At 65.9% G+C, this 115,343-nt stretch carries 92 protein-coding genes, 2 pseudogenes and 1 riboswitch (2 of these 95 cut by a window edge); of the genes and pseudogenes, 53 read left to right on the forward strand and 41 right to left on the reverse strand.

Going from position 1 to position 115,343, the window contains the following annotated elements; all coding sequences use genetic code 11:
* The 8 genes from KK131_RS16155 to KK131_RS16190 form a co-directional block, all read right to left on the reverse strand.
* Window positions 1-1,700: the 5' portion of a sensor histidine kinase KdpD gene (locus tag KK131_RS16155; RefSeq protein WP_214557736.1), read on the reverse strand. Its footprint begins 964 nt before the window's first position; the window shows 1,700 of its 2,664 coding nt (coding positions 1-1,700); the start codon lies at window positions 1,698-1,700; its stop codon lies off the left edge, out of view.
* Between the two features lie 39 nt (window positions 1,701-1,739).
* Window positions 1,740-2,324, reverse strand: a complete 585-nt coding sequence (kdpC, locus tag KK131_RS16160) for a potassium-transporting ATPase subunit KdpC (RefSeq protein ID WP_214557737.1) — start codon at window positions 2,322-2,324, stop codon at window positions 1,740-1,742.
* A gap of 9 nt (window positions 2,325-2,333) precedes the next feature.
* Window positions 2,334-3,131, reverse strand: coding sequence for a TorF family putative porin (locus KK131_RS16165; protein ID WP_214557738.1), 798 nt, complete (start codon window positions 3,129-3,131; stop codon window positions 2,334-2,336).
* The gene (gene kdpB, locus KK131_RS16170) at window positions 3,131-5,203 is read right to left on the reverse strand and encodes a potassium-transporting ATPase subunit KdpB (protein ID WP_214557739.1); all 2,073 of its coding nucleotides are present in this window, start codon (window positions 5,201-5,203) and stop codon (window positions 3,131-3,133) included. The genes KK131_RS16165 and kdpB overlap by 1 nt, the downstream gene beginning before the upstream one ends.
* Window positions 5,204-5,206: 3 nt before the next feature.
* Window positions 5,207-6,985 carry a potassium-transporting ATPase subunit KdpA gene (kdpA, locus tag KK131_RS16175; RefSeq protein WP_214557740.1) on the reverse strand — a complete coding sequence of 593 codons (1,779 nt, stop codon included), beginning with the start codon at window positions 6,983-6,985 and terminating at the stop codon, window positions 5,207-5,209.
* Entirely contained in the window at window positions 6,982-7,074 is a 93-nt protein-coding gene (gene kdpF, locus KK131_RS16180; RefSeq protein ID WP_082547600.1) for a K(+)-transporting ATPase subunit F, read from the reverse strand. Before kdpF ends, kdpA begins: the two co-directional genes overlap by 4 nt.
* A 253-nt stretch (window positions 7,075-7,327) precedes the next feature.
* The gene (locus KK131_RS16185; protein ID WP_214557870.1) at window positions 7,328-8,299 is read right to left on the reverse strand and encodes a DedA family protein/thiosulfate sulfurtransferase GlpE; all 972 of its coding nucleotides are present in this window, start codon (window positions 8,297-8,299) and stop codon (window positions 7,328-7,330) included.
* 98 nt (window positions 8,300-8,397) lie between these two features.
* Complete coding sequence (locus tag KK131_RS16190) at window positions 8,398-9,600, reverse strand: MFS transporter (protein WP_214557741.1); 1,203 nt, start codon at window positions 9,598-9,600, stop codon at window positions 8,398-8,400.
* A 132-nt stretch (window positions 9,601-9,732) separates the two neighbouring features.
* Between KK131_RS16190 and KK131_RS16195 the strand changes: the two genes are divergently transcribed.
* The 5 genes from KK131_RS16195 to KK131_RS16215 all read left to right on the forward strand — a co-directional run bounded on the left by KK131_RS16195 (window position 9,733) and on the right by KK131_RS16215 (window position 14,167).
* Window positions 9,733-10,734: a polyprenyl synthetase family protein gene (locus KK131_RS16195; protein WP_214557742.1), complete on the forward strand. Its 1,002-nt coding sequence runs from the start codon at window positions 9,733-9,735 to the stop codon at window positions 10,732-10,734.
* A gap of 302 nt (window positions 10,735-11,036) precedes the next feature.
* A complete protein-coding gene (locus KK131_RS16200; protein WP_214557743.1) occupies window positions 11,037-11,657 on the forward strand; it encodes a YceI family protein in 621 nt (206 codons plus the stop codon).
* Window positions 11,654-12,235, forward strand: coding sequence for a cytochrome b (locus KK131_RS16205; RefSeq protein ID WP_214557744.1), 582 nt, complete (start codon window positions 11,654-11,656; stop codon window positions 12,233-12,235). Before KK131_RS16200 ends, KK131_RS16205 begins: the two co-directional genes overlap by 4 nt.
* A complete protein-coding gene (locus tag KK131_RS16210; protein ID WP_214557745.1) occupies window positions 12,232-12,777 on the forward strand; it encodes a YceI family protein in 546 nt (181 codons plus the stop codon). Before KK131_RS16205 ends, KK131_RS16210 begins: the two co-directional genes overlap by 4 nt.
* Window positions 12,778-12,787: 10 nt before the next feature.
* Window positions 12,788-14,167, forward strand: coding sequence for a GTP-binding protein (locus KK131_RS16215; RefSeq protein WP_214557746.1), 1,380 nt, complete (start codon window positions 12,788-12,790; stop codon window positions 14,165-14,167).
* A 118-nt stretch (window positions 14,168-14,285) separates the two neighbouring features.
* Here KK131_RS16215 and KK131_RS16220 read toward each other — a convergent pair whose 3' ends face one another.
* Window positions 14,286-14,516 carry a glutaredoxin family protein gene (locus KK131_RS16220; RefSeq protein ID WP_214557747.1) on the reverse strand — a complete coding sequence of 77 codons (231 nt, stop codon included), beginning with the start codon at window positions 14,514-14,516 and terminating at the stop codon, window positions 14,286-14,288.
* Window positions 14,517-14,593: 77 nt separating this feature from the next.
* Here KK131_RS16220 and KK131_RS16225 point away from each other — a divergent pair, with 77 nt between their 5' ends.
* Window positions 14,594-15,976: an L-serine ammonia-lyase gene (locus KK131_RS16225; protein WP_214557748.1), complete on the forward strand. Its 1,383-nt coding sequence runs from the start codon at window positions 14,594-14,596 to the stop codon at window positions 15,974-15,976.
* Window positions 15,977-16,059: 83 nt separating this feature from the next.
* Here the strand turns inward: KK131_RS16225 and KK131_RS16230 are convergent, their stop codons facing one another.
* The gene (locus tag KK131_RS16230) at window positions 16,060-16,509 is read right to left on the reverse strand and encodes a hypothetical protein (protein ID WP_214557749.1); all 450 of its coding nucleotides are present in this window, start codon (window positions 16,507-16,509) and stop codon (window positions 16,060-16,062) included.
* 92 nt (window positions 16,510-16,601) lie between these two features.
* On the opposite strand from KK131_RS16230, the gene KK131_RS16235 reads away from it, so the two are divergent.
* The 3 genes from KK131_RS16235 (at window position 16,602) to KK131_RS16245 (ending at window position 23,405) form a co-directional block, all read left to right on the forward strand.
* Window positions 16,602-18,533, forward strand: coding sequence for a DNA methyltransferase (locus tag KK131_RS16235; protein ID WP_345777269.1), 1,932 nt, complete (start codon window positions 16,602-16,604; stop codon window positions 18,531-18,533).
* Window positions 18,530-21,469 (forward strand): DEAD/DEAH box helicase family protein, encoded by a 2,940-nt coding sequence (locus KK131_RS16240; RefSeq protein WP_214557750.1) that lies wholly within the window; start codon window positions 18,530-18,532, stop codon window positions 21,467-21,469. Before KK131_RS16235 ends, KK131_RS16240 begins: the two co-directional genes overlap by 4 nt.
* Before the next feature lie 271 nt (window positions 21,470-21,740).
* Entirely contained in the window at window positions 21,741-23,405 is a 1,665-nt protein-coding gene (locus KK131_RS16245) for an APC family permease (RefSeq protein ID WP_214557751.1), read from the forward strand.
* A gap of 54 nt (window positions 23,406-23,459) precedes the next feature.
* Here KK131_RS16245 and KK131_RS16250 read toward each other — a convergent pair whose 3' ends face one another.
* Entirely contained in the window at window positions 23,460-25,046 is a 1,587-nt protein-coding gene (locus KK131_RS16250; protein WP_214557752.1) for a hypothetical protein, read from the reverse strand.
* 40 nt (window positions 25,047-25,086) lie between these two features.
* On the reverse strand, window positions 25,087-25,524 hold the full coding sequence (locus tag KK131_RS16255) for a DUF3574 domain-containing protein (protein WP_214557753.1): 438 nt from the start codon (window positions 25,522-25,524) through the stop codon (window positions 25,087-25,089).
* Window positions 25,525-25,707: 183 nt separating this feature from the next.
* On the opposite strand from KK131_RS16255, the gene KK131_RS16260 reads away from it, so the two are divergent.
* From KK131_RS16260 to KK131_RS16270, 3 genes are all read left to right on the forward strand, one after another.
* Window positions 25,708-26,316, forward strand: a complete 609-nt coding sequence (locus KK131_RS16260) for a YceI family protein (protein ID WP_214557754.1) — start codon at window positions 25,708-25,710, stop codon at window positions 26,314-26,316.
* 121 nt (window positions 26,317-26,437) lie between these two features.
* The gene (locus KK131_RS16265) at window positions 26,438-27,766 is read left to right on the forward strand and encodes a HipA domain-containing protein (protein WP_214557755.1); all 1,329 of its coding nucleotides are present in this window, start codon (window positions 26,438-26,440) and stop codon (window positions 27,764-27,766) included.
* Entirely contained in the window at window positions 27,763-28,056 is a 294-nt protein-coding gene (locus KK131_RS16270) for a helix-turn-helix transcriptional regulator (protein WP_214557756.1), read from the forward strand. Before KK131_RS16265 ends, KK131_RS16270 begins: the two co-directional genes overlap by 4 nt.
* A 3-nt stretch (window positions 28,057-28,059) precedes the next feature.
* Here KK131_RS16270 and KK131_RS16275 read toward each other — a convergent pair whose 3' ends face one another.
* Genes KK131_RS16275 through KK131_RS16285 form a run of 3 tightly spaced genes read right to left on the reverse strand, consistent with a single transcriptional unit; the run spans window position 28,060 to window position 31,387 of the window.
* Window positions 28,060-29,142, reverse strand: a complete 1,083-nt coding sequence (locus tag KK131_RS16275; protein WP_214557757.1) for a homoserine dehydrogenase — start codon at window positions 29,140-29,142, stop codon at window positions 28,060-28,062.
* On the reverse strand, window positions 29,139-30,326 hold the full coding sequence (metB, locus tag KK131_RS16280; protein WP_214557758.1) for a cystathionine gamma-synthase: 1,188 nt from the start codon (window positions 30,324-30,326) through the stop codon (window positions 29,139-29,141). Before metB ends, KK131_RS16275 begins: the two co-directional genes overlap by 4 nt.
* A 38-nt stretch (window positions 30,327-30,364) precedes the next feature.
* Window positions 30,365-31,387 carry a homoserine O-succinyltransferase gene (locus KK131_RS16285; RefSeq protein WP_214557759.1) on the reverse strand — a complete coding sequence of 341 codons (1,023 nt, stop codon included), beginning with the start codon at window positions 31,385-31,387 and terminating at the stop codon, window positions 30,365-30,367.
* 88 nt (window positions 31,388-31,475) lie between these two features.
* Window positions 31,476-31,591, reverse strand: a riboswitch (SAM riboswitch).
* 142 nt (window positions 31,592-31,733) lie between these two features.
* On the opposite strand from KK131_RS16285, the gene KK131_RS16290 reads away from it, so the two are divergent.
* The 9 genes from KK131_RS16290 to KK131_RS16330 all read left to right on the forward strand — a co-directional run bounded on the left by KK131_RS16290 (window position 31,734) and on the right by KK131_RS16330 (window position 42,497).
* Window positions 31,734-32,369, forward strand: coding sequence for a peroxiredoxin (locus KK131_RS16290; protein WP_214557760.1), 636 nt, complete (start codon window positions 31,734-31,736; stop codon window positions 32,367-32,369).
* A 71-nt stretch (window positions 32,370-32,440) separates the two neighbouring features.
* Window positions 32,441-33,457 carry a cysteine synthase A gene (locus KK131_RS16295; protein WP_214557761.1) on the forward strand — a complete coding sequence of 339 codons (1,017 nt, stop codon included), beginning with the start codon at window positions 32,441-32,443 and terminating at the stop codon, window positions 33,455-33,457.
* A 51-nt stretch (window positions 33,458-33,508) separates the two neighbouring features.
* Complete coding sequence (locus KK131_RS16300) at window positions 33,509-34,234, forward strand: 2OG-Fe dioxygenase family protein (RefSeq protein WP_214557762.1); 726 nt, start codon at window positions 33,509-33,511, stop codon at window positions 34,232-34,234.
* A gap of 212 nt (window positions 34,235-34,446) precedes the next feature.
* On the forward strand, window positions 34,447-34,806 hold the full coding sequence (locus tag KK131_RS16305; protein WP_214557763.1) for a DUF1304 domain-containing protein: 360 nt from the start codon (window positions 34,447-34,449) through the stop codon (window positions 34,804-34,806).
* Window positions 34,807-34,871: 65 nt separating this feature from the next.
* Window positions 34,872-35,483 carry a M24 family metallopeptidase gene (locus KK131_RS16310; protein ID WP_250887337.1) on the forward strand — a complete coding sequence of 204 codons (612 nt, stop codon included), beginning with the start codon at window positions 34,872-34,874 and terminating at the stop codon, window positions 35,481-35,483.
* Window positions 35,480-35,986 (forward strand): shikimate kinase, encoded by a 507-nt coding sequence (locus KK131_RS16315; RefSeq protein ID WP_214557765.1) that lies wholly within the window; start codon window positions 35,480-35,482, stop codon window positions 35,984-35,986. The genes KK131_RS16310 and KK131_RS16315 overlap by 4 nt, the downstream gene beginning before the upstream one ends.
* Before the next feature lie 98 nt (window positions 35,987-36,084).
* Window positions 36,085-38,214: an elongation factor G gene (gene fusA / locus KK131_RS16320; protein ID WP_214557766.1), complete on the forward strand. Its 2,130-nt coding sequence runs from the start codon at window positions 36,085-36,087 to the stop codon at window positions 38,212-38,214.
* A 169-nt stretch (window positions 38,215-38,383) separates the two neighbouring features.
* Window positions 38,384-39,340: an MBL fold metallo-hydrolase gene (locus KK131_RS16325; RefSeq protein ID WP_214557767.1), complete on the forward strand. Its 957-nt coding sequence runs from the start codon at window positions 38,384-38,386 to the stop codon at window positions 39,338-39,340.
* 226 nt (window positions 39,341-39,566) lie between these two features.
* Window positions 39,567-42,497 (forward strand): TonB-dependent receptor, encoded by a 2,931-nt coding sequence (locus KK131_RS16330; protein ID WP_214557768.1) that lies wholly within the window; start codon window positions 39,567-39,569, stop codon window positions 42,495-42,497.
* Window positions 42,498-42,566: 69 nt separating this feature from the next.
* Here KK131_RS16330 and KK131_RS16335 read toward each other — a convergent pair whose 3' ends face one another.
* Complete coding sequence (locus KK131_RS16335) at window positions 42,567-43,133, reverse strand: manganese efflux pump MntP family protein (protein ID WP_214557769.1); 567 nt, start codon at window positions 43,131-43,133, stop codon at window positions 42,567-42,569.
* A 305-nt stretch (window positions 43,134-43,438) separates the two neighbouring features.
* On the opposite strand from KK131_RS16335, the gene KK131_RS16340 reads away from it, so the two are divergent.
* The 6 genes from KK131_RS16340 (at window position 43,439) to KK131_RS16365 (ending at window position 54,125) form a co-directional block, all read left to right on the forward strand.
* On the forward strand, window positions 43,439-44,836 hold the full coding sequence (locus tag KK131_RS16340; RefSeq protein WP_214557770.1) for a M20/M25/M40 family metallo-hydrolase: 1,398 nt from the start codon (window positions 43,439-43,441) through the stop codon (window positions 44,834-44,836).
* 87 nt (window positions 44,837-44,923) lie between these two features.
* The gene (locus KK131_RS16345; protein WP_214557771.1) at window positions 44,924-46,057 is read left to right on the forward strand and encodes a hypothetical protein; all 1,134 of its coding nucleotides are present in this window, start codon (window positions 44,924-44,926) and stop codon (window positions 46,055-46,057) included.
* A 644-nt stretch (window positions 46,058-46,701) separates the two neighbouring features.
* Window positions 46,702-48,303, forward strand: a complete 1,602-nt coding sequence (locus KK131_RS16350) for a peptide chain release factor 3 (protein ID WP_214557772.1) — start codon at window positions 46,702-46,704, stop codon at window positions 48,301-48,303.
* A gap of 52 nt (window positions 48,304-48,355) precedes the next feature.
* Window positions 48,356-49,270 carry a type II CAAX endopeptidase family protein gene (locus tag KK131_RS16355; RefSeq protein WP_214557773.1) on the forward strand — a complete coding sequence of 305 codons (915 nt, stop codon included), beginning with the start codon at window positions 48,356-48,358 and terminating at the stop codon, window positions 49,268-49,270.
* A gap of 112 nt (window positions 49,271-49,382) precedes the next feature.
* Window positions 49,383-53,018 (forward strand): response regulator, encoded by a 3,636-nt coding sequence (locus tag KK131_RS16360; protein ID WP_214557774.1) that lies wholly within the window; start codon window positions 49,383-49,385, stop codon window positions 53,016-53,018.
* A 114-nt stretch (window positions 53,019-53,132) separates the two neighbouring features.
* A complete protein-coding gene (locus KK131_RS16365) occupies window positions 53,133-54,125 on the forward strand; it encodes a diguanylate cyclase (RefSeq protein ID WP_214557775.1) in 993 nt (330 codons plus the stop codon).
* A gap of 19 nt (window positions 54,126-54,144) precedes the next feature.
* Here the strand turns inward: KK131_RS16365 and KK131_RS16370 are convergent, their stop codons facing one another.
* The 3 genes from KK131_RS16370 to KK131_RS16380 are packed head-to-tail and all read right to left on the reverse strand — an operon-like array spanning window position 54,145 to window position 58,041.
* Window positions 54,145-54,618: a hotdog fold domain-containing protein gene (locus KK131_RS16370; RefSeq protein ID WP_214557776.1), complete on the reverse strand. Its 474-nt coding sequence runs from the start codon at window positions 54,616-54,618 to the stop codon at window positions 54,145-54,147.
* Between the two features lie 57 nt (window positions 54,619-54,675).
* Window positions 54,676-57,126, reverse strand: a complete 2,451-nt coding sequence (locus KK131_RS16375; protein ID WP_214557777.1) for an acyl-CoA dehydrogenase — start codon at window positions 57,124-57,126, stop codon at window positions 54,676-54,678.
* Window positions 57,127-57,135: 9 nt separating this feature from the next.
* Window positions 57,136-58,041: an alpha/beta hydrolase gene (locus KK131_RS16380; RefSeq protein ID WP_214557778.1), complete on the reverse strand. Its 906-nt coding sequence runs from the start codon at window positions 58,039-58,041 to the stop codon at window positions 57,136-57,138.
* A 140-nt stretch (window positions 58,042-58,181) separates the two neighbouring features.
* Here KK131_RS16380 and KK131_RS16385 point away from each other — a divergent pair, with 140 nt between their 5' ends.
* The 5 genes from KK131_RS16385 to KK131_RS16405 all read left to right on the forward strand — a co-directional run bounded on the left by KK131_RS16385 (window position 58,182) and on the right by KK131_RS16405 (window position 62,731).
* Window positions 58,182-58,760, forward strand: a complete 579-nt coding sequence (locus tag KK131_RS16385) for a TetR/AcrR family transcriptional regulator (protein WP_214557779.1) — start codon at window positions 58,182-58,184, stop codon at window positions 58,758-58,760.
* A 126-nt stretch (window positions 58,761-58,886) separates the two neighbouring features.
* On the forward strand, window positions 58,887-60,671 hold the full coding sequence (locus tag KK131_RS16390; protein ID WP_214557780.1) for a phosphoenolpyruvate carboxykinase (GTP): 1,785 nt from the start codon (window positions 58,887-58,889) through the stop codon (window positions 60,669-60,671).
* 142 nt (window positions 60,672-60,813) lie between these two features.
* Window positions 60,814-61,359, forward strand: a complete 546-nt coding sequence (locus tag KK131_RS16395; RefSeq protein ID WP_214557781.1) for a sigma-70 family RNA polymerase sigma factor — start codon at window positions 60,814-60,816, stop codon at window positions 61,357-61,359.
* Complete coding sequence (locus tag KK131_RS16400; RefSeq protein ID WP_214557782.1) at window positions 61,356-61,811, forward strand: hypothetical protein; 456 nt, start codon at window positions 61,356-61,358, stop codon at window positions 61,809-61,811. The genes KK131_RS16395 and KK131_RS16400 overlap by 4 nt, the downstream gene beginning before the upstream one ends.
* 17 nt (window positions 61,812-61,828) lie before the next feature.
* On the forward strand, window positions 61,829-62,731 hold the full coding sequence (locus KK131_RS16405) for a DUF4097 family beta strand repeat-containing protein (protein ID WP_214557783.1): 903 nt from the start codon (window positions 61,829-61,831) through the stop codon (window positions 62,729-62,731).
* 84 nt (window positions 62,732-62,815) lie between these two features.
* Here the strand turns inward: KK131_RS16405 and KK131_RS16410 are convergent, their stop codons facing one another.
* Complete coding sequence (locus KK131_RS16410) at window positions 62,816-63,721, reverse strand: hypothetical protein (protein ID WP_214557784.1); 906 nt, start codon at window positions 63,719-63,721, stop codon at window positions 62,816-62,818.
* A gap of 253 nt (window positions 63,722-63,974) precedes the next feature.
* Here KK131_RS16410 and KK131_RS16415 point away from each other — a divergent pair, with 253 nt between their 5' ends.
* Window positions 63,975-66,875: an EAL domain-containing protein gene (locus tag KK131_RS16415; RefSeq protein ID WP_214557785.1), complete on the forward strand. Its 2,901-nt coding sequence runs from the start codon at window positions 63,975-63,977 to the stop codon at window positions 66,873-66,875.
* 16 nt (window positions 66,876-66,891) lie between these two features.
* On the opposite strand, the gene KK131_RS16420 is transcribed toward KK131_RS16415, so the two are convergent.
* Window positions 66,892-67,791 (reverse strand): Hsp33 family molecular chaperone HslO, encoded by a 900-nt coding sequence (locus tag KK131_RS16420; RefSeq protein ID WP_214557786.1) that lies wholly within the window; start codon window positions 67,789-67,791, stop codon window positions 66,892-66,894.
* Window positions 67,792-67,889: 98 nt separating this feature from the next.
* Here KK131_RS16420 and mtgA point away from each other — a divergent pair, with 98 nt between their 5' ends.
* Entirely contained in the window at window positions 67,890-68,630 is a 741-nt protein-coding gene (gene mtgA / locus KK131_RS16425; protein ID WP_214557787.1) for a monofunctional biosynthetic peptidoglycan transglycosylase, read from the forward strand.
* Window positions 68,631-68,728: 98 nt separating this feature from the next.
* Window positions 68,729-69,157, forward strand: coding sequence for a CBS domain-containing protein (locus tag KK131_RS16430; protein ID WP_214557788.1), 429 nt, complete (start codon window positions 68,729-68,731; stop codon window positions 69,155-69,157).
* A gap of 115 nt (window positions 69,158-69,272) precedes the next feature.
* On the opposite strand, the gene KK131_RS16435 is transcribed toward KK131_RS16430, so the two are convergent.
* Entirely contained in the window at window positions 69,273-70,535 is a 1,263-nt protein-coding gene (locus tag KK131_RS16435) for an MFS transporter (protein ID WP_214557872.1), read from the reverse strand.
* Window positions 70,536-70,651: 116 nt separating this feature from the next.
* Between KK131_RS16435 and KK131_RS16440 the strand changes: the two genes are divergently transcribed.
* On the forward strand, window positions 70,652-72,241 hold the full coding sequence (locus KK131_RS16440; protein ID WP_214557789.1) for a choline dehydrogenase: 1,590 nt from the start codon (window positions 70,652-70,654) through the stop codon (window positions 72,239-72,241).
* 8 nt (window positions 72,242-72,249) lie between these two features.
* Here the strand turns inward: KK131_RS16440 and KK131_RS16445 are convergent, their stop codons facing one another.
* Window positions 72,250-74,148 carry a M48 family metallopeptidase gene (locus KK131_RS16445; RefSeq protein WP_214557790.1) on the reverse strand — a complete coding sequence of 633 codons (1,899 nt, stop codon included), beginning with the start codon at window positions 74,146-74,148 and terminating at the stop codon, window positions 72,250-72,252.
* 47 nt (window positions 74,149-74,195) lie between these two features.
* Window positions 74,196-74,783, reverse strand: coding sequence for a LemA family protein (locus KK131_RS16450; RefSeq protein ID WP_214557791.1), 588 nt, complete (start codon window positions 74,781-74,783; stop codon window positions 74,196-74,198).
* Between the two features lie 55 nt (window positions 74,784-74,838).
* Here KK131_RS16450 and KK131_RS16455 point away from each other — a divergent pair, with 55 nt between their 5' ends.
* On the forward strand, window positions 74,839-76,146 hold the full coding sequence (locus KK131_RS16455) for a serine hydrolase domain-containing protein (RefSeq protein WP_214557792.1): 1,308 nt from the start codon (window positions 74,839-74,841) through the stop codon (window positions 76,144-76,146).
* 72 nt (window positions 76,147-76,218) lie between these two features.
* Here KK131_RS16455 and KK131_RS16460 read toward each other — a convergent pair whose 3' ends face one another.
* From KK131_RS16460 to KK131_RS16490, 7 genes are all read right to left on the reverse strand, one after another.
* The gene (locus tag KK131_RS16460; protein ID WP_214557793.1) at window positions 76,219-77,253 is read right to left on the reverse strand and encodes an energy transducer TonB; all 1,035 of its coding nucleotides are present in this window, start codon (window positions 77,251-77,253) and stop codon (window positions 76,219-76,221) included.
* Between the two features lie 384 nt (window positions 77,254-77,637).
* The gene (metJ, locus tag KK131_RS17765; RefSeq protein WP_214557794.1) at window positions 77,638-78,171 is read right to left on the reverse strand and encodes a met regulon transcriptional regulator MetJ; all 534 of its coding nucleotides are present in this window, start codon (window positions 78,169-78,171) and stop codon (window positions 77,638-77,640) included.
* A 701-nt stretch (window positions 78,172-78,872) separates the two neighbouring features.
* On the reverse strand, window positions 78,873-79,268 hold the full coding sequence (gene gcvH / locus KK131_RS16470; protein WP_214557795.1) for a glycine cleavage system protein GcvH: 396 nt from the start codon (window positions 79,266-79,268) through the stop codon (window positions 78,873-78,875).
* A gap of 105 nt (window positions 79,269-79,373) precedes the next feature.
* The gene (gene gcvT, locus KK131_RS16475) at window positions 79,374-80,474 is read right to left on the reverse strand and encodes a glycine cleavage system aminomethyltransferase GcvT (protein WP_214557796.1); all 1,101 of its coding nucleotides are present in this window, start codon (window positions 80,472-80,474) and stop codon (window positions 79,374-79,376) included.
* Window positions 80,475-80,562: 88 nt separating this feature from the next.
* Entirely contained in the window at window positions 80,563-82,440 is a 1,878-nt protein-coding gene (cysC, locus tag KK131_RS16480; protein WP_214557797.1) for an adenylyl-sulfate kinase, read from the reverse strand.
* Complete coding sequence (gene cysD, locus KK131_RS16485) at window positions 82,440-83,357, reverse strand: sulfate adenylyltransferase subunit CysD (protein ID WP_214557798.1); 918 nt, start codon at window positions 83,355-83,357, stop codon at window positions 82,440-82,442. Before cysD ends, cysC begins: the two co-directional genes overlap by 1 nt.
* A gap of 72 nt (window positions 83,358-83,429) precedes the next feature.
* The gene (locus KK131_RS16490) at window positions 83,430-84,827 is read right to left on the reverse strand and encodes an amidase (RefSeq protein ID WP_214557799.1); all 1,398 of its coding nucleotides are present in this window, start codon (window positions 84,825-84,827) and stop codon (window positions 83,430-83,432) included.
* A 169-nt stretch (window positions 84,828-84,996) separates the two neighbouring features.
* Here KK131_RS16490 and KK131_RS16495 point away from each other — a divergent pair, with 169 nt between their 5' ends.
* From KK131_RS16495 to KK131_RS17690, 13 genes and pseudogenes are all read left to right on the forward strand, one after another.
* Window positions 84,997-86,613: an electron transfer flavoprotein-ubiquinone oxidoreductase gene (locus KK131_RS16495; protein ID WP_214557800.1), complete on the forward strand. Its 1,617-nt coding sequence runs from the start codon at window positions 84,997-84,999 to the stop codon at window positions 86,611-86,613.
* Window positions 86,614-86,677: 64 nt separating this feature from the next.
* A complete protein-coding gene (locus tag KK131_RS16500; RefSeq protein ID WP_214557801.1) occupies window positions 86,678-87,547 on the forward strand; it encodes a phytanoyl-CoA dioxygenase family protein in 870 nt (289 codons plus the stop codon).
* Window positions 87,548-87,652: 105 nt separating this feature from the next.
* Complete coding sequence (locus KK131_RS16505; RefSeq protein ID WP_345777270.1) at window positions 87,653-89,692, forward strand: glycosyltransferase; 2,040 nt, start codon at window positions 87,653-87,655, stop codon at window positions 89,690-89,692.
* Between the two features lie 50 nt (window positions 89,693-89,742).
* Window positions 89,743-91,803, forward strand: a complete 2,061-nt coding sequence (locus KK131_RS16510) for a glycoside hydrolase family 99-like domain-containing protein (protein ID WP_214557802.1) — start codon at window positions 89,743-89,745, stop codon at window positions 91,801-91,803.
* Window positions 91,804-91,911: 108 nt separating this feature from the next.
* Entirely contained in the window at window positions 91,912-92,658 is a 747-nt protein-coding gene (locus KK131_RS16515; RefSeq protein WP_214557803.1) for an electron transfer flavoprotein subunit beta/FixA family protein, read from the forward strand.
* Window positions 92,659-92,799: 141 nt separating this feature from the next.
* On the forward strand, window positions 92,800-93,744 hold the full coding sequence (locus KK131_RS16520) for an FAD-binding protein (protein ID WP_214557804.1): 945 nt from the start codon (window positions 92,800-92,802) through the stop codon (window positions 93,742-93,744).
* 279 nt (window positions 93,745-94,023) lie between these two features.
* Window positions 94,024-94,761: a class I SAM-dependent methyltransferase gene (locus KK131_RS16525; RefSeq protein WP_214557805.1), complete on the forward strand. Its 738-nt coding sequence runs from the start codon at window positions 94,024-94,026 to the stop codon at window positions 94,759-94,761.
* Between the two features lie 227 nt (window positions 94,762-94,988).
* Window positions 94,989-96,110, forward strand: a complete 1,122-nt coding sequence (locus KK131_RS16530) for a glycosyltransferase family 4 protein (protein WP_214557806.1) — start codon at window positions 94,989-94,991, stop codon at window positions 96,108-96,110.
* Entirely contained in the window at window positions 96,103-97,029 is a 927-nt protein-coding gene (locus KK131_RS16535) for an NAD-dependent epimerase/dehydratase family protein (RefSeq protein ID WP_214557807.1), read from the forward strand. Before KK131_RS16530 ends, KK131_RS16535 begins: the two co-directional genes overlap by 8 nt.
* Before the next feature lie 198 nt (window positions 97,030-97,227).
* The gene (locus tag KK131_RS16540) at window positions 97,228-98,181 is read left to right on the forward strand and encodes a lysylphosphatidylglycerol synthase domain-containing protein (RefSeq protein WP_214557808.1); all 954 of its coding nucleotides are present in this window, start codon (window positions 97,228-97,230) and stop codon (window positions 98,179-98,181) included.
* Window positions 98,182-98,385: 204 nt separating this feature from the next.
* Complete coding sequence (locus KK131_RS16545) at window positions 98,386-99,360, forward strand: glycosyltransferase family 2 protein (protein WP_214557809.1); 975 nt, start codon at window positions 98,386-98,388, stop codon at window positions 99,358-99,360.
* Window positions 99,361-99,364: 4 nt separating this feature from the next.
* Window positions 99,365-101,362: a hypothetical protein gene (locus KK131_RS16550; protein WP_214557810.1), complete on the forward strand. Its 1,998-nt coding sequence runs from the start codon at window positions 99,365-99,367 to the stop codon at window positions 101,360-101,362.
* Between the two features lie 407 nt (window positions 101,363-101,769).
* A pseudogene (locus tag KK131_RS17690) lies at window positions 101,770-102,003 on the forward strand (integrase core domain-containing protein); the annotation flags it as partial.
* A gap of 14 nt (window positions 102,004-102,017) precedes the next feature.
* On the opposite strand, the pseudogene KK131_RS17695 reads toward KK131_RS17690, so the two are convergent.
* A pseudogene (locus KK131_RS17695) lies at window positions 102,018-102,153 on the reverse strand (integrase core domain-containing protein); the annotation flags it as partial.
* A 155-nt stretch (window positions 102,154-102,308) separates the two neighbouring features.
* On the opposite strand from KK131_RS17695, the gene KK131_RS16555 reads away from it, so the two are divergent.
* Genes KK131_RS16555 through KK131_RS16565 form a run of 3 tightly spaced genes read left to right on the forward strand, consistent with a single transcriptional unit; the run spans window position 102,309 to window position 104,508 of the window.
* Window positions 102,309-103,298, forward strand: a complete 990-nt coding sequence (locus tag KK131_RS16555; RefSeq protein WP_214557811.1) for a glycosyltransferase family 2 protein — start codon at window positions 102,309-102,311, stop codon at window positions 103,296-103,298.
* Window positions 103,295-103,759 (forward strand): GtrA family protein, encoded by a 465-nt coding sequence (locus KK131_RS16560; RefSeq protein ID WP_214557812.1) that lies wholly within the window; start codon window positions 103,295-103,297, stop codon window positions 103,757-103,759. Before KK131_RS16555 ends, KK131_RS16560 begins: the two co-directional genes overlap by 4 nt.
* Before the next feature lie 29 nt (window positions 103,760-103,788).
* Window positions 103,789-104,508, forward strand: a complete 720-nt coding sequence (locus KK131_RS16565) for a class I SAM-dependent methyltransferase (protein ID WP_214557813.1) — start codon at window positions 103,789-103,791, stop codon at window positions 104,506-104,508.
* A gap of 112 nt (window positions 104,509-104,620) precedes the next feature.
* Here the strand turns inward: KK131_RS16565 and KK131_RS16570 are convergent, their stop codons facing one another.
* From KK131_RS16570 to KK131_RS16610, 9 genes are all read right to left on the reverse strand, one after another.
* Window positions 104,621-105,253 (reverse strand): class I SAM-dependent methyltransferase, encoded by a 633-nt coding sequence (locus KK131_RS16570; RefSeq protein ID WP_214557814.1) that lies wholly within the window; start codon window positions 105,251-105,253, stop codon window positions 104,621-104,623.
* 92 nt (window positions 105,254-105,345) lie between these two features.
* Window positions 105,346-106,914, reverse strand: a complete 1,569-nt coding sequence (locus KK131_RS16575) for a hypothetical protein (RefSeq protein WP_214557815.1) — start codon at window positions 106,912-106,914, stop codon at window positions 105,346-105,348.
* 362 nt (window positions 106,915-107,276) lie between these two features.
* Entirely contained in the window at window positions 107,277-108,029 is a 753-nt protein-coding gene (locus tag KK131_RS16580) for a methyltransferase domain-containing protein (RefSeq protein WP_214557816.1), read from the reverse strand.
* Window positions 108,030-108,047: 18 nt separating this feature from the next.
* Window positions 108,048-108,653 carry an HAD family hydrolase gene (locus KK131_RS16585; protein ID WP_214557817.1) on the reverse strand — a complete coding sequence of 202 codons (606 nt, stop codon included), beginning with the start codon at window positions 108,651-108,653 and terminating at the stop codon, window positions 108,048-108,050.
* A 1-nt stretch (window position 108,654) separates the two neighbouring features.
* Window positions 108,655-109,356, reverse strand: coding sequence for a sugar phosphate nucleotidyltransferase (locus KK131_RS16590; RefSeq protein ID WP_214557818.1), 702 nt, complete (start codon window positions 109,354-109,356; stop codon window positions 108,655-108,657).
* Window positions 109,343-109,942: a D-sedoheptulose 7-phosphate isomerase gene (locus KK131_RS16595; protein WP_214557819.1), complete on the reverse strand. Its 600-nt coding sequence runs from the start codon at window positions 109,940-109,942 to the stop codon at window positions 109,343-109,345. Before KK131_RS16595 ends, KK131_RS16590 begins: the two co-directional genes overlap by 14 nt.
* Window positions 109,927-110,955, reverse strand: coding sequence for a dehydrogenase (locus KK131_RS16600; protein ID WP_214557820.1), 1,029 nt, complete (start codon window positions 110,953-110,955; stop codon window positions 109,927-109,929). The genes KK131_RS16595 and KK131_RS16600 overlap by 16 nt, the downstream gene beginning before the upstream one ends.
* On the reverse strand, window positions 110,952-114,290 hold the full coding sequence (locus KK131_RS16605; RefSeq protein ID WP_214557821.1) for a glycosyltransferase: 3,339 nt from the start codon (window positions 114,288-114,290) through the stop codon (window positions 110,952-110,954). Before KK131_RS16605 ends, KK131_RS16600 begins: the two co-directional genes overlap by 4 nt.
* A protein-coding gene (locus KK131_RS16610) for an ABC transporter ATP-binding protein (protein ID WP_214557822.1) crosses the window boundary here: on the reverse strand, window positions 114,290-115,343 show its 3' portion. Its footprint extends 359 nt past the window's final position; only the last 1,054 of its 1,413 coding nucleotides appear in the window; its start codon lies beyond the right edge, outside the window; its stop codon occupies window positions 114,290-114,292. Before KK131_RS16610 ends, KK131_RS16605 begins: the two co-directional genes overlap by 1 nt.

The raw sequence follows: 115,343 nt of genomic DNA on the forward strand, positions 1-115,343 counted from the left end.
AGGTCCTGTGCCGACAGGGCCGCTTCGCGCGGGGCGAAGGCGGCCACCTGCAACTGGCCGCTGGCGTCGCGGGCAAGGATCGTTGCTTCGCCACGCAAGGCCTGCGCCAAGGCTGTAGCGCCCGCCTTGCGGATGCCCTCGGCGTCAGTGCTGGTGGCCAGCCGCTGGCCCAGCGCCAGCAGAGCACGCGACTGCACCTGGGTGGCACGCAACGACTCCACCTGGCTGGCCAGCCGCGTCGCCAGGTGGCTGCATACCAGCGCCACGATCAGGAACAGGCTGACCGCCAGCACATCGTCGAAATTCGCGATCGCCAGCGTGTAGCGCGGCGGCGCGAAGAAAAAGTTGTCGCCGAGGAAACACAGAATGGCGGTATAGACGGCCACCGCCATGCGCGTGCGCACCGCCACCGCCAGCACCGCGGTGAGGAAGATCAGCGACAGATTGGCCACCGACAGGTAGCGATCGGCGACAAACGACAGACCCAACGCGACCAGCGTGGCGAGCGTGGCGTAGGCGTATTCGCCGCGCGAGCCCCGCCCGCCGGCAAAGCGCAGCCGGCGCCGCGACGCCGCCCGCTCGCTCGGCGTGGCGATGATGGTCAGCTCCAGGTGCGCGCCGCGGCGCAGCAGCTGCTGGGTCAGCGAGCGGCCGACCATGCGCGCCAGCGGGCGCTCGCGGGTGCGCGCCAGCAGGATCTGGCCCACGCCCTCGCGGTCGGCATGCGCCAACAGTTCGTCGGCGATGGTCGCGCCGCGCAGCACCACGGTGTCGCCGCCGAGTCGGCGCGCCAGCCGCAGCGCCGCCTCCAGCCGCTCGCGCCGGGCCGGCTCCAGCCGTGCGCCGGTGTCGACGAAGGCTACGCCCCACGGCGCGCCGCGGCGCTCGGCGATGCGCCGCGCCACGCGCACCAGGTATTCGCTCTGTGCATGGCCGTCGATCGCCGCCAGCACGCGGCGGCGCACCGGCATCGTGCCGCCGCGCGCCAGCATCGACTCGCGCAGGTCGCTGTCGACGTGGCCGGCCATGGTGTCCATCGCCAGCTCGCGCAGCGCGCCCAGGTTGGTCGGCGAGAAGAACGCATCCAGCGCCGCCGCCGCGGTCTCCGGCACGTAGACCTTGCCCTGCTTCAGCCGCCCGATCAGCTCGCGCGGCGGCAGGTCGACCAGCACGATGTCGCGGGCGCGGTCGAGGAACGCATCCGGCACCCGCTCGCGCACGTTGACCCCGGTGATCCGGCGCACCTGGTCGTTGAGGCTTTCCAGGTGCTGCACGTTGAGCGCGGTGTAGACCTCGATGCCGGCGTCGAGCAGCTCGGCGATGTCCTGCCAGCGCCGCTCGTGCCGCCCGCCGGGCAGGTTGCTGTGGGCCAGTTCGTCCACCAGCAGCACGGCCGGTCGGCGCTCCAGCGCGGCATCCAGATCGAACTCCGTGAAATCGCGGCCCTGATAGTTCACCTTCCGGCGCGGCAGCACCTCCAGCCCTTCCAGCAGCGCCGCCGTCTCGGCGCGGCCGTGCGTCTCGACCAGGCCGACCACCACGTCCACGCCCTGCCGCTTCAGCTCGCGCGCGGCCGACAGCATGGCGTAGGTCTTGCCGACCCCCGCCGCGGCGCCGAGGAACACCTTCAGCCGCCGGCTGTCGCCGTGCGCCGTGCCGAGCAGGGCATCGGCGCGTGCTTCGCGGGAGGGTTCGCTCATGCCAGGGCCGGTCCGGGGAATGGCGCTACGGTAGCGCGATCAGCTGCCATGCGCCTGCGCCGCATCCAGCGCCAGGTTGAGTTGCAGCACGTTCACCCGCGGCTCGCCGAGCAGGCCGAACTGGCGGCCGCGGGTGCATGCGTTCACCAGCGCCTGCACCCGCGCAGGACTCAGCCCGCGCGCCCTTGCCACCCGCGCCAGCTGGTACTGCGCCGCGGCGGGACTGATCTCCGGGTCGAGCCCGCTGCCCGAGGCGGTGACCAGGTCCACCGGCACCGGTGCGCTGTTGCCCGGATCGGCCGCACGCAGCGCGGCGATGCGCTGCTTCACCGCCTCGGTCAGCGCCGGATTGGTCGGGCCCTGGTTGGAACCCGACGAGGCAATGGCGTTGTACGGGTTCGGCGCAGTGGCCGACGGCCGGCCCCAGAAGTATTTTGGCTCGGTGAACGACTGGCCGATCAGGGTCGAGCCGACCGGCCTGCCGTCCTTCACGATCAGGCTGCCCTTGGCCTGGCCCGGAAAGATCAGCTGGGCCAGCCCGGTGGCGGCGAGCGGATAGAGCACGCCGGTGATCGCGGTCATCAGCAACAACAGGGTGAAGGATTGGCGCAATAGTTTGCTCATGGGATGTCCTCAGAAACTTCCTTGCAGCATCACGAAGCCGCGCGAACCGCCGACATCGCGCGTGTCACTGGCATCGAGGAAGCTGGCAGTGCGGCGGTAGAAGTCCGCGTTGGTGGCGTAGGCAAGGCCCGCGCTCAACGACCAGTGCGCGGCAAGCTGGTACTTCAGCATGGCGCCAAAATCGCTGTAGCTTGGGTTGCGCGCGCCGTTGGCCAGCGGCGTGACCAGGGTGGTGGTGTAGTGCGTGTGGCCGGCATGCAGCGCCAGGCTCCATGCGTCGGTCAACGGGAAGATGGCGTCCAACTGCAGGTAACCGGTGCCTCTGGAATCGCCGCGATAGCCCTGCTCCGTGTCCACCCCGAAATAATCGGTGAGCGCACGGTTGTACTTCAGCGTGAACTGCTTCCAGCTCAGCGCGACGTTGGCCTCGACCGTATTGAGCGAACGCGATGCGAGCCCGGCCCGATCGAGATTGGCGCCGGGATAGACGTAGCCATAGATGCCGGCACGCCACGACCAGTCGTTGCCGATCGCCTGGCCGTAGCTGGCGTACAGATCCAGCTCCATCGCACCGCCCGGATAGCTGCGCTCGCTGATGCTCGAACCCCAGAAGCCGGCCGCGAAGCCATTCGGATTGGCGTAGTCGGCACCGCCCTGGACCGCCGGACGACCCCAGCTCTGGGTGAGGCCGCGGAACAGGTAATCGGAGGTCAGCGCAACATTGCCGGTGATGCTGCTTGCCGGCATGCCGTTGGCGAGGCCGGGGACGAGTGCCGCGGCGAGCGTGGCGATGGCGAGGGTGCGCATCAGGACAGCCCCAGCAGGACCAGCAGCAGGTCGATGAGCTTGATGCCGAGGAACGGCACCGCGATGCCGCCGAGCCCGTAGACCAGCAGGTTGCGGCGCAGCAGCGCAGCGGCGCCGAGCGCGCGGTACTTCACGCCCTTCAGCGCCAGCGGAATCAGGCAGATGATGATCAGCGCGTTGAAGATCACCGCCGACAGGATCGCGCTCTGCGGCGTGGCCAGGTGCATCACGTTGAGCGCATCGAGCGCCGGGTAGGTGGTGGCGAATGCGGCCGGGATGATCGCGAAATACTTGGCGATGTCGTTGGCGATCGAGAACGTGGTCAGCGCGCCGCGGGTGATCAGCATCTGCTTGCCGATCTCGACCACCTCGATCAGCTTGGTCGGGTTGGAGTCGAGGTCGACCATGTTGCCGGCTTCCTTGGCCGCCTGCGTGCCGGTGTTCATCGCCACCGCCACGTCGGCCTGGGCCAGCGCCGGCGCGTCGTTGGTGCCGTCGCCGCACATCGCCACCAGCCGGTTCTCGGCCTGGATGCTGCGGATCAGTCTCAGCTTGGCTTCCGGCGTGGCCTCGGCGAGGAAGTCGTCGACGCCGGCCTCGGCGGCGATGGCCGCGGCGGTAAGCGGGTTGTCGCCGGTGATCATGATGGTCTTGATGCCCATCCGGCGCATCTCGGCGAAGCGCTCCTTGATGCCGCCCTTGACGATGTCCTTCAGCTCGATCACGCCCAACGCGGTCGTGCCCTCGGCGACGATCAGCGGGGTGGCGCCGCGACGCGCGATGTCCTCGGCCATGCGCCTGACCAGCGGCGGCAGGTGATTGCCGGTGGCCTCCAGGTATTTCTCCACGGCATCCAGCGCGCCCTTGCGGATGAGCCGCGTGCCGATGTCCACGCCGCTCATGCGGGTCTGCGCAGTGAACGGCACGAACCGCGCCTGCAGGGTTTCGAGCTGCTGCTCGCGCAGGCCGAACCGGTCCTTCGCCAGCACCACCACGCTGCGCCCTTCCGGCGTCTCGTCGGCCAGCGAGGCGAGCTGCGCGGCTTCGGCCAGGATGCTCTCCCCCACGCCGGGCGCGGGCAGGAACGCCACCGCCTGGCGGTTGCCCAGGGTGATCGTGCCGGTCTTGTCCAGCAGCAGCACGTCGACATCGCCGGCCGCCTCCACCGCGCGGCCGGAGGTGGCGATCACGTTGGCGCGGATCATCCGGTCCATGCCGGCGATGCCGATCGCCGACAGCAGCGCGCCGATGGTGGTGGGGATCAGGCAGACCAGCAGCGCGACCAGCACGGTCAGCGTGATCGGGCTGCCGCTGCCGGCGGCCTGCACGCTGTAGATCGAATACGGCAGCAAGGTGGCGCAGGCCAGCAGGAAGATCAGGGTGAACTTGGCCAGCAGGATGGTCAGCGCGATCTCGTTCGGCGTCCTGCGCCGCCTGGAACCTTCCACCATCGCGATCATGCGGTCGAGGAAGCTCTCGCCCGGGTTGCTGGTGATGCGTACGACCAGCCAGTCCGACAGCACGCGGGTGCCGCCGGTGACCGCATTGCGGTCGCCGCCGGACTCGCGGATCACCGGCGCGGATTCGCCGGTGATCGCGCTCTCGTCCACGCTGGCCGCGCCGATCACCACCTCGCCGTCGCCGGGCATCTGCTCGCCCGCCTCGACCAGCACGTGGTGGCCGCTGCGCAACTCGCTGGACGGCACGAAGGTGATCGCCGCATGGCGGTCGGCCGTAGCCAGCTTCTTCGCGATCACGTCTTTGCGCGAGCCGCGCAAGGCATTGGCCTGCGCCTTGCCGCGGCCTTCCGCCAGCGCCTCGGCGAAGTTCGCGAACAGCAGGGTGAACCACAGCCACAGGCCGACCCAGAAGATGAAACCGGTGGGCGCTTCGCCGTGGCCGGCGAGCGCCTGCACCCACAGCGCCGTGGTCAGCACGCTGCACACGAACACCACGAACATCACCGGATTGCGGAACTGCACCCGCGGCGACAACTTGCGGAACGCATCGGCAACGGCTGCGAGCACCAGCTCGCGATGGAAGCCACTTGCAGCTTGAGTATGTGCGGTCATGGCTCAGTGTCCCGACATCAGGGATTCGGCGATCGGCCCCAGGGCCAGCGCCGGCAGGAAGGTAAGTGCGCCGACCACGATCACCACGCAGGCCAGCAGCGCGACGAACAGCGGCGTGTGCGTGGGCAGCGTGCCGGCGGATTCGGGCACATGCCGTTTGGCGGCGAGCGAACCGGCCATCGCCAGCATCGCGATGGCGAGCGGGAAGCGCGCCAGGAACATGCACGCGCCCAGCAGCACGTTCCAGAACGGCGTGTTGGCGGAGAGGCCGCCGAACGCGCTGCCGTTGTTGTTCGACGCCGAACTGACCGCGTACAGCATCTCGCTGAAACCGTGCGCACCGGGATTGGCCACGCCCGCCGCGCCGGCCGGCAGCGTCACCGCGATCGCCGTGCCGATCACCACCAGCGCGCACGGCAGCAGCACCGCGAGGCTGGCCATCTTCATTTCGTGGGCCTCGATCTTCTTGCCGAGGTATTCCGGCGTGCGGCCCACCATCAGCCCGGCGATGAACACCGCCACCACGGCGAACGCGAGCATGCCGTACAGACCGGAGCCGACGCCGCCGAAAATCACCTCGCCCAGCTGCATCAGCCACATCGGCACCAGGCCGCCGAGCGGGGTCAGCGAATCGTGCATCGCGTTCACCGCACCGCACGAGGCGGCCGTGGTGATCGCCGCGAACAGGCCGGACGAGGCGATGCCGAAGCGCGTCTCCTTGCCCTCCATGTTGCCGCCGGCCTGCAGCGCCGAGGCGTGCGCATCCACCGCCAGCCCGTGCAGCGCCGGGTTGCCGGCCTGCTCCGCCGCGACCAGGCCGATCGCCAGCGGGACGAAGATCAGCAGCATCGTGGCGAGGATCGCCCGGCCCTGCCGCCGGTCGCCGACCATGCGGCCGAACATCACGCACAGGCCGCCGGGGATCAGGAAGATCGCCAGCATCTCGATGAAGTTGGAGAACGGCGTGGGGTTCTCGTACGGATGCGCCGAGTTCGCGTTGAAGAAGCCGCCGCCGTTGGTGCCGAGCAGCTTGATCGCGACCTGCGAGGCGGCCGGGCCCATCGGCAGCGTCTGTGTGGTGACCGCCGCCTGCGTGCCCACGTCGTGGCCGGCGGCGTCCTCCGCGATCGTGGAGTAACTGCCCGCCTGCAGCACCGGCACGTCGACATACGGCCTGAAGTTCTGCACCACGCCCTGCGAGACCAGCAGCAGGCTCATCAGCAGCGACAGCGGCAGCAGCACGTACAGCGTGCTGCGCGTGAGGTCGACCCAGAAGTTGCCGATGCTGAGCGCGCTGCGCCGGCTGAAGCCGCGCACCACCGCCACCAGCACCGCGATGCCGGTCGCCGCGGAGAGGAAGTTCTGCACCGCCAGGCCCAGCATCTGGGTCAGGTAGCTCATCGTCGACTCGCCGGCGTAGCCCTGCCAGTTGGTGTTGCTGGCGAAGCTGATCGCGGTGTTCATCGCCGAATCCGGCGCCACCGCGGCGAAATGCTGCGGGTTCAGCGGCAGCCATGGCTGCGTCCGCTGCAGCGCATATACGGCCAGCAGGCCGAGCACGTTGAACAGCAGCATGGCCAGCGCGTAGCGCTTCCAGCCCATTTCATCGCTGCTGCTGATGCCGCACAGACGATAGATGCCGCGCTCCACGCGGCCGCCGAAGCGGGTGATGCGGTTCGGCGCATCGGCGAAGACCAGCGCCATGTAGCTGCCGACCGGCTTCACCAGCAGCAGCAAGACGAGCAGGAACAGGCCGGTCTGGAGAAAATCATTCGTGGTCATTCGAACCACTCCGGTTTGAGCAGGGCCACGCACAGGTAGCCGGTCAGCGCCACCGCGATCAGCGTGGCGAGGACATAAAGGACATTCATGGCAGGGAACTCACGCTCGGGAAGGCGGATGAGGAAGGCGGTGGATGCGGCTCATTGGCGCGGGCCGAGCCGGTCGCAGAGCAGCAGGAAGCCGAGCACGGCCGCGCACAGCACGAGCAGGAACAACAGGTAGACGAAATCCATCGAGGCCGCCTCAGGGATGAGGCGGGCACTGTAGGAAGCGCCGTATAAGAAAGGGGTAGCGATTCGGCCGATCCGCGTATGCAACGCGTAAATTTTCGGCGGGTGGCGATCAGCCGGTGGCGCGTGCGGCTCCGTCATCCGCAACGCCCACCGACGAAGGCAGCCGATCGACCGGATAGCCAGCCGCGTCCCACGCATCCAGCCCGCCGAGCAGCGGACGTACCCGGCGGTAGCCTTGCGCGATCAGGATCTTGGCGACCCTGGCCGCGGACACCTCGTTCGGGCAGTTGCAGTAGACCACCAGCTCGCGATCGAACGGGATGTCGTGCACGCTGCGGTCGATGCCGCGGTCGTCGAGCAGCAGTGCGCCGGGGAGCACCCGCGCATCGAGCAGCCGCGACCCCTCCGCCCGCACGTCGAGTACCACCGGCGCCGGCTCCGACCTCAGCGCCCGCTCCAGTTCCTCGACCGTGATGCGCGCCATGCGCAGCGTGCGCAGCAGGTGCCGGCGCTGCCACCAGCGCGCGACGACGTACAGCGCCAGCAGGCCCAGCAGCACCTCCAGCGCGAGCGTGCCGGCATTCGCGATGGCCGCCAGCAGGTCGTCGATCTGTGCGGCGAAGGCATAGCCCAGCCCGACCGCCACCGCGGCCCACAGCAGCGAACCCAGCCCGTCGAAAAACATGAACCGCGACAGCGGCAGGCCCATCGCGCCCACCAGCGGCGGCGCCACCGTAGCCAGTCCGGGCACGAATTTCGCGATCAGCAGGACCTGCCCGCGCCAGCGCTGGAACTGCAGCTCGGAGCGCTGCACGCACGAATCCGGCGACAGCGAGATGCGGCACAGCAGGCGCATCACGCCCGCGCCGTAGCGCCGGCCGGCCGCGTACCACAGCGCGTCGCTGAGCAGGCAGGCAATCACGGCGACCAGCAGCACGCCGACCGCCGGCACCTGTCCGCCCGCCGCCAGCGCACCGGCCACCACCAGCGTCGGCACCGCCGGCACCGGTGCGCCAAGCTGGGTCACCAGCACGTTGAGGAACACCAGCAGCACGCCGTACTGCGCGATCAGCGTGATGATTTCATGAGCCATCGGAGCGGTACTCGATGCACGATGCGGCAACGCCGCGCGCACCCATGATTGGGCCGCCGGGCGGCTATTGCAAACCCTTCGAGTCCCTAAACGGGCAGTGCCTGTATGGCCATCGCACGGCCGATCCGCCGCGAGCCGGCGATCACCAGCGGCAGCCACAGCAGGGTCAGCGCCGCGGCGCAGACGAACACGCCGTCCGGGCCGAGCCGGCCCAGCGCGATGCCGCCGAACGTGCCACCCACGAACGCGCCGATGAACTGGCTGGTCGAGTAGGCACCCATCGCCGCGCCGCGCAGATGTTCCGGGGCCAGCCGCGAAACCAGGCTGGGCAGCGCCGCCTCGAGCAGGTTGAACGCGGAGAAGAACACCGCCGCGGCCACGCTGAACGCGGCCAGGTGGCTGCCGGACAGCGCGAAGCCGAGCAGGGCCAGCCCGATCGCCACCACGCACACCGTCACGATGCGCAGGCTCTGCGCGATCTCGCGCATATGGTGCATGGTCGCGCCCATCACGAAGGCGGCCACCGTCATCACCGGCAGGTACAGTTCCCAATGCCGGTTCACCGGCAGGTGCAGCGTGTTCGCCAGCAGCAGCGGCAGTCCGACGAAGCTGGCGGTGAGCAGGGCATGCAGGAAGAACACCGAGCCGTTCAGCACCAGCATGCGGCTGTCGCGCAGCATCGCCAGCACCGGGCCGAAACCCGCCGCGGCCGGCGCGCGCGCGCGTACCGGCGTGGGCACGATCAGCCACAGCAGCGCCAGCGAAACCAGCGCCAGGATCGAGGTGGCGGCGAACAGGCCAGGCAACCCGGCGATCGCCTCCAGCGGCGGCCCCAGGATCAGCGCCAGCAGGAACGCCAGGCCGATCGACACGCCGATGATGCCCATCGCCTTGCCGCGGTTTTCCTCGGCGGTGAGATCCGCCGCCAGCGCGATGCCGGCGCCGGCCACCGCGCCCATGCCCTGCACGGCGCGACCGATCGCGATGCCGGTGAGGGTGTGCGACATCGCCGCGATCAGCCCGCCTGCAGCAAACAGCAGCAGGCCCAGGGTGATCGCCGGCTTGCGCCCGATGCGGTCGGACAGCAACCCCAGCGGGATCTGCAGCAGCACCTGGCCGATGCCGTAGACGCCCAGCGCCAGCCCGATCATGAAGCCGGTGGAGCCGGGCATCGTCTTCGCGTACAGCGAGAACACCGGCATGATCAGGAACAGGCCGAACAGGCGCAGGCTGATCACGCAGGCCAGCGTCAACGCGCTGCGCAGTTCCAGGCTCGTGAGTTTGCTCACCGGGGGAGGGGTGTCGATAGAGGCATGGCCGGCATTATAAGGTCGCGCCCCGTGCAGCGGTTTGTGGCGACATGTCGCGGCGCAACTTCCTGCACCCTCTATAATCACTTTCTACGCCGCTGTGATGCCTCCATGAATTTGATGCCCGCCGACGCCACCCGCCCCGCCGACTTCGCCCAGGTGCGCGACCTCGCCGCCGCCGACATGCAGCGCGTCGACGCGCTGATCCGCCAGCGGCTGTCCTCCGACGTGGTGCTGATCAACCAGATCGCCGACCACATCATCGCCGGCGGCGGCAAGCGGCTGCGCCCGATGCTGCACGTGCTGGCCGCCGGTGCCGCCGGCTACCGCGGCGAACGCCACACCAAGCTCGCCGCGATCATCGAGTTCATCCACACCTCCACGTTGCTGCACGACGACGTGGTCGACGAATCCGACCTGCGCCGCGGCCGCAAGACCGCCAACGCGCTGTGGGGCAACGCCGCCAGCGTGCTGGTCGGCGACTTCCTGTACTCGCGCTCGTTCCAGCTGATGGTGGAACTGGACGACATGCGCATCATGCGCATCCTCGCCGACACCACCAACACGATCGCCGAGGGCGAAGTGCTGCAGCTGCTCAACATCGGCAACGCCGACGTGAGCGAGGCGGCCTATCTCGCCGTGATCGAACGCAAGACCGCCGTGCTGTTCGCCGCCGCCACCGAACTGGGCGGCATCCTCGGCGGCCTGCCCGAAAAGCAGGTGAATGCACTGCGTTGCTATGGCATGGAACTCGGCTACGCGTTCCAGATCGCCGACGACCTGCTCGACTACACCAGCGACGCCGGCACGCTGGGCAAGAACATCGGCGACGACCTCGCCGAGGGCAAGCCGACCCTGCCGCTGATCTACGCGCTGGAGAAAGCGAACCCGGAACAGGCGCAGTCGCTGCGCCACGCGATCGAGCACGGCGGCCTCGATTCGCTCGACCGCATCATCGCCTCGATCCGCGACTCCGGCGCCCTGGAACGCACCCGCGAACGCGCCCTGCGCCACGCCCATGCCGCCCGCGCCGCCCTCGCCACCCTGCCATCCTCGGCCCACCGCGACGCCCTGGCCACCCTGGCCGACTACTCGGTGCAGCGCACGTTCTGAAGACGTGGCGGCTTTCCCCCCCGATCTCACCCTCTTCCATCCACCCTGAGCCCGCCCCTCCGTTCGTCCTGAGCCGGCCCCCTTCCGTTCGTCCTGAGCCTGTCGAAGGATGGGCGGAAGGAGCCCGCAGCGATGGCCAGGCACCCGGCAACGCCCTTCGACAAGCTCAGAGCCTGCCCCGGACTTGATCCGGGGGCGAACGTTTTTTCCGGCGCACCCCGACCGATTGGCTCGCCTGCGGAAACCCATCGTTCAGCCACCAACGCTGGCAGCCTCGCCGTCAATCGGCCAGACTTCGCCCCATGTTCCGTTTGCGCTCAACCCGCTGGCTGTGGTGTCTCGCGGCGACCCTGCTGCCGCTGGCGGCGGCGCATGCCGACGGGGACGGCTGGCGCTACGACACGGTGCACAGCCAGGTCGTCTTCAGCATCAGCCACAACGGCTACTCGCGTCCGTTCGGGCGGCTGCACATCGCGCGCGGCTGGCTGCGTTTCGACCCGGGCGACTGGAGCACGGCGGCGACCGAGCTGGACATCGACCTGGCCAGCCTGGACATGGGCGACGCCGATTGGAACAAGGCGGTGTGCAAGCCGGCCCTGCTCGACTGCGCGAACCACCGCTACGCGCACTTTCGCAGCACCGGCATCGAGCGCAAGGACGACCAGCACGGCGTGCTGCACGGGCAATTGACCTTGCGCGGCGTCACCCGTCCGCTGGACCTGGCATTCACCTTCAACCGTGCCGCCAAGACCATCTACGAGCCGCACAAGGTGGCTGGCTTCTCGGCTACCGCCAGCCTGGACCGCAACGACTTCGGCATCACCGCCAACCCCAACTCGATCGGCGCCGGCGTCAACGTGTGGCTGGAGCTGGAGGCGACCAGCGACGAGCATGCCGTTCCATCCGCGAAGGAGCAACCATGAGTCTGCGCAGCAACGACCGCCAGTGGGGTTCGGTCGCCAAGTTCTTCCACTGGGTCATCGCGCTGGGCATCCTCGGCAATGGCCTGTTCGGCTTGCTGATGGACCTGGCGCATTCGCCGATGCAGAAGATCAACTGGCTGGCCCTGCACAAGTCGATCGGCCTGACCGTGCTGGCGCTGGTGCTGCTGCGCATCGCGTGGCGCTGGGCCGACCGCCGCCCGTCCGAGGAACCGGCACCGCGCTGGCAGCGACTCGCCGCGCAGGCGGCGCATGGCGTGCTGTACGTGCTGATCGTGCTGCTGCCGCTCAGCGGCTGGTGGTTCAATTCGGTCACCGGCAAGCCGCTGCAGTGGTTCAAGCAGTTCAACCTGCCGGCGCTGGCGGCGAAGAACGACGCGCTGCGCGATCTTGCGCACGGCGTGCACGAGTACCTGTTCTGGTTCCTGCTGCTGGTGCTGGTGGCGCATGTCGGCGGCGCGCTGAAGCACCACGTGTTCGACAACGACAACGTGCTGCGCCGGATGCTGCCGTTCGGCCGCCTGCGCGAACGCAGCCCTTCCGAAGGAGATCAACCATGAAACGCCTCGCCATCCTGCTGGCGCTCGCCCTGCCCGGCATCGCCGCGGCCGCCGACTACACCGTGCAGCCGGCGGCCAGCACGCTCGGCTTCAGCAACACCTTCCAGGGCGAATCGTTCAACGGCCGGTTCGGCCAGTGGACCGCGGCGATCAGCTACGACGCGGCGAACCTCGCCAGCTCGAAGTTCGACGTGGAAGTGAACCTGGCCAGCGTGAACACCGGCGACAACGATCGCGATACCGCGCTGCCCGGGCCGGATTTCTTCGACACGGCGAAATTCCCGAAAGCCCATTTCGTCACCACCGGCTTCCGCCGGAACGGCGGCAAGGTGATCGCCGACGGCACGCTCACCCTGCGCGGCGTGACCAAACCGGTGAGCCTCGAGGTGACGTTCAAGCCGCAGGCGGGCGGCGCCACGCTGGACGTGGCCGGCACGGTGAAGCGGCTGGACTTCGGCGTGGGCACCGGCGACTACGCCGACACCTCGGTGATCGGCGGCGACGTGAAGGTCACCGCGCACCTGCAACTGGCACCGAAGTAACGCCGCCGCGATGGCGAGCGACACATTGTGGCGGCGCCTGCGCGGCTGGATCAGGTCCGACGGGATCAGGCCTGATCCGGGCCGCGGCGTGACCATGCCGCCTTCCCGCGACACGGCCGGTTCGACGCGGGTAGCCGACAGCCTGCGCGCCCTGCTGGACGACCCGACCATCCCGGCCGCGGTGCGCGGCGAACTGGCAAGCGACTTCGCACGCATCGAAGCCATGCTGGACAAGCTCGAGCGCGGCGAATTGCATGTCGCCGTGTTCGGCCGCGTCTCCGCCGGCAAGTCCGCGCTGGGCAATGCACTGCTCGGCCGCGAGGCGTTCGCGATGGGCGTCCTGCACGGCACCACCACCGACGCCGAACACGCGATGCTCGACGAGGCGCAGCACGACGGCCTGGTGCTGATCGACACGCCCGGCATCAACGAGCTCGAGGGCGAGGCGCGCGAACGGCTGGCGTTCGAGGTGGCCGAGGTCAGCGACCTGGTGGTGTTCGTCTGCGACGGCGACCTTACCCGCGAGGAACTCGACGCGCTGAAGACGCTCGCCGCCACCCAGCGTCCGCTGCTGCTGGCGTTGAACAAGGCCGACCGCTACGGCCGCGACGAACTGGACAGCCTGCTGCAGCACTTGCGCCTGCGCGTGACCGGCCTGGTACGTGCGGAAGACGTGCTCGCGGTGGCGGCGCATCCAGCCGCGCAGCGCGTGGTCGGGGTCGACGCGCGCGGGCACGAACAGGTGCGCGAGCAAGCGCGCCTTCCCGACGTCGCCGCCCTGCGCGAACGCCTGCTGGCGATCGCCGCACGCGAGGGCAAGACGCTGTCGGCGATCAACGCCGGCCTGTACGCCGGCCGGCTCACCGACCAGGTCAGCGCACGCATCGCGCAGACGCGCCAGGTCGTGGCGGCGAAACTGATCCGCCAATACTGCCTCGCCAAGGGCGTGGCGGTGGCGCTGAACCCGATCCCGGTGGCCGACCTGCTCGCCGCCGCCGGGCTGGACGCGGCGATGGTGGTGCAGCTGTCGCGCGTCTACGGCCTGCCGCTGACCCGCGCCGAATCCGGCCGGCTGGTGGCGGTGATCTCGGCGCAACTGGCCGCGCTGATGGGTGCGATCTGGGGCATGCAGCTGGTCGCCTCGGCATTGAAAGGCATGAGCGCCGGCCTGTCGGTCGTGGTCACCGCCGCGGCGCAAGGCGCGCTCGGCTGGTATGCCACCGTGCTGATCGGCCGCGCCGCCGAACGCTACCTGATCGCCGGCAAATCCTGGGGCGAAGCCGGCGCCAAGCGCGCCGTCGCCGACATCGTGGCCAGCCTCGACCGCGACTCGATCCTGCGCGAGGCGCGCGAGGAAATCCTCAAGCGGCTGAAAACCCGCCGCGCGTAGCGGAATTACTCCTCCCCCTGCCTTGCAGGGGGAGGTTGGGAGGGGGTTGTCCGAGCTTGCGGGGGAAGATCAAGAGCGACCCCACCCCAACCCTCCCCTGCCTTGCAGGGAAGGGAGTTCACTTCGACAGAAACGTCCGCACCGCCGCGGCATCGAACGGCCAATCCAGTTCGCGCCCGTCGCGGGCATCGCGCAGCACCGGCACGCGGGTGCCGTAGCGCTGTTCCAGCGCGTCCGCGTCGTCCACCCACACGCTGTCGAAATCCGGCGCGCGCGCCTCGGCCAGCACGGCCAGTGCGAGGTCGCACAGGTGGCAATAGTCGCGCTGGTACAGGATCAGGTAGGACATGCGCTTGCGAATGGACTGCCAAAGACGAGGGTGCCGCGTAGAATAGCCGGTTCATCTCCTTCCCCAGCAGTACAGCCATGGCCGTCAGCGTATTCGACCTGTTCAAGATCGGCATCGGACCTTCGTCGTCGCACACGGTGGGGCCGATGCGCGCCGCCGCGCGTTTCGCCGAACGCTGGCTGGAAGAGAAAGGCGCGCTGGATCGGGTCGCCCGCGTGCGCGCCGAGTTGTACGGCTCGCTGGCGATGACCGGCCGCGGCCACGGCACCGACAAGGCGGTGCTGCTCGGCTTCGAGGGCCAGCACCCGGATACGGTCGATCCCGACCAGATCCCCGCCACGCTCGAACGCATCCGCGGCACGGGCCGCATCCGCCTGCTGGGCAAGCACGAGATCGCCTTCGACGAAAAGGCCGACCTGGTCTTCAACAAGCGCCAGAAGCTGCCGTTCCACACCAACGGCATGCGCTTTTCCGCGTACGACGCCGACGGCAACGAACTGGCCAGCCGCGACTACTACTCGGTCGGCGGCGGCTTCGTGGTCAATACCGACGAGGCCGCCGAAGACCGCATCGTCGCCGACACCACCGCCCAGCCCTACCCGTTCAGCAGCGGCGACGAAATGCTGGCGCTGTGCAAGCAGCACAAGCTGACCATCGCCCAGCTGATGATGGCGAACGAGAGCGTGTGGCGTCCGGAGGCGGAGACCCGCGCCGGCCTGCTGACCATCTGGAAAGCGATGCAGGACTGCGTGACCCGCGGCCTGCGTTCGCCCGGCGTGCTGCCTGGCGGCCTGAAAGTCACCCGTCGCGCGCCGGCGATGGCCGAGGAATTGCGCAACGCGCCGGAAGCCGCGCTGCGCGACCCGCTGACCATCCTCGACTGGGTGAACCTCTACGCGCTGGCGGTGAACGAGGAAAACGCCGCCGGCGGCCGCGTGGTCACCGCGCCCACCAACGGCGCCGCCGGCATCGTGCCCGCGGTCGGTCACTACTACCTGCGCTTCTGCCCGAAGGCGGACGACGAAGGCATCGTCAATTACCTGCTCACCGCCGCCGCGATCGGCATCCTGTACAAGGAAAACGCCTCGATCTCCGGCGCCGAAGTGGGCTGCCAGGGCGAAGTCGGCGTGGCCTGCTCGATGGCCGCCGGCGGCCTCACCGCCGCGCTCGGCGGCAACGTGATGCAGGTCGAGAACGCCGCCGAGATCGGCATGGAACACAACCTCGGCCTCACCTGCGACCCGATCGGCGGCCTGGTGCAGATCCCCTGCATCGAACGCAACGCGATGGGCTCGGTCAAGGCGATCAACGCCAGCCGCATGGCGCTGAAGAGCGACGGCAAGCACCGCGTCAGCCTCGACAAGGTGATCAAGACCATGCGCGACACCGGCCGCGACATGAAGGACAAGTACAAGGAAACCAGCCGCGGCGGCCTCGCGGTGAACGTCATCGAGTGCTGAGTCTCGCTCACCCCTTGTAGGAGCCCGCTCGCGGGCGATGCTTCACGTAGAAGCGCACCCTACAAACGTCGCGACATTCCTGGTCAGGACTTGCGGTGTGATGATTTGGTGTCTGCCATGGGTTTGGCCGGACTCGAGCGCCTTGAAGCCGTTGCCGCAAAGGCCATGATCACCTCGCACACGGCCTTCTGCTGCGTCGGTGGCAGCGTGCGGTAGATGTCGAAAACCTTCTGGTCGTCATAGAGCGGCGCATCCTCCTTGACCTGCCTGGCCGCGCGAACGCCACGCGAAGCACGATCACCGAACAGCAGGAAACAGGGATCCGCCTTCAGCCAGTCTGCCAGCGCGACCAGCTTTTCGTACTCGGGTATCGCCCCGTCATTCAACCAGCGCGAAGCCGTCGTAAAGCTCACCGAAGCGCCCTTGAACCGAACGTTGAACTGCGTTGACAGCACGCCCGGGCGCGGCTCATAGCCCTGCGCGGTCATCGCGGCAGCCAGGCGTTTCGAGAATTCGGCGCGTACGTTGCTCATCCTTCGGCAACTTACCGATCACTCCCCACTACCAGTTCACGTTACGAGTTCACTATAATTAACGTTTGAAGTTAATTCAGGGAACGATCGACGTGCCCAAGTCATTGCTGGAACAGCTCCCCGAGATCGTCGCCCGCGGACGGCAGCAGGCCGAGAAGATCCTGGAGAGCCTGGAAGGACGCCACCGGGTCAGCCTGCAGACGCGCGAGTGGGTGCTGCCGTCGAAGGACACGCGCGACAGCGACTGGATCACTGCGGCGAACCGGCAGGCGCACCTGGGCGACGAAGGCACTGCCGACTGGACCAACCGCCTGATCTACGGCGACAACCTGCTGACGATGGCCGCTCTGCTGGCCGGCGACGAACACACGCCCAGCCTGCGCGGCAAGGTCGACCTGATCTACATCGATCCGCCGTTCGACTCCAAGGCCGACTACCGCACCAAGGTTTCCCTGCCAGGCGTGGAGCTGGAACAGAAGCCGACGGTGATCGAGCAGTTCGCGTATTCCGATACGTGGTCGGACGGCACGGCGTCGTATCTGGCGATGATCACGCCGCGGTTGATCCTGATGCGGGAACTATTGAGCGATAGCGGGTCGATTTACGTGCATCTGGATTGGCATGTGGGACATTACGTAAAAACTGTTCTCGACGACATCTTCGGCCGACAGAGATTGCGTAATGAGGTCATCTGGTACTACTCGACACTTGGCCGACCCACTGATCGATTTGCTCAGAAACACGATGCCATCTATTGCTACGGAAAGGCAGACGAGGCCTTTTTCGATGAAAGCAATGCAAAGATCCCTTACTCGGCAGAATACATTTCTTCCCATTTTCGTGACGTGGACGAGCAAGGAAAACAATGCCGAAAGCGATTTGATGCTGGGAAATGGCGAACCTACTACCCTGACGAGGGCATGATCCCAAACGATGTTTGGGAGATACCATACGAGAACTCGATGTCGAAGGATCGCGTCGGGTATGCAACGCAGAAGCCTACGGCACTACTCGAACGAATCCTAAAATCAAGCTCCCCAAACGACGGTCTCGTCGCCGACTTCTTCGGCGGCTCCGGCACCACCGCCGCCGTCGCCGAAAAACTCGGCCGCCGCTGGATCACCACCGACCTCGGCAAGCCCGCCTGCATGATCATGCGCAAACGGCTGATCGACCAGGGAGCGAAGCCGTTCCTGTACCAGGCGATCGGCGACTACCAGGTCGAGGCGGCGAAGAGTTCGCTGGGGCGCAGCTTCCGCGTGGGTGACCTGTCGGGGATCGTGCTGTCGCTGTACGGCGCATTGCCGCTGCAGCCGGAGGACAACCCGCTGCGCAATCTCGGCGCAGTGGTGTACGGCGGCAAGAAGACACTGGTGCTGGTGGATTCGCCGAACAAGCTCACCGGCGACGCCACCTTGCGCAAGGCGATCGCCCAGCGCGAGCACCTGCTCGGCGGCTGGGACCGGGTGGTGGTGCTGGGCTGGAATTTCGAACCGTCGATCGGGCAGAGCATCACCGCGCTGAACGACCCGCGGCTGGAAGTGCTGGTGATCCCGCCCGACCTGCTCGACCGCCTGCGCAAGAAGGGCGGCATCGAGAAGCTGCGCGGCCAGGTGCGTTTTTCCAGCCTGCAGTACCTCACGATCAAGCCGGTGCGCCGCCAGCGCAGCGGCGACGAGGAGCAGTTGCAGGTCACGCTGGACAACTACGTGCTGCTCTCGCCCGAGGCGATCAACCTGGACGAGGACAATCGCAAGAAGCTGCTCAAGGTGGCCAACACCGAACCGCTGGCGCTGATCGAGTACTGGGCCGTGGACCCGGACTACGACGGATCGGTGTTCCGCTCGGTATGGCAGGACTACCGCGGCAATACCGCCAACGACGACGACCCGCTGCGCGTGGTGACCGAAGCCCATTTCAATGTGCCGCGCAAGGCCGGCGAGCGGCGCGTCTGCGTGCGGGTGGTCGACGTGTTCGGCTTCGAAGCGGAAGTTGTACAGGTGGTGGCGGGGACCAGGCCATGACTGATGCCAACCAGCCACTGGCACTGGCCACCGCCCTCACCCGCCGCACCGAACAGCTCTGCATCGGCCTGGAACAGGGCATCGCCGACATCTACGAGCTGGTGACGCCGGAGACCGCCGAGTTGCTGCGCTGGTGGTTCGGCGACGACGCCTGCCAGTCGCGCACGTTCAATTTCCATCCCGGCCAGCGCCAGGCGATCCTCAACGTGATCGTGGCGCACGAGGTGCTGGACAGCCCGAACCTGAAGGATCTGTACCAGCAGGTGTGCGCCGATGCGCTGCTGGAAGGCACTCGCCTCGCCGATGTGACGCAAGGCAAGCACGGCCACCCGAAGTACTGCCTGAAGATGGCCACCGGCACCGGCAAGACCTGGGTGCTGCAGGCGCTGCTGGTGTGGCAGTTGTTGAACAAGACCGCGGCGCTGGACGAAGGGCGCGACGATCCGCGCTTCACCCGCCGCTTCCTGATCGTGGCGCCGGGGCTGATCGTGTATGAGCGGCTGCTCGATGCGTTCCTCGGCAAGGAGAACGAGGACAAGAGCCGCGACTTCGCCAGTTCCGACATCGCCAGCTACGCCGAGTTGTTCACCCCGCCCGCGCGGCGCGAACGGATCGCGCAGTTCGTGCGCGGCAATGTCTGCCAGAAGCAGGAGATCGGCCTGAAGGCCACCGGCAACGGCATGATCGCGATCACCAACTGGCACCTGCTCAGCGAAGCCGAGGAGGAGGCGGAGCAGGAAGAAGCCGAATGGGTCGACACGCCCGGCATGGTCGCCGACGCGGCCCGCGTGGCTTATGCCGTGCTGCCGCTGACCCCGGGGCGCGCCACCGGCAACAGCCTCGACGTGCTGGACCGGCGCTGGGCGCGCGGCAACGTGCTCTCCTATCTCGCCGACCTGCCCGACCTGATGGTGTTCAACGACGAGGCGCACCACATCCATGAGTTGAAGAAGGAAGGCGAGACCACCGAGGTCGAGTGGCAGAAGAGCCTGTCGATCATCGCCACGGGCAAGGGTCGCCGCTTCGTGCAGATGGATTTTTCCGCCACGCCGTACAACGACATCGGCAGCGGCAAGAAGAAGGCCAAGCTGTACTTCCCGCACATCGTGGTGGACTTCGACCTGAAGGACGCGATGCGGCTGGGCCTGGTGAAGTCGCTGGTGCTGGACAAGCGCAAGGAGCTGGGCGTGCTGCCGCTGGAGTTCAAGGCCGAGCGCGACGAGGATGGCAACGTGCAGCTTTCCGAAGGCCAACGCGTGATGCTGCGCGCCGGCCTGCAGAAGCTGCGCAAGCTGGAGGCGGATTTCGCCCGGCTCGACCCCGACCGCCACCCGAAGATGCTGGTGGTATGCGAGGACACGTCGGTATCTCCGCTGGTCGAAGAGTTCCTGCGCAACGAAGGACTGCACCCGGAAGATGTGATCACCGTAGACTCAGGGAAAAAGAAAGACCTTGGTGAAAAAGACTGGGCACCGCTGCGTCAACGCCTGTTCAACGTGGACAAGCACGTGCAGCCGCGGGTGATCGTCAATGTGCTGATGCTGCGCGAAGGCTTCGACGTCAACAATATCTGCGTGATCGTGCCGCTACGTGCAAGCCAGGCACCCATTCTGGTCGAGCAGTTGATAGGCCGTGGCCTGCGACTCATGTGGCGCGACCCGGAGTTTGTCGACATCAAGCGCGAAAACCGCGAGCGGATCAACCGTGGCGAAGAACCCGGCTCCATGATCGACATCCTCTCGATCGTCGAGCACCCGGCATTTCAGAGCTATTACGACGAACTGATGGCCGAAGGCCTGGTAGGCTCGACCGGTGATGACGACGAGGACAGCAGCACCGGCGACCTGATCGCCGCCGAACTGCGCGAGGATTTCGAGCAGTACGACTTCGCGATCCCGTTCATCCTGCGCGAAGCGGACGAGAACGTCGAACACCTGCCGATCGGCGTCGCCGCGTTGCCGCCGTTCAGCGCGATGAGCCGCGCGAAGCTGGCCGAACTTCTGGGCAAGGGCGACACCTTCACCTCGCAGGACCTGCAGAGCAGCACGCTGTTTGGCGATTACCGCGTCGACGGCGTGGCGATGAACGTCAGCGGCTACAACGAGCTGCTGTCGCGGCTGACCCGGCGCGTGAGCCAGGCGCTGAATCACCCGTTGCCGAAGGGCAACAAGATCTCGCCGCACCTGGATCGCCCCTACCTGCAGATGAACACCGCCGCGTTCGCCACCGCGCTGGACGACTACATCCGCGAGCGGCTGTTCAACGAAAGCTTCGAGCCATTTGAAGATGAAGGCTGGCGGCTGTTGCTGCTGCAGCCGGTGATCGACCACATCGTGAAGATCTTCGGGCTGGCGTTGGTGCGTGCCGAGGAACACACCGTCAGCGGCAACACCGAGGTGCGCCATCGCCGCCTGTCCGAGGTGACCAGGCTGATGGTGCGCGAAAGCGCCTCGCTGGAAGTGACCAAGTGCATCTATACGCGCCTGCCCTACCCGACCCGCAGCGGCGGACTGGAGCGTGCGTTCATCGAGTGGGCGCAAACCGATGCCGGCGTCGAGGCGTTCTGCAAGATCAGCGAGAACCGCCACGACTTCGCGCGCCTGCGCTACGTGAAGGACGACGGCATGCCCGCGTTCTACATCCCGGACTTCCTGGTGCGCACGGCCGACGCCATCTACCTGGTCGAGACCAAGGCGCAGGAGCAGGTCGGCCACCCGAACGTGCAGCGCAAGCTGAAGGCGGCGACCACCTGGTGCGAGCGGATCAATGCGCTGGATGCGGAGCTGCGTGGCGGACGGGCCTGGCATTACGCGCTGGTCGGCGAGTCGCTGTTTCACGACTGGCGTGACAAAGGTGCGCGGCTGGGCGAACTGCTGGCGTTCTCGCGCGCTCGCGCGGTGCCCACGGCGCAGTCGCAGGGCGGCCTGGCCCTCTGAACTTGCTGCTCCCTCCCCTGCCTGCAGGGGAGGGTTGGGGAGGGGTCAGCTTTTGATCTTCATTCTGGACAACAGAGCGAAAAGCTTTACCCCCTCCCAACCTCCCCCTGAGAACAGGGGGAGGGGCGAAGGCTTCCTGCTTCGCCTGCAGCGGAGGGGAAATCCGGAGGCGTCAACACCCCGCATGACTTCTGCGGGGTGACAGGGGGCGGCCAGTTCTGCAACCATCAGCCTCTTTTTGGCGCATCTGACGCCCTCCGCAGGAGCTTCCATGTCCCAAGCCAGCCAGATTCGCCGCGACGTCGGCCCGTTCGCCCTGATGCTTACCGGCCTGGGTTCGATCATCGGTTCGGGCTGGCTGTTCGGCGCGTGGCGCGCGGCGCAGATCGCCGGCCCGGGGGCCATCTGGGCCTGGGTGATCGGTGCGGCGATCATCATGACGGTGGCGCTGACCTACGCCGAACTGGGGGCGATGTTTCCCGAATCCGGCGGCATGGTGCGTTACGGCCACTACTCGCACGGCTCGCTGGTCGGTTTCATCGCGGCGTGGGCGAACTGGATCGCGATCGTCTCGGTGATCTCGGTGGAAGCCGAGGCTTCGGCGCAATACATGTCGTCGTGGAAGTGGCAGTGGGCGAAGGACCTTTATCACCAGATGCCCGGGGGGCACGGCGAGCTGAGCACCAACGGCCTGCTGATCGCCGCGGCGCTGGTGGTGATGTATTTCCTGTTCAACTTCTGGAGCGTCAAGCTGTTCGCGCGCTCGAACACCGCGATCACCCTGTTCAAGCTGATCATCCCCGCGCTCACCGCGGTGCTGCTGATCGCCAGCGGTTTCCATGCCGAGAATTTCAGCGTCGGCATCCACGGCGAGCTGCACAAGACCGACTTCCCCTCGATCCTCACGGCCGTCGCGATCGCCGGCATCGTGTTCAGCTTCAACGGATTCCAGAGCCCGGTGAACCTGGCCGGCGAAGCGCGCAACCCGGGCAAGAGCATACCGTTCGCGATCGTCTGCTCGATCTTGCTGGCCACGGTGGTCTACGTGTTGCTGCAGGTGGCGTTCATTGGCGCGGTACCGCGGGAAATGCTGGCCAACGTCGGCTGGCACGGGATCGATTTCAGCTCGCCGTTCGCCGACCTGGCGATCATCCTGGGCCTGCAGTGGCTGGCCACGCTGCTGTTCATCGATGCGGTGATCAGCCCCAGCGGCACCGGCATGACCTACACCGCCACCACCGCGCGGATGCTCTACGGCATGGAGCGCAACGGCACGCTGCCGAAGATCCTCGGCCGCGTGCACCCGAAGTGGGGCATTCCGCGCCCGGCGATGTGGGTGAATCTGGCGGTGTCGTTCATGTTCCTGTTCTTCTTCCGCGGCTGGGGTTCGCTGGCGGCGGTGATCTCGGTCGCCACGATCATTTCCTACCTCACCGGCCCGGTCAGCGTGATGACGCTGCGTCGCACCGCACCGGGGCTGCACCGTCCGCTGCGGCTGGGCGGCCTGTCGGTGCTGGCCGGGATCGCCTTCATCATGTCCACCGAATTGCTGTACTGGGCCAAGTGGCCGCTGACCGGCGAAATCATCCTGCTGATGGTGGTCGCGTTGCCGGTGTATTTTTACTACCAGGCCAAGTCCGGCTGGCACGATTTCGGGCGGCAGATGAAGGGTGCCTGGTGGCTGGTGTTCTACCTGCCCACGCTGGCCCTGGTCTCCTGGGCCGGCAGCACTATCTTCGGTGGCAAGGGTTACCTGTCCTACGGCATGGATCTGGCCGTGGTCGCCGTGATCGGCCTGGTGTTCTACCTGTGGGGCGTGAAGTCCGGCTGGCGCACGCCGTCGGTGGAAGCGGCGGAACTGGAGGCGAGGGTCGACCCGAATGCGCCGCTGGTACCGCCGGATGAAGAGACCGCGGAGCGCATCACCGGGCACTGAACCCGACCACCCGTTTGACCCGAACGCGCGGCGACGAGCCGCGCGTTCTTGTTTTCAGCGAACGGCCGCCCGCTCGCGGCCGCCCAGCGACAGCAGCACCAGCACGATCGCCAGCACCCCGTAGGCCCCGGCGAACTGCCACACGATGCTGCGCGAGGCCGCATCGAGCAGCCACGGCAAATAGATGCCACCGGAAAGTTCCACCGAGTGGATCACCCCGAACAGGCTCAGCGCCCCGCCGAGCAGCAGGATCAGTGCGGCGCGCAGCGGGCGCCGGTCGATCAGCGCCACCACGAAGCTGGCCCAGACCATCGAGGTGATGATGAAGCCGTTGCCCAGCACGGTGATCACCGCCAGCTCGGAGATGCCGTGCGTGCCGTCGTTGAACAGCTGGGCGAAGTGTTCGGGCGAGACGTAGGCCGGGTCGCTCAGCTTGATCGTGAGCATCCGCGCGATCGCCGGAAAGAAGCTGAACACCACCGCGGCCGCGTAGCGCATCGGCGTCGCCTCGAATGCCTGCACGGTGATGCCGATCGCCACGAACACCAGGATCGGCGCCAGCACCGGCAGCGGCACCAGCTCGACCAGGTTCGACAGATAACCGAACACGCCGCCCAGCCCGATCACGATGCCGGTGAGCAGGGTATAGCCGCTGCGCGCGCCCATCGCCTTGTACGACGGCTGGCCGATGTACGGCGTGGTCTGCGCCACACCGCCGCAGAAGCCGGCCGCCAGCGTCGCCAGCGCCTCGACCAGCAGGATGTCGCGGGTGGAATAGTCATCGCCGGCGGCACGCGCGCTCTCGGTGACGTTGATGCCGCCCACCACCATCAGCAGGCCGAACGGCAGGATCAGCGGCAGGTACGGCACGATGTACGCAAGCCCGTCCACCCACTGCAGGGTCGGCCACGGCAGCGCGAAACGCCATTGCCACGCCGCCGGCGCGTGGTAGCCCGCACCCAGCCAGCCCAGCGGGCCGAGCCCGTAGTACAGCAGCGCGCCAAGCACGAACGCCACCAGCACGCCGGGCAGTCCGAACGGCATCCGCGCGTGCGCCACCAGCGCGTACAGCACCACGCCGAGACCGGCAAAACCCACCACCGGCAGCTTGAGGATCTCCACCAGCGGCAGGAAGCCCATCAGCACCAGCGCGATGCCGGCGATCGAACCGAGCAGGCCGGCGCGCGGCACGTGCCGCTGCACCATCGCGCCGAAGAACGACAGCACGAACTTCAGCACGCCCATCACCACCAGCGAGGCCATGCCCAGCTGCCAGGTGGCGATCGCCGCGGCGTGTTCGTCCATGCCGCCCTGCCTGAAGCCGAGGAAGGCCGGGCCGAGCACCAGCAGCGCCATGCCGATGCTGGTCGGCGCATCCAGCCCCAGCGGCATCGCGGTGACGGTGTCGCTGCCGCGGCGCCGCGCCAGCCGGCGCGCCATCGCGGTATACGCGAAGTTGCCCAGCAGCACGCCCAGCGCGGTGCCCGGGAACATGCGCAGGAACACGATGTCCGCGGGAAAGCCGAACAGGCCGATCAGCGCCGCGGCGAGGAAGCCCATGATGGACAGGTTGTCCACCACCAGGCCGAGGAAGCCATTGAGGTCGCCGGGGGCGAACCAGCGGTTGCCTGAAGTGTTCACGCGGGAAACCTGCCTGGGGTCTGCACGGATGGGTGGCGGCTCAGAATGACACGTCCGCCGGCTGGGTCACGCGCAGCACCGACTGATCGCCGGTGCGCCGCTTCCATGCCGTGCGGATCGCCTCGACCTTGGCGCGGTTCGCTGCCGTGTCCGCATGGTCGATCACCAGCAGCTTCGAGCGCAGCCGCTCGGGACTCGCCGACTGCGCGCCCTGCCACTGGCCGTAGGCGTCGAGCACGCTGAGGCCGTCGGGGAAGCGCGGCGTCACCTCGCGGTCGAGGAACTCCCGCCAGGCCTTCTCGCTGATGCCCTGCTGCGGCTGGTCGGCCGGGCCCAGGCCGAAGTACAGCCGGGTGTCGACCCAGCCCTGCGCCTGTGCCGGATGCGTCGCGCCGCCGTGCCGCACCGCGCCCGGCGCCGTGCAACCGGCAAGCAGGGCGAGCAGGCATGCCAGCGTGGCCAGCGGGCGGGCATTCATCGAGCCATCTTCTTTTGCATTTGGACTTCCGGACGTACGGCAGGCGAGAGTATCGGCAGCAACCGCGCCGTGGCGCAACCGGGAACGGCGGCTCCACCCGGCCACGCACATTGTCGAAATCGCACCACCCGGTTCGTCGTCCCTGCAAGCTCCCACTCCTCTCGCCCAAAAAGGAAACCGCCCATGTCGCCCAAGACCCGCACTCTCGGCCATGCACTCGGCCTGCTCGCCTGGTTGTCGCTGAGCACGGCCAGTGCCGCCGAAGTGAAATACCGGCTGGACCCGGACCACACCTACCCCAGCTTCGAGGCCGACCATCTCGGCGGGCTGTCGGTATGGCGCGGCAAGTTCAACCACAGCAGCGGCACGGTGACGCTGGACAAGGCTGGCGGCAGCGGCACGGTGAATGTCGTCGTGGACATGAAGAGCGCGGACTTCGGCCAGGACCAGCTCAATGAAAAGGCGCAGGGCGAGGAGCTGTTCGACACGGCGAAATATCCGCGGGCCATATACAAGGGTCAGCTCGCCGGCTTTGTCGACGGCAAGCCGACCCGCGCGATCGGCACGCTTACCCTGCATGGCGTGACCCGCCCGCTGGAGCTGAAGATCGACAGCTTCAAGTGCATGCCGCATCCGATGCTGAAACGCGAAGTGTGCGGCGCCGACGCGCTGGCCACGTTCCAGCGCGACGCGTTCGGCATGGACGCCGGCAAACCCTACGGCTTCAGCATGGCGGTGACGCTGCGCATCCAGGTCGAGGCGATCGCCGAGGCGGAGACCGCACAACGCTGATCCGCCAATACACTTTATATTATGTTTTTATGGCTAATCATGGCTAATAAACACTTTATATTGGTTTTTCAGGCCGGCAAGAGGTAGACTGTACCCATTTCATTGGGTAGCAGGAATCTGCGTGAACCCTCTCACCGTGCAGCTTCACCTGGACGGCCAATGGCACGACGCCATGGAGCTGGTGTTCCTGCGCCCGGCCGACGGCCACGCCAGCCCCTGCACGCTGGGCTACCTGGATGCCTACGTCGTGGCGCACATGGAGCGGCTCGGCGCGACCACCGCGGCAGCCGCCAGCGCGACGCTGCCGCTGGACTGGACCATCCGCACCGAGCCGCAGTGGCCGGCGTTCCTGTTCGACATCGAGCCGAGCGGCGCGGCGCGGCGTTTCCTGCTGCAGCGCCTGGCCCTGCCGGTGCGGGCCGACGACGCCGCCACCGATCTGCAGCTGCTGGCGCAATGCACGCCGGCACCGGTCGGGCACCTGCGCATCAAGTCCGCGTTCGAGGCGCTGGCCGGACCGTCGGTCGGCTTCCCGATGGCCGAAGTGGTGGCCCGCGACGCGCGCTTCCTGGAGTACGCCTACGAACAGGGCGCAGCGATCGGCGGCGCCACCGGCGCCGGCGGCGAGGCGCCCAAGCTGCTGCTCAGCGAGGACGCCGACGGCCTGCTGCACCCGGACGCGACGCTGGACGATGCCCGGGCACGCCGGCACTGGTTCGTGAAGTTCCCGCGCGGCAGCGGCGGGCCGATCGACCAGGCGATCCTGCGCGCGGAATACTGCTATTACCGCGCCCTGGCGAAGCTGGGTATCACCGCGGTCGGCGGCGACGCGATGCGGCTGCAGGAAGCGGCTCGCCCCAGCCTGTGGCTGCCGCGCTTCGATCGTGCCATCACCGCCGGCGCCGTGCGGCGCACCGCGGTGGAATCGGTCTACGCGCTGGCCGGCGTGACCCGCCCCGGCAGCTACATGACCCATCCGCAGGCAGTCGCCGCGCTGGCTGCGGCCTGGACCGCCGCCGGCCAGGCCGGCGACGTGCCGGCGCTGCTGCGCGAGTATCTGCGCCGCGACCTGCTCAACCTGGTGCTGGGCAACAGCGACAACCACGGCCGCAACACCGCGGTGCTGCGCCACGCCGATCGGCTGGAGCTGGCTCCAGTCTACGACCTGGCGCCGATGGTGATGGACGAGGAAGGCATCTCGCGCACCACCAAGTGGCCTGCACCGGCGGAAGTCGCCGGCGACGTGGACTGGCGCGCCGCCTGCGCGACGCTGCGGCCGTGGGGCGACCCGCAGCGCCTGTACGACGGGCTGCGCGAAGATGCCGAAACGCTGCGCGCGCTGCCCGACCTACTGCGCGACCTCGGCCTGCCGCAGGCGGTGTTCGAGCACCCGCGCATCGCGCTGGGCGGACTGGACGCGCGCCTGCGCCGCTGGGAGCTGCTCGTATGAGCGCCTCCCTCGCCGATCGCCAGGCGCTGCTGGCCCAATTGCAGGCGGAACTGCTGGACGGCCGTACCGGCATCGGCGCGGCCGTGCGCCGGCTGCGCACCGAACTGACCGGCCTGCGTCAGGAGCAGTTCGCCCGCATGTGCCGGATCTCGCTCAACACCTTGCAGCAGCTCGAGCACGACCAGGGCAATCCAACCGTGCGTACGCTCAACGCGGTGTTCGCGCCGTTCGGCATGCGCGTGGGCATCGTGTCGCGCACGCCGCCGGCCGGCACCGACACGAAATCCTGAAGCTCAGGCCAGCGCCAGCACGTCGCCCAGCAGCGCCTGCGCGGTCACCTCCGGCCCCGCGCCCGGCCCCTGGATCACCAGCGGCTGGGCGTGGTAACGGGTGGTGGTGAGCGCGAACTGGTTGTCGGTGCCGTACAGCCGTGCGGCGGGATGGGTGAGCGGCACTTCGACCAGGCCGACGCGGGCGTGGCCACGCTGGTTGAGCCGCGCCAGGAAACGCAGCACGCAGCCACGCGAGCTGGCCTGCGCGTGGCGTGCGGCCAGCGGCGCGTCGAGTTCCTCCAGCCGCGCCAGGAACGCTTCGGTGCTCAGCCCGCGCAGCGCCTCGGGCACCAGGCCGTCCACCTGCACCTCGTCGGTGCCCAGCGCGAAGCCGGCGTTGCGGGCGATGATCAGCAGCTTGCGCGCCACGTCTTCGCCGGACAGGTCCGAGCGCGGGTCGGGTTCGGTGTAGCCGAACTGGCGCGCCTCGCGCAGCAGCTCGGAGAACGGCCGGCTGCCGTCGTACTGGTTGAACAGCCACGATAGCGAACCGGAGAACACGCCTTCGAGCGTGAGCAGGCCGTCGCCGCAGGTGCGCAGCCGACGCAAGGTGGACAGCACCGGCAGGCCGGCGCCCACCGTGGCCGAATCGCCGTAGCGTCCGCCGCCGGCCAGCGCGGCCTGCAACGCACGCCAGCCGGACAGTTCGCCGCCGGCCAGCGCCTTGTTCGCGGTGACCACATGGTAGCCGCGCGCCAGCCACTCGGCGTGGCGCGATGCCAGCGCCGTGCTGGCGGTAGCGTCGATGATCACCTTCACCGCCGCGGCGCTGTCGTCCAGCGCCGCGAGCAGGCTGGCGTTGTCGCGCGGGGCGCCGTGCTGGTTCAGCTGCTCGCGCAGGTTGCGCTGGGCCAGGCTGACCGGATCGGTCTGCTGGCGGCGCGAGTTCGCCGCGCCGACCAGCCGCAGCGAACCCGCGGCGGAGGTGTTGAGCAGCTTCAGCAGCGCGCCGCCGACCACGCCGGTGCCGAGCAGCACGATCGCGATGGCGGAAGATGCTTCGCTCCTTGCGGCCGCCGCGCGCTCGGCCAGCACCGCGCTCATGCGAGCACCCGGCGTTTGGACGTCTGTACGGCTGCGGCGCGGACCAGCGCCGCGTCGAGGTCGCGCAGCAGGTCGTCGCCATCCTCGATGCCTACCGACAGCCGCAGCAGGCTGTCGGCGATGCCGGCAGTGCGGCGCGCCTCCGGCGCCATCGACGCGTGGGTCATGCTGGCCGGGTGCGCGATCAGGCTTTCCACGCCGCCCAGCGATTCGGCCAGAGAGAAGTACTGCAGGCCGTCGACGAACGCCTCGATCTGCGCCACGTCGCCGTCCAGTTCGAAGCTCAGCATCGCGCCGAAACCCTGTTGCTGGCGTGCCGCCAGCGCATGGCCGGGATGGCTGGCCAGGCCGGGGTAATACACCTTGCGCACGGCCGCGTGCGCGTCCAGCCGTTCGGCGATGCGCGCGGCGTTCTCCTGGTGCTGGCGCAAGCGCACGCCGAGCGTGCGCAGGCCGCGCAGGGTGAGGTAGCTGTCGAACGGCGCGCCGGTGAGGCCGTTGCAGTTGGCCCACCACTTCAGCTGTTCGAATACCGCGGCGTCGCGCGCCACCGCCGCGCCGCCCACCACGTCGCTGTGGCCGTTGATGTACTTGGTGGTGGAGTGCACCACCACGTCGGCGCCGAGCAGCAACGGCTGCTGCAGCGCCGGCGACAGGAAGGTGTTGTCGACCACCAGCAAGGCGCCCGCCGCGTGCGCGGCCTGCGCCACGTGGCGGATGTCGGTGATGCGCAGCAGCGGGTTCGACGGCGTCTCCACCCACACCAGCGCCGGCTTGCGCGCCAGGCCGGCGGCCAGCGCCACGCTGTCGGTGAGGTCGGCGAACTCGACCTGGAAACGGCCCTTTTTCGCCCACGCGTCGAGCAGCCGCCAGGTGCCGCCGTAGCAGTCGTGCGCCGCCAGCACGGTGGCGCCGGCCGGCACCAGTTCCAGCGCCAGCGCCACCGCCGACATGCCGCTGGAGGTCACCACCGCGCCGACGCCCTGCTCCAGTTCCGCCAGCGCATCGCCGAGCAGGTCGCGGGTCGGGTTGCCGCTGCGCGAGTAGTCGTACGCGCGCTTGCGGCCGAAACCCGCGAAGCTGTAGTTGGTCGACAGGTGCAGCGCGGGCACCACGGCGCCGTGCTGGGTGTCGCTCTCGATCCCGGCGCGCACGGCGCGGGTACAGGGGGCGGGTTCGGTCATCAGGAGATCTCCGGTTCTTGTCGTGCGGGGGCGGGGAATCAGGCCAGCGCTTCGCGCAACAGCGGCGCGAGCTGCTCGGGTTCTTTCAGGAAGGCGTCGTGGCCATAGGGCGACTCGACCACTTCCAGCGTGGCCGGACCATGCAGGCGGCGCTGCAGCTCGCACAGGTCGGCCAACGGCACCAGCCGGTCGGAGGGGAAGCCGATCAGCGTGGCCGGGGTGGGAATCCGCTCGGGCTTGATGTCGTGCAGGTCGATCGATTCGGACAGCGCAAGGAAGCGGTCCGCGTCGAAGCGCTCGACGAAGCGGCGGCCCTGGTGCGCCAGGTAGTCCTCGACCGGGAAATGGAAGCGCTCCTCGCGCCATTCCGGGCCGCCGGCGAAACGCCGGCCGAACTCGGCGCTGCCGCGGTAGGTGGTGATCGCCAGCTGGCGCGCCAATGCCAGCGCCTCGTCGGCCTGGCCGCTGGCCTGGCCCAGCCGCACGATGCCGCGCTGCACGCTGCGCTGCGCGGTGCTGAGCGGGTGCGGCCGGTGCGCGCCGGCCAGCAGCAGCAGGCGCTCGACACTGCGCGGATGCCGCGCGGCGAACGCCAGCGCCACCATGGCGCCATAGGACGAACCGATGAAAGCGCGTGCCTGCGCAATGCCCAGCTCGCCCAGCAGCGCGGCCAGCGCATCGGCCTGGTCCTCGCTGGAGACCGAACCGGCGCCGAGCCGGTCCGGGGTGAGCCAGTCGATCGCCAGCACGCGCCAGCGCTCGAGGTCGACCGCCGCGCCGCTGCCGACCAGCGCCTGCCACCAGCCCGGCGCGGCATCGCCGTCCAGCGCGGTGACGTCGCGGTCGGCCGAGATGCCGCCCTGCACGATCACGGTAGGCGCACCCGCCGCGCCGCACCACAGGTAGCTCACCTCGACCTCGCGCGGGCCGCTGCCGTATTTCGGGCTGAGCCGCAGCCGGCGCGTGCTGCGCTGGGCGGTCAGCCGCACGCTCGGCTCGGGAAGAACGGCGAAGGCGGCCTGGCTGGCTTCGGTGCAGCGGGTTTCGGGCAGGAACGTCATGGAACTCTCTCCGGTCGGCATCGCCCTGCGAAGCACCGGAAAGGTCGCCAACCGCGGATTCGGCGGCAGACCGCCGCGAGCCGGATGACGCCCATCTTCCGGTGGATGCCGAAGCACCTCCGCAGGAGTTGGCACCGTGGCGGAAACGCTCCGCAGGTTGCCCCGGCTTCAAAGGGCCTGTCCCTCAGCCGGTCTCGATGAGTGGAGCGGATAGTGAATGCTCCACGGCATCCTGTCAATAGACGTCTAAACGTCTAGGCGTATATATGTTTATTCGATCAAGTCATTTGTCATCATGGCGTAGCGGAAACATGCTCACTGCACCGCAACATCACCGGAGATCCGCATGAGCCTGCAACTGGGCGACACCGCCCCCGATTTCACCCTCGACTCCACCGAGGGCCCGATCCGCTTCCACGACTACGCCGGCGGGCAGTGGGTGGTGTTCTTCTCGCACCCGAAGGACTTCACCCCGGTATGCACCACCGAGCTCGGCGCGTTCGCCAGCCGCAAAGCCGAGTTCGACGCGCGCAACGCGCGGCTGCTCGGCCTGTCGGTGGATTCGGTGGCCGACCACCAGGGCTGGGCGAAGGACGTCGCGGACGTCGGCGGCACCGCGCTGAACTACCCGCTGCTGGCCGACCCGGCGCTGGACGTGGCGAAGCTGTACGGCATGTTCCACCCCAAGGCCGATCCCAAGGTCACCGTGCGCTCGGTCTTCATCATCGATCCGAACCGCAAGGTGCGGCTGATCCTCACCTATCCGCCCAGCGCCGGGCGCAACGTCGACGAGGTGCTGCGCGTGCTCGACTCGCTGCAGCTCACCGACGGCCGCAAGCTGACCACCCCGGTGGACTGGCAGCCCGGTGACGACGTGATCATCGCGCCCTCGGTCTCCGACGACGACGCGAAGAAGCTCTACCCCGGCGGCTGGAGGACGCTGAAGTCGTACCTGCGGCTGGTGCCGGCGCCGCTGGCTTGAGCACCTTGCTCCCTCCCCCTGCAGGCAGAGTGAGGAGCAAAATCGCTGCTTCCCTCAAGCCATCGCCCACGATGCACATCCAGCCCGACCTCTCCGCCGCCATCGGCCATACGCCGCTGCTGCGCCTGCGCCACGCCTCCGCGCTGACCGGCTGCGAGATCCTGGGCAAGGCCGAGTTCCTCAACCCCGGCGGCTCGATCAAGGACCGCACCGCGCTGGGCCTGCTGCTGGATGCCGAACGGCGCGGCCTGATCCGCCCCGGCGGCAGCATCGTCGAGGGCACCGCCGGCAATACCGGGATCGGGCTGGCCCTGCTCGGCGCCAGCCGCGGCTATCGCACCACGATCTTCATGCCCGAGACGCAGAGCCGCGAGAAGATCGACGCGCTGCGCATCGCCGGCGCCGAGGTGCGGCTGGTGCCCGCGGTGCCGTACAAGGACCCGAACCACTACGCGCACCAGGCCCGCGCCCATGCCGAGGCGGCGAATGCGGCCGACGCGGGCAGCGCGTGGTTCGCCAACCAGTTCGACAACACCGCCAACCGCGACTGGCACGAGGCCACCACCGGGGTGGAGATCTGGCAGGACGCCGGCGGCCACGTCGACGGCTTCGTCTGTGCCGCCGGCACCGGCGGCACCCTGGCCGGCGTGGGCCGCGCGCTGAAGGCGCGCCACCCCGGCGTGCGCATCGCGCTGGCCGACCCGGACGGCTCGGCACTGGCCAGCTACGTCAACACCGGCGAGCTGGTCGCCAGCGGCAATTCGATCAGCGAGGGCATCGGCTCCAGCCGGGTCACGGCGAATTTCGACGGCGCGCCGATCGACCTGGCCTGGTCGATTCCCGACGACGAGTCGGTGCCGCTGCTGCATCGCCTGCTGGCCGAGGAAGGCTGGTGCACCGGCGGCTCCAGCGGCGTCAACCTGGCCGGCGCGATCCGGCTGGCGCGCGAACTCGGCCCCGGCCACACCATCGTCACCGTGCTCGCCGACGCCGGCACGCGCTACCAGGCGAAGCTGTTCAACCCGGCCTTCCTGCGCGGAAAAGGCATCCCCGTGCCGGACTGGCTGGCGCGGGCGTTTCCGGGCTGAGCATCCCGCGCAGCCATCGCCGCTTCATGCGCGTCCTGCTAACGTAATCGGATGACTCCCCTCCCCGATACGTCCGCCCTGCACGCCCGGCTGCAGCGCGACGGCTTTGCCTTCGTCACCGCCGACATCATGCGCGACCTGCTGCAGGCGCAGGCCCTGGCCGACTGGCCCGCGTTCGCCGCCAGCTGGAACGACCTGGCGCCGGACACCTATCTCGCCGCCAGCGGCCGCCATCGCCGACGCCGGCATGCCACGTTCTCCGCCGATGCCGACGGCGGCATCCGCCGCGAAACACATCAGCCGCACTACCAGAGCCTCAAGTACAACCCGCTGCAGGGCGACATCCAGCGCTGGTTCGAACCGGTGCTGCCGGCGATCGCCGACGGCGCCAGCCTGCGCCGCATCCTCGGCTTCTGCCACGACTGCTTCGGCGCGCTCGCGCCGGCCACCCGCCACTGGCACGTCGAGGTGCACCAGTTCCGCATCGAGGCGCGCGCGGACGAAGCCGGCGAGCCCACCCCCGAAGGCGTGCACCGCGACGGCGTCGACTACGTGCTGGTGCTGCTGATCGACCGCGAGAACATCGAGCGCGGCACCACCACCATCCACGCCGCCGACCGCGGCGTGCTGGGCAGCTTCACGCTGACCCGCGCGCTGGATGCGGCGCTGGTCGACGACGCCCGCGTGTTCCACGGCGTCACCGCGGTCACGCCGCTCGACCCGTCGAAACCGGCGCACCGCGACGTGCTGGTGGTGACGTTCAAGGCGGCGCCTTAGCCGCCGGCCCATTGGGCGGCCCCGCAACATTCGCACCGCCCGGCACCGTGGCGTAGACGCCCGTCAGACCGCCCGCAAGGCCGGCTGGGTTCCGCCCGTTTCGCGCCTGCGTCGACCGGCTGGCACGCCTTGCGGCCGCGCATTGCGGTCGGCTTCGACGGCTGCGACACTCCACCGTGAAGCGGCGTCGCCGCCATTCGAGGGAAGCCACCATGTCCGTCGCCGCGAATATCGTGATCGCCGTGATCGCGCTGCTGCACCTGTGGTTCCTGATCCTCGAAATGTTCCTGTGGACCCGTCCCTCCGGTCGCCGCGCGTTCGGCACCACGGTGGAATTCGCCGAGCAGTCGAAGGCGCTCGCCGCGAACCAGGGCCTCTACAACGGCTTCCTCGCCGCCGGCCTGGTCTGGGGCCTCTGCCTCGACGGCGACGCCGGCTTCCACGTGAAGGTGTTCTTCCTCGCCTGCGTGCTGGTCGCCGGGATTTTCGGCGGGCTGACCGCAAGCCGGAAGATCCTGTGGATCCAGGCGTTGCCGGCGCTGATCGCACTGGTGCTCATCCACATGGGCTGATGGCGCCGACATCCATGACGATTCCCTCCCGCGAAGCTGTCGGACGACGTTTCGATCCCGCGCGGATGCAACACGCCCGCGAGAAAACCCGGGCCGCGCTGCACGGCATCCGCGAGCGCATGCGCCCGGGCATCAGCGAGGACGAGGCGACGGTCGAGGCGATGGACGTGTTCCGCGGGCTGGGCTACGAGCGGTTGTGGCATCCGGTGCTGATCCGCATCGGCGCGAACACCACCAGGACCTATCGGCAAGCCTCCGACCCCGGCGTGCGGCTGGGCGAGAACGACAGCTATTTCATCGACCTCGGCCTGGTGTTCGACGGCCACGAGGGCGACGTCGGCGACACCTTCGTGGTCGGCCACGCGCCGCAGCGGCAGGCCTGCGCGGACGCGGCGCGCGCGCTGTTCGGCGAAGTGGCCGAGGCGTGGCGAGAACAGGGGCTGAGCGGCCAGGCGCTGTATGCGTTTGCCCGCGAACGCGCCGAGGCGACGGGCTGGCGCTTCAACCATGCGATCAAGGGGCACCGGGTCAGCGACTTCCCGCACTCGATCCACCAGGGCGGCGATCTCGGCGACCTGGAAGCATCGCCATCGAGCGGGCTGTGGATACTGGAAATCCAGATCGCGCATCCGACGGAGCCGTTCGGCGCGTTCCACGAGGACCTGCTCGTCGCATGAAGATTCTCGTCTATGGCAACTCCGGCTCCGGCAAGAGCACACTCGCCATGCTGCTGGCCAAACGACACGCGCTGGCCCACCTGGATCTCGACACCATCGTGTGGGAACCGGGACAGATCGCCACGCTCCGTCCAGCCGAGGCCATCGCTGCGTCGCTTCGCGAATTCATCGACGGTCACGCTGCCTGGGTGATCGAAGGCTGCTATGGAGAGCTGGTGGAGGCCGCCGCGCCGCACTGCAGCGAGTTGGTATTCCTCAATCCCGGACGCGATGCCTGTCTCGCCAACAACACGCGCCGCCCGTGGGAACCGCACAAGTACGCGTCGCCGGAAGCACAAGACGCCATGTTGACAAATCTGCAGGCATGGGTGAGCGGCTATTACGAGCGCGACGACGACTGGTCGTATCGCCGTCATCGGCATATCTTCGATGCCTTCGGCGGCAACAAGACGGAACATGTTCAGGTGATTCCGCTGCATACTGACCCATCCGGTCGCGGCTGATCGCCCGCACCCGTCGCCCATTGAAAAAGCCGTCGACAGGAAGCACCTGAGCAGACTCCTACCCTGCGCTTGCCGCAGCACTCTCCGGAAATCCGATCGTGGCCCGCAAGAAACCCCTCCCGCTCTATCGCAACATCGGCATCATCGCGCACATCGACGCGGGCAAGACCACGACCACCGAGCGCATCCTCTACTACACCGGGCGCAAGCACCAGATCGTCGACGTGCACGACACCAAGGAAGGCAAGGGCTCGACCACCACCGACTACATGGAGCAGGAGCGCAAGCGCGGCATCACGATCCAGTCGGCGGCGGTGACCGCCGAGTGGAGGGGCCACCAGATCAACGTGATCGACACGCCCGGACACGTCGACTTCACCATCGAGGTGAACCGCTCGCTGCGCGTGCTCGACGGCGCGGTGGTGGTGTTCGACGGCGTCGCCGGGGTGGAGCCGCAGACCGAGACCAACTGGCGCCTGGCCGACCAGTACAAGGTGCCGCGCATCTGCTACGTCAACAAGATGGACCGCATCGGCGCGAATTTCGCGCATTGCGTGCAGGGCATCCGCGAGCGCCTCGGCGCCAACGCGCTGCTGTGCCAGGTGCCATTGGGCAGCAGCGACGAATTCGTCGGCATGGCCGACCTGGTCGCCGGCGTAGGTTACCTGTGGGCCTCCGACGACAAGGACAGCACCTGGGAAACCGTGTCGCTGGAACAGCTCAGGGCCCGCCTGACGTTCGGCGCCAGCGCCGACAACGCGTGGATCGCCGACCTGCCGAAGCTGCGCCAGGACCTGCTGGAAACCGCGCTGGCGCTGGACGACGACGCCTTCGAGCGCCTGCTCAACACCGGCGAGTTCGACCCGGCGGTGCTCAAGCAGTGCATCCGCCGCGGCACCGTCACCGGCGCACTGGTGCCGGTGCTGTGCGGTTCGTCGTACAAGAACAAGGGCGTGCAGCAGCTGCTGGACGCCGTGGTCGACTACCTGCCCTATCCCGGCGAGAACGGCGGCATCGCGATGGTCGACGAGGACGGCCACGTGGTCGGCGAACAGGCGGTGACCGACGACGCGCCGGCGCGCGCGCTGGCGTTCAAGGTGATCAACGACCAGTTCGGCACGCTCACCTTCTGCCGCATCTACTCCGGCGTGATCAAGAAGGGCGACACCCTGCTCAACGTCACCCGCGGCAGGAAGGAGCGCATCGGCCGCATCGTCGAGGTGCAGGCCGACGACACCCGGGAAATCGACGAGGTGCGCGCCGGCGACATCTGCGCCTTCGTCTCCATGAAGGACACCGAGACCGGCGATTCGCTGGCCGACCCGGCGCACCCGGCGCTGCTGGAGCGCATGCGCTTCCCCGACCCGGTGATCAGCGTGTCGGTGGAGCCGAAGAACCGCAACGACGTCGACAAGCTGTCCAGCGCGCTCTACAAGATGGTCAAGGCCGACCCGTCGCTGAAGCTCGAGGTGGACCAGGAGACCGGCCAGACCGTGCTCAAGGGCATGGGCGAGCTGCACCTGGAGGTGACCATCGACCGCATGCGCACCGAGCTGGGCGTGGAGGCGAACATGGGCAAGCCCCGGGTCAGCTTCCGCGAAGCGTTCGGCAAGACCGTCGAGCACACCTACACGCACAAGAAGCAGACCGGCGGCTCCGGCCAGTTCGCCGAAGTGACGATGATCTTCGAGCCGGGCGAACCGGGCTCGGGCGTGGTGTTTTCCGACGAGGTGGTCGGCGGCCGCGTGCCGCGCGAGTACATCCCGGCGGTCGAGCATTCGGTCAAGGCCGAATCGCAGGAAGGCCAGGTCGCCGGCTACGAGGTGGTCGACTTCAAGGCGCGCCTGATCGACGGCAAGTACCACGACGTCGACTCCTCCGCGCTGGCGTTCGAGATCGCCACGAGGCAGTGCTTCCGCGAGGCGCAGAAGCTCAGCAAGCCGAAGCTGCTGGAGCCGATCATGCACCTGGAAGTGGTGATGGAAGCGGACTACCTCGGCGACGTCATCGGCGACATCAACCGCCGCCGCGGCACCGTCAGCGACCAGGGCCACAAGGGCAGTTCCGCCTTCGTGCAGGGCTTCGTGCCGCTGGCCGAGATGTTCGGCTACATCAACTTCCTGCGCTCGGCCACCCGCGGCCGCGGCACCTTCACCATGGAGTTCGACCACTACGAGGACGTGCCGGCGAGCATGGTGGAGAAGTTGATGGAGAAGGAGGCGAAGTAAGGCTTCGTCTTCGACCGCGCGCCGGCGATTTCAGCCGGCGCAAGGCAGTAAACCCGGGGAGCGATCTCCGGGTTTTTCTTTGTGCCTAACGTTGTGGCGTTCCGTCACTATGAGGCGGATGATGTGGCGCTGTCACACCCTGCCGAATCACGAAACGGGAGATGCCGAGATGAGAACGTCCGGAACGGTTTCCTCGATGCTGGCCGCGTGGCTGCTGGTGTTTTCCGTAAGCGGATATGCCAGCGACAACGGCGTGGCCGTCGACGCGGCGAAATACGCCAACCGCGCCACCCTGCCGGATTTCACCGCCGCCGCCTGCCCCGACAACCCGCGTGCCCTGGTGCAGATCAAGGGCAATCTGTACCGGCATACCACCGGCCCCGGCCTGGCCGTGCACAGCGGCTTCGTGCTGATCACCAAGGAAGGCGCTCTGGTGATCGATCCGGCGATGACCTGCACGGCGACCTGGCTGCGCGACGAGATCCGGCACCGCTTCCACGTGAAGGTGAAATACGTCGTCTACACCCACGGCCACGCCGACCACATCAGCGGCGGCCAGGTGTTCCAGCGGGACGGCGCGACCGTCGTGGCCAACCGGCGCGCGCTCGAACCGATCGTCGGCGAGAAGATCCCCACCGCGCTGCCCGATCGCGTATTCGACACCGACATGACGATCACCCTGGGTGGCGAAACGGTGCTGCTGCACCGGGTCGCGCCCAGCCATTCGGACAGCATGACCATGGTGCTGTTCCCCAAGTACAAGGCGCTGCAGTGCACCGACGTCTGCGAAAGCAAGTCGATGCCGTACAACGACTTCCTCGATTTCTACTATCCCGGCTGGATCGAGACGCTGGACTGGGTGGCGAAGCAGGACGTGGACATCATCGACGTCGGCCACTACAGCCCTGCCACCAAGGCCGACGAAGCCGCACTGCGCACCTACATGGTCGATCTGCACCAGCAGGTGCTGGACCTGGTGCGTGCGGGCCAGTCGTGGGACCAGCTCTACCGCAACGTGAAGTTCAGCGACGAGGTGAAGCACTGGACCGCCTTCGACACCATGCACACGCTGAACATCGTGGGCATGTACCGCTGGGTGTCCAACCACCGCCGGGGCGAGTGGTAGGACCACACGGCAACCGAAATAGGCGATCCGGCGGAAGGTGTACCGAGGCCGCCGGCGATGGCATGCCCGTTCTGTTCGACAGCGACTCCTCCGTTCCTGTACCAAAGAGAAATGGGGGTGAGCACCCTGGCCCTGGCGAGCAGTAGCATATTGTCCGACCGCAGGCAGCGATGCTGCCTGCATCCGGGTGCCGGGGGGCACCTCTCCATCTCGACCAGGGAATACCATGACTACTCACCGCACGCGGCCGACCTTGCTTGCGCGGCCTCTCCGTATCCATCAGCGGCCGCTGGCCGCCGCCTGTGCCGCCCTGCTCGGACTGACCCTGGCCGGCGCGGCGTCGGCGCAGCAGGTGCAGGAACAGGCGGCCACGCCGACGGGCAGCCAGACGGTACCGGTCGACAAGAAGGCAGATGCCGGCACAAAGAAGAACAAGAAGTCCGAGAATACGGTGAGCAACCTCGACGCCGTCATCGTCACCGGCATCCGCGGCAGCATCGAGAATTCGCTGAGGGCCAAGCGGAACTCGGACAACATCATCGAGGCGATCTCGGCCGAGGACATCGGCAAGTTGCCGGACGCCAGCATCGCCGAGAGCCTGTCGCGCGTGCCGGGCCTGGCCACCCAGCGGCTGAACGGCCGCGCCAACATGATCTCGATCCGCGGCCTGGACCCCGGTTTTGCCGGCACCACGCTGAACGGGCGCGAGCAGGCGACCATCGGCGAGAACCGCGGCGTCGAATACGACCAGTACCCGTCCGAGCTGATCAGCGGCGTGGCGATCTACAAGACGCCCGACGCCAGCCTGATCGGCCAGGGCCTGTCCGGCACCGTCGACCTGCACACGATCAAGCCGCTGGACCTGCCCGGCCCCGCCTTCGCGGTCAACCTGCGCGGCGAGCACACCACCAACGGCAAGCTCAACCCGGGCAGCGGCGTGGGCGACATGGGCCATCGCGCCAGCATCTCCTACATCAATCAGTTCTTCGACCACACGCTGGGCCTGGCCGTGGGCTTCGCCCATCTCGACTCGCCGATCCAGGAAAAGCAGTACCAGGCCTGGTGGTGGAGCATGAACAACGGCCCGGGCAGCGCCGAGGACAACTGGGGCGCGCCGCACACGCCGGGCATGCCCGACGGCGTGATCTCGCAGGAAGGCATGCAGCTGCGCGCGCAGTCGCTGAACCAGAAGCGCAGCGGCCTGATGACCGTGCTGGAATGGGCGCCGGGCGACCACTACCACTCCACGCTCGACCTGTACCACTCCATCTTCGGCGAGAAGAAGTTCACCAACGGCGCGCAGTGGTCGAGCAGCCCGTGGGACAACGTCAGCTACTCCAACGTGGGCACCACGCCGGCGCAGCCCTATCCGATCGTCACCTCCGGCACCATCGACGGCATCGCGCCGATCCTGCAGAACCAGTACACCAAGGAGCACGACAAGCTGTTCTCCGCCGGCTGGAACAACCAGTACGACTTCGACAACGGCTGGACCGCCACGGCGGATCTGTCGTACTCCAGCGCGAAGAAGAAGCTGCACGACGCCTACCTGTTCACCGGCCTGGCCGGCGGCGCCTTCACCAGCGTCGATTTCCGCACCCCGCTCGGCAACGGCTACCCGTACTTCTCGCCGGCGGTGAACCTGGCTGATCCCTCCCTGGTGGTGTTCACCGACCCGGACGGCTACGGCTACAACGGCCGCCAGGAGTTCGACAGCCAGAAGGACACGATCAAGGCGGTGCGCCTGGAAGTGAGCCACCCGCTGGGCTGGATCTTCAGCAGCATGAACCTGGGCGTGAACTACTCCGACCGCACCAAGACCAAGCAGGCCGACGTGCAGTTCGCCTGGCTCAACGGCAACGGCTCCACCCAGGGCACCTACGACAACCACTTCAGCGCGCCGGTGAACCCGGCCTTCCTGTGGGGGCCGACCTCGCTCGGCTACGGCGGCATCCCCGGTGCGCTCAGCTACGACGTGCTGGGCGCGCTGGCGAGCCAGTTCTACCTGACCGAGCGTAACGGCCAGGGCGACTGGAGCCGCAACTACACGGTGGAAGAGAAGGTCCCGGTCGCCTACGCCAAGTTCAACATCGAGACCACGCTGGGCAACGTGCCGCTGACCGGCAACGTGGGCGTGCAGTTCGTGCGCACCGACCAGTCCTCCACCGCGCTGCAGACCAACGGCGACACCCTGGTCGGGCGGATCAGCGACGGCGCGAAGTACAACAACGTACTGCCCAGCCTGAACCTGGTGGCGCATCTCACCGACCGCCAGTACCTGCGCTTCGGCTTCGCCAAGACGATGGCGCGCGGACGCATCGACGACGAGAAGGTGTCCACCTCCGCCGGCCTGTCGAAGGTGCAGAACGGCCCGGCCGCCGGCCAGGTGCTGTGGTCCGGCAGCGGCGGCAACCCGAAGCTGAAGCCGTACGTGGCGGTCGGCACCGACCTCTCCTACGAGTTCTACTTCGGCAAGTCCAGCTACCTCGCCGCGGCGGTGTTCAACAAGAACCTGCTGAACTACATCTACACCCAGACCACGCTCGACTACGACTTCTCGCACTACACCAATAATGACCCCACGCTCACGGCGACCAGCGAGAGGGGCCCGTTCACCCGGCCCGCGAACGGCACCGGCGGCAAGGTGCAGGGCCTGGAACTGTCCGGCGCGCTGGAAGGCGGCCTGCTGACGCAGGCGCTGGACGGCTTCGGCATGCTGGCCAGCTTCTCGCTGACCAACAGCACCATTTCGCAAAAAGTCATTGGCTCTATTCCCGGCCCGAATCCGCCCACAACCCTGCCTGGGCTGTCGCGCAAGGTCGCCAACCTGGCGCTGTACTACGAGAAGTACGGCTGGTCGGTACGCGTGGCCGAGCGCTATCGCTCGTCGTTCACTGGCGAAATCGTGCCCCTGTTCAACCAGATTGGCTACACCAAGATACTGGCCAACCGGCAGACCGACTTCCAGCTCGGCTATGCCTTCTCCGAGGGCAGCTTGAACGGCCTGTCGCTGCTGCTGCAGGTCAGCAACCTCAGCAACACGGCGGACAAGAGCGTGCAGATTTCCGGCCTGCCCAACGGCGTGCAGGTGACGCGCCCGCTGGAATACGACACCTGGGGCCGCACGGTGATGCTCGGAGTGAACTACAAGCTGTAGGCGATCCGGCAACGGCGGGAAAGCCATGGAACCCGGGGAGCGATCCCCGGGTTTTTCATGGGGCGCCCGTCACGCGGAAAGGTGCTCGTACAGGATCACCGCGCCCACGCCGATCAGGATGATGCCGCCGATCACCTCGGCGCGCTTGCCGACCATCGCGCCCAGCACGCGGCCGAGCATGATGCCCAGCGTGACCATGCTGAACGTGCACAGGCCGATCACCACGGCCACCACGGCGATCGGCGTGTCGACGAAGGCCAGCCCCACGCCCACCGCCAGCGCGTCGATGCTGGTGGACAGGCCGGTGATGGCAAGGCCGACGATGCCGTGCTTGCTCGCCTCGTCGACCGGCTCGTCCGAGTCCGGCTTACATCCGTTCCAGATCATGTGCAGGCCCAGCGCCAGCAGCAGGCCGAACGCGATCCAGTGGTCCCAGGCCTCGATGTAGCGCGAGGCGCCCTTGCCCAGCAGCCAGCCGATCACCGGCGTGATCGCCTCGATCACGCCGAAGATCAAGCCGGCGCGCAGCGCCTGGCTGAGCCGCGGTCTGCTCATGGCGGCGCCCTTGCCGATCGCCGCCGCGAACGCGTCGGTGGACATGGCAAAGCCGAGCAGCAGGATGGAGATGGGATTCATGGGTAGCCGGGTCGGTCGGGCAAGGCGCAACGGCACGACGGCGCGCCCCACCGCCGTGGCGCCGTCAGCCGTTGGTCTCGCCAACCAGGATCGGTGTCTTCGCCACGGCAGGACAAGCCGAGCATGTTGACGAAGACGCCTCGTCGGGACGAGGCAGGCTACTCCCCAAGGGGTGTCGCGCTGCCGGCATGACCGCCAGCGCGGCGGCAAGGTTAGCACGATGGCGCAGCCAACCCGGCATATGCAGGCACGCGGGTCACCGCGCATACTCGGATTTCGTTCAGGACATGCACAGGGGATCTCACATGAGAGCACCACGAGCACTTGGGCCCGCCGCGGCGGCCACGCTGGTCTTCTGTGCCGGCATCGGCACGGCCCACGCCGGCACCGCCGCCGAGGCGCTACCCGAAACCATGGCCATGCTGAAGCACGCCGTCAGCATCCCCACGGTCGAGGGCCAGGGCCAGGTGCCGGTGCTGGCCGCCTATCTCGCGGACAAGCTCAAGGCCGGCGGCTTTGCCGCCAGTGACGTCGAGATCATCCCGGTGGGCGAAACCGCCGCACTGGTGGCGCGCTATCGCGGCACCGGCGAAGGCAAGCCGATCCTGCTTTCCGGACACATGGACGTGGTGGCGGCGAAGCGCAAGGACTGGACCCGCGACCCGTTCACCCTGATCGAGGAGAACGGCTACCTCTACGGCCGCGGCACCGCCGACATGAAAACCGCGGTGGTGGTGCTGGTCGAGACGCTGATCCGGCTCAAGCGCGAAGGCTTCAAGCCACGCCACGACCTGATCCTGCTGCTGTCCGGCGACGAGGAGACCACCATGGCCTCGACCCGCGAGCTGGCGAAGCGCTATCACGACGCCGAATTCCTGCTCAACGCCGACGCCGGCGGCGGCACCTTGAACCCCCAAACCGGCAAGCCCGCGCTGTACCAGATCCAGGCCGCAGAGAAGACCTACGCGGACTTCCGGATCAGCCTGACCTCGGCCGGCGGGCACTCCAGCGAACCCAACACGGACAACGCGATCTATCGGCTGGCGCGCGTCATCGACCGCGTCGCCGGCTACCAGTTTCCGCCGCAGAGCAACGAGATCACCCTCGCCTCGCTGCGTGCGCTCGGCGCCCACACGCCCGGCCCGCTGGGCGCGGCGATGACCCGCTTCGCCGCCCACCCCGACGATGCCGCCGCCGCAGCCACCATCTCCGCCGACCCCGCCTACGTCGGCCAGATCCGCACCACCTGCGTGGCGACCATGCTAAACGGCGGCCACGCGCTCAACGCATTGCCGCAAAGCGCCAGCGTCAACATCAACTGCCGCATCTTTCCCGGCACGCCGGTCGAGAGCGTGCGCGACACCCTGGTCAAGGTGATCAACGACAAATCCGCCACCGTCACCGTGCTGCCGCCGCCACCCGTGGCCAGCCCCGCCTCGCCGCTGCGAAAGGACGTGATCGCCGCCGTCACCGACGCCGTGCACGCCCGCTTCCCCGGCGTGGAAGTCGTCCCCGGCATGTCCGCCGGCGCCTCCGACAGCATGTACTTCCGCAACGCCGGCGTCCCCAGCTACGGCATCGATGCCGCGTTCACCAAACCCGACGACACCTTCGCCCACGGGCTCAACGAAAAGCTGCCGGCTTCGGAGGTCGAGGCGGGGCTGGAGTTCTGGCATCGGGTGCTGATGCAGTTAGCGAAGTGAAACTTCGTTTCCATGGCTCTACTGGTTAAGTTATCCCCACTCCGCTTTTTACCTCGTAATCGGACTGTATTCGGACGTTGAAGCTCCATGCCCAAGAGAATACGTATATTTTTTATTGGCTGCCCATCATTAGACACAGCCGCGGCGTCGTATCTGTTGCTCTCGCAGAACTCTGTGCAAAAGGCAGTCCAATTTGAGATATATCACTTCTGGATCTTTGGTCAAAAAGCACACGGCGCTCCAAAAGGACTGGTTGGCAGGTTACTGCTATGGCTAGGGTACTTACCAAAGCCTCTCAGCAGGTGGGCAGACAGAAAACTACTCGCTCGTATCGACTATCGCGAAGAGCCGGCCTTTAAAAAAGAATTGCCGTACAAGAGCTGGTTCAGCATTTGTAAAAATGCACTGTGCAATTATGATGCATGGTTTAAGATATCAAATAATACATATGATGTAGATGATTGTCCGTCTATAATAATTACGGACACGCCAATAGAAGGTGGATTTATATCATTTACAAATGAAGATATTGGCTTGATCAGCACGGCGAAATGGAAGTATTTCTTCAAGCCTGTCTCCGCACTTGACTACGTTCTTTTTTCTGTTCAACGTCTAACAATGAGGCTCGCTTTCACGAATGAGATAGGGTCACACTACCCAACCAGAGGCTGCGTTTGGGACTATGACGATCACCAACCCGATGCCCGAATAGCAATTTTAGTAGGCAGCATCTGTCATACATGTGAGAAGAAGTTGCTAGCCTCGACTGACGGGGGAACTTATGCCGACCTTTCAAGATTAATAGATAACAAATGGCTTGGGGATAAGTCCATTCAGTTCTCACCAGCCGCCATTCTTGCTAAGGTCTACAAATATGATTTAAGCCGCTCAACTGGTCTCAATGCCAGTACCATTTCCAAATTTACGGACACCTTTATCTCAGAACTTGGCAAAGTTCTCTCGGACGGCCTTAAATGGGCACTTGTACTAATCATTACTCTGACACTGGCCGCATACTTTCCAACCGTTCTGGTAAAAATCAAGCAGCAGCTCTCGATGACCCCAGTTCCGACAATCGGGGGCGCCAAGAGCGAGAAGCTTGCTGGCCAGTTCAAGCTACAAACGCCCATTAACGCTCAATTAGATTGCACCTCATGCCCATCCATTTCTAAGAAACCCGCCACCGCACCGTCGCCATCGGCGCAGGCGAGATCACGCTGACCAAAAAGTGGTTCTTGTTCGGCGGTGCGATCCAGATGACGGACAACATGAAGAGCCGCCAGAACGCGCGCCATGCCACCCCGGACCGGAGGGCGCTGGGGGGAGAACTTGGGTCGGAGTGAACTGCTTCTGTCCAAAGTGAGTCATTCGCATACTCGTGAATGGCGTTCGAAACACTGGCTTTGGCGATCGGCTCTTCCGCCACCGCGCTGCGATCGCGTAGCGAGGGCGCGCCAAAGTGGCGCGCTGCTCAACTCAGGGCCCCTATGCCGCGGTGAGTCAGGGACGACAGGCCGCGCAGCGGGCGAGTCCATGGATGGGCTCGCCTTTTCGCGCGGGCACGATGCCCGCTCGAAAAGCCCGGCCCCGGCTCACGGACTTGCCGGGCAGGAGCCCGGCAAGCGCCAAGCGGGGTAGCCTTTCTCTTTGGTTACTTTCTCTTTGGCCACGCAAAGAGAAAGTACCTCGGGCGCCGCAGGCGCACGAAAGCTCTTCGCTTTGAATCATCAAATCAAAAGGCAACAGCATCGCCCGCGAGCGGGCTCCTACAACGGAGTCGCGAGCTGGTTGCCGCGGAAAAGGGGCAAGCCCCCACCCCGATCCACGCTATAATTGTCGGTTCGCGTTCCCGCCGACCCGCCTCCATGCTCTCTCATCTCCAAGAAACCCGCCGCCGCCGCACCTTCGCCATCGTCAGCCACCCTGACGCGGGCAAGACCACGCTCACCGAAAAGCTGCTGCTGTTCGGTGGTGCGATCCAGATGGCCGGCTCGGTGAAGAGTCGCAAGACGTCGCGCAGCGCCACCTCGGACTGGATGGCGCTGGAGAAGGAGCGCGGGATTTCGGTGACCTCGTCGGTGATGCAGTTTCCGTACGATGGCAAGATCGTCAACCTGCTCGACACGCCGGGGCACGCGGATTTTTCCGAGGACACCTATCGCGTGCTGACCGCGGTGGATTCGGCGCTGATGGTGATCGACTGCGCCAAGGGCGTCGAGGAACGCACGATCAAGCTGATGGAAGTGTGCCGCCTGCGCGACACGCCGATCATGACCTTCATCAACAAGCTCGACCGCGAGGGCCGCTCGCCGATCGAGCTGCTGGACGAGGTGGAGTCGGTGCTGGGCATCGCCTGCGCGCCGCTGACCTGGCCGATCGGCATGGGCAAGCGGCTGAAGGGCGTGTACCACCTGGCGCTGGACGAGGTGCACATCTTCGAGCAGGGCAAGAATTTCACGCGGCAGGACTCGACCATCTTCAAGGGCCTCGACGCGCCCGGCCTGGCCGAGAAGATCGGCTTTGATGCGATGCGCGAGCTGCGCGAGGAACTCGAACTGGTGCAGGGCGCCGCGCCCTCGTTCGATCTCGACGAATACCTGGCCGGCCGGCAGACGCCGGTGTTCTTCGGCTCGGCGGTGAACAATTTCGGCGTGCAGCTGCTGCTGGATTTCTTCGTGAAACACGCGCCGTCGCCGCGCCCGCGCGCCACCACCACGCGCGAGATCCAGCCGGAGGAAGAGAAGCTCTCCGGCTTCGTGTTCAAGATCCAGGCCAACATGGACCCGGCGCACCGCGACCGGGTGGCGTTCATGCGCGTGTGCTCGGGCACCTACAACGCCGGCATGAAGATGATCCAGACGCGCACCAACAAGGAAGTGCGCATCGCCAACGCGCTGACCTTCATGGCCAGCGACCGCGAGATCGTCGAGACGGCCTACCCGGGCGACGTGATCGGCCTGCACAACCACGGCACCATCACCATCGGCGACACCTTCACCGAGGGCGAACTGGTCACGTTCACCGGCATCCCGAACTTCGCGCCCGAGCTGTTCCGCCGCGCGCGCCTGCGCGATCCGCTGAAGATGAAGGCGCTGCAGAAGGGCCTGGCGCAATTGAGCGAGGAAGGCGCCACCCAATTCTTCCGCCCGCTGATGTCGAACGACCTGATCCTGGGCGCGGTCGGCGTGCTGCAGTTCGAGGTGGTCGCCTACCGCCTGAAGGACGAGTATAACGTCGACGCCAGCTTCGAGCCGGTGACGGTGACCACCGCGCGCTGGGTGCACTGCGACGACGAGAAGAAATTGGCCGAGTTCCGCGAGAAGAACGCGATGCACCTGGCCATCGACGGCGCCGGCGAGCTGGTCTACATCGCGCCGACGCGGGTCAACCTGCAGCTGGCGCAGGAGCGCTGGCCGCAGGTGCGCTTCGCCAATACGCGCGAGCATGCGGCGGCGGTGGAGCTGTAGCGGCAACGCGACACCGCTGCTAACGTGCGGGTCTTTGCCGGGGGACCCAAACATGCACGACCAGGCCATCGCCTTCGCCATGCCGCCCGATGCGCCACGCTGGATGCGCTGGCTGCTGTTCTCGCCGCTGGCGCGGATCGTGATCTTCGTGCTGCTGTTCATGGCGCTGAGCTTTGCCACCGGCGCGCTGATGCATGCGCTGGGCTGGCTCGGCAAGGATGCCCCGGCCACCATCCACGGCCTGGCACAGTTCCTGATGCGCGCCGTGCCGGCGCTGCTTGCCTATCTGCTGCTGGTGCGGCTGGTGGAACGCCGCCGGCTCACCGAACTGGCGCCGCGCCGGCTGCTGCCGGACGGCGCCATCGGCACGGCCGCCGGCCTGCTGCTGTTCAGCGCGGTGGTCGGCGTGCTGTACCTGCTCGGCAGCTATCACGTCACCGGCACCAACCCGGATGCGCCATGGGTACCCGCCCTGCTGATGGTGGGACTGGGCGCCGGCATCGGCGAGGAGATCATCTGCCGCGGCGTGCTGTTCCGCATCGTCGAGGAAGGCCTGGGCAGCTGGTGGGCGCTGCTGGTCTCGGCACTGTTCTTCGGCGCGGCGCACGTCGGCAACCCCGGCGCCACGCTGTGGAGTTCGGCGGCGATCGCGATCGAGGCCGGCCTGCTGTTCGGCATGGTCTACCACCTGACCCGCTCGCTGCCGATCTGCATGGGCCTGCACGCGGCGTGGAACTTCGCCCAGGGCACGATCTACGGCATCCCGGTCTCCGGCACCCCGGCCGACGGCTGGCTGGTCTCCACCCGCAGCGGGCCGGACTGGCTCAGCGGCGGCGTGTTCGGCGCCGAGGCGTCGGTGGTCGCGCTGGGCCTGTGCTCGCTGTGCACGCTGGCCTTGCTGATCGTCGCGCTGCGGCGCGGCTCGATGGCGCCATGTCGGCCATGGCAGCAGTTCAGGCGCCGCTGAACCACGGCGTGGCCGGCTATGGTTCGGCGACGGCACCGGCTACCCTGTCGACGGCGCGGTCGCCGATCCGGCGGTCGCGGAACAGACCGCCTACCGAGCCGCGGTGACCCGCATGCAGCAACCTGTCCGCCCGAAAAAGAATTCATGGCTGGCCGACCAGCCGATACAGCGCAAGATGATGCTGGCGATCGGCCTGCTGCTGGGCCTGTTCCTGCTGACCAGCCTGGTCACCCTGCACTCGCTGCGCGAGCAGGAAAGCAATCGCCGCTGGGCGACGCACACCTACCAGGTACTGCTCGAACTCGATCATGCGCAGCGTGCCCTGCAGACCAGCCAGATCGGTGCGCGCGGGTACATGCTGACGCAACGCACCGACCAGCGGGCGATGTTCGACAGCGGCACCAGCGACCTGCACGGACGCATCGCCCACCTGCGTCAGATGACCGCCGACAATCATCTGCAGCAGTTGCGCATCGACTCGCTGGAAAAGATGGCCACCCAGTGGCAGCGCGAGATGAAGGCCAACGCGATCGACGCCATCAACCGGCTGAAGGACACCGATACGACAGCAAGGGCGCTGGAACTGCAGCACATCCAGTCGAGCTATCTGGCGAACCGCACGGTTCGCAGCGAGGACCTGTACGCCGTCATCGATCAGATGGTGACCGAGGAAAACCAGTTGCTAACAGCGCGCAACCGGCAGCTCGACAGCGCCCTGGTCACCACCAAGTGGATCAACATCTTCGCGATCCTGCTCGGGCTCCTGCTCGGCATCGCCGTGATCCGGCTGACCTCGCAACTGGTGACCCGGCCGCTGCGCCGGCTTACCGACATGATGACGCGGCTGGCGAATCACGATCACGATTTCGAGATCCGCCGGCTCGACCGCCGCGACGAAGTCGGCGAAATCGCCCGCGCGCTGCAGGTGTTCAAGCAGATGTCGCTGGACACCGAGACGCAGACCTGGATCCGGTCCCGCGTGTCGGACATTTCGCACGTGCTGCTGCAGGCCACCACGCACAAGGATTTCGCGCAATGGCTGGCCAGCGAACTGGTGCCGCTGTGCAAGGCCGGCGTAGGGCTGTTCTATTCCTTCGACGACGCGCGCCATCGCCTCGATCTGCTGGGCAGCTACGGCCTGCGCCTGAGCAACCGCACGGCGGATCACTACCTGCCCGGCGAAGGACTGGTGGGCCAGTGCGCGATCGAACGCAAGCCCATCATGCTCGACGACGTGCCGGAGAACTACCTGCACATCGACTCGGGCAGCGGCGAGGCGCTGCCACGCCATGTCGCGATCCTGCCCGTGCTCTACCGCGACACCCTGATCGGCGTGCTGGAACTGGCCGGCTTCGCGCCGCTCACCACGCAGCAGAGGCAGCTTCTGGACGAACTTCTGCCGATCGTGGCGTTGACCCTGGAGAACCTCAACCGCGCGATCAGCACGCACGACCTGCTGCTGCAGACGCAGGAACAGGCCGACGACCTGCGCGTGTCCGAACTGGTGATGCGCCAGCAGAAGGAGGTGTTGCGCGACAGCAACGAGGCACTGCAGGCGAAGACGGCCGAGCTGGAGGAACAGTCCGCGCGGCTGATCGCCTCCGAGGAAGAGCTGCGCGTGCAGGCCGAGGAGCTGCAGGCGTCCAACGAGGAACTGCGCGAGAAGACCGACAGCCTGAACCGGCAGAAATACGTGCTGGAGGACCTGCAGCAGGAAACTGCCGACAAGGCCGCCGAGCTGGCGCGCGCCAGCCAGTACAAGTCCGAGTTCCTGGCCAACATGTCGCATGAACTGCGCACGCCGCTGAACAGCCTGCTGATCCTGTCGCGCAGCCTGGCCGACAACGACACCGGCAACCTCGACGAGGAACAGATCGAGTCGGCGCGGATCATCCACGACGCCGGCAACAGCCTGCTGCACCTGATCAACGACGTCCTCGACCTGTCCAAGGTCGAGGCCGGCAAGATGGAACTGGTGATCGACGACCTGGCGCTGGCCGAGCTGGGGCGACGGCTTCGGCGCACGTTCGCGCATGTGGCCGAGGAAAAGCGGCTGGACTTCACGCTGGACATCGAACCTGGCCTGCCGCCGATCCTGCGCACCGACGGCAACAAGCTCGAGCAGATCGCCAACAACCTGCTCAGCAACGCGTTCAAGTTCACCGCCGATGGCGCGGTGAGCCTGCGTATCGGCCGACCCGGCAGCGACGTCGACATCCCCGATACGCTCCATGGTCAACCGCTGATCGCGATGACGGTGAGCGATACCGGCATCGGCATTCCGCAGGACAAGTTCCAGCGCGTCTTCAACGCGTTCGAGCAGGTGGATGCCGGCACCAGCCGCCAGTTCGGCGGCACCGGGCTGGGCCTGGCGATCTCGCAACGGATGGCGCAACTGCTGGGCGGCGATATCGTGCTGCGCAGCGAGAGCGGCCATGGCAGCCACTTCACCGTGCTGCTGCCGGAAATGCCGCCGGCGGCGTCCGGGCTCGCTGAAGACGTGCCACGCGCCAGCACGACCAGGCTCAGCCGGGCCGCCTCGCCGTATCTGCCGCCGAAGCCGATCGACGATGACCGCGACGCGCTGCCGCCGGATCAGACCACGATCCTGGTGATCGAGGACGACCCTGCCTTCGCTCGCATCCTGATCGACATGATCCAGCGCAAGGGCTATCGCGCACTGGCCGCCGGCGATGGCGCATCGGGCCTGCAGCTGGCGCGCGAGCACCGCCCCACCGGCATCCTGCTGGATGTCTCGCTGCCGGTGATGGACGGCTGGAGCGTACTCGACCGGCTCAAGGCCGACGACGCCACGCGGGCGATCCCGGTGCACTTCATCTCGGTCGACGACGGCGGTACGCGCGGGCTGGAGCGCGGCGCGGTGGGCTTCCTGACCAAGCCGGTCAGCCGCGAATCGATCGGCCTGGCACTCGAGCGCCTGCTGCATTCCGCCGCCGGGCAGCAGCACCTGCTGATCGTCGACGACGATGCCGACTCGCGCGCCGCCGTGCATGTCATGCTGCGCAGCGACAAGCTGCAGATCGACGAAGCGAACTCGGCGGAGGACGCGCTGGAGAAGATCGCACTTACGGATTACGACTGCATCGTGCTCGACCTGGGCCTGCCCGGCATGTCCGGACTCGAACTGCTGGTGCAACTGGCGCAGACCGGCAAGGGCGTGCCGCCGGTGGTGGTGTATTCCGGCCGCGAACTGAGCCGCGAGGAGAACCTGAAGCTGCGCCAGTACGCCGACGCCATCGTGCTCAAGGGCGCGCGCTCGACCGAGCGGTTGCTCGACGAGGTCAGCGTTTTCCTGCACAGCATCCGGCGCGAGCCACCCCGGAGCGTTGCCGAAGCGGCGGCAGGTGGCGAGCTGGCCGGCCATCGCGTGCTGCTGGTGGATGACGACATGCGCAACCTGTTTGCGCTGTCCAAGGTGCTGCGCGGCTGGGGACTTCAGGTAAGCATGGCGCAGGACGGGCCCAGGGCGCTGAAGATGCTGGCCGAGAACGAAGCGCCGGAACTGGTGCTGATGGACGTCATGATGCCGGGCATGGATGGCTACGAAACCCTCCGCGCGATCCGCGCACAACCGCATTTCGCCGGCCTGCCGATCGTCGCGCTGACCGCCAAGGCGATGCGCGGCGATCGCGAGAAGTGCCTGGAGATGGGCGCCAGCGATTACCTGCCCAAGCCGATCGACACCGACAAGCTGGCGGCGCTGATGCGCGTGTGGCTGCAGCGCTGAGCACCGTGCCGCCTCGGTCAAACCTGACGGGATGGTGCAGCCGTTCACGCCGGCGACGACCGGCAACGGTTAAGGTAGGGCCAGGACAACCGCCTCGCCACCGACATGAACGCGATGCCGCCGAAAATCCTGGTCGTCGACGATACCGCCGCCAACCTGGTCGCCATGCGCCGACTGCTCGCCAACAGCGGCGCGCAGCTGTTCGAGGCGCGCAGCGGCAACGAGGCGCTGGCGCTGTGCCTGGATCACGCGTTCGCGCTGATCCTGCTCGACGTCAACATGCCCGACATGGACGGTTTCGAAGTGGCCGCCCTGCTGGGCGAAGCCGAGCGCCTGCGCGACACCCCGATCATCTTCGTCACCGCCGCCTACGCCGACGACATGAACCGGCTCAAGGGCTACCGCTCCGGCGCGGTGGACTACATTGCCAAGCCGATCAACGACGTGATCCTGCAGTCGAAGGTGCGCGTGTTCCTGGAGCTGTACGCGGCGCGCGCCAAGCTGCAGCACGCGCTGGACGAGTTGGCCGAGCGCAACCAGCAACTGACCCAGGAGATCGCCGAGCGCGAGCTGATGGAGGCAATGGTGCGCCATCAGGCCCACCATGACGCCCTGACCGGCCTGCCGAACCGCATCCTGTTCCACGACCGCCTGCACGGCGCGGTCCAGCGCGCGAACCGCCATCACAGCCAGTTCGCGCTGGCCTGCATCGACATCGACGGTTTCAAGCACGTCAACGACAACCATGGCCATGCCGCCGGCGACGCCTTGCTGCAGGAGATCGCCGCACGGCTGTCGGCACATTTGCGCAGCAACGATACGGTGGCCCGGCTGGGCGGCGACGAGTTCGCGCTGGTGCTGGAGGATATCGAGGATCCGCAGCTGGCGCTGCAACTGTGCGGAAAGTTGTGCGCGGCACTGGGCGAGCCCTATGCGCTGGGCGTCGACGGCCACCTGATCGAGGTGCGCGTCGGCGCCAGCATCGGCATCGCGCGCTACCGGCCGAACGAATACCCCGACGCCGACGAACGGCTGATGCAGGCAGCCGACCGTGCCATGTACGAAGCCAAGCGCGGCGGCAAGAACCGCTGCGTGCTGGCAGACTGAACGCCCGCAGGCAACGCGTTCAATCGCGTTTGCGCGGCGACACCCACATCAGCACGCGCGCACGGAAGACCGTCTCGCCCGCGCCGTCCACCACCTCGACCCTGACCGGCCACTCGTGGCCGCCACGGGAGGCTGGCGTGGCCAGCTCGGGGGTAGCGGTGCCGTGCATCGTGCCCACCGCCTTCTTCAGGTACTCGACGCTCATGCCCTTGGGAATCCAGCGCATGTCGGCCGGGATGGTCGCGTCGGTCATCACCCCGGCACTGAGCTCGGCCAGGTTGCACAGCGCGATCGCGTGCACGGTGCCGATGTGGTTATGCACGCGGCGCCGATCACGGATGCGCACTTCGCAGCGGCCCGGCGCCAGCGCCACGAAGCGCGGCGCGATCGTGGCGAAATACGGCGCCTTGAGGCAGACCAGGCGCGAGAAGATCCAGTGGCCCGCCGGCCAGCGGGTGATGCGGCGGTACAGCGACAACACCGAAGCACTCATCGATTGCCCTCCGGGAAAAGCACCGGCCCGCAAGGCAGGCCGGTCGGTCGGTTCGATTTACGCGGCGTCCGCCCGCGTCTTGAACGCGCGCAGCTCGTCAGTCTCGAAGTCGTCCACCGAGATGAACTCGAACACGCCTTCGCGCACGCGCCTGAGCAGGTCGGCCTCGGCCTCGGAAATCACCCCGGCCTGCTGCGCCTCGGCGAGCTGGCCCAGGTAGTCGTGCGAGGTGAACTGGCCGGACTTCAGCGCCTTGCCGAACTTGCGGTCGACCGGCTCGGCGGCGATCACGTCCGGCAGCAGCGCCTTCATCCGGCCGATCGTGTTGTTCGCCGTGGGCGTGGTGTAGACCCAGCTGGTGAGACGATCGAGCGCTTCGTTCGGCGCGGTGAGCAGCGCGGCGACGCGGCGGCCCAGGCGATCGGACGGCGGCACCTCGCGCCGGCCCAGCGGGAACACCAAGGCGCGCAGCAGCCACGCCACCGGGCGCACCGGGAAGTTGCGGATCGCGCCGTCCAGCGCGTTCTGGATCAGCCACATGCACTCATGGAAGCCCCAGGCCAGGAACGGACGATCGGCTTCCGGCCGCCCGTTGTCCTCGTACTGCTTGAGCATGCTGCTGGCGATGTACAGGTAGCTCAGCACGTCGCCCAGGCGCGCCGACAGCTTCTCCTTGAACTTCAGCTTGCCGCCGAGCACGCCCATGAACACGTCGGCGCACAGCGCCAGCGCGGCGGAGTAGCGATCGAGCTTGCGATAGTAACGGCGGGTGTAGGCGTCGCCGGCGGTCTCGCCGATGCGCGCACCGCTCAGGCCCATCGCGAAGCTGCGCACCGCATTGGAGATGCCGAAGCCGATGTGGCCGAACAGCAGCCGGTCGAACGCCTTCAGCTGCTCGCCGCGATCGGCGATCGACAGCGCCTGCATTTCCTTCAGCACGTACGGATGGCAGCGGATCGCGCCCTGGCCGAAGATCATCAGGCTGCGCGTCATGATGTTGGCGCCTTCCACCGTGATCGCGATCGGCACGCTGGACCAGCCGCGGCCGGCGTAGTTCTTCGGGCCGAGCTGCACCGCCTTGCCACCGTGCACGTCCATGGTGTCGGCGGCGATCTGCCGCGCCCATTCGGTGGCGTGGTACTTCGCGATCGCCGACGGCACCGCCGGCTTCTCGCCACGGTCGACCGCCGCCGCAGTGGCGCGCGACAGCGCGGCGGTGGCGTAGGTGAGGCCGCCGATCCGCGCCAGCGCTTCCTCGACGCCCTCGAAGCGTGCGACCGCCAGGCCGAACTGCTTGCGCATGCGCGCATATGCGCCGGTGGCCAGCGCCGAGGCGCGCATGCCGCCGGTGGCGTTCGACGGCAGCGAGATCGCGCGGCCCACCGACAGGCATTCGACCAGCATGCGCCAGCCGTGGCCGGCCATCTGCGGGCCGCCGATCAGCACCGACAGCGGCGCGAACACGTCCTTGCCGCGGATCGGGCCGTTCTGGAACGGGATGTTCAGCGGGAAGTGGCGGCGCCCGATCTCCAGCCCCGGCGTGGTACGCGGCAGCAAGGCCAGGGTGATGCCGAGGTCTTCCTCGTCGCCGAGCAGGTGCTCGGGGTCGTACATGCGGAAGGCCAGGCCGACCACCGTGGCCACCGGCGCCAGCGTGATGTAGCGCTTGTCGAAGGTGAGCTTGATGCCCAGCGTCTCGACGCCGTCGACCACCTGCCTGCAGACGATGCCCACGTCGGGGATCGAGGTGGCGTCGGACCCGGCGTACGGGCCGGTCAGCGCGAAGCAGGGAATCTCCTCGCCCACTGCAAGGCGCGGCAGGTAATGGTTCTTCTGCTCATCCGAGCCGTAATGCAGCAGCAGTTCGGCCGGCCCCAGCGAGTTCGGCACCGCCACCGTCGAGGCCACCGTGGCCGACATGCTGTTGAGCTTCTGCAGCACCGCCGAATGCGCCAGCGCGGAGAACTGCAGGCCGCCGTACTGCTTCGGGATGATCATGCCGAAGAAGCGGTTCTTCTTGATGAAGTCCCACACGTTCGGCGGCAGGTCGGCCAGTTCGTGGGTGATCTGCCAGTCGTCGATCATCCCGCACAGCTCTTCCACCGGGCCGTCCATGAAGGCCTGCTCCTCCACGCTCAGTTCGGGCTTCGGCTGCTTCAGCAGTTCGTGCCAGTCCGGCTTGCCCGAGAACAGCTCGCCCTCGAAACCGACGGTGCCGGCCTCCAGCGCGGTCTGCTCGGTCTCCGACAGTTTCGGCGTGACCCTGGCGAACAGTTTCAGCAGCGGCAGGCTGATCTGCTTGCGGCGGAAATCCACCAGCAGCAGCGGCAGCGCGATCGCCAGCTCGACGATCAACAGGATCGCCGTGGTCCACGGCGCATGGGCCAGCAGCCCGACCACCAGCGTGGCGACGATCGTGGCGATCGCCCAGGTGCGCAGGCTGCTGCGGTGATAGGCGCAGGCACCGGAAGCAATCAGCGCCGCCAGCAGGGTCAGTATCACGGACATCTCAACACCTCATTGCGATTGAGCGGCGCCGGCGAGTTGCCGGTCGGCGGGTAATGGATCAAGACTCTGCACGAAGCGCACGACTTCGCGCGTGAATGCGTCGTTCGCGTCGCCCGCCACCATGTGCGTGGCGTGCGGCAGTTCCACATGCCGCGCATGCGGCACCAGCTGCATGAATTCGTCGACGGTGGCGCGCGACACCACGTCGCTGCGCGCACCCGACAGCAGCAGCACGGGAACGTCGATCTTCGTGGCGGCGGCCTGCAGGCGCGGCTGGTAGCGCTCGCTTTCCTGCACCAGGTCGCCGGCCAGCAGGGCCGGATCCCAGTGCCAGCGCAGCCGGCCGTCGGCACTTTCGCGCAGCAGCGGGCGCAACTGCTGTTCGCTCTTGCGCTCGCGCCGCTGCGGCAGGTAGGAAGCAATCTGCTCGGCCGCGTCGGCATAGTTCATGAAACCATCCGGGTGCGCCTGCATGAAGGCGAGGATGCGTTCCACCCCGGCGGTTTCCCAGCGCGGCGTGATGTCGACCAGCACCAGCGCGCGAAACGGCGACGGGCGCACCTCGCCGGCCAGCACGATGCCGAGCAGGCCGCCCATCGAGGCGCCGACCAGGATCGGCGGCTGCGGCTGCGCCGCGGCCAGCCGCAGCAGATCGTCCGCGAACTGGTCCATGTGGTAGCCACGGCCAGCCACCCGGTCGCTCTCGCCATGGCCGCGCGCATCGAACGTGACGCAGCGGCAACCGGCCTGCGCCAGCGCCGCCGCCGTGCCGTTCCAGGCGCCGCGGGTCTGGCCGAAACCATGCGCGAACAGCAGCGCCGGACTGCCTTCGGGGCGAAGCGTCTCCACCGCCAGGCTCAGGTCGGCGACGGGAAAGCGGTTGATCGCAGCGGAAGCGTGGACATGGTTGACCATACGGATGAGTATGGATTGCCTCGACAAGCGCCGTCAACCACACCGCCGCGCATCCCCCGACCGGACAACAAATTGCCTGGTTGCTCAGGCAGATGGACGCCACACATTACAAATGCACGGGGTGTGGCTACCATACGCACATGAATGTCAGTAGCAAGCCAGAACGCACCCGCCTGTCGGCCGAGGATTGGGAACTTGCCGCCCTGCAGCTGATTGCCGAACACGGCGTCGGCGCACTCGCCGTGGAAGCCCTGGCGCGCCAGCTGGGCGTGACCAAGGGCAGCTTCTACTGGCACTTCCGCACCCGCGAAGCCCTGCTGCATGCCGCGCTGGAACGCTGGGAGCAGTACGGCGAGCGCGAGGTGCTGGGCCAGATCGAGCAGATCAGCGACCCGCGCAAGCGCCTGCCCGAACTGTTCCGCCGGGTTGCGCACGAGTTGCAGCCGCACCGGGTATACGCCGCGCTGCTGAAGGCGCTCGATCATCCGCAGGTGGTGCCGGTGATGGCGCGCGTATCGCAGCGGCGGATGGAATTCCTCACCACCGCCTACCGCGAGGCCGGCCTGGCGCCGGTGCAGGCGCTGAACCGGGCGCGGCTGACCTACGCCGCCTACGTCGGTTTCCTGCAGCTGAACTTCACCCTGGGCCTGCCGCGGCTCAACCACGAAGAGTTCGACGCCTACGTCGAACACATGATCACGACCCTCATCCCGGGCTGACCAGGCTCACCGAAAGTCCCCGGACGGCGCCATCTGGCGCCGTTCTTGTTGCAGCGGACCTTGCAATACCAGTGATCGCAAACTACCGTTTCCGATCACTTTTTCTGAAAACCTCAAGAGGACACGATGGCCAGCAAGCTGGAAGCGCTCGAACAGTGGGTCAACCAGGCGGCGGCGCTGACCCGCCCCGCGCAGATTCACTGGTGCGATGGCTCGGACGCCGAATACCAGACCCTGGTGCAGCAAATGCTGGCCGACGGCACCCTGATCGAGCTGAACCAGCAGACCCATCCAGGCTGCTACCTGCACCGCTCCAACCCCTCCGATGTCGCCCGCGTCGAGCAACTGACCCTGGTCTGCCATCCGGACAAGGACGATGCCGGCCCGAACAACCACTGGATGGCCCCGGCCGAGGCGCACGCGAAGATCGACGGGCTGTTCGACGGCTGCATGGAAGGCCGCACCATGTACGTGATCCCGTACTGCATGGGCCCGATCGACTCGCCGCTGGCGCGCTGCGGCGTCGAGATCACCGACAGCCCGTACGTGGTCGCCAACATGAAGATCATGACCCGCATGGGCGCTGCCGCGCAGGCGCGGATCGAGCGCGAAGGTTCGTTCGTGAAGGGCCTGCACTCCGTCGGCGAGCTCGATCCCGCACGTCGCTGGATCATGCACTTCCCGGCCGAGCTGTCGATCAAGTCGTACGGCTCCGGCTACGGCGGCAACGCGCTGCTGGGCAAGAAGTGCCACGCGTTGCGCATCGCCAGCAACCAGGCGCGCAGCGAAGGCTGGCTGGCCGAACACATGCTGATCGTGGGCATCGAGAATCCGCAGGGCGAAACGCACTACGTCGCCGCCGCGTTCCCGTCCGCCTGCGGCAAGACCAACCTGTCGATGCTGATTCCGCCGGAAGGCTACCTGCGCGATGGCTGGAAGGTGTGGACGGTCGGCGACGACATCTGCTGGATGCGCCCCGGCGCGGATGGCCGGCTGTACGCGATCAACCCGGAGGCCGGCTTCTTCGGCGTGGCGCCGGGCACCAGCGACGCCACCAACCACAATGCCATGAAGAGCATTTCGCACGACACCATCTTCACCAACGTCGCCGTCACCGCCGACAACCAGCCGTGGTGGGAAGGCCTGCCCGGCACGCCGGTCACCGACTGGCAGGGGCGTCCGTACGACCCGGCCAACGGCCCGGCCGCGCACCCGAACTCGCGCTTCACGGTCAGCGCGAAGCAGTGCCCGACATGGTCGGCGCAAGCCGAGGCGCCGCAAGGCGTGCCGATCAGCGCAATCGTGTTCGGCGGCCGTCGTCCCTCGCTGCTGCCGCTGGTGATGGAGTCGCGCGACTGGACCCACGGCGTGCTGATGGGCGCCGCGATGGGCTCGGAAACCACCGCCGCCGCCACCGGCGCAGTCGGTGTGCTGCGCCGCGATTCGATGGCGATGAAGCCGTTCTGCGGCTACCACTACGGCGACTACTTCGCGCACTGGCTGGCGTTCGACAAACCCGGCGCCAAGCTGCCGAAGGTGTTTCACGTCAACTGGTTCCGCAAGGGCGCCGACGGCAAATTCCTGTGGCCAGGCTTCGGCGACAACCTGCGCGTGCTGGAGTGGATGATCAACCGCGCCGAAGGCCGCGTCAGCGGCGTCGAGACGCCGATCGGCATCCTGCCAGGCGAGGGCGAGCTCAAGCTGGACGGGCTCAAGCTCGACCATGCCCGGCTCGATGCATTGCTCGACGTGGACAATGCCGGCTGGCAGGCCGAGTTGTCCGCCATCGGCGAATACCTCGAGAGCTTCGCCCCGCGCCTGCCCGAACGCCTGTGCCAGGAACAGCAACGCGTGGCCCGGGCACTGGAAGATGACGCCGGCCAGGCACACCGCGAAGCCGTCGCCTCCTGAGGCATCCGATCGCGGGCAGGCCAGCACGACCTGCCCGCGATATTTGCAGGCCCGCCGCCGTGGCCGCCGTTCAAACCCTTTCGCGCAACGCCGCATCCAAGCTGGCAAGATGATCGCCGCCTGTCCTGCCCTTGGAAGCTCCATGTCGCCCGCCTCGATGCGAGCCAACGACAGCGATGACGTGCGCGCCGCGGCCGCCGGCGATCGCCATGCGTTCCAGCGGCTGTACCGACTGCACGTGGGTCGCGTGCATGGTGCGGTGTACCGGCTCGCCGGCTACGACCACGCCCGCGCCGAAGACCTCACCCAGGATGCGTTCATCCGCGCCTGGCAGAAACTGCCCGGCTTCCGCCACGAGAGCGCGTTCGGCACCTGGCTGTACCGTCTCGCTGTGAACGTGGCGCTGATGGACATCCGCGCCCGCGGCGCCGACCCGGTCAGCACGCTCGACGACGAGCATCTGCAGGACGCCGGCGAAACACCGTTCTGCGCCGCCGAGCGCGAGGAACTGGAACGCGCAATCGGCCGGCTGCCGCCCCGCGCGCGCGCCGTGCTGGTACTGCACGACATCGAGGGCTGGCGGCACGAAGAGATCGGCAGCGAGCTGGGCATGGCCGTCGGCACCTCGAAAGCGCAACTGCACCGCGCCCGCGGCCTGCTGCGCAAAGTATTGGGAGAAAGCTCATGAACGAATTCGAATGGCGCCGACAGCTGCGCGACCTGCGCCAGCCGCTCACGCCGCAGCGCGACCTGTGGGCCTCGATCGACGCCGCACTGGAAGACGCCGAACGCACGCAGGCACCCGCGAACCCGGCCTTGCGCGAGCCTCGGCCGGCATATCGCCGGCGCTGGCTGGTCGCCGCCAGCCTCGCCGCCTCGCTGCTGCTGGCCGGCGGCATCGGCTGGCGCGTGCTGCAGACACCGACGGCCACGCCGGTGGCCAGCCACGCGAAGGCTTCCGGCAACTGGAAGCCGTCCGACCCACGACTCGCCGGCGCCGCGATCGAACTGGACGCTGCGCAGATGGAGCTGCAGCTGGCGATCCAGCAGGCACCGGATTCGCCGTCACTGCAGCGTCTGCTCGGCCGCACCGAACAACAACAGACGCAACTGCGCCAACTGGCCAACCAGGCCGGCTGATACCACCAGGAACGACCATGAAAACCGCCCGCTACCTTCCTCTGCTGCTGTGCCTGTGCATCGGCCAGGCCCTCGCCGACACGCCGATCCAGTTGCGCCATGACGCCACGCCGACGGCCCGTGTCAGCATCAGCAATACCGCCGGCACGGTGAACGTGATCGCGTGGGACCGCAACGAAGTGCAGGTCAGCGGCCGCCTCGGCGACGGCGCCAAGCCACTGGCGATCACCGGCAGCAACGGCGACCTGGAGATCAAGGTCGAGCCGCAGGGCGGCTCCGGCTGGTTCAACTGGGGCGGCGACAGCAAGATGGCGCCGACCACGCTGGAACTGCACGTCCCCAAGGCGGCTTCGCTCGACGTCGACGTGATCAGCGCGCCGCTGGTCATCGACGGCATGGACGGCGGCAGCATCCAGGTCAATACGGTCAGCGGCAAGGCGCGCATCAACGCGCGCACGCCCTCGCTGAAGGTGGATAGCGTCAGCGGCGGCATCGAGCAGGCCGGGCATGCCGAACAGGCCGCGCTGCAAACCGTCAGCGGCGAGATCCTGGCGCCGGCGCTGGGTCGCGATGTCGAACTGCAGACCATCTCCGGCCGTATCCAGGCCAACGGCGGGCCGTGGCAGAAACTCACCCTCAGCACGGTATCCGGCGACGTGCAGCTCACCGGCGCCCTGGCCGCCGGCGGCAGCATCGGCATCGACAGCATGAGCGGCGACGTGCAGCTGCAACTGCCTGCGAACACCTCCGCCAGCCTGCACGCCAGCAGCTTCAGCGGCGACCTGCGCAGCGATTTCGGCACGCCGAAGGAACCCGAGCACGGCCCCGGCAGCTCGCTGGATGTCCGCCTCGGCGCGGGTGCCGGCAAGATCAACATCGAGACCTTCAGCGGCGACCTGCGCGTGCGCAAGCAGGACTGAGCGCAGCCCACTCTTCCCGAAACGAAAAACGCCGTCGCATGGCGACGGCGTTTTCATGATCTGCCGGAAATACGGCCCGGCCGATCAGAGATCCTGGTGATACTGCACGTACGGCGTGCGCGACTGATCCGGTTCCGGACCCGCCGGCGTATTCGCCGGGCTGCCGGACGACCACAGGTTCTGCGCACCGACGCTCAGCGAGCCGCGCCACGGCAGGCGCCAGGTCACGCCCAGGTCGATGCTGTTCCAGCGGCGGTCGGCATTGAGCCCACCCGGAATGCCGGCCTGCGGCTGCATCGTGCGGCCGATCAGCACGCCGCTCAGCGGGCCGTGGTCGACACCGAAACTCAGCGCCTTCTGGTCCAGCGTGTCGATGCCGAGCAGGTTGCCCGGCAGCAGGTGGATGCGGCCCACGCTGGCACCCAGGTCGATACCGCTCTTGTTGCCCAGGGCCAGCCGGCCATGCGCATTGAGCTGGGAGCTGCTGTCGAAACTGGACAGGCCATCCACGCCCGGCGCGGCGCCCGGCAGCACGCGCGGCAACACGTTCTTGTTCGGCGTGGTATTGGTGCCGACGCTGACACCGACGCTATAGCGGCCGGCGTCATAGGTGGCGCCTACTTCGCTGCCGAGCACGCGCAGGCCCGGATTCGTCCAGGAATGTTCGCTGACCTCTGCGTGTGCCTGCAGTCGCGGCCCCAGCCCGTATTCCACGCCGGTCGTCATCACCGTGGAGGCGTCCACCACCCGCAACGCCAGCGGCGCATTCTTGCGCAGGGCCTCGGCGCCGGTGCTGCGATCCGCCCTGAGCGCGAACAGGCGGCCATCGGCACCACGCCACAACGGCACCATGATGCCGGGTTCGACCTCGGTTACCTGATCCGGCGGCTGCGCCAGCAGGCGCTGCGCCATGCCACTGTCGCCCACAGACTGCCCGGCCGCGGTGAACGGCAGCAGCAGGACGAGCAGCAGGGCGGACAGGCGGCGCATACGATGGACCAGTGACTCACTCGACGGAGGATACTTGGACTGCACTATACCCCGTTTTACGTTTTACTAACACCCCAAAAACCCACTCCAACGCACAAAAACGGCAGGGATTCACCCCTTTTTGACCCCATCTCCACCTGTGGGTTCCCGCCCTCGGAAAACTGGCGAGGGAACAGACTTACACGTTATAAAGGCAGGATAAAGGCATGCCACGTCGATCCAGCCAGGTCGCCCCGGAACCCGCCGCAGTCCAATGAGCGCCACACCGACGATCCGTTCATCCCAACCACCGCCGGTGGCTCGGGATCTTGCGGCCCTGCACGCAGCGGTCGAACGGCTGTTCGAAGCGCCCGATGCCGCCGGCGTGATGGAAGTCTGCGAACTCATGCTGGACAATTTCGGTGTCCATGGCCGCTTGCGCTGGCGGCGCATGGACGAGCAACCCGATCCCCTGGCCGGGCAGTTGGACCTGGCCGAGGATCCGCAAGGCCCGCGCACCCTGATGCTCGAATGGACCGACCCGCCGCTGCCCGAGGTCGTGCGCGACCGCCTGGACTGGCTGGGCCGGCTGGCCGACATCCGCCTGCGCCAGTTGGCCGAGACCAGCCGCCTGTACGAGGCGATCTCGCGCCTGGCGCTGGCCGAGCGGCTGCAGCGTGCGCTCTACGCGATCGCCGAACAGGCCGGCGCCGAACATGACATGCCCGAGATGATGCGTTCGCTGCATGCCATCGTCGGCAGCCTGATGTACGCGGAAAACTTCTACATCGTGCTGTACGACGCAGCCACCGACACCGTCCGCTTCCCCTACTACGTCGACATCGCCGATACCGACCCGCCGCCGCCGGACCAGAACCTGCCGCTGCACGACATGCTGCACAGCCTGACCTGGAACCTGCTGCAGGAAGGCCGCCCGCTGATGGGCTCGTTCGAGGAACTGCGGCAGCAGTTCGGCGACCGCTTCGTGCCGATCGGGCCCAGCTGCGAGCACTGGCTTGGTGCGCCGCTGCTGCGCGCCGGCCGCGTCGTCGGCGGCATCGTGATGCAGAGCTATCGCACCGACACCCATTACTCGCGGCACGACCTGGAGCTGCTGAACTACGTGGCCCAGCATGTGCAGACGGCGCTGGAGCGGCGCGAGGCGCACATCGAGCTGGGCCGCCGGGTGACCGACCGCACCGCCGCGCTGCGCGAGGCGAACCGCGTGCTGCGCCAGCAGGTGCTGCAGCGCCAGCGCGGCGAGCGCCTGCAGGCGGCGCTGTTCCGCATCGCCGAGTTGGCCAACACCTCGGACAGCCTGGACAAGTTCTACGCAGCCATGCACCAGGTGATCAGCGGCCTGCTGTACGCGCGCAACTTCTATATCGCGCTGATCGACGAGGAGAACGGCCACCTCACCTTTCCCTATTCGGTGGACGATGTGGACAGCGTGCGGCCCCCGCGCGCGCATGGCCGCGGCGCCACCGAATACGTGCTGCGCCACGCCAAGCCGCTGCTGGCCACGCCCGCGGAGATCGACCGGCTCAGCGCGCAGGGCGAGATCAGCCATTTCGGCGCGCGCTCGGTGTGCTGGCTTGGCGTGCCGCTGATCTGGGGCGGCAAGGCGATGGGTGTGCTGGCGCTGCAAAGCTACTCGCCCGAGCACACTTACAACGAGCGCGACCAGGAGCTGCTGACCTTCGTCAGCTACCACATCGCCAACGCACTGCAGCGCAAGCAGGCCGCGGCGGCGCTGAAACACGCCTACGCCGGGCTGGAGCGCCGCGTCACCGAGCGCACCCGCGCGCTGGCGCTGGCCAACCGCGACCTGCGCGAACAGATCGCCGAGCGCGAGCGCGTCGAGCGCCGGCTGAAGTACGAAACCCTGCACGACTCGCTGACCGGCCTGCCGAACCGCACCCTGCTGCTGCAGCGGCTGGAGCAGGCGATGCAGCGCTACGTCGCGAACCCGAGCGAACAGTTCGCCGTGCTGTTCATCGACCTGGACCGCTTCAAGGTGATCAACGACTCGGTCGGTCACCTGGTCGGCGACGACCTGCTGTTCCAGGTCGGCGGCCGCATCCGCGCCTGCCTGAAGACGCGCGACGTCGTCGCGCGCCTGGGCGGCGACGAATTCGCGGTGCTGCTGGAAGGCATCGTCGAGACCCACAAGGCGACGCTGATCGCCGAGCGCATCATCAGCGAGCTGCAGACGCCGTTCCGGCTAGGCACCAAGGAGATCTTCACCTCGGCGTCGATCGGCATCGCCCTGTCCAGCCCGCATTACCGCCAACCGGAGGAATTGCTGCGCGACGCCGACGCGGCGATGTACAACGCGAAGGACGGCGGCCGCCACCGCGCGGCGATGTTCGACGACCGCCTGCGCCGCGAGGCGCTGTCGCTGCTGGACATGGAGAGCGACCTGCGCCACGCGCTCAGCCGCAACGAGTTCGAGCCGTTCTACCAGCCGATCGTGGAGCTGGCCGACGGCCGCATCACCGGCTACGAGGCGCTGCTGCGCTGGCACCACCCGGAACGCGGCCTGCTGGCGCCGAACGACTTCCTGCTGATCGCCGAGGAATGCGGCTGCGCCGAGGCGATCGACTGGCAGATCTTCGAGCAGGTGTGCACCCAGGCGGTGCGGCTGATCGGTACCGAGGGCTTCATCAGCATCAACGTGTCCGGCCGGCACTTCCGCTCGGCCGACCTCGACCTGCGGCTGCTGGCGCTGTTCGACCAGTACGCCGTGCCGACGCGCTGCATCCGCATCGAGGTCACCGAGCACGCGCTGCTGGAGAACCCGACCCAGGTCAAGCAGATGCTGCTGAACCTGCGCAGCCACGGCGTCGGCATCGCGCTGGACGACTTCGGCACCGGCTATTCCTCGCTCAGCTACCTGCACCAGTACCCGTTCGAGACGTTGAAGATCGACCGCTCCTTCATTACCGAACTGCCGCCCGACGACGCCGAGACGCAAGGGCTGGCGCTGGTGCGCGCGATCCAGGTGCTGGCCGACTCGCTGCGGATGAAGGTGATCGCCGAAGGCATCGAGGAAGAGTCGCAGCGGCAGGCGCTGCTGCGCGTCGGCTGCCGCTACGGCCAGGGCTTTTTGTTCGCCGAGCCGCAGCCCGCAGGCACCTGGATCGGCGCAGACAGGCCGCTGTTGCTGGCCTGATCGAACACCCTCGTCCTCACTGCGCCGTGCCTGGCGCACCGGGTGCCGCGCCCTCGCTGAGCAGGTGCTCGGCATCGATGCGGTCGAAGTGATAGCGCTGCGCGCAGAACTCGCAGACCACCTCGATCTCGTCGCCGCGGGCGACCAGCGCCGCCTCCACCTCGTCGCGGCCGAGCGAGCGCAGCATCGACGTGACCCGCTCGCGGCTGCAGCTGCAGCCGAACGCCAGCGGGCGCGGCTGGAACAGGCGCACCGACTCCTCGTGGTAGAGCCGGTACAGCAACTGCTCCGGCGCGACGGCCAGCAGTTCCTGCGCGCCCAGGGTGGCGGTCAGGTGCACCACGCGATTCCACGCATCGTCGTCCCGCACGGCATCGCGACCGCCTTCGCCCGGCATCTTCTGCAGCATCAGGCCAACCGCATGTTCGCCGTCGGCGGCCAGCAGGATCCGCGCCGGCAATTGTTCGGACTGCACGAAATAGTCTTCCAGCGAACCGGCCAGGTCGGCGTGCCGCAAGTCGACCAGGCCCTGGTAACGCTGGCCGCGATCCACGTTGCCGATGGTGATCGCCATGATCGCGTCGGCCAGCGCATCCAGCGCCAGCGGCGCGGACAGCGGTTCGTTCCAGCGCGCCAGGCCGCGCAGGCGGCCCTGGTCGCTGCACTCGGCGAACAGCAGGCGCAACGCGTCCGAACTCTTCAGCTCGATCGACAGCGCGCCGTCCAGCTTGATGTTGCCGGTCAAGAGCGCGCTGGCGGCCAGCGCCTCGCCCAGCAGGGCATGCAGCGCCAGCGGGTAATCGGCGCGGCCGGCCACTTCGCGCCAGGCCGGTCCCAGCCGCACCAGGGTGCCGCGCACGCCGACGCGTTCCAGCAGGAATCGGTGCAGCACGTCTTCGACAGGCAGATTTTCCACGGCGAATGTTCTCTTTAAAGTCAGGCGGAACAGATGGGGACGCGGCCGCGCCGGAACAACGCCCCTTATACTGCCCGCATCTTCCCACGCGTACCGCCATGCCCTCTCCGTTCCGCCGCGTTCCGCTGGTTCGTCTGTTGCGCTCGCTGGCGATCCTGCTGCTCGCATGGCTGGCGCTGAGCTGGCTGGTGGTGTTGGTGCTGCGCTTCGTGCCGCCGTGGACATCGGCGGTGATGATGGAGCGCCAGCTCGGCGCGTGGATCCACGGCGAGAAGGACTTCCGGCTGCGCCAGCACTGGGTGCCGTGGACGCAGGTGTCGGCCTGGGTGCCGCTGGCGATGGTGGCCGGCGAGGACCAGAAGTTTCCCTACCACCACGGCTTCGACCTCGACTCCATCCAGGACGCGCTCGACGCCGCCGACGACGGCAGACGCCTGCGCGGCGCCAGCACGATCAGCCAGCAGACCGCCAAGAACCTGTTCCTGTGGAACGGCCGCAGCTTCGTGCGCAAGGGGCTGGAGGCGTACTTCACCGTGCTGATCGAGCTGACCTGGCCGAAGCGGCGCATCCTCGAGGTGTACATGAACATCGCCGAGCTGGGCAACGGCGTGTACGGCGTGGGCGCGGCCAGCGAGGCGTACTTCCACACCACGCCGGCGCGGCTCGGTCCGGCCCAGGCCGCCCGCCTGGCCGCGGTGCTGCCCAGTCCGCGGCGCCTGCATGCGGACCGGCCCAGCGCCTACGTGCAACGCCGCGCGGACTGGATCCAGCGGCAGATGTACCAGCTCGGCGGCCCCGCCTATATCGAAGGCCGCGTGCCGCCGCGCGCACCGCGCTGACCACTGCGCGGCCGGTTCACAACTTTGCTACACGCCGACACGATGGCGGCGCTAGACTCGCCCCAGACGGCCCGCCCGGGCCGCTGGGAGACCCAAGCATGAGCCAGGTCAAACATCTGCTGCAGGGCAAGGGCAACGCAATCTACAGCATTGCACCGGATGCGCCCGTACTCGAGGCGATCAAGCACATGGCCGAGCACCGGATCGGCGCGTTGCTGGTGATGCACGGCGAGCAGCTGGTCGGCGTCATGTCCGAACGCGACTACGCGCGCAAGGTGATCCTGCAGGGCCGCTCCTCGTCGCAGACCGCCGTGTCCGACATCATGAGCGGCAACCCGCTGACCGTCGGCCCGGATACCGACGTGTTCGACTGCATGCGCCTGTGCACCGACAGCCGCATCCGCCACCTGCCGGTGGTGCAGGACGGCAAGGTGGTCGGGGTGATCTCGATCGGCGATCTGGTCAAGGCGGTGATCGACGCGCAGGCCGAACAGATCGAGCACCTGCAGCGCTACATCACGAGCTGAGATTCGCGATTCGGCTCGCGCAGGCAGGATGCCGGAGCGAACATCGGCGAAGCCGATGGCCCGCAGGGCGAGCCGCGGACGCGGCAAGTCATTCGGGATTCGGGAAAGCATCGACTCAAACCGATGCTTTCGCAGCTCCGTCCACGGGCGCGTGCTCGTCCGGCGCCAGGTCGGGCGACCAGCCGGCGCGCCTGGCCACCATCGCCGCCAGCGAGGCCACGCCGACACCGGCCAGGGCCAGACCGCCGATGCCCCAACCCAGCCCGCGCAAGCCGCTCACCGCACTGGTCACCACCAGGTCGCCGAAGCGCCACACCGCCGTCTCGACGAAATTCTTGCCCTTGTAGCGCGTCTCGCGCGGCACCCGCGTATACAGCGCATCCACCGCCGGCTTGGTCATGCCGTAGGCGAAGCCACGCGTGATCACCTGCATCACCGCCAGCAGGGGGACGCCGTAGCCGAACATCGCCAGGTCGCCGCCGCCGAGCAGTGCTACCGCGCCCAGCAGCGCCACGTTCACCAGCGCGGGCAGCAGCAGGCCCCAGCCGGCGCCGTGGCGAATCAGCAGCCAGCGGGTCAGGCTCAGCTGCAGCAGCGCGCCGAGCAGGTTGGTGGCCAGGTCGAGGTCGTTGTAGAACGCCGTGCGCGCCACCGCATCGGTGAAATGCGCCTTCGCATAGTCCGCCACCAGCGCATAGGCCAACGTGCCGATGCCATCGCCGAACAACATCAGCAACGCCATGTAACGCAGAAACGGACGCGACCACAGCTCCTTGATCCCGGTCCACAGCGAGCCGCCGACCGCCTCCTCGCCCCGGCTGCCCGGCTGGCGGTCATGCCGCGTGGAGAGCCGCAGCAGCAACGCCAGCGCCAGCGCCAACGCCAGCGCCGAGACCACCAGCAGCGGCGCCACCCCGATCAGCCGCACCAACAGCTTGGTCACCAGCGGGCCAAAGACCGCGCCGCCCATGCCACCCAGCGCGATCAGCGAGAACACCTGCCGCGCCTGACCGCTGGAGAAAATGTCGGCCATGAAGCTCCAGAACAGCGACACCACGAACAGGTTGAACACGCTGGCCCAGACGAAGAACACCACGCCCAGCTCACGCGCACCGATGCGGTCCTGCGCCGCAAATGCGGGCACGAACGCGAGCAGGCACAGGATGAAAAAGCTGTAGCTCCAGCCGAGCAATTGCCTGCGCCGAAAGCGCGCCACCAGCATGCCGAACAGCGGCGTCAGCAACAGCATCACCACGAACACCGCGCCGTAGAACAGCGGCAGCGACTGCGAGCCGACTGCGCCGCTCAGCTGGCCCATGACCGGCCGGATGATGTAGTACGAGGTCATGACGAAGAAGAACGCCAGCGCCGACAGCATCGGCGCGGCGGCTTGTTCCACTACGGCTTGGCGGGGCAAACTCACGGGCACATCCAGCGTGGGGCGCGGCAAGCCTAGCATGCGGCCATGTCCATCCAGCGAAGCGTGGGAAAGCCTTGAACCACTACGACTACGTCATCGTGGGTGCCGGCTCGGCCGGCTGCGTGCTGGCCAACCGGCTCAGTGCCGACCCGGCCGCACGCGTGCTGCTGCTGGAAGCCGGCCCCCCGGACTGGAACCCGCTGATCCACATGCCCGCCGGCATCGCCCGGCTGGCCAACAACCGCGCGCTCAACTGGAACTACCGCACCGAGCCGGAGCCCGCACTCAATCAGCGCCGCCTGTGGTGGCCGCGCGGGCGCACCCTGGGCGGCTCCAGCGCGATCAACGCGATGTGCTACATCCGCGGCGTGGCGGCCGACTACGACCGCTGGGCCGAGGCCAGCGGCGATCCGCGCTGGTCATGGCGCGAAGTGCTGCCGTGGTTCCTGCGCAGCGAGGACAACAGCCGCGGCGCCAGCGCGCTGCACGGCACGGGCGGCCCGCTCGGCGTTGCCGACCTGCGCCATCACAACGTGCTGTCGGAGGCCCTGATCGATGCCGCCCAGACCGCCGGCTTCCCTCGCAATGACGACTTCAACAGCGAGCAGCAGGCCGGCTTCGGGCTGTACCAGGTGACCCAGCGCAACGGCACGCGCTGCTCCAGCGCGACGGCGTTCCTGAAGCCCGCGCGCCAGCGCGACAACCTGCACGTGCGCACGCATGCGCTGGTCGAGCGCGTGCTGATCGAGCACGGCCGCGCCGTCGGCGTGCAATTGCGCCGCGGCCGGCACGACGCCGAACGGATCGAGGCGGGCGAGGTGATCCTGGCGGCGGGCACGATCAACACGCCGCAACTGCTGATGCTGTCCGGGCTCGGCTCGGCCGACCATCTGCGCGAGCACGGCATCACGGTGATCGCCGACGTGCCCGACGTCGGCGCCAACCTGCAGGATCACCTGGACATCTGCACGCTCGACGGCAACCCGGGCAAGGTCAGCTACGACCATCTCAACGAACTGGCCACCGGCCTGCGCTGGCTGCGCCACCGCGACGGCCCCGGCAGCTCCAACGTGGCCGAGGCCGGCGGCTTCGTGCGCAGCCGCTTCGCCGGCGACGAACGCTGCGACCTGCAGTTCCACTTCGTGCCCGCGCTGCTCGACGACCACGGCCGCCATCGCCTGCCCGGCTACGGCTACACCTTGCACGCCTGCTACCTGCATCCGCACAGCCGCGGACGCTTGCACCTGCACTCGGCTGACCCGGCGCAGCCGATTGCGATCCATGCCGATTACCTGGGCGACCCGGAGGGCCACGATTTGAAAATGATGGTCGAGGCGGCGCGGCTGTCGCGCGAAATCCTCGACCAGGCGGCGTTCGCGCCGTACCGCGGCGCGCCGGTGTTCCCCGAGCGGCGCATCGCCACCGATGCCGAGTACGCCGACTTCATCCGGCGCAAGGCGGAAACCATCTATCACCCGGTCGGCACCTGCCGCATGGGCAGCGACGACCGCGCGGTGGTCGACAGCGAACTGCGCGTGCGCGGCGTGGACGGCCTGCGCGTGGTCGACGCCTCGGTGATGCCGAGCCTGCCCAGCGGCAACACCAACGCGCCCACCATCATGATCGCCGAGCGCGCCAGCGCCTTGATCCGCGGCGAAGCCTGAGCGCGCGATTACGCCGGCAGCGGGCAGTGCAGGCTGGCGCAGATCACCCGCAGCAGTTCGGCCTCGGCCACGCTGACCTCGCCATCGGCGTGGATCGCGCTGGCCAGGCCCTGGATCAGCACTTCCTTGGCGGGCGGCATCAGTCCGTCCAGCTCGTCCAGCGCGCGTTCGAACGGGAGCTGCCACGCCGACGGCAGCGGCGGCCAGGCCAGCGCCGCACCGGGGAACACCTGCTGCATCGCCAGCAGCCACGCGCGCCGCGCCGCAGCTTCGTCGGCCGCACCATGCCGCGCGACCACGGCGCAGACCAGCACCACGCTGTCGCGGCAGGCCGGCAATTTTTTCAGGCCGTCCACCGGCGCACGCCGTGGCTGCCGCGCTTCGAGCAACTGCAGGCGCAGCAGGCGGGTCAGGCAGTACTCGTCCAGGTCGACCCGGCCATCCACACGCACCAGCGCATCGAGCGTATCCAGCAAGGTCTGCTGTCGCCCCCGCGGCAGTTGTTTCAACGCGGGAAACGCCAGCGCCGCCAGCGGCAGCCGAGACTCGGGCGGCAACGCTTCCACCTCGGCGAAGCTGGCCGCGGCGGCCTGCTGCACATCGTCACCGAAGGCATCGGCGACCAGTCGCCGCTGGCGCGGCTGCAGTGCCGACTGCGCCGACAGCGCCAGCGCCAACAGCACCGGCAGCGCCGAATCCGGCTGCTGTACGGCTTCGTTCAAGGCCGCCGGCAAGCCTTGCCGCAGCGCCGCGGCACGCTGGAATGTCGAGGCACCTGCAGCCGCGGCCTGGGCCGCAACCACCGCGCCCGCCAACGCGGCCGGTAATGGCGGCGGCACGGCAGCACGGCCCGGCACGTCCAGCGAACTTGCCGCCTGGTTCGCCACAGACGCCTCGGCAACTGCCTGCCGCAACGACACCGCCAGCCGGGCCAGTTCCTCCTCGCGGAAACCGGGCTCGAGCGCACGGATGCGCTGCAGCAGCGGCGGATGCGTGGCGAACAGCGCATTGAACGCGCCGGCCTCGCCGAACAGCATGTGCGCCACTTCCTGCTTGTTCGTCACCTGCAGGGTGGAGCCTTCGGCGAAGATCGCGATCTTCTTCAGCGCGCCGGCGATGCCGTCGGTCTGGCGGGTGAACTGCACCGCCGAAGCATCCGCCAGCGATTCGCGCGAACGCGCCACCGCGGCCTGGATCAGCCGCCCGAAGAAATAGCCGATGTAGCCGACCGCCATCAGCGCCAGCCCGATCAGCCACACCTGGCCGCCACCCCGGCGGTTGCCGCTGCCGCCGAACCAGATCACCCGGCGTCCCACGATCGCCAGCACCAGGATGCCGAACAGCAGGCCCATCAGGCGGATGTTGAGCCGCATGTCGCCGTTCAGCACGTGGCTGAACTCGTGCGCGATCACGCCCTGCAACTCGTCGCGACTGAGCCTGTCGAGGCAGCCCCGGGTCACGCACACTGCAGCGTCGGAGGCCGAATAGCCGGCGGCGAATGCATTGATGCCCGCTTCGTCGGCCATCAGGTAGATGTCCGGCACCGGCACGCCCGCCGCAATGGCGACTTCCTCGATCACGTTGCGCAGCCGGCGCAGCTGCGGGTCGCGGGTATCCGGCGGCACCGGCACCGCCCCCACGCTTTCGGCCACCGCCTTGCCGCCGCCGGACAGGCTCATGATGCGGAACAGCGAACTGAGTCCGATCCCGGCGATGACCGCGGCGCTGCTGGCGAACAGCAACGGCAGGTTCGACGCGGCCGGCTCGCCCTCGACCGGATGATGGCCCATGGCGAGCCAGACCACCGCGTCGATCGCCGCCACGATCGCCACCACCGCCAGCACGAACAACACCACCAGCCGCCGGCTGCTGCCGCGCACGCGCGCCTGTTGCGCAAAGAAATCCATGGAGGCTCCCGGGTGGCGCCACGGCATGCGCCGCGGCGCCACGGCGATCAGCTGAAGGAAACCTTCGGCACGTCGCGCACGGCCGGGTTCTCGATCTGCAGCGGCTCGGCCGCGGCGAAGCCGAAGCTGTTCGCCACGAACGAGGCGGGAAAGACCTCGCGCTTGTTGTTGTAGGTCAGCACCGAGTCGTTGTACGCCTGGCGCGCGAACGCCACCCGGTTTTCCGTGGAGGTCAGCTCTTCGGAGAGCTGCATCATGGTCTGGTTCGCCTTCAGGTCGGGATAGGCCTCCTGCAGCGCGAACAAATGGCCCAGAGTCTGGGTCAAAGCATTTTCACTGCTGGCCAGCTGCTGCATCGCGGCCGGATCGCCCGGGTGGGCCTTCGCACCGGCCAGCCCGCTGACCGCCGCGTTGCGCGCCTGCACCACCGCCTCGAGCGTGCCGCGTTCGTGCGCGAGGTAGCCCTTGGCCGTCTCGACCAGGTTCGGAATCAGGTCGTGGCGCCGGGTGAGCTGGACGTCGATCTGCGCAAACGCGTTCTTGTAGCCGTTGCGCGAGGTGACCAGTCCGTTGTAGATCGCCACGAAGTACAAGACAATCAGGACAACAACAATCAGAAAAATGATCAGACCCATCGTCGAGTTCTCCACCCTGAGGCGCATCCCCACGCCGGAACCACGCCAGAATACCATGCAGTTTCATAAGATCTTCTTGCTGATCGCGGGCGCACTGGGGTTGGCCTGCACGCCGGTCTGCGCCAACGCGCGCACCGCTTCCCCGGCTCCCGACCCGTCGTCGGTCAGCGTCGGCAACGCACCGCAGAAACTGCCGTCGCCGCGCGTCAAGCAGACCCTCGCGGACTACCAGCGATGGCTGAACCGCCTTGCCCAGCGCGATGCCGTCGCCGGCCTGGCCACCGCCGTGGTGATCGACGGCAAGGTGGTCTACGAAGGCACTGTCGGCTATGCCGACACCGCCACCAAACAGCCGATCACGCCGGACACCGTGTTCCGCCTCGCCTCGCTGTCGAAGGCGTTCGCCGCCGCCATCGCCGGCCTGCTGGTCGACGACGGCAAGCTGGGCTGGAACACGAAGCTGGTCGACGTGCTGCCGTACTTCAAGCTGAAGGACATGCAGGCCGCCGCACAGGCCACCGTCGGCGACATCCTGGGACAGCGGCTCGGCCTGCCGCGCAACACTTACGACAACATGCTCGAGGGCGACACCTCGTACGAAGAGCTGGTGCGCAAGCTGGACGAGGTCGACATGGTCTGCGGCGTGGGCCAGTGCTACGGCTACCAGAACGTCGCCTTCAGCATGATCGGCGACGTAGTGCTCGCGCGCACCGGCGACTTCTTCTATCATCAGGTCGACAAGCGCATCTTCTATCCGCTGGGCATGAGCACGGCCAGCTACGGCCGCGCCGCGCTGGAATCCAGCAAGAGCTGGGCGCGCCCGCACCGCGCCACCAGCCGGGGTTGGGTGCCGTTCGAGCCGAACGAAACCTACTACCGGGTCGCGCCGGCGGCCGGCGTCAACGCCAGCCTGCGCGACATGGAGAAATGGCTGATCGCCCAGATGGGCGGCCGCCAGGACGTGCTGCCCACCTCGCTGCTGGACGTGCTGCACACGCCCGGCGTCGCCACGCCCAGCGAACTGCACGCCACCGCCTGGCGCAGCGGACGCCTGACCGCCGCACACTACGCGCTGGGTTGGCGGGTCTATGAATACGGCGGCGAAACCCTGATCTATCATGCCGGCGCCGTGGCCGGCTATCGCACCATGATCGGTTTCTTCCCGAAGTACCGCGCCGGGGTGGTCACACTGTGGAATTCCACCGGCCCCACCCCCAGTGGACTGATGCCGATGGTGTTCGACGACCTGCTGGGCCTGCCGCACGTGGACTGGGCCCACATCGAAGGCCCCGCCAAGCCGGCAGCGAAGCCCCGGGCGAAATCCCGGCCGCGGGCGCATCGCCGCACGCCACGCCACCGCTGAGCCCGCAGCCGCCCAAAAGAAAGCGGCGCATGCGAAACATGCGCCGCCCCGGTTGCCGCAGTCACGCCGCGATCAGAGTTTGAACTCGATCCGCTGCTGCTTGACGCTGGACACGGCCGTGCCGTCCTTCATCGCCGGATTGAAGCGATAGCGCTCCACCGCGTCGATGGCGGCACGATCGAAAACGTGACGCGGCTGCGACTCGACCACCTTCACGTCGCTGGTCTTGCCATCGGGATCGACCGTGAACGACACCACCACCCAGCCTTCCTGGCGTGCCCGCATCGCCGCCGTGGGGTAACGCGCCGGGGAACCCTTCACCAGCACCGCCGCCATGGTCGCGCCAGCCGCGCTGCCGCTGTCCGCACCCGCGGCATTGTCGCCGCCCGCCGCCGTATTCGCCGCGGCTTGCTGGCGCGGCTGTTGCGCCGCGCTCGCCTGCTCGGCCTTCTGCTGCTCGGCCAGCTGGGCCTTCTGCTGCTCGGCCAGCTTGTCCGCCGCCAGCTTGTCCGCCGCGGCCTTCTGGGCCGCGAGCTGGGCGGCCTTCTCCTGATCGAGCGCCAGCTGCTGTTGCTTGTCCAGCGTCTTGCGCTGGGCATCGAGCTTGGAACGGAGAATGGTCAAGGTGAAGTTGGCCGGGTCGGCCTTCGCCAGCAGATCGATCTGGCGCTGCGCTTCGCCGAAGTCGCGCGAGTTGATCGCCTGCTCGGCCGAGGTGGCGGCGAACGGGAACGTCTCGCGCAACGCATCGGAAGCCACCTTGTTGCCGGGTTCCTTTTCCAGCACGCGCAGATAGAACTCGAACGCATTGTTGCCGGCCGGCGCCAGGTAGCGCTGCTCGTTCATGGCGGTACGCGCCTCGGCAAGCAGCTGGTTGAGATCCATCGCCGCCACGTTGGCCGGCGGCGGCGCCGTCCGCGTCGCGGTGGAAACCGGCGTGGACGGATGGCCGCCCGAGTCGGCCATGACCAACTCCTGGTGCGGCTTGATGATCAGGAACCATGCGCCCACGGCGAGCAGGGCAAAGATGGCGATGATGGCAATGACCAGGGGCCGAACGGCCCCGCGCGCATGCCGGCGCGTATCAAGTATGTATCGGGTATCCATGGTCTCTCACTGAGTGTCGACAGATACCCGCGCTTTTTCCCCCTGTCCATCCAGGAGCAGTGAATCCCCCGGATTCACCGCGGCGCGGATGTGCAGAAGGTAACTCCAATGGCGCAGCACGGCAAATCGCGTGCGGAATCACGGCACCGGGCCGGAATCCGGCCCAGGGAGGCGGCACCGGGCAGCGGTGGAGATCGCCGAAAACACTGCGGGCAGCGCCGGCTTCGAAGGTCGCGGGGTGGATTCTCCGACCCCTGAAACGAAGCGTCCCGGCCAGGCCGGGACGAAGGCTTCTCGAAGTACTCTCCCCGCGCTGGGCACCGCGGGGAGAGAAGTCGATTGCTTGTCTTATTGTGGGTGTCGCTTGTCGTGTTGCTTGCAGCCTTACTTCTTCGCTTTGGCTTTCGCGGTCTTGGTGGCCTTCACCACCTTGGCCGGTGCAGCTTTCTTGGCGGCGGCCTTCTTCGGCGCAGCCTTCTTCGCGACCTTCTTCACAGCAGCTTTCTTGGCGGCTGCCGGCTTCTTGGCAGCCTTCTTGGCGGCCGGCTTCCTGGCAGCAGCCTTCTTGGCGGCCGGCTTCTTGGCAACCGGCTTCTTGGCGGCGGCCTTCTTCACGGCGGGTTTCTTGGCGGCGGCCTTCTTGGCGGCCGGTTTCTTTGCAGCGGATTTCTTGGCAGTGGCCATGGTTCGTCTCAGCTCCTCATCAGTTGGCAGTGGTTGCCCAGTAAAAGCGTGCAGGAACGCTTCGACCAACACGTCACTGTTGGTAGCGTGCCGAAGATTGTTCACTTGACGGTGGGTGCGCAAATCAGAAAGCCGCCGCAGGACATGCAGCGGAATCGAGACAGTGATCTTGCGTACTGCATTGGCCTTTTCACCGTGCTCGACATAGGGCTTGATGAATTTCGTTGTTGCCATAAAACGCATTCCCCGTGATCTGTTGCGAAAGCTATCCCCGAAGATTTCGGCTGTCAATTGATTTTAGTCATGAAATCAATCCGATCCACCCCGCCCCAAACCCGCCGGAGGCCTGCCGCGATAAGGCCTGAGGGGTGATCATTGGCATAATCAATTGGACGTCTATACGTCCAAATTTTATTTCAATGAAAAACATGAGATTCCTTGAAACCGTTGCGGCACAACGCTTTCAAGACACTCCTACGGTGATGATCCATCAGACGTCTGCTGCAGGGAGTCGCTCGATCAAGGTGCGTTCCGAGCCACCGAAAGGCTCCCGGCAGATGAACAGAACACGACTGAAATGAGCCGAACCCGCACCCCGGCGCACGCGAAAAATATCCGGCGCCTCGCCCCGTCCGCACCCCGGCAACGGCGCGAACGGGATGCGCGGCACTCCCGGGCCCTCATCGCCGATGGCGACCACGCGACGACATTTTGCACGCCATCACGTCGACGACGGCATGCATGCGCCATGCAGACATCGAGATGATTTCATCGGAAGGAACAGGGCGTCGCTCGCCCAGAAGCACGTCGTTCCGGCCGGCGCCGCCTGGGAAAACCGGATGGCTGCATGCACGACGCGGCGACACATTCCGCCCCCGAAAACGCTGCCGGCCGCACTGGGCGGCCGGCAAGGTCAGGCTGCGGTCAATCGCGACTCAGTGGTCTTCGTTCTCGACCAGTTCTTCGTAGTCGTTCGCGTCGAGCAGTTCGTCGAGCTCGGCGCGGTCGCTGGGACGCACCAGGAAGATCCAGCCTTCGCCGAAAGCGTCCTCGTTGATGGTCTCGGGCTTGTCGTTGAGCAGCTCGTTGACCTCGACGATCTCGCCGGAGACCGGCGAGTAGATGTCGGAAGCGGCCTTCACCGACTCCACCACGGCCGCACCGGCGCCCGCCTTCACGGCGGAACCGACTTCCGGCAGTTCCACGTAGACCAGGTCGCCGAGCTGACCCTGCGCGTGGTCGGAGATGCCCACCCGGACCAGGCCATCGTCTTCGACGCGGGCCCACTCGTGGGACTTGAGGAATTTCAGATCGCCGGGAATCTCGCTCATGATCGGGGTCCAGTCGTTTGGTTGGGTCAGGTTACAGGCGGTGATTCTAGCTACATCCGCCAATGGGAAGAATGTACCGCGGACGGCACACCGGCGCGACGGCGCTCAAATCCCTTCGCAAGGCTTGCCGTCGCGCACGAACGGGTATTTCACCAGGCGCACCGGCACCTCGCGGCCGCGGATGTCGACGCGCACGTCGCCCGGCTCGCCGACCGGAATGCGCGCGAACGCCACCGCCTTGTTCAGCGTCGGCGCAAAACTGCCGGAGAGGATCTCGCCCTCGCCGTTCGCGGTCAGCACCTTCTGGCCGTGGCGCAGCACGCCCTTGTCGTCCAGCACCAGGCCGACCATCACGCGCGGCACGCCGGCCGCCTTCTGCTGCTCCAGCGCGGCGCGACCGATGAAGTCGCGGCCCTCGTCCAGCGCGATGGTCCAGCCCAGGTTCGCCTCCCACGGCGTGACGCTCTCGTCCATGTCCTGGCCGTACAGGTTCATGCCCGCTTCCAGGCGCAACGTGTCGCGCGCGCCGAGGCCGGCCGGCGCCACGCCCGCGGCGGCCAGCGCCTCCCACAGCGCGATGGCATGTTCGGCCGGCACGATGATCTCGAAACCGTCCTCGCCGGTGTAGCCGGTGCGCGCCACGAACAGCGGCATGCCGTGCGGACCCTGCGCGGCGGCGGCACTGAACTTGCCGAGCTTCTCGATGCGCGGACGATCCACCTCGTGCAGCAGGCCAAGCACCTTGGCGCGCGCATGCGGGCCCTGCACCGCGATCATGGCGAACTCGGGGCGCTCCTTCACCTGCACGTCGAACGCCTTCGCCTGGCGCTCGATCCAGGCCAGATCCTTGGCGCGGGTGCCGGCGTTGACGACCAGCCGGAAAAACTCCTCGCCGAGGTAGTACACGATCAGGTCGTCGATCACCCCGCCGCGCTCGTCCAGCATGCACGAGTACAGCGCCTTGCCGTGCACCTTCAGCTTGTCGATATTGTTGGCCAGCAGGTGGCGCAGGAATTCCCGGGTGCGTGCGCCGTGCAGGTCGACCACGGTCATGTGCGAGACATCGAACATGCCGGCGTCGCGGCGCACCGCGTGATGTTCCTCGATCTGCGAGCCGTAGTTGATCGGCATGTCCCAGCCGCCGAAGTCGACCATGCGCGCGCCGAGCGCACGATGGGTGGCGTTGAGTATGGTCTTCTCGGTCATCGCGGCGGCGCCTTGCGGGGGAAAGTCCCGCATTATCGCCGCCGGCAGCGGGCAATCCAAGCCGTGCGCGGGCGACGACGACGCAGGATCAGCCGCGGGCGTGGCCGTCGATCCCGGCCAGCACCCGTGCCACAACCTGTTCGGCCAGCTGTTCGGCGTGCTGTCCGCCGCTCAGCAGGTGGATGTCCGGCGCCGCGGGCCGCTCGTACGGCGCGTCGATGCCGGTGAAGTTGCGGATCGTGCCGGCGCGCGCCTTGCGATAGAGGCCCTTGGGATCGCGCCGCTCGCATTCCTCCAGCGGCGCGTCCACGAACACTTCCATGAATTCCGCCGCCGCGAACAATTCGCGCGCCGACTGCCGCTCGCTGCGGTACGGCGAGATCGCGCTGACCAGCACGATCAGGCCGGCGTCCACCATCAGGTGCGCCACCTCGGCGATGCGGCGGATGTTCTCGACGCGATCCTCCGGGGTGAAGCCGAGATCCTTGTTGATGCCGTGGCGCACGTTGTCGCCGTCGAGCAGGTAGGTGTGGCAGCCCAGCGCGTGCAGACGGCGCTCGACCAGGTTCGCGATGGTGGACTTGCCGGCGCCGGACAGGCCGGTGAACCACAGGCACAGCGGCTGTTGCCCCTTGCTGGCGGCGCGCACGCCCTTGTCGATGTCGACGTGCTGCCAGTGCACGTTGGCCGAACGGCCCAGCGCGAAATCCAGCATGCCGCACGCCACCGTGGCGTTGCTCAGGCGATCGATCAGGATGAAGCCGCCGAGCGTGCGGTTGTCCGCATAGGCCTCGAACGCGATCTCGTCGTCCAGGCCCAGCGTGCAAGAGCCCACTTCATTCAGCGCCAGCTGCCGCGCGGCGAGCTTCGCCTGGCTGTTGACGTCCACCTTGTACTTGATCGACATCACCCGCGCGTTGACCGTGCGCGTGCCGAGCTTCAGCCAATACGTGCGGTTCGGCAGCAGCGCCGCGTCGCCCACCCACAGCAGGTGGCAGGCGAACTGGTCGGCCACCGGCGCCGGGCGCAGCGCATCGGCGATCACGTCGCCGCGGCTCACGTCGATCTCGCGGTCCAGGCACAGCGTCACCGCCTGGCCGTCCGCCGCGTGGGGCAGGTCGCCATCGGCGCCGACGATGCGGGCGATCCGCGCATGCTGCCCGCCCGGCTGCACCACGATCTCGTCGCCGCAGGCCACGCGGCCGCCGCAGACCGTACCGGCGTAGCCGCGGAACGACTGGTCGGGCCGGTTCACCCATTGCACCGGCATGCGGAAATCCGCCGCCCGGGCGGACGCCGCGTCAGCCGCCTCCAGCAGCTCCAGCAGGCTGGGGCCGCGGTACCAGCGCATGCGCGCGGAACGCACGCCCACGTTGTCGCCTCCCGGCGCAATCACCGGCAGGCACGCCACGCTGGCGATACCCAGCGTTTGCGCCAGCGCGCGGTAGGCTTCGCTGATCTCGCGGTAGACGGCCTCGTCGCAATCGACCAGATCCATCTTGTTCACCGCCAGCACCACCTGACGGATGCCGAGCAGGCTGCATATATAGGTGTGCCGGCGAGTCTGCGGCAGCAGGCCCTTGCGCGCGTCCACCAGCACCACCGCCAGCTCGGCGTTGGAGGCGCCGGTGGCCATATTGCGCGTGTACTGCTCGTGTCCGGGGCAGTCGGCCACGATAAAGCTGCGCCGCGCGGTGTGGAAGTAGCGGTAAGCCACGTCGATGGTGATGCCCTGCTCCCGCTCGGCGTCCAGCCCATCGGTGAGCAAGGCAAAGTCCAGCGCATCGCCGGCGTCGGCATGCAGCCGCCGGCTGTCACGCGCCAGCGCGGCGAGCTGGTCGTCCGGCACCGTGCCGGCGTCGTACAGCAAGCGGCCGAGCAGCGTGCTCTTGCCATCGTCCACGCTGCCGCAGGTGATGAAGCGCAGCAGGCCCTTGCCAGCATCGAGGGTGATCGGTGCGGCCATCAGAAATAGCCCTCCTGCTTCTTGCGTTCCATCGATGCGGTGGGGTCGTGGTCGATCACCCGGCCCTGTCGCTCGGAACTGCGCGAGTCGGCCATTTCCCGAATGATCTTGTCCAGCGTATCGGCGCTGGATTCGACCGCGCCGGTGAGCGGGTAGCAGCCCAGCGTGCGGAAGCGCACCTCCCGCATTTCCACCGCCTCGCCCTCGCGCAGCGTGAAGCGTTCGTCGTCCACCATGATCAATGCGCCATCGCGCGCCACCACCGGGCGCGGCTTCGCAAAGTACAGCGGCACCACCTCGATGCCCTCGCGCTGGATGTACAGCCACACGTCCATCTCGGTCCAGTTGGACAGCGGGAACACCCGCACGCTCTCGCCCTTGCGGATGTGCGTGTTGAAGGTGTGCCAGAACTCCGGCCGCTGGCGCTTCGGATCCCAGCGGTGCTGCGCGTTGCGGAACGAGAAGATGCGCTCCTTGGCGCGCGACTTCTCCTCGTCGCGCCGCGCGCCGCCGATCGCAGCGTCGAACCCGTACTGGTCCAGTGCCTGCTTCAGCGCCTGGGTCTTCATCACGTCGGTGTGCACCGTGGCACCGTGGGTCAGCGGCGTGATGCCCTGGCGCACGCCGTCCTGGTTGACGTGCACCAGCACCTGCACGTCGCCGGCCGCCGCCACCCGGTCGCGGAACGCGATCATCTCGCGGAACTTCCACGTCGTGTCGACGTGCAGCAACGGCATCGGCGGCCGCGCCGGATGGAACGCCTTGCGCAGCAGGTGCAGCAGCACCGAGGAATCCTTGCCGATCGAATACAGCATCACCGGATGGCGGAAGCTGGCCACCACCTCGCGGAAGATGTGGATGCTTTCCGCCTCGAGTTCGTCGAGATGCGTTTGCGATTGCGGGAATGCGACCGTCATGCCATCGGAGACTTGAAAGAAGTTGGCGGCGACAAACTGGCGCCGCGTTCAACCCGGCATGTTACGCGATCCTCAGGGGATCACCGGATACGTCGGCTCGACATCGAGCGTGGCCGCGCACACCGAGGCCAGCTCCAGCAGGCGCAGGTCCGAGCCGCGTGCGCCGACCAGTTGCAGGCCCACCGGCAGGCCGTTCGGCAGCGTGCCCATCGGCAGGCTCACCGCCGGGCAACCGGCCAGGCTGGCGAAGCTGGTGAGGTCGGCCTGCGAGTCGGGCACCGGGCCATCCAGCGGGAACGCGCCCTGCGGCGTGGTCGGCAGCACCAGCACGTCGACCTGGGAGAACAGCCGGCGCATCTTCAGCGTGGCCGCGTCGAGCACGCGGTCGGCCACCGCGTAGTCGGCCGCGCTCTTGCCGGCGGCGTAGCCGAGCAGGCGGCGGAAGCGCTCCGATACCGGATGCTCGGCATTGGCCAGATCCGCGGCGAAGGTGCCGAGCATCTCCGCTTCCATCAAGAGCAGGCCGGCGCGGCGGGTACGCGCGAAATCCCAGTCGGCGAAGTCGACCGTGCGGCGGTCGCCCAGCGCGTGCGGCAACTTCGCCATGGCCGCCTCGAACACCTCGATCACTTCCGGCTGCACGCCGACCGCGGCCAGGTCCGGCAGCAGGCCTGCGCGCAGGTTGCCCGGCTCCCAGTCCGGCAGCGCGAACGCGACCCGGCGCCGGCGCGAGCGTGCATCGTCGGCGTCGTAGCCGGCCAGCACCTGCAGCAGGACGGTGAGGTCGTCGGCGCTGCGCGCCAGCAGGCCGACCGCGTCGAGCCGGCGCGCCGCCGGCACCAGGCCGCGAGCGGAGATCTCGCCGTGCGTGGGCTTCAGCGCATACACGCCGCAATAGCTGGCCGGGATGCGGATCGAGCCGAGGCTGTCCGAACCCACCGCGGCCACCGCCAGGCCCGCGGCCACCGCGGCCGCCGCGCCGCCGGAGGAACCGCCGGCGGTGTAGCCGTGCCGGTGCGGATTGTGGGTGGCGCCGAAGTGCGGGTTGTCGGTGACGGCGCCCAGCGCGCCCTCGTCCATGTTGGTCTTGCCCAGCAGGATCGCGCCGGACGCACGCAGCCGCGCCACCACGTGCGCGTCTTCCTGCACCGGCTTGCCGCGGCCCGGCAGACCGACCCGGGTCGGCCAGCCGGCGATGTCGAAGTTGTCCTTCAGCGCCAGCGGAATGCCATCCAGCCGCCCGATCACGCCGTCGCGGCGGCGCCGGTCGGCCAACTGCGCCTGGTCCTGCAGCAAACCCGAGCGCTGGTCGACATAGGCATGCAGCGCGGGATCGATCCGCTCGATCGCCTGCTGGTAAGCGTCGGCCAGCGCCTGCGGCTGCACGCGACCCACCGCCAGCCAGTGCAGCAACTGGCACAGCGAGGCACGGCGCAGGTCGAGATCGGCGATCGGCGGCATCGAATTCATGAACACTCCCTTGGGTTGCCCCGATTATCGCCGCGTCCGGTGAAGCGATTGCAAGCGGTGGCGCAGCACGCGTTGCCGCACGGCGCCTGAAAACGGACAATGGCTGTCCGACCCATACCCTCACGCACGGCAGCCGCCTGCGCCTCCACCCAGCATCAGGGAGTCCGCCATGAGCGAACGCGAAACCATGGAATACGACGTTGTCGTCGTCGGCGCCGGTCCGGCCGGCCTGTCGTTCGCGATCCGCCTGAAGCAGCTGAAGCCGGAAGTGAGCGTGTGCGTGATCGAGAAGGCCTCGACCATCGGCGCGCAGATCCTGTCCGGCGCGGTGATCGAGCCGCAACCGCTGGACGCGCTGCTGCCGGGTTGGCGCGACCAGCCACCGCCCATTTGCGTGCCGGCCGGCGACGACGAATTCTGGCTGCTGTCGAAGACCGGCGGGCGCAAGATGATGGTGCCGCCGGGCATGCGCAACCACGGCAACTTCATCGTCTCGCTGGGCGCGATGTGCGCGTGGCTGGCGCCGCAGGCCGAGGCGCTGGGCGTGGACGTGTTTCCCGGCTTCGCCGCCGCCGACAACATCTACGATGAGGACGGTTCGGTCGCCGGCGTGCGCATCGGCGACATGGGCGTGGCGAAGGACGGCACGCACAAGCCCGGCTACACCGAAGGCATCGACATCAAGGCGAAGGTCACCGTGCTCGCCGAGGGCGCGCGCGGCAGCCTGACCAAGCAGCTGATCAAGCGCTTCAAGCTCGACGCCGGCAGCGACCCGCAAGGCTACTCGATCGGCATCAAGGAGCTATGGCAGCTGCCAGCCGGCCGCGTGACGCCGGGCAAGATCGTGCACAGCTTCGGCTGGCCCGCCGACACACATACTTATGGCGGCAGCTTCCTCTACCACCTGGACCAGGACCGCGTGGCGCTCGGCTACGTCAGCGGGCTCGACTACAGCGACCCGAACTACCAGCCGTGGGAAGCGTTCCAGCAGTGGAAGAACCACCCGATGATGAAACCGCTGCTGGAAGGCGGCACGATCCTCTCGGCCGGCGCGCGCGCGATCGTCACCGGCGGCTACCAGTCGCTGCCGAAATGCGAGATGCCAGGTGCGCTGCTGATCGGCGACACCGCCGGCCTGCTCAACGTGCCGAAGGTGAAAGGTACCCACCAGGCGATCAAGAGCGGCATGCTCGCCGCCGAGCACCTGGCCGCGAACGCGCTGAACCCGACCGGCTTCGACGCGAAACTGCGCGGTTCGGACGTGATGGCCGAGCTGAGGAAGGTGCGCAACATCAAGCCCGCATTCAAGAAGGGCCTGTGGTTCGGCATGCTCAACGCCGCCTGGGAAACCGTCACCGCCGGGCTGTCGCCGTGGACGCTGAAGAACAAGGCCGACTGGTCCAGCCTGCACAAGCTGGGCGCGCAGGAAGAACCGAAGCGCGACTACGTGCAACGCACGCTGGCTCCGCGCGATCGCCTGGCCGGCGTGTACTTCGCCGCCACCGAGCACGACGAGGACCAGCCGATCCACCTGCACGTGGCCGACACGAACATCTGCATCGACCAGTGCACCACCGAATACGGCAACCCGTGCACCCGCTTCTGCCCCGCCAGCGTCTACGAAATGGTCGAGGATGTGCATGCCGACGGAAGCAAGGGCCGCCGCCTGCAGATCAACGCGGCCAACTGCGTGCACTGCAAGACCTGCGACATCAAGGACCCGTACGAGATCATCACCTGGGTCACGCCGGAAGGCGGCTCCGGGCCGAATTACCAGAACCTGTGATGCGTGGCCCCACGCGCCACCGGAAACGTTCCGCAAGCCGGCTTGTGATCTCCCGGAAACACGCATGACGCAGTACGACGGCTACACCCAGCTGAATGAACAAGGCTACGCGGTGATCCGCGGCGCTGTTTCGACGGAAGCCTGCGAGCGCGCACTGGCCGGCATTGCCGCGTTCAAGCGGAAGCATCGCGCCGCGATCCAGGGCAACGTCAACGAACACGGCCAGCTCTATCGCGTGGTGAACCTGCATCTGGCGATCGACGCGCTGGCCAGCGTGTTCTCCGACAACCAGGCACTGCCGGTGTGCGACCGCTTCTTTGATCAGCCGGCGACGCTGTACACCAGCCTGTACTACGAACGCGGCTCCGAGCAGGCGCTGCATCGCGACACGCCCTATTTCTGCACGCGCCCGGCGGACCGCTATCTTGGCGTGTGGCTGGCGCTGGACGATGTCGATGCCGGCAATGGTCCGCTGCGGGTGGTACCCGGCAGCCACCGCCTGCCGCCGATCGACGTAGCGGCACTGGCGCGCGAGCTGTTCCCCGATCCCGCCTCGATCCCGCCGATCTCCGATCCCGGCTGGAACGCGTATCAGGCCGCCGTGCAGCAACAATGCGACGAACGTGGCATGAGCCACCGGGAAGTGCACGTGCAACGCGGCGACGTGATCATCTGGCATCCGCAGATGTTCCACGGCGGCTCGCCGCACCTGGACAGGGAACGCCCGCGGCGCAGCCTGGTGATGCATGTCACTCCGCGCGGCGTTCCGGTGCACCATATCGACGTGTTCTACAATCCCGACAAGGTGCTGCCGACGAAGGCGGAATGGCGCTACTACAGGCACGGCCAACGCCACATCGCCCGCTTTCGCCAAATCGACTTCGGCCACACGCACACCATGCCGGTGCGCCGGCTGCGCTGGCCGCTGTTCTGAACGGCGTGACCGGTTGCGCTCGCCCATCCGACCCCACGATGAGGCCCCTATGAGGAACGACTCCTGATTGCCTATTTCCGATGGCGCCTGAAGCGCCTGACCTATGTGTTCCGGCGCATCGTCGGCAGCTTCGCGCTGCGTGGCGCGCGCGGCACGCTATCGCGCATTGCACAGGAGTTCGCGCGGCGGCCGGCACTCGACCCCGAGCTGCACCTGTTGCCGTTGAACGTGGACGCGCACGGGCTGGTGCTGCCTTCGCCTGCCGCACCGCGCGTTTCGGTAGTCATTCCCGTGCATGGCGAGCTGGCCCATACGCTGGCCTGCCTGCGCTCGATCATGCAGCACGCGGCGGCGGCCACGTTCGAGGTAATCGTGATCGACGACGCCTCGCCCGACGACAGCGCGCAGGTACTGGCCGGCATCGCGGGACTGCGGCTGGTCATCAACCCGCACAACCTCGGCTTCATCGGCAGCTGCAACGCCGGCGCCGCCGCGGCACGCGGCGAATTCCTGCTGTTCCTCAACAACGACACCCAGGTCACGCCCGGCTGGATGGACGCGCTGCTGCGCTGCTTCGCCGAGCGTGCCGACTGCGGCATCGCCGGCAGCCGGCTGGTCTACCCGGACGGGCGCCTGCAGGAAGCGGGCGGACTGGTGTTTGCCGACGGCAGCTGCTGGACCACCGGCCGCTTCGAGCCGCGCGACGTACCGCTGTTCCGCTGCCGGCGCGAGGCCGACTACGTCTCCGGCGCCTCGCTGCTGATCCGCCGCGAAGTGTTCCACCGCGTCGGCGGTTTCGATGCGCGCTACGCACCGGCCTACTACGAAGATGCCGACCTGGCGTTCGCGGTGCGCCGGCTCGGCCTGCGCGTGTACTACGAGCCGGCCAGCACGGCGATCCACTGCGAGGGCATCAGCGCCGGCACCGACCTCGACCGCGGCATGAAGCGCCACCAGCGGCCCAACCGGGCGAAGTTCGTCGACAAATGGACGACCGAACTCGCCGCCCAGCCGCCCGCCGGCACGCCACTCGAACGCGCGATCCACTGGCGCCGGCGCGGCCGTGTGCTGGTGGTGGACGCGATGACGCCGGAGCCTGCGCGCGACTCCGGCTCGCTGCGCCTGTGCGCGATCTTGCGCCTGCTCGACGAGCAGGGCTGGAGCACCGCCTTCCTGCCCGACGACGGCCGCGCCAGCCCGGCGGAAATCGACGCGCTCGGCGCACTGGGCTGCGAAGTGCTGAGCAAGCCGTGGGTGGCGGACCTGCCGCGCTGGCTGCGCGAGCACGGCAGCGAACTGCACGCGGTGATCCTGTGCCGGCACACCGTCGCCGGCCAGTACGCCGGGCTGGTGCGCCGGCACGCGCCGCAGGCGAAGCTGCTGTTCGACACGGTGGACCTGCACTTCCTGCGCGAACGGCGCGCCGCCGAACTCGGCGGCAGCGCCGTCATGGCCCGCCAGGCCGAAGCCGCACGCCGCAGCGAGCTGGCCCTGATCGAACAGGCCGACGTCAGCTTCGTGGTCAGCCCGCACGAGCGGGCATTGCTGGCGCGGCTGTTGCCGCAGGCGCGGGTGGAACTGCTGTCCAACATCCACGAGGTGCACGGCAGCCGGCAACCCTATGCGGGGCGCGGCGACCTGATCTTCATCGGCGGCTACGGCCACCCGCCGAACAGCGACGCGGTCCACTGGATCGCCGACGATATCCTGCCGCGACTGCGCGAAGCGACCCCCGGCATCCGCGTGCACGTGCTCGGCGACATGCCCGACGCGGCGCGGCGCGCGCTGGCCACGCCGGGCCTCGAATTCCACGGCCGCGTGGCCGAGTTAGCGCCGTGGCTGGACCGCTGCCTCGCCACCCTGGCACCGCTGCGTTTCGGTGCCGGCGTGAAGGGCAAGATCAACATGTCGATGAGCCACGGCGTGCCGGTGATCGCCACCACCATCGCGGTGGAGGGCATGCAGCTCGCCGACGGCGTGAACGTGCTGGTGGCCGACGACGCGGCCGCCTTCGTCGCGGCGGTGCGGCGGCTGCAGCGCGACGAAACGCTCTGGCAGCAGCTCTCCGCACACGGCCTCGACAATGTGCAGCAGCATTTCTCCGCCGCCGCCGCCGCCGCCACCCTGCATCGCGTGCTGGATTGACCCCGCGCGTGCCAGCGCCGATGCTTCGGCATCCCCACCGATAGGCCGCCATGTCCGCTCGCGACTTCGCCAAACGCTGTCTGTTCACCGTGCTGCGCACCGGCTTCCGGCTGACCCCGATGCCGGGCACCACGCGCGACCGGCTGCGCCAGCGTTTCCTGGACCGGCACGCGGACCTGCTGCCGCCGGGGCCGCGCGGCCAACCGGCCGAAGCGTCGCAGGCCGAGCACCGACCACGCACCCAGGCCGCCGGACGCGCGATCGGTTTCGTACCCCGGCGCAGCGGTACGCTGCCGGCGCCGTTGCCCGCCACCGTGGTCGCGTTCTACCTGCCGCAGTTCCATCCGATCCCGGAGAACGACGCGTGGTGGGGCGAGGGCTTCACCGAGTGGCACAACGTGACGCGCGCGCTGCCGCAGTTCGAAGGGCATGCGCAGCCACGCCTGCCCGGCGAGCTGGGCTTCTACGACCTGCGCCTGGCGGACGCGATGCGCCGGCAGATGCAGCTGGCGCGCGAATACGGCATCGGCGCGTTCTGCAGCTACTTCTACTGGTTCGCCGGCAAGACCCTGCTGGAAACGCCGCTGCAGCAATGGCTGGCCGACCGCACGCTCGACCTGCCGCTGTGCCTGTGCTGGGCCAACGAGAACTGGTCGCGGCGCTGGGATGGCCGCGCCGACGACATCCTGATCGGCCAACGGCACAGTCCCGCCGACGACCTCGCCTTCATCGAACACGTTTCCCGCTACCTCGCCGACCCGCGCTACCTGCGCGTGGACGGCAAGCCGCTGTTGCTGGTCTACCGCCCCGGCCTGCTGCCGGACCCGAAGGCCACCGCCGCGCGCTGGCGCGAGTGGTGCCGCGCCAACGGCATCGGCGAGATCCAGCTTGCCTACGTGCAGAGTTTCGACCGGGTCGACCCGCGCACGATCGGCTTCGATGCCGCGGTGGAATTCCCGCCGAACAACACCACGCCCGCGCCGATCACCGCGCGGCAGCGCCTGCTCAACCCGGACTACCGCGGCGACGTGCACGACTGGCGCGAGCTGGCACGGCAGTCGATGGCGCAGCCCGAGCCCGCCTACCCGCGCTACCCCGGCGTCAACCCGGGCTGGGACAATGAACCGCGCCGCAGCGGCGGCGGCCGCGTGTTCGCGCATGCCTCGCCGCGCGGCTATCGCGACTGGTTGCGGCATGCCGTCGGCGTCGCGCAACGGCGCTTCCCGGCGCAGCCGCTGGTGTTCGTCAACGCCTGGAACGAATGGGCCGAAGGCGCCGTGCTGGAGCCGGACAGCCGGCTCGGCCACGCCTGGCTGGAAGCGACCCGCGCCGCGCTGCAGCCGGCGCCGGCCGCCGATACGCGACCTTGCGCGGTGATCCACGTCTGGTATCCCGAGCTGCTGGACGAACTGGTGGCGGCATTGCGCGCCAGCGGCATCGACTGGCGCGTCGTGATCACTACCGCCGACGAACGCGAGCAGGCCGTGCGCGAACGGGTGGCGCAGCTCGGCCTCGTCGCCGAGATCGACGTGTTCGAAAACCGCGGCCGCGACATCCTGCCGTTCCTGCACGTGGCCAACCGCCTGCTCGACGAAGGCGTGACCACCGTGCTGAAACTGCACGGCAAGCGCTCCACCCATCGCCAGGACGGCGAAACCTGGCGCCGCGAACTGCTCGACAAGCTGCTCACCCCCGAACGTGCCGGCCGTATCGTGGCGGCCTTCCGCGATGACGCCACGCTGGGCCTTGTTCACGCCGAAGGCCACCTGCAGCCACTGGACTACTACTGGGGCGCCAACCAGGCCAACGTCGACTATCTCACCCGTCGCCTCGGCATTGCGGCGCCGCAGGTGGAACACGACAGCTTCATCGCCGGCAGCATGTTCTGGCTGCGCCCGGCGGCCCTGCGCCTGCTGCTGGACGCCCACCTGGAAGTGGCGGAGTTCGAGGCCGAAGCGGGCCAGCTCGATGGCACCCTGGCCCATGCGATCGAACGCGTGTTCAGCCTGAGCGCCAACGCCGGCGGCTTCAGCACGCTCAGCGCGGCCGGCCTGCTCGGCCTCGCCGAAGCGGCGCCCGGGACGTATCCGTACGCGCGACGCAGCGGCTGATCGCCATCGCTGCGCCGCCGAACCGCTCATTTCGTACGATTGTTCGATGCCGGGTAGAATGGCGGTTTCGCACCCCTGCCGGGGCGGCCAACGAGACAGGAATCGCAGATGAAAATTCTGGTCGGCTACAAGCGCGTCGTGGACTACAACGTGCGCATCCAGGTCAAGCCCGATGGCAGCGGCGTGGTCACCGACGGCGTCAAGCTGTCCGCCAACCCGTTCGACGACATCGCGCTGGAAGAGGCATTGCGCCTGCGCGAGAAAGGCGTCGCCGAGGAAGTGGTCGTGGTCGGCATCGGCCCGGCCGACCTCACCGCGCACCTGCGCAACGGCCTGGCGATGGGCGCGAACCGCGCCATCCACGTGGTCACCGGCGATGCCGTGCAGCCGCTGACTGCCGCCCGAGTGTTCCTCAAGCTGATCGAGAAGGAGCAGCCGGGGCTGGTGATCCTGGGCAAGCAGGCGATCGACGACGACGCCAACCAGACCGGCCAGATGCTCGCCGCGCTGTGGGACCGCCCGCAGGCCACGTTCGCCAGCAAGGTCGACATCGCCGACGGCAAAGCCACGGTGACCCGCGAAGTCGACGCCGGCCTGGAAGTGATCGAGGCCGAGCTGCCGGCCGTGATCACCACCGACCTGCGCCTCAACGAGCCGCGCTTCATCAAGCTGCCCGACATCATGAAGGCGAAATCCAAGCCGATCGACACGATCGAGTTCGGTTCGCTCGGCGTCGAGGCGCACGACCATCTGAAGACCACGCACTACGCGGCGCCGGCCAAGCGCAGCAAGGGCGTGATGGTGAAGGACGCGGCCGAGCTGGTCGCCGCACTGAAGCAGAAGGGCCTGTTGTAACCCCATTCACTCCCTCTCCCTCCGGGAGAGGGTGGCCGAAGGCCGGGTGAGGGTACGGGCGAAGCGCGATACCACGCACCGCCGAACCCTCTCCCCAACCCCTCTCCCGACGGGAGAAGGGCCCAAGAGAGAGACAACGCCATGAGCAAGATCCTGGTCATCGCCGAACACCTCGGCGGCAAACTCAACTCCTCCACCGCGCGCGCCGTGAGCGCCGCCATTGCGGTGAAGGGCGAAGCGATCGACGTGCTGGTGCTGGCCGACAGCGTCGACGCGATCGCCGCCGAGGCGGCGAAGATCGACGGCGTGAGCCGCGTGCTCACCGTCGCCCGCGCCGAGAACGCACACCCGCTGGCCGCCGTGCTGGCGCCGCAGATCGCCAAGGCCGCCGCCGGCTACAGCCACGTGTTCGTGCCGTCCACCACGTTCGGCAAGGACGTCGCCCCGCGCGTCGCCGCCCTGCTCGGCGTGGCCCAGGTCAGCGACGTGATAAGCGTCGAGGCCGCACACACGTTCAAGCGCCCGATCTACGCCGGCAACGCAATCATCACGGTCGAAGCCGACGCCGCCCACACCGTCGTGGCCACGATCCGCTCGGCCTCGTGGCCGGCCGCCGCCACCGGCGCCAACAGCGCACCGGTCGAAGCGCTGGCCGTCGACGCGACTCTGCCTGCGCATACCCGCTTCGTCGAGCTGAAGCAGGGCAGCAGCGATCGCCCCGACCTGCAGAGCGCCAGCAAGGTCGTCTCCGGCGGCCGTGGCGTCGGCTCGAAGGAAAACTTCGACATCATCTTCAAGTTCGCCGACAAGATCGGCGCCGCCGTCGGCGCCTCGCGCGCCGCGGTGGACGCCGGCTACGTGCCGAGCGACCTGCAGGTCGGCCAGACTGGCAAGATCATCGCCCCCGAGCTGTACATGGCCATCGGCATCTCCGGCGCCATCCAGCACCTCACCGGCATCAAGGACGCCGGCACCATCGTGGCGATCAACAAGGACGGCGAGGCGCCGATCTTCGAAGTGGCCGACTTTGGGTTGGTGGGGGATCTGTTCAAGATCATTCCGGAGCTTGAGGCGGCACTGAACTGAGTGGTGCCATGAGCCCTCCCAGATGCTGGGAATCGAGGCTCACGGCCATGCGGCCTCGGCTTTCTGCATTACACGGCGCTTGCATTGCGGTCTTATCTGAACCGGCGAGGAAATCCCTCGGTCCGGGCGGTTCGTTTACCATGGATGACCAGTTCGCATAGGGATGGGAAATTCAATGAAACCAGAAGGGCTCATATTGCGGAAACCGGTGGTGACGCAAATTGTGTCGGATCTGCGTGGAGCAGATGCCGGGCAAATCCGCCTGGAGGCAACACGGCGATGGGCGTGATACGCGATTGTGCCCGACTGCTCCGACGCACACCCATACATCCGCAGTGGCTGTTAGGCCGACGCCAGATCCCCGGCGGTCTCATAAATGCAACTGGCGTGATTCTCGACATCGGTGCAGCCGACCGATGGATCGCTGCCCATCTGCCTGAAACAGCGAGTTACATCGCACTGGATTATCCGGCAACCGGCAATGAGTTTTACAACGCAAGACCGGATATTTTCGCCGATGCCTGCCATCTCCCTGTCGCTGATGCTTGCGTCGATGGCGTCGTCTGTCTCGAGGTGATTGAGCACGTTCCGGATCCTGCTCTGGCGGTCAAGGAAATAGCACGCGTATTGAAGCCAGGCGGTCGCGCCTGGATTTCCATGCCATTCCTCTACCCCGTGCACAACGAACCCTTCGATTTCCAACGCTATACCGAATTCGGCCTGCGCAGAGACATGGCGCGCGCCAAACTGGAAGTTACGGATCTGCATCGATCCGGTCATGCGATACGTGCAGCCGGCCTGGTTATGTGCCTGGCAATCGCCGGTGGGGTAGATACGAGGCGCGGAGTCCTGAAGGCGATTCTGCTGCCGGTGGCCCTGGTCGCGATTTTTACCACCAATGTGGCCACTTGGCTCCTGTCATTGGCCTGGCCTGACTGGGACAACATTTCCACCGGACACCATCTGGAAGTGCGCAAGCCGTGTGAACCGGCCGTCACTACCCCGGACCAGGCATAGTCCAACTGCGACAGCTTGCTGCCGCAGCCCGATTGCCTTTCGAAAAACCATGCGGCAGCCGGCACAATGCCACCCTGTCCGGCTGTCAGACATGAATGCCGTTTCATACACCATGCCATGCGTGACTTGAGCCATATGGATTCCACGTTGGATACAAATCAGATGTCATTCATGCTCAATCGATTTCCTCGCTGCGCTGAAGCTCAAATCGGCGACGGACTGAAGTAATGCGCGTATTTCTGGTCAGCACCATGTACCCACGCGATGCCGCCGGTTGGCGTGGCGTATTCATCAGAAACATGGTTTACGCGCTGGCGCGCGCACCTTCCATCGAACTGGCCGTGTGGGCACCACCCGGTGAACTTCCCGAGGGAGTCATCAAGGCCTCCACTCCAGCGGAAGCGCAGTGGCTTGGAAAGCTCGTCGACCTTGGCGGCATCTCGCACATGATGCGGAGCGGCGGCATCCGGGCGCTGCTCGCACCGATCAAGCTGCTACTCCTGCTCGCAGCAGCCTATCGAAGGCACCCGGATACGGACATCTACCACGTCAACTGGCTGCAGTCCGCGCTGCCACTGCCACGCGACGGCAAGCCCGCCCTCATAACCGTGCTGGGCAATGACCTGAGGCTGCTCAGGTTGCCATTCATGCGCCCCCTGCTTCGCAGGATGATGCGCGGGCGCAAGGTGGCCATCTGCCCGAACGCCGAGTGGATGCGCGATCCCCTGCAACATGCATTCGGCGATGTCGCCGAGATCTGTCCCGTTTCGTTCGGCATCGACCCGGTCTGGTACGCCATAGATCGCACACCGGTCGCCAATCATCCCAAGCGCTGGATCGTGGTTGCGCGTCTTACCATGGACAAGCTCGGGCCGCTGTTTGACTGGTCATACCCGCTCTTCAAGGACGGTACGCGTGAGCTGCACTTGTTCGGGCCCATGGAGCAGGACATCGATGTGCCCGATTGGGTGCACTACCACGGCCCCGCCGCGCCGGCGCAATTGGCCGAAGAATGGTTTCCTCACGCTTGCGGACTGGTAACGTTGAGCCGCCACGCCGAAGGACGGCCACAGGTGATGCTGGAAGCCATGGCTGCAGGCCTGCCGATCATTGCCTCCCGTATGCCGGCGCATGCCACCGTCGTCGTCGACGGAGAGACAGGCCTGCTGTGCGACTCCGAGGAAACCTACGGCAAAGCACTGAGTATGTTGGAGGACGAGGCCATCAATCGTTGCTTCGGGGAAGCGGCGCGCCATCGTGTGACCGAGGAACTCGGTACGTGGGACGACTGCGCAAATCGTTATCGGCGCATCTATACGCGCCTGCTTGAGGGAAGGAAAGATGACTAAGGCGGTACTCATTCTCGGCGGAGGCGGTTTTGTCGGGCGCAGCCTGACACGAACCTTGGCCCTGAAGGGCAAGCCGGTCATCACCGTCAACCGCAGCACGCCGGGATTCAAGCATCCCCTGGTTGAATCGGTAGTCGGCGAATTCCGGGAACCGGAAGCCTTCACCTCTTTGCTCACACGCAGCCATACCGTCGTGCATCTTGCTTCGACATCCACGCCGGGCACGTCCGCGGCGCAGCCGCTGCAGGAGGTGAATACCAACCTGTACGTTACCGCTTCCTTGCTGCAGGCACTCCAGAATCACCCTGGCGTGGAGCTTTTGTACATGTCCTCCGGAGGTTCGCTCTACGCGGATGCCTCCGGTTTGGCATCCGACGAAAGCGCGCGTGTCCACCCGCGCTCGTATCACGGCGCAGCCAAGCTCGCTTCGGAACACCTCATCTCTGCCTGGTGCGACCAGTTCGACGGCAAGGCCACCATCCTGCGCCCTTCGAACATCTATGGGCCAGGCCAGCCCGAACGCCCAGGTTTCGGCGTTATTCCGGCCGCCTTTGGCAAAATTCTGCGCAACGAGACACTCCACGTATGGGGCGACGGATCCGTCCGTCGCGACTATGTCTATATCGATGATCTGGTCCGACTCTGCACCATGATTCTCGATACTTCCATGCCCAAAGGCACGGGGATCTTCAATGTCTGCAGCGGCACCAGCATCAGCCTCAACGAGCTCTTCGACGTCATGGAAGCGGCTACAGGCAAGCCATTGCATCGCAGCTACGATGCCCGCAGAGCTGTAGACGCATCGTGCATAGCCATGGACGCTGCACATGCGGCAAAAGTCTACGGCTGGCACCATCAGACGTCCCTGAAAGAAGGCCTGACACAGACATGGGAGTGGATCAGCCGTGCCATGTCCTGACATGGAACGCATCATCGGGAACGGATACCTTCTCGTGAACGCCTCGCACGGGAACAACCTTCCGTGCCGTCGCCCGGGTGAGCAGTCACCGCCCTTGCCATGCTCACGCCGGAACACGCAACCACACGCTGCGGGACGCAATCCTGCCAGACCCTCAGCGGCACGGCACAAGGAATCTGCAAAAGGCATATGCCGAGCATGAAGCGAATACTGAAAGGCCTTGGCCTCCTGCTGGCACTCGTGGCCGGCGGCTATTTCGTGGTCTATGCGCATCGCGCCTTGGCTGGCAAGGATCTATCCGCGCTGCTCGACAGTAGGGTACTTGTTGCCACGGGTTGCCTTACCCTGCTCTACACTCTGTCCATTCTGACAACGGCTCTCGCCTGGGCCAGGCTGTTGCGAGCCATGCAACAGCCTGCCGGGCTTGCACGCCTGCTACCTATCCTGGCCACCACTCAGTTCGGCAAATACCTCCCTGGCAATGTAGCCCAGCACATAGGACGCATCGCATTGGCACGCGGCACGGGCGTGCAGATGTCGCCGGCACTTCTCTCCGTAGCCTACGAACTCCTGCTGGCGCTGGTCGCCAGCGCGCACATTGGCGCGCTCACCCTGCTGTGGGCACCTCCAGCCGCGCTGCTGCAGCTGCAAATAACCCAGTACCGGGTGCCGTTGCTGATTGTGGTGACTTTAGGCGCACTGGCCGCATTGCTGCTTGCGCCGCGCATTGCCATCTGGGTGACCCGCTTGCGAAACCCCTCACCCAAAGAAGTCATAGCCGCGCCGGCAAGATTGCACCTCGATCCGGCAACGGTCGGTAGCTGCTACGCGCTGTATGCGAGCAGCTTCGTCATGATTGGCTATGGCCTCTGGCTGGTTGCCGGTTCGTTGACGCCTGCTGGCGCGTTGATGCCTGGCCCGGTGTTCTTCATCGGCGCATTCGCCAGCAGCTGGATCCTCGGCTTTGTCGCCCCCGGTGCACCGGCCGGCCTTGGTATCCGAGAAGCCATGTTGAGCGCCTGGCTCAGCGGGGTGCTGCCCCCCGTGGAAGTGGTCCTGCTTGTTGTCGCACTGCGCATAGCCACCACCCTCGGGGACCTGGTCAACTTTATCTGGGGGAGTGTGGTCATGTTTCGGCAGCGCAATGGTTGATATGGGAAGGCTCGCTCGTTTGGCGCGTCCAAGCAGAGATCGCGCCCGAGCAACCCCAGAAGAGCCGCTGCCTTCGATCACGCGGCACGCAACCTGGAGGCTTCCCGAGTCAAACCGCCCGAATGCTATCGTGCCGCACGACTCCAACAATCTGAGACGTGACCGAACTCCGACACGTATGCGAACCTTGCTCCAAGGACGACTATGAAACTCATCATCCAGATTCCATGCCTCAATGAATCCGAGACCCTGGCGATCGCCTTGGCGGAGCTGCCACGTGAAGTCCAAGGCTTTGATTCGGTCGAATGGCTGATCATCGACGACGGCTCGACCGACAATACGGCGGAAGTCGCTCGTCAGAACGGTGTCCATCACGTGGTGCGCCACCCGGTGAATCGCGGCCTCGCGGTGGGTTTCATGTCCGGCCTCGATGCATGCCTGAGGCTCGGCGCGGACGTCATCGTCAACACTGACGCCGACAATCAGTATTGCGGCGCCGATATTCCCAAGCTGACGGCACCGATCCTGGCCCAAGAAGCCGACATCGTCATTGGTGCCCGACCGATCGAACAGACCGAACACTTCTCCTGGATCAAGAAGAAGCTTCAACGCCTTGGCAGTTGGGCGGTACGTGTGGCCAGCAAGACCGATGTTGCGGACGCCCCCAGTGGCTTCCGCGCGATGTCCCGCGAAGCGGCCATGCGCCTCAATGTGTTCAATGCCTATACCTATACGCTGGAAACCATTATCCAGGCCGGCCAGAGCAATCTGCGTATCGTCTCTGTTCCAATTCGTACGAATGGCGATCTGCGGCCGTCGCGCCTGGTGAAAAGCATCAGCAGCTACGTCCAGCGCTCGCTGGTCACGATCCTGCGCGTTTTCGTGATATATCGTCCACTTGCTCTGTTCTTCTATGCGGGATCGGTCTTTCTTCTCACCGGGGCAGTCGCCGGTATCCGGTTCCTCTATTTCTATTTCGACAATGGCGGAGAGGGCCACGTTCAATCGGTCATTTTTGCCTCCTTGTGTATTACGCTCGGCATGCTGTTCAGCATGATGGGGCTAATCGGCGACCTGATCGCGACCAACCGCAAACTGCTGGAACGAATCGATATTCGTCTCCGGCACTTGGAATTCGGAAGCAGCGATCGTAATCATGTAAATATTAAAAATGGTTAATGGCATGAATATGGGCACCGACTCAGAGCGCTCAGCGAAAGCGCTTTCTCTCATTTCTTCCATTTTTTTTGGAGTGTTGCTGTCCCTGCTTTTTATAGGGACAGCCAAGGTAGCGATTCATTCGGCGCCATCGTTCGATGGCGGAATGAATCTGGAAGTTGCCAGCTCCATCGCCAAGGGCGAAGGCTATCGCCGCTCCTACGCGCAGCGCGACGTTTTCCCCCACGAGATACAAACGGGCGCTCCATACATCCTGCCAGCCGCCGCCGTCTTCAAGATTTGGGGTATAGCCATTCCGCAAGCACAAGTAGTGAACATCGCCTACTTCGCCCTACTCTTGGCAACCACCTTTCTCTTGGTGAGGCAGAGAGGGAGCCGGACGCTTGCACTCTTCGCAGCCTGCACTGCTGCCGTTGTGCCTGGAATACTGGAATTCGGTTTCAGCGGCTATGGCGAAATACCGGCTATTGCCTTGGTTTTTACTGCTACTACTATCTTCTACAACGAGCGAAGCAAGCGACCACTAGCCGCGGCATTCGTGGCAGGTGTGCTTCTCGCGCTGGCCGTGATTACCAAGACGGTGATGCTCATCGGGGCGGGTGCCCTCTGCCTTTGCGTCATCCTGGAGTTGGCATTCCCTGCAAATGGCCAGCGGGTGCCGCATGTAAAGAGAGCGGGGGCACTGGCAGCCGGCGGCACACTCGCCATGATTGCAATGGAGTTATGGAGAGCCGTGGCGCTGGGTGGCGCCGATGCCTGGGCGAACTGGTGGGCAGAGGAAACGTCGGGAATCTTCCGGCAGGCGGGTGTCCAAAGTGGGCTTACGGATACAACGACGGGCCTGCTCGGAAAACTGAGTTTGCACCTGCATCATCTGAGTCAGGATTATCGATTTGCCATATGGGCCACCATCCTATGGCTTGTACTCCTCGGCTTCGCCGGATTAGCAACGCTTTTGCGTTCACCCAAGCAGGCAGGCAAGTGGAGCACACTGACCATCCTAGTTATCGCCATCGTCTACATGGCGTGGTGGCTGCTAGTGACGCCCACAGCCAAAGCGTGGCACCGGCGCATCATCGACGGCATGATCTGCGCCAATGTCGGGATGATCATGTTTGTCGCTACCTGGTCCAGTGATTGGCGTAATCGTGCGTACGGCAGACTGGCCAGGATGTCAGCCATATTGATCACATGCCTAATTCTCAGCCTTCCACTGGTATGGCTGGTAAAGGGTTCCCGAGCGCTCGTCTACGCCAGCACAAATCTTGATGACAATCGCGCGCTCCTACACGTGGTCCAAGAAGTGCGAGCGCTCCCGAAGAACGCCTACATCTTCGGTGTCGGCTGGTATTCCGCCCCAACCGTCTCCCTTCTCGCGGAGCGGCTCATTCTGGATTTCAATGACATTCCCGTATCGCGCCTGGAAACCGGACGGCCGGTCTATTTCGTGCAGGAACCGGGTGATTCCACGGACTATCTTGGGCGTGTTCGATCGACCTACCAGCTACCCGAAGCATCGCCGGGCAGCTATGCCTTATTGGCAGCCACCTCACTGACACCCTCACAACTCGTCCCTCAGCACGATAAAGTTCGTCGCTACATTAATGCCTCCGATAACTACAGCTACATGCACGGATTCAATGAATCCGAAGGTAGCAATGGTCGATGGCTCAGTGACGACAACCTCGTTCTGCTGACACCCACGGTGGGCGATCATTTCGAACTGGTTGTCTATACGCTTCCGCAAGCCTCGTATTTGTACGACAGCGCACCGAAGATCATAGTCAGCTTCAATGGCTGCGCCGCACCGGCCCAGGACAGTATTCCCGGAAACATGTCGAAGCTGATCTTCCCAATTCCAGACAACTGCAGCATCACGCCGAGCCAACCCGTCAATGTTCGTATCGAAGTCGATAACCTTATTGACGCTGCCATAACGCGCGACCCGCGTTCGCTCAGCGTAGTTGGAAAGGAGCTCGGATTCGTAGGACCACAGCCTTGATTTCGAACCAGCGTCGACCGCCGAAAAAGCAGAGAGTCAAGCCGCAGGATCGCATTCATGACGCCGTTCCGCCACTCTCGCCGACAAACGGCGCCGAAATCTCGGCCCATCATTTCTTGTGATCAAGCTCGCTCTGCAGACTCAATGCCCGTTATGCCCGTGCAACGAATCCCGAATAGTAGAAGTACGTCGGCGCCGACACAAAGAGGCTTGCCGCTTGAGCCAAAACTCCCGCAACAGGCATCGTTGTCCGGCAACGAAGGTAGATTCGATCCCCAAAGTCCGTTGCATACGCATCGGATCGAAACTCTGCGACGATGGCGAAGTGAACCGTCCCGACTTTCGCGGAGACTCCAACTCTTGAGAGGATGGAGCGAAGAAAACCTCGAATGAAGAAGGCCCCTGTACTCTCCGTAGGTTCGCGAGCGAGCCGTACGCAAAGCATCGCGCTTGACTTCATCGAGCCAGGCCGGTCGATGCAGAGCGGTTGCATCGAACGATTCAACGAAGCTTCCGGCGCGGCGTGCCTGAAATGCACGTCTTCCGCAATCTCACCGAAGTGTATGAGCAGGCCGAGCGATGGATTGCCGACTACAACAGACGGGATCTCCTATGATTGCCTCGACGGGCTGACGCCCGCCCGTAAGCTCCCCCGTCAAGCGGACACTTCAAAAGTAGAACCACTGGCGACCTGTTGGCGGTACTCAGCGGGCGTCAGGTTACCGAGTGATGTGAGGACGCAGTCCGTTGTAGTCGATTATCCACCAGTAAGCTGCCTCGCGCACATCCTCACCTATGCTCATCGAAACCACTGCGATCGAAAGCGTGAGCGCCAGGCTAGGCATCGATCTGAATGACGATTACATCGCGCGTGCCGTAACAAGTATTATGCCGCGGACCGGTACCGTGACATTAGCGACACCCAGCCTACAGCGGCAAGCATTGCATGGACGACTTCAAAATGAACGACGATGTGCCTGACCAGATTGCGACCAATTTCACTCTGGACGTTTCCATCGTGGTGCCGGTGTATGGTGGCAGCGCCGCCTTGCCTGAACTGTGTAGCCGTCTGGATGCAGTGATGCGTAGGGCCGGACTCGATTACGAAGTGATCCTGGTCGACGATCGCGGCCAGGCCGAAGCCTGGAGCGCCATCAGTGCGGTTGCCGCCCAGTATCCACAGTTGCGCGGCCTGCGCCTTGGCCGGAATTTTGGCCAACACGCGGCTACCATCTGCGGCATCTCATACGCTCGCGGAAAATGGGTCGTCACAATGGATGACGACCTTGAACATCCGCCCGAATCCGTTCCCACCTTGCTAGCCACCGGCGACGACGATCACCCGTTGGTATACGGCGTCTTCGAGAAGCGTACCCATGCGACCTATCGCAACCTGAGCTCGGAACTGATGCGCCGCATGCTCAAGCGCGCGTTCCCCGACCTCAACGAGGACTACTGCTCGTTTCGCGCTATCCACGCCCCGTTGGCCAAACAGCTCGATCGCTTCGGTTTCAACCGCCCCTACATAGACGGCATGCTGTCCTGGCTGACCTCGTCGGCACGCAGCGTCAGCGTACCGCATGAACAGCGACAGCATGGTGAGAGTACTTACACCATACACAAGCTCCTTTCACGTGCAGCCAACATCTTCGTCACCTTCTCCTATCTGCCACTGCGCATCGCCACGTTCAGCGGCGCCGGACTGGCGTCCCTCAGCTTTCTGTATCTGCTTTATGTCATCTACGGCAAGCTGAGCGGCAGCATCATCGATCCAGGTTACGCCTCGCTGATGTCCGTGATGCTGTTCGCCTGCGGCATCCAACTGCTGATACTTGGCGTGGTCGGCGAATACGTGGGCCGACTGATGGGGGCAACATTCCGACGGCCGGTGTATGTAGTGGACTGCGACACGAGAAACCAGCAGCCAAAACCTTGAACCCCATCACCTCCGCCCCAACGCCAGCCGATGAAATGATCTACCGTCCTTTGAAGATTACGTTGTCCAATCTCCGTCGCTCATCCTCGAACCGCGCACGGGCAGGCGAGATGCTGCGCTTCCTAGTCGGAGGGATATTGAATGTCGCCGTTGGCTATGGCAGCTATCTGATACTGCTGCACTGGTTCCGCTACGAGGTGGCATACGCCATCGCGTATGTCCTGGGCATCGTCGTGTCGTATGTATTCGGCGCGCTCTACGTGTTCCGCCAGCCCATGCGTTGGCGCTCAGCACTGCGTTACCCACTGGTATATCTTTTACAATTCCTGCTGGGCTTGATCCTGCTCAGGATTCTGGTCGAGCTGGTGCACATGCCCCAGCAGTTTGCGCCACTGGCCGTCGCCGTGCTCACCATACCGGCTACATTCCTGGCGTCGCGAACCATCATTCGTACGAATTAAGCATTGTTCGATATCTCGACGGAATCACGATGAACAAGTCAGTCAAACCCGAGTTCGACCAGTATGCCAAGGGATACACTGATCTTCATCGCGCCAGCATACGAGTCAGCGGTGAGGATCCCGCTTTTTTTGCGGCGTACAAAACCACGTACATGGCCGCATGGCTCGGGGATGGCGTCTGCGCTGGCTCGTTTTCAATTCTCGATTTTGGCTGCGGCGTCGGCAATACCATTGATCACCTGCGCCGGGCGTTTCCTGCAGCGTCGCTGCAGGGTGCCGATCTGTCAGGCGAAAGCATCCGACTTGCCACCGAATCCCATGCCCGCCAGGCAACATTCCGTACCATCGAAAACGCTCGCCTTCCGCACGAGAACGAGAGCTTTGACGTCGTCATGGCAGCCTGTGTTTTTCACCACATTCCGCCTGCCGAGCGTACACACTGGATGAGCGAGATCAGGCGGGTATTGAAGCCAGGCGGTCACGTTTTCGTCTTCGAGCACAACATGCTCAATCCGCTGACACTGAAGACGGTTCGGGATTGCCCCTTCGATGAAGACGCGATACTGCTACCGCGTTCTGAATTGCTCGGCCTGGTCCGGCACGCGGAATTCGATAGCATTTGTTGCCGGTACATCGTGTTCTTCCCGCGCCCACTCTCCTTCCTGCGTCCACTCGAACCGGCCATGGGCTGGATACCGTTTGGCGCACAATACGTCGTTCACGGCACCGCCAGCCGGGTTTGCGCCTGATGAGCGCGTGCATGCGCTCGATAAACGCGACAACCTCGACGGCGACGAACGCCGACGGATTTACCCGGTGTTCGTGTATTGACGCGCAGCACACCGTGCGATGCGCGCCCGGTTAGAGCTTCGCCTCGATGACGATCAACGTGTAGGGAATACGCAGCAGTCCTGTCAAAATATAGCTTTCTGACTTCTCGAACACTTTTGCAACCAGGGCTTTCCATTCCGGCTCGGTACGGACGTTCCTCCCGCGATCCTGCTTGAGCACCCAGTGAGCCAGCGGAGCTTGGCTGATCAGAAAGCAGGCCTCCAGACAGACCAACCTGCCACTGGGCGCCAATGACGCGCGCGCAAGTTTCAGCGCAATCAAGGCCTCGTTGTCGTCGAGATGATGCAGCAATCCGTTGATGACGACCAAATCAGCCCCCTGCATCTGCGCGGGGAGATGGTCAACATAGTCTTCGGCTACTCCTACCAGGAACATCTTGTCTGGATCGCCCGCGAATTTCACACGCGCACTCGAAATGTATTCGTCGCTGATGTCGAAACCGACATACTTCACGCCCGCCGGAAGTAAATGCACGATGCTACCCGGGCCACAGCCGATATCTACGACCTTTTGGCCTGCCCGGGCTTGCCAGAAACGCTCGCTGACCCATCTTCGCGCCTTCGTGGCACCGACAAGATCCTGAAAAACGTTGTAGACCCAGGGAAACGTGAAAATGTGCTTGATGCCACGATCGTCTTGCACGGAAGTTCCTCCTGCATCTGGGGCGCTGCCTTGGACACTCTCCTTCAACCGGTACCCATGCGATACGTTCGATCTGGATGCAGGCCACGCATTCAATCGCTTTTCTTTTTACCATCATTGCCGGCCTTGTACCCTGACAGTACCGGCTCAGCAGCCACGGGCATCAACGCCGGCAGATACCGATGCCGCCGCTGTACCTTCGGCGAGAACACGTTGAGCCGATTTTGACTCAGTAGTTGAGTGAGCTCCCGGCGTTTCGCGAGCGGCCAACGACACACTGGCAATTCCGGTGCGCACGTCCGGACATGTTCGGGATTCCTGGTTAGGTCGTCGACCTGGTGCGCCATGCTGGCGTAGTAGGCCACCAGGTAAGGCCGCACCTGCCATTCGTGCCTCGACATGAGAATTTGCCCAGCAAGCAGCACCACGCATCCGGCCGTTGGCAACCACATGCCCAGAATGTGCTGTCGAGAGGAGGGTTGAAGCGTTCCGTTGATCGAACCCGCCCACATGAGCAGTAACGCGATTAGATGCCCCCCGTACAGTAAAACGTAACGCGGCTGATTCAGATAGTCGTTGCCGGCAGTCGCTACACGGCCCAGGATGATGCCGGCCACCCACCCGTATGAAACCAGCATCAGGCACGCCGCAACGAAAACCGCGCGATTGTATTTGCCACGAAAAGCCGTTCGCCAGAACCATAGATGTGCCGCGAACAACAGCACGCCCATCGCTATCTGCACCGTTGGCCAAGCCTCGACATGGATGAATCGTGTCGGGCTCCGATAAAATACTGGCAGCGTCAGCGGTAACACCGCCCACATCCACCAACCCTTGTCCTGAAAGTGCGGGATCAGTAGCCCCAGCCGGGACGACAGCGGTACCTCATGCATTCCGCCGACAATTGGTACATTGATGTAGCCGATCCTCACCAGCACGGTGCACGCGACGATGAAGGCCAAAAGCTTCCATGTCGACCGATCCCTCTGCGTTGGGTCGCGGAGTTGCATCAGCAGCAAGGCCACCACAACGGCAATGACGGCGATCAGTGCACTATCGTCACTGCTAATACCCAGCAAGAATGTGATCAACACCAATGCTACGTAACGCCGTGTGCGGTGAGCGTGCCACACCACGAGCACGAACAGCAGGATAATCAGGCTGGTGACGTTTTCGAGAGCTACCAGCGGCCAGGTCCAGATGGCTGCGTCCGCGTTTAATGTAAACAGTACTGCACAAATCGCGGCCCATGCGAGATAGCGAAAAATATCACCGCGATCATTGCGCTGCTCCGCCACAATGACCATAAAAAAAACCAGCGCGCAGGCCGCGGCAGCGAACACGCCGATCACAGCCCCGACTACAAAATCCAGATCAAAGTAACGCCATTCGAAAAGCAGCACTAGCTTGAACAGTGGCTGCGAGTGATCCGCCCCCATACGTCGGACGAAAAAGTCACCCAGACCGAGGCTGCCGTTGATCGCCTTGCGCAGAAATACATCCAAAAAATACCACGAGTCGTCGCGAATGACCGGAGAGGAAGCGCGCAACACAAAATAGAGTGCGTTAAGCAAGAACAGGACCGCCACCACCCACGCCAACACGCAAGCGACGTTCCGGGTTGATGACAACGCTGCCAAACGATGATTGCCTTTCTGCATCAAACTCACTGGACATGCCACCTGTTGTTATACGAACGCATAATCGCCAAGCAAATTGACACAGCCGCATACACATCGGGGCGGCTCGACTTGAGGAGCACTTATCCGGGTTGCCTCCCCTACGTCGAACCACTTCGTGATAGTCGCCATGAGCGGTTCAAACGTGGCAACGACGTTATGCTACACCACGATATTGGCCGCGGGAGCGGCCACTATGACACTGCGGCTCTAAAGCCGGCCCCTACTCAAAAAGCAGGGGACATCGGCCTACAAAGACGAACATGTTCGTGCCCTGCGTGCAAGTGTGTAACTGGCGCAGCCTCTGGCTGCACCACAACCTTAAAGGTTATTCCGCTCAACGATTACTTCTCCGGAAGAGTCACCTCTGGTACATGAGCAGTCACAAACTGGCACCATCCGGTTCGTAGCCAGTAGGCGAACTGTAGCGACACCACATCTCCGGTTTCGCGATAGTGCGCAAGCAAGTCATTTTCGAAGACAGGCATGCGAATGATGGCTTGCGCATCCACGATCAGCCCTGCACCTTCGAGGTAATGGAGTATGTCCGTCCTGCTCGGCAGATCCTTGTGCGTTCGATCATCATGGAAATTAGCAGTTATATACGCGAAGCCTACCTCCGAAAGCTCCTGGCTTGTTGGGCAGTACTGCGAATCATGCGAAGGCCATTCAATATAGACTCGCCCACCCGGCTTGAGGCGTGAAGCGCACCAGCTTACGTATGCACCTCGATCTTTTATATGTTCAATGAAGTGGGATGAATAGATCGCATCGAACTTCTTTCCGCCCAATTCCGGTAATTGTTGATCCCAGTTTCCCAGCTCGTACCCATCATATTTATCGAAGGCCGCCCCCTTCTCGAGCGAGTATGCGAACAGCTTTACATCCAGTCGTTTCGGGGCTGGCCAATGCCTGAATACTTCAAGGCCGCCATCACCCGCACCCACATCAAGCATGGCCGCACTTGCAGGAAGGGTTTTAAGAAAGATTGCGCGCGGATGTTGCGCATGGTAACGCTCCAGTACGTCCCTAACAGGGTGAACCGGCTCTATCTCCTGCGTAAACCACTGCATTATGGACTTGAATTCGTTGCTCACCGGCACGGTCTCCATGGCTCAAGCGTCGCGTTTCATTATTGGATTTTCTGTTCGACTCAGGTACTCGATGACTCTGCCGAGCGCCCCCGGCTTACTTGAATCGACCAAGAACCCTCTTGGGACTCCCGCTACCGATGCGGCGAGAAGATCACTTTCCTTGTCGCCAACCATAACGGATTCCCCCAATGCCAGATTAAAAAGATCGCTGGCGACCGTGAACATCCCAGGCGCTGGTTTGCGACAATCACACTTTATGCGTAAAGCGCCCAGTCCAGCTTCGGGGTGGTGCGGGCAATAAATCGTGGCAAGAATTCCCACGTTACGCATTGCAAATTCTTCATGCATCCATCGCGTGTAATCGAGAAAATCCGACTCACTGTAGTAGCCATGAGCTATGCCTGCCTGATTGGTGACCACGACAAGCGCGTACCCTGCGTCACGTGCGACCGCGCAGAGTTCAAAAATGCCCGGCACCCATTCAGTTTGTTCGATCGTGTGCACGTATCCGTGATCGACATTGATGACGCCATCGCGATCCAGAAACAAAACACGGCGTCTCGCCTGGCCCATTGCGGGTTGCGGTCCACCCGGAGCATAGATGCCTGGCTTCGGCTGGGTGCTCATGTCATCGTCCAAGCAGTTGCTGCGCACGGGCATAATCGTCAGGGACACCAATATCTATAAAGTCGCGGGTGTCGTCCATGGCGGCCACGTCTCCTGCCAAAGCTCTGGGCAACAGAACTCGGCTCTCGAAGGAATAGGCGCTCTCATCACCGGGCAGGCCATCGACTGCCTCCGCAGTCAGGAAATAGCTTCCTGCATTGACAAGACCCGGGCCGTGGCCGCCTTTTTCACGGAAAGCAATGACTCGGTCGTCAGCAACATCAACGGCCCCGTAGCGGCCCACATCTTGGACTCTGGCTAGCGCGACGCCTAGTGTGGCCCCAGTTATACCAACTATGCGTTCAAGCGCGGCTGGGTCATAACGAAGAAACGTATCGCCATTGGCCAAATGCACGCCATTCCCTTGAAGCAGTGCGGCGGCAAGACGGATCGCTCCACCCGTGCCCAACGGTTCCGGCTCTTGTGAATACGCGATGTCCATGCCAGCCCAGCGCGCGCCGATCGTCTGTTCGATCTTCTCCGCCATATAGCCGGTAGCAAGGATCACCCGACGCAAACCGCCCGCCGCCAGCTGATCCAGCAAATGGGCAAGAAAGGGACGCCCGGCCACAGATGCCAGCGGCTTGGGCAAATCGGTGACTACGCTACGCAGGCGTGTTCCCAAGCCGCCTGCGAGGACGATGGCCTCTTTAGCCCTTGGCATCTGCAAACATCTCGTGCTCGATCAAGCCGCAGATCAGATGCCCGAGGAACTCATGGCCCTCTTGAATCTTCGGTGTCTCGCCCGAGGGCATGCGGAAGCAGACATCACACAAGTCGGCCATTGCGCCACCACCCCGTCCTGTAAAGCCGATCACGCCGATGCCGGCATCGCGCGCAGCCTTGATGGCGCGCACGATGTTCTTCGAATTGCCGGAGGTGGAGATGGCGAACAGCAGGTCACCGCCACGTCCCAGCGCCTCGATCTGACGCGCGAATATGTAGTCATAACCGTAGTCATTGCCGATAGCAGTGAGGATGCTGGTATCCGTGGTCAGTGCAATCGCTGCCAAACCCGGCCGGTCGAAATTGAACCGGCTGACCAGCTCCCCTGCCCAATGCTGGGCATCGGCCGCACTGCCACCGTTACCGGCAAACAACAATTTGTTGCCACGCTTGAGCGCTTCCACCGACAGGGCCACCACGCGCGATACCAACTCCCGCAGAGCCTCATCCACAGACATGGCGCGCAGCAGTTTGATCGATTTGTCGAATTGGGTATCGATATACCCGTTCAGATGATCCGCCATGAGGTGGCTCCTTGGTGCGTAAAATGAAAGTCCATGATGCTGCCACCTTGCTCCAGCAATGCGCGGGCCAGACGGATGCGCTGTTCGGGGCTGCACAGGAACATCATGAAGCCGCCGCCGCCGGCACCGGACACCTTGGCTGCACGCGCGCCGTTGGCGAAAGCAACCTTCTCGACCTGCTCGATCAGTGGATTGCTGATGCTGGTGGCGGTTTTCTTTTTTGCCACCCAGCCTGCCTGCAGAGTCGACTCCAGCCGGCGAAGGTCGCCCTTGAGGATACATTCCTTCATCTGGATGGCTTCATCCTTCAACTGATGCATGGCGTCGATGGAGGCCTGGTTCTTATTGCCTACATTGCGCGATTGCTGATCGATAATGTCGGCCGAGGCACGCGAAACACCGGTGAAGTACAACACCAGTGAACTCTCGAGTTCAGCCCAGACCCAATCCTTTATGCGCAACGGATTTACGATGACCCGATCGTCGGCGTAGAACTCCATGAAGTTGAAGCCGCCGAAGGTGGCCGCATATTGATCCTGCTTGCCGCCTGCCAAGCCCAAATCCTTGCGCTCGATGTCGTAGGCGAGCTGCGCCACCTCGTATTCGCCCAGAGGCAGCGAAAAATACTCGACGAATGCCTGCAGCAGGGCCACAACCATCGTCGAGGATGAGCCAAGCCCGGAACCTGGAGGAGCATCCGAGAATGTTTTCACGGTCAGCGATGGTTGTTCGCCGTGAAGAAAATCGCGCGACACGCGCGCATACACGCCTTTAAGCAATTGCAGAGGCCCACCGCCTGCGACGTTGTCGTCACAGGAATGCGTCTCCTCATGGCATACATCGAGCGCGTGAAAACAGGTATCCCGCCCGTTGCCTGGCATCACGATGGCATACGCATAACGGTCGATGGTGACGTTCATCACGCGGCCGCTGTAGACATCGCAGTAAGGCGATACATCAGTACCGCCGCCGGCGAGGCCTAGCCGCAAGGGTGCGCGCGCACGCACGATCATGGCGTACGCTCCCCGGCAGCTACCTGCCATGGAAGCTCCTGCGCGAACTCGTTCCACTGCGCCTCTTCCGTGAAATTGGCACGCACGAAAGCCTGCCCCGCGGCGGAGCTGCGGCGCCAGGCGGCATCGTCATCGAGCAGGAGCAGGACCCGCTTTGCAAAACCCTCAGCAGTATCCGCGGCAGCGAGGAAGCCGTCGGTCTGTTCGAGACCCTGAATCCCGGCCGACGTAGTCACGCACGGCACGCCGAAGCGCATGGCTTCGATCACTTTGCCTTTCATGCCTCCGCCAAAGCGTAATGGCGCGACGACAACACGCGCGTTCGCATAACGTGCCGCAAGCTCCTCATCGGTGACGAAACCCGTGACCGTAACGCCATCGCCATGCAATGCCTTGACCTCATCGGATGGATTGGATCCGACCAGATCAAGATGGATCTGCGGGCGGTGCCTCCGGATATGGGGAAGTACCTCACCGACAAACCACTCCGCAGCATCCACATTCGGTGGGTGGGCAAAACCGGCAACGAAGACAAGGTCGTGCCGATTGGCCAGATTCGCATCAGGGTGCTCGGGAAAGTCATCGAATGCATATGCTGCGATCGTGTGGGAATGAACCTTTGGTGCATTCTCATCCAACCATGTGCGTACGTGCTGCGTCTCGCTGACAGAAGGGTAGTAGACGGCGTCCACCCGCTTCCAGACCTCGTGCTCCAGCTTTCTCGTCCTGTCACACTCCGCTCGCAGCACCTTGTCTGCCGGCTGCATCCGCAACTGATCCTCGATGCGGAGGTAATGCACATCGTGACCGTAATAAAGCAGGAGGGCACTGCTGAACTTGCGCACCACATCGATGAAATTGACTGCAATATGGGGGCGACTCAACAGTACGACGTCGATATCCGCTGCATGCTGTTGCATCCACTGCTCGAAACCTTGGTGATATTCAGCACCGTAAACGACTTCGACACCATGCTGCTGCAACAACGGCGCGTAGGCCGGGTCGTTATACAGATTTTCGGGCCAGAACTTCACCGAAAAACCCCTGCGTACGAACATACGGATGAACTGCCACATCGTGCGCGAACCCGCATCACGATCCGGCTGGGGGACATAGTGGTCCACGATGAGGATGGTGTGCGTCGTACCCGTACGGCCACGCGCACGGAAGACGTTTTCGCCATTGGGAAAATGCTCACGCTTGAGCACTTCATGCCAACGTTCGTAGAAACGTCGCTGGTTCTCGACCTGATAAGCCTTGATGCCGGAGTTGACGTCGGTGCCGTGCGATACGCCCTCATGATGCACAACCACCGAACGCGGCTGGTAGTAGAGCTTCAATCCTGCTTGGCGCACCTTGAAGGCGAGATCCGAATCCTCGCAATACGCGGGCACATAGCGCTCATCGAAGCGGCCCAGCCGCTCGAACAGTTCGGCAGGGATAAGCAATGATGCGCCCGAGCAGTAATCCGTCTCACGTACATAGTTGTAGATACTGCGTGCGGGATCATCCAGACGCCCGTAATTCCAAGCACTGGCATCCTTCCACAGGATACCACCGGCTTCCTGGAGACGGCCGTCAGGATAAACCAGCTTGGAGCCAACCATGCCGCAATCTGGGAAACGCTCGAACAACTCCAACATGCTGTCCAGCCAACCCTCGGTGACCTCAGTGTCGTTGTTGAGAAAATACAGGTAGCGGCCCCGTGCCAGCCCAGCAGCACGGTTGCATGAGCGCAGGAAACCCAGATTTTCCGGATTGGACTCGAAACGCAGACCGGGTACGCCGGCCAGCGCATGGATGTCCGGATCACCCGAAGCATCCTCGGCGATCAGCACCTCGTAAGGTACCTGCGGCGGGTGCGCCGCGATCGAACGCAGGCATGCGATCGTGATGGCCAGATTGCCGTAGGTTGGAATGATGATGGTGACATGCGGTTCGTTGTAGAACGGGAACGCCAGTTCGGCCACACTTTGCCGCAGCGATGCAGGCGATTCTGCGGGCTCGCCCAGAACCACGGCTGGCAGTTTGGTCATCGGAACCGCCATCGACCGTACCGACTGGCCGGCCATGTGCGCATATCTCTCCCGGATTGCACCTCGAAGTACGCGCCAATCTCCGCGCAGCAATCGGCCCGTCGCTCGCAACGGTCGTGTCAGCTTCCACGAACGTGAGCTCAGTATCAATTCATAGTCGCGACGTAGCGTCGCAAGTTCTCCGGTCAGCAGTTCCGCGCGCGCCTTCAGTCGCGACTGATCGTCCTGCAACGAAGCGACAAAAGTGTTGCGGTCGGCCAGTTCACCATTAAGCGAATGCACCAACCGATTCGCCTCTTCATGCTTGTCAGCCAATGCGCCATGGCTCGATTGCAGGGCGGTGAGCTCCGCGTTCAGCGATTTTGCCCAAGTCACAGTACCATCGTGTTCCGCGACCAGTTGGCCGTATCGCTCGCGCTCCTGCGCCAGTTCCGCGTCCAGCGATTTCGCCCATGCAGCAACCGCCTCATGCTCTTCCACCAACTGTCCGTGTACTACCCGCAACTCGTTCATCTCAGCATCGAGTTCACTGGCCCACCTCGCCACTTCACGATGATGGGTGTAAAGATCCTCGGCTTCGGAAAACAGAACGGATGGACGCAGCTTTGTCCGTAGCTCGGTGTTCAACGCGCCGGCGACGGCGATGAAATAGACGGGATCGGCCAGCGACGCCGCACGCTCGAGAACTTCGGACCCGGTATCCGTCAGTGCATCAACTGTCTGCACCGTGGCCATGCCTTGCAGCGTGAAGATGGACGAGCCGACGGCAAGTCGTTGGCCGAAATAGCTGACGTCATCGAACTGTTCCTTGAGCACCGCGTCGAACTCTGCAAAGTCCAACTCCTTGACGTGGAATTCGTTGTGATGCCCGGCAAGTTCCGAATAGACGACGCGATTCGGCGAGGAAATGACCAACAACCCATCAGGCCGCAGCACGCGGCGGATCTCGCTGAGCATTTCCTTGTGGCGGTCATGATGCTCAATGGTTTCAAACGAGACAACTACATCGACGCTGTCGTCGCCCAGGGGAATTTCCGCAGCATTACCCTGCATGAATTCCAGGCTGTGGATGCCCTTGTAGATCGCACTGGCATGCGCGACAGCGTCGCCAGCGATGTCCACCCCCCTCACCGAGCGGGCACGGCGCGCAAGCATCGCACTGCCATAACCCTCGCCACAGGCAATATCGAGAACATCCTTGCCTTCGACCAGGCGCGTGCACCACGCATAACGGTGCAGGTGTTCGTGCCGAATCTCTCCCGCCTCGGTGGGCACGTAGCGCTCGCCGGTAAATTCCATTAGCTATGCCCTACTTGCTCAATCTCGATGGCATGCATCGGGATACCAACCAGTCCATGCCGCATGGTGCTCTCGCTGGCCTTGAAGGTAAACGCGTCATGGATCCAGTGCTGCTGGGTGTGGTTCTCCTGGGTTCCATTGGCAAGTGCTACGTCCACCGAATAATCACCACTGGGCAGCACCGGCATACGGAATCGGAAATGTGCGCGCAGGCGGGTACCTGCTCGTGCCTGAACTGGCTGTTCCCGATAGCTGAGGTAGGTGTTGTCGCCGAACAACCGCTGCCCTAACCGATCCTTGACGTAAAACCCAAAGATCGGTGCATCCAGAGATTTGGACACCTCGGCCTCGATCATCAGGTCGGCAAGCTCGCCACCAGCCGTCAGCCGATGTACCTCGCCGTTACCATTCAACAATTTCACATCGCTGATATGTGCGGCACCCGTACCGAATTCGTTATCGATTCGCGTCGGGTCGAACTCGAATATCTCGACAAGATTCCGCGTAGCCTCGCCATTCAACATGCCCTTGCGCGGATCAACCACGTCCACCGGCAGGGTGGCGGCTCCCGTGTACACTTCGGCGGCAACCGCATTCGTTGCCGAAATGGGAGCCCGCACCATCACCGATTCGCCAAGCGAGGCACGGTCGGCCGCATGCTGCTCAGCCAGGTACCGCTCCACGACATCGCGTGCGGAGCCGTCCATCACCATTCGTCCCGAATCCAGCCAGATGGCCCGACTGCACAAACTAGTGACCGCCCCAGTGTCATGACTCACGAACAATAGCGTGCCACGCTTCTGGAATTCACGCAGGTAGCGCATGCATTTCTGAGTGAAACGCACATCGCCAACGCTCAACGCCTCGTCAATCACCAGGGTATCGGCATCGACATGGGCCGCAATCGCGAACGCCAATCGTACGTACATGCCGCTCGAATACGTCTTGACCGGTTGGTTGATGAAGTCCCCGATATCGGCGAATTCCACGATCGACGGGTAGCGCTTGCGCAACTCGCCTTCCGGAATGCCGTAAAGCAGGCCGCTCAGGTAG

Origin of the sequence: Rhodanobacter sp. LX-99 (assembly GCF_018599185.1) — a bacterium.
Lineage (GTDB): Bacteria > Pseudomonadota > Gammaproteobacteria > Xanthomonadales > Rhodanobacteraceae > Rhodanobacter.

Coding starts and splice junctions, on each gene's coding strand:
- kdpC (WP_214557737.1), bottom strand. CDS start 2,324: ATGAGCAAACTATTGCGCCAATCCTTCACCCTGTTGTTGCTGATGACC.
- KK131_RS16165 (WP_214557738.1), bottom strand. CDS start 3,131: ATGCGCACCCTCGCCATCGCCACGCTCGCCGCGGCACTCGTCCCCGGC.
- kdpB (WP_214557739.1), bottom strand. CDS start 5,203: ATGACCGCACATACTCAAGCTGCAAGTGGCTTCCATCGCGAGCTGGTG.
- kdpA (WP_214557740.1), bottom strand. CDS start 6,985: ATGACCACGAATGATTTTCTCCAGACCGGCCTGTTCCTGCTCGTCTTG.
- kdpF (WP_082547600.1), bottom strand. CDS start 7,074: ATGAATGTCCTTTATGTCCTCGCCACGCTGATCGCGGTGGCGCTGACC.
- KK131_RS16195 (WP_214557742.1), top strand. CDS start 9,733: ATGAATTTGATGCCCGCCGACGCCACCCGCCCCGCCGACTTCGCCCAG.
- KK131_RS16200 (WP_214557743.1), top strand. CDS start 11,037: ATGTTCCGTTTGCGCTCAACCCGCTGGCTGTGGTGTCTCGCGGCGACC.
- KK131_RS16205 (WP_214557744.1), top strand. CDS start 11,654: ATGAGTCTGCGCAGCAACGACCGCCAGTGGGGTTCGGTCGCCAAGTTC.
- KK131_RS16210 (WP_214557745.1), top strand. CDS start 12,232: ATGAAACGCCTCGCCATCCTGCTGGCGCTCGCCCTGCCCGGCATCGCC.
- KK131_RS16215 (WP_214557746.1), top strand. CDS start 12,788: ATGGCGAGCGACACATTGTGGCGGCGCCTGCGCGGCTGGATCAGGTCC.
- KK131_RS16220 (WP_214557747.1), bottom strand. CDS start 14,516: ATGTCCTACCTGATCCTGTACCAGCGCGACTATTGCCACCTGTGCGAC.
- KK131_RS16225 (WP_214557748.1), top strand. CDS start 14,594: ATGGCCGTCAGCGTATTCGACCTGTTCAAGATCGGCATCGGACCTTCG.
- KK131_RS16230 (WP_214557749.1), bottom strand. CDS start 16,509: ATGAGCAACGTACGCGCCGAATTCTCGAAACGCCTGGCTGCCGCGATG.
- KK131_RS16240 (WP_214557750.1), top strand. CDS start 18,530: ATGACTGATGCCAACCAGCCACTGGCACTGGCCACCGCCCTCACCCGC.
- KK131_RS16245 (WP_214557751.1), top strand. CDS start 21,741: ATGTCCCAAGCCAGCCAGATTCGCCGCGACGTCGGCCCGTTCGCCCTG.
- KK131_RS16255 (WP_214557753.1), bottom strand. CDS start 25,524: ATGAATGCCCGCCCGCTGGCCACGCTGGCATGCCTGCTCGCCCTGCTT.
- KK131_RS16260 (WP_214557754.1), top strand. CDS start 25,708: ATGTCGCCCAAGACCCGCACTCTCGGCCATGCACTCGGCCTGCTCGCC.
- KK131_RS16270 (WP_214557756.1), top strand. CDS start 27,763: ATGAGCGCCTCCCTCGCCGATCGCCAGGCGCTGCTGGCCCAATTGCAG.
- KK131_RS16275 (WP_214557757.1), bottom strand. CDS start 29,142: ATGAGCGCGGTGCTGGCCGAGCGCGCGGCGGCCGCAAGGAGCGAAGCA.
- metB (WP_214557758.1), bottom strand. CDS start 30,326: ATGACCGAACCCGCCCCCTGTACCCGCGCCGTGCGCGCCGGGATCGAG.
- KK131_RS16285 (WP_214557759.1), bottom strand. CDS start 31,387: ATGACGTTCCTGCCCGAAACCCGCTGCACCGAAGCCAGCCAGGCCGCC.
- KK131_RS16290 (WP_214557760.1), top strand. CDS start 31,734: ATGAGCCTGCAACTGGGCGACACCGCCCCCGATTTCACCCTCGACTCC.
- KK131_RS16295 (WP_214557761.1), top strand. CDS start 32,441: ATGCACATCCAGCCCGACCTCTCCGCCGCCATCGGCCATACGCCGCTG.
- KK131_RS16300 (WP_214557762.1), top strand. CDS start 33,509: ATGACTCCCCTCCCCGATACGTCCGCCCTGCACGCCCGGCTGCAGCGC.
- KK131_RS16305 (WP_214557763.1), top strand. CDS start 34,447: ATGTCCGTCGCCGCGAATATCGTGATCGCCGTGATCGCGCTGCTGCAC.
- KK131_RS16310 (WP_250887337.1), top strand. CDS start 34,872: ATGCAACACGCCCGCGAGAAAACCCGGGCCGCGCTGCACGGCATCCGC.
- KK131_RS16315 (WP_214557765.1), top strand. CDS start 35,480: ATGAAGATTCTCGTCTATGGCAACTCCGGCTCCGGCAAGAGCACACTC.
- KK131_RS16325 (WP_214557767.1), top strand. CDS start 38,384: ATGAGAACGTCCGGAACGGTTTCCTCGATGCTGGCCGCGTGGCTGCTG.
- KK131_RS16330 (WP_214557768.1), top strand. CDS start 39,567: ATGACTACTCACCGCACGCGGCCGACCTTGCTTGCGCGGCCTCTCCGT.
- KK131_RS16335 (WP_214557769.1), bottom strand. CDS start 43,133: ATGAATCCCATCTCCATCCTGCTGCTCGGCTTTGCCATGTCCACCGAC.
- KK131_RS16340 (WP_214557770.1), top strand. CDS start 43,439: ATGAGAGCACCACGAGCACTTGGGCCCGCCGCGGCGGCCACGCTGGTC.
- KK131_RS16345 (WP_214557771.1), top strand. CDS start 44,924: ATGCCCAAGAGAATACGTATATTTTTTATTGGCTGCCCATCATTAGAC.
- KK131_RS16350 (WP_214557772.1), top strand. CDS start 46,702: ATGCTCTCTCATCTCCAAGAAACCCGCCGCCGCCGCACCTTCGCCATC.
- KK131_RS16355 (WP_214557773.1), top strand. CDS start 48,356: ATGCACGACCAGGCCATCGCCTTCGCCATGCCGCCCGATGCGCCACGC.
- KK131_RS16360 (WP_214557774.1), top strand. CDS start 49,383: ATGCAGCAACCTGTCCGCCCGAAAAAGAATTCATGGCTGGCCGACCAG.
- KK131_RS16365 (WP_214557775.1), top strand. CDS start 53,133: ATGCCGCCGAAAATCCTGGTCGTCGACGATACCGCCGCCAACCTGGTC.
- KK131_RS16370 (WP_214557776.1), bottom strand. CDS start 54,618: ATGAGTGCTTCGGTGTTGTCGCTGTACCGCCGCATCACCCGCTGGCCG.
- KK131_RS16375 (WP_214557777.1), bottom strand. CDS start 57,126: ATGTCCGTGATACTGACCCTGCTGGCGGCGCTGATTGCTTCCGGTGCC.
- KK131_RS16380 (WP_214557778.1), bottom strand. CDS start 58,041: ATGGTCAACCATGTCCACGCTTCCGCTGCGATCAACCGCTTTCCCGTC.
- KK131_RS16385 (WP_214557779.1), top strand. CDS start 58,182: ATGAATGTCAGTAGCAAGCCAGAACGCACCCGCCTGTCGGCCGAGGAT.
- KK131_RS16390 (WP_214557780.1), top strand. CDS start 58,887: ATGGCCAGCAAGCTGGAAGCGCTCGAACAGTGGGTCAACCAGGCGGCG.
- KK131_RS16395 (WP_214557781.1), top strand. CDS start 60,814: ATGTCGCCCGCCTCGATGCGAGCCAACGACAGCGATGACGTGCGCGCC.
- KK131_RS16400 (WP_214557782.1), top strand. CDS start 61,356: ATGAACGAATTCGAATGGCGCCGACAGCTGCGCGACCTGCGCCAGCCG.
- KK131_RS16405 (WP_214557783.1), top strand. CDS start 61,829: ATGAAAACCGCCCGCTACCTTCCTCTGCTGCTGTGCCTGTGCATCGGC.
- KK131_RS16410 (WP_214557784.1), bottom strand. CDS start 63,721: ATGCGCCGCCTGTCCGCCCTGCTGCTCGTCCTGCTGCTGCCGTTCACC.
- KK131_RS16415 (WP_214557785.1), top strand. CDS start 63,975: ATGAGCGCCACACCGACGATCCGTTCATCCCAACCACCGCCGGTGGCT.
- mtgA (WP_214557787.1), top strand. CDS start 67,890: ATGCCCTCTCCGTTCCGCCGCGTTCCGCTGGTTCGTCTGTTGCGCTCG.
- KK131_RS16430 (WP_214557788.1), top strand. CDS start 68,729: ATGAGCCAGGTCAAACATCTGCTGCAGGGCAAGGGCAACGCAATCTAC.
- KK131_RS16435 (WP_214557872.1), bottom strand. CDS start 70,535: ATGCTGTCGGCGCTGGCGTTCTTCTTCGTCATGACCTCGTACTACATC.
- KK131_RS16445 (WP_214557790.1), bottom strand. CDS start 74,148: ATGGATTTCTTTGCGCAACAGGCGCGCGTGCGCGGCAGCAGCCGGCGG.
- KK131_RS16450 (WP_214557791.1), bottom strand. CDS start 74,783: ATGGGTCTGATCATTTTTCTGATTGTTGTTGTCCTGATTGTCTTGTAC.
- KK131_RS16455 (WP_214557792.1), top strand. CDS start 74,839: ATGCAGTTTCATAAGATCTTCTTGCTGATCGCGGGCGCACTGGGGTTG.
- KK131_RS16460 (WP_214557793.1), bottom strand. CDS start 77,253: ATGGATACCCGATACATACTTGATACGCGCCGGCATGCGCGCGGGGCC.
- metJ (WP_214557794.1), bottom strand. CDS start 78,171: ATGGCAACAACGAAATTCATCAAGCCCTATGTCGAGCACGGTGAAAAG.
- gcvH (WP_214557795.1), bottom strand. CDS start 79,268: ATGAGCGAGATTCCCGGCGATCTGAAATTCCTCAAGTCCCACGAGTGG.
- gcvT (WP_214557796.1), bottom strand. CDS start 80,474: ATGACCGAGAAGACCATACTCAACGCCACCCATCGTGCGCTCGGCGCG.
- cysC (WP_214557797.1), bottom strand. CDS start 82,440: ATGGCCGCACCGATCACCCTCGATGCTGGCAAGGGCCTGCTGCGCTTC.
- cysD (WP_214557798.1), bottom strand. CDS start 83,357: ATGACGGTCGCATTCCCGCAATCGCAAACGCATCTCGACGAACTCGAG.
- KK131_RS16490 (WP_214557799.1), bottom strand. CDS start 84,827: ATGAATTCGATGCCGCCGATCGCCGATCTCGACCTGCGCCGTGCCTCG.
- KK131_RS16495 (WP_214557800.1), top strand. CDS start 84,997: ATGAGCGAACGCGAAACCATGGAATACGACGTTGTCGTCGTCGGCGCC.
- KK131_RS16500 (WP_214557801.1), top strand. CDS start 86,678: ATGACGCAGTACGACGGCTACACCCAGCTGAATGAACAAGGCTACGCG.
- KK131_RS16510 (WP_214557802.1), top strand. CDS start 89,743: ATGTCCGCTCGCGACTTCGCCAAACGCTGTCTGTTCACCGTGCTGCGC.
- KK131_RS16515 (WP_214557803.1), top strand. CDS start 91,912: ATGAAAATTCTGGTCGGCTACAAGCGCGTCGTGGACTACAACGTGCGC.
- KK131_RS16520 (WP_214557804.1), top strand. CDS start 92,800: ATGAGCAAGATCCTGGTCATCGCCGAACACCTCGGCGGCAAACTCAAC.
- KK131_RS16525 (WP_214557805.1), top strand. CDS start 94,024: ATGGGCGTGATACGCGATTGTGCCCGACTGCTCCGACGCACACCCATA.
- KK131_RS16530 (WP_214557806.1), top strand. CDS start 94,989: ATGCGCGTATTTCTGGTCAGCACCATGTACCCACGCGATGCCGCCGGT.
- KK131_RS16535 (WP_214557807.1), top strand. CDS start 96,103: ATGACTAAGGCGGTACTCATTCTCGGCGGAGGCGGTTTTGTCGGGCGC.
- KK131_RS16540 (WP_214557808.1), top strand. CDS start 97,228: ATGAAGCGAATACTGAAAGGCCTTGGCCTCCTGCTGGCACTCGTGGCC.
- KK131_RS16545 (WP_214557809.1), top strand. CDS start 98,386: ATGAAACTCATCATCCAGATTCCATGCCTCAATGAATCCGAGACCCTG.
- KK131_RS16550 (WP_214557810.1), top strand. CDS start 99,365: ATGAATATGGGCACCGACTCAGAGCGCTCAGCGAAAGCGCTTTCTCTC.
- KK131_RS16555 (WP_214557811.1), top strand. CDS start 102,309: ATGGACGACTTCAAAATGAACGACGATGTGCCTGACCAGATTGCGACC.
- KK131_RS16565 (WP_214557813.1), top strand. CDS start 103,789: ATGAACAAGTCAGTCAAACCCGAGTTCGACCAGTATGCCAAGGGATAC.
- KK131_RS16575 (WP_214557815.1), bottom strand. CDS start 106,914: ATGCAGAAAGGCAATCATCGTTTGGCAGCGTTGTCATCAACCCGGAAC.
- KK131_RS16585 (WP_214557817.1), bottom strand. CDS start 108,653: ATGAGCACCCAGCCGAAGCCAGGCATCTATGCTCCGGGTGGACCGCAA.
- KK131_RS16590 (WP_214557818.1), bottom strand. CDS start 109,356: ATGCCAAGGGCTAAAGAGGCCATCGTCCTCGCAGGCGGCTTGGGAACA.
- KK131_RS16595 (WP_214557819.1), bottom strand. CDS start 109,942: ATGGCGGATCATCTGAACGGGTATATCGATACCCAATTCGACAAATCG.
- KK131_RS16600 (WP_214557820.1), bottom strand. CDS start 110,955: ATGATCGTGCGTGCGCGCGCACCCTTGCGGCTAGGCCTCGCCGGCGGC.
- KK131_RS16605 (WP_214557821.1), bottom strand. CDS start 114,290: ATGGAATTTACCGGCGAGCGCTACGTGCCCACCGAGGCGGGAGAGATT.